The following is a 115,343-nucleotide window of genomic DNA, read 5'->3' as shown; positions in this document are numbered from 1 at the left end:
TTCGTCACGCCGGTCAAGGCAGTGACGGCGGTGCAGTGTCCATGGAGCCTGGAGCAATTCGGCGGCCACGAGACCTACAGCAAACTGCTCAGCCCTCGCCCGCCCACCAACAAACCCGGCCGCTGCTGGCCCGGGGGACACGCCGCGACCGGTTTCACCCTGTTCGCACTGTTTTTTGTGCTGCGTGATCGGCGGCCACGACTGGCGCGCGCCGCGTTTGTCTTTGCCTTCGCCCTGGGCACGGTGTTTTCCGTGGGACGGATGATGCAGGGGGCGCACTTTTTCTCGCACAACGTATGGACGGCCATTTTCTGCTGGCTGATTTGTTTGGGATCGTATTACTGGATCCTGTATCGGCCGGCCGGAAAAGATGAGCGCGTGAGCAAGGCACAACCGGCCAGCGCCTGACACTACCCCTGCCCCCTGTAGGAGCGAGCATGTCGAGGCGTCGAACCGTCGCGATGGAAGTCCGGACACCGCGGGCTGTCAGATTGCCCGCGTTATCGTTGACGTCCATCGCGAGCATGCTCGCTCCTACAGGGTTTGGTGTAGGTCGAAAATGACAGGCAATAAAAAACCCCGCCGGCTTTCGCCGGCGGGGTTTTTCGTTACAGGGGTAAGGCTGGCTTACATCATGCCGCCCATGCCGCCCATACCGCCCATGTCTGGCATGCCGCCGCCAGCTGGAGCGTCTTTCTTCGGTGCATCAGCGATCGCCACTTCGGTGGTCAGCAGCAGACCGGCAATGGAGCTGGCCGATTGCAGAGCCGAACGGGTCACCTTGGTTGGGTCCAGGATGCCCATTTCGATCATGTCGCCGTATTCGCCACTCGCAGCGTTGTAACCGTAGTTACCCTTGCCGTTCTTGACTTCGTTGACCACAACGCTTGGCTCGTCACCGCTGTTGGCGGCGATCTGACGCAGCGGAGCTTCGATGGCACGCTTGAGAACCGAGATACCCACGTCCTGATCAGCGTTGTCGCCTTTCAGTTCGGAAATGGCTTGCAGCGAACGGATCAGCGCTACACCACCGCCAGGTACCACGCCTTCTTCAACGGCTGCACGGGTAGCGTGCAGGGCGTCTTCAACGCGGGCTTTCTTCTCTTTCATTTCAACTTCGGAACCAGCGCCAACCTTGATCACTGCAACGCCGCCGGACAGCTTGGCCAGACGCTCTTGCAGTTTTTCACGGTCGTAGTCCGAGGAAGTTTCGGCAACCTGGGCACGGATCTGAGCGATACGGCCTTCGATGTCGCCCTGAACGCCAGCACCGTCAACGATGATGGTGTTTTCCTTGGACAGGGTTACGCGCTTGGCGTTGCCCAGATGCTCCAGGGTGGTGCTTTCCAGGCTCAGGCCGATCTCTTCGGAGATCACGGTGCCGCCGGTCAGGACGGCGATGTCCTGCAGCATGGCCTTGCGACGGTCGCCGAAGCCTGGTGCCTTGACGGCAGCAACTTTGACGATGCCACGCATGTTGTTCACAACCAGAGTCGCCAGGGCTTCGCCTTCAACGTCTTCGGCAATGATCAGCAGTGGACGACCGGCTTTGGCAACGGCTTCCAGCACTGGCAGCATTTCGCGGATGTTCGAGATCTTTTTGTCGACCAGCAGGATCAGCGGGCCGTCGAGCTCGGCAACCATGGTGTCCGGCTTGTTGACGAAGTACGGGGACAGGTAGCCACGGTCGAACTGCATGCCTTCTACAACCGACAGTTCGTTTTCCAGGCCCGAGCCTTCTTCAACGGTGATCACGCCTTCTTTACCGACTTTTTCCATGGCTTCGGCAATGATGTCGCCGATGGAGTTGTCGGAGTTGGCGGAGATGGTGCCCACCTGAGCGATAGCCTTGGTGTCAGCGCATGGCTTGGACAGAGCCTTGAGCTCTTTGACGACCGCGATGGCCGCTTTGTCGATACCGCGCTTGAGGTCCATCGGGTTCATGCCGGCAGCGACGGCTTTCAGGCCTTCGTTGACGATGGCTTGAGCCAGAACGGTAGCGGTGGTGGTGCCGTCGCCGGCGTCATCGTTGGCACGGGAGGCAACGTCTTTGACCAGCTGCGCGCCCATGTTTTCAAAACGGTCGTCCAGCTCGATTTCCTTGGCTACGGAAACGCCGTCCTTGGTGATGGTCGGAGCGCCGAAGCTCTTCTCGATGATCACGTTACGGCCTTTCGGGCCCAGGGTCGCTTTTACCGCGTCAGCCAGGACGTTGACACCGGTAAGCATTTTCTTGCGGGCGGAATCGCCGAATTTAACGTCTTTAGCAGCCATGATCGATATTCCTTAAATACTTTGTAGTAACGGGAAAATGAGCGGGGAATCAGCCTTCGATAACAGCGAGAATCTCGTTCTCAGCCATTACCAGCAGGTCTTCGCCGTCGACTTTCACAGTGTTGCTGCCGGAGTAAGGACCGAACACAACCTTGTCGCCCACTTTTACGGACAGTGCACGCACTTCACCGTTGTCCAGTACGCGGCCGGTGCCTACAGCGAGGATTTCGCCGTTGTTGGCTTTTTCGGAAGCCGAACCTGGCAGGACGATACCGCCAGCGGTGGTTTTCAGCTCTTCGCTGCGACGAATAACGACGCGGTCATGCAGAGGACGAAGCTTCATTGTCGATCTCTCCTAATTGTGGTTTTCATCGGCCGGTGTAATCCCGGCGGGTTTAACAAAGTCCGGCGGTGCCGGGTGCGGCTCGACAAGCGAACCGCTGAAGTCTGTCTGGCGTGATCGCCAGAAACCTTGCGGTGACCGTTACATAGGGGCGCATAAGCTTATTACAAGGGCGGAGCACGAAATTTTTTAATCGATCTGCCGAAAACGAACACGGCACCCGAGGGTGCCGTGCAGGTGAAACGACTTTACTTGTTGTCGCGGTGTTCGAACTCGCCTTCGATCACGTCGGGCTCACGGCCCAATGGTTCGCGCGGCGCGCGACCGCCACGTGGCTGAAGGTCGTCGGCGAAAGCTCGCTGACGCATCGCGGCCTCTTCGGCACGCTGGCGCATTTTATTGGCCAGCAGTCGACGGGAGAACGGCAGCAGCAGTATCAGGCCAAGCACATCCGTGACGAAGCCCGGCAGGATCAACAGACCACCCGCCAGAGCCAGCATCAGGCCTTCGAGCATGGTCTGCGCTGGCATTTCGCCACGGTTCAGGCTTTCACGCGCACGCAGCGCAGTGGCCAGCCCGGCGATGCGCAACACGAACACGCCGAACATCGAGCCGAGAATGACCAGCAACAGGGCGGGGAAGAAGCCTATCGCTCCGCTGACCTTGACGAATACGAACAGCTCCAACACCGGAAACAGTACAAAGAGCAGCAAAAAAGGGCGCATCAAATGGTTCCTCAACGCAAGAATGCCTTGCCAGTGTTCCTTAGATGACGTCGCGGGTTCGTGAATTCAAGCACTGGCCTCTGTATTTTTCGGCCATCGCTCGGCGTGAGCCAGGAAAACCAAGGCCTCGCGCACTTGTGTCGGCGTGTTACATGGCGATTGAAACGGCAACCAGAAGAGCCCCTGCCCGATGCGCAAGTGCATGCCTTCGGTGTCGATCCCGGCCAGTTGTGCCGGCTCGCTCTTCGGCAAGCCGGCGAGTTCGACGTAATGGGCGATGGCCTTGGCGTGATCGGCGTTCATGTGCTCGACCATGCTGATTTCCGCCTTGCCGGCGAAGGGGTTGGCCAGGGTCAACTGGTCGACCCAGTGAATCGCGCCGAAACCGCCGATGTAGCGATGGCGTACAGGCTTGAGCACCCAGAAATCGAAGTCATGGGCCTTGTGGTAGTTCTGTGAATCCGGGAAATAGCGGTAGTAACGCTCGGCAGCGGCGTCGATCTGCGCGACCTCGTGCAATTGCTGCGCCTCGGCGAGATAGGTCAGGCGCCCGACCGCCTGTACATCTTCGGCACCGCGCTCGCCGACGAATAGCGAGCATTTCGGGTCTTTCTGCAGGTTATGCGTGTGCTGGGCGATGCGGCTGATCAGAATCAGCGGGCGGCCCTGCTCGTCCAGGCAATAAGGCACCACGGAGCCGAACGGGAAACCGGGCATGGCCTTGGAGTGGGTGGAAAGCACCCCACGGTATTCCTTGAGAAGTAATTCTCGGGCATTCTTGGCCGCTTCAACGCTCAATTTATGACTCCTAACTAAGAATCCGTCGAAAAAACGGACAGGCGACTGAAGAAAGTTTCAGCCCGCCATCGGGGCAATTCTCATGTGCAGCCAGGCGACGTCGGGCGCAGAGAGAGGAGGCTCACGAACAGTAAGACCACTCCATCTGCTACCGGGGCATACTCATGCAACTTAAAGACAAAGTAATCATTATCACTGGCGGTTGCCAGGGTTTGGGCCGCTCCATGGCCGAGTATTTCGCCGACAAGGGCGCCCGGCTGGCGCTGGTCGACCTGAACCAGGAAAAGCTCGACGATGCGGTGGCTGTGTGCAAGGCCAAGGGCGTCGAGGCCCGCGCCTACCTGTGCAATGTCGCCAACGAAGAGCAGGTGACGCACATGGTCGCCCAGGTGGCCGAGGACTTCGGCGCGATCCACGGCCTGATCAACAACGCCGGGATCCTGCGCGACGGCCTCCTGCTCAAGGTCAAGGATGGCGAGATGACCAAAATGAGCCTCGCCCAATGGCAGGCTGTCATCGACGTCAACCTGACCGGCGTGTTCCTTTGCACCCGTGAAGTCGCGGCGAAAATGGTCGAGCTGAACAACAGCGGCGCGATCATCAACATTTCGTCGATTTCCCGCGCGGGCAACATCGGCCAGACCAACTACTCCGCCGCCAAGGCAGGTGTCGCCGCGGCGACCGTGACCTGGGCCAAGGAACTGGCGCGCTACAACATTCGTGTGGCCGGCATTGCACCGGGCTTCATCGAAACCGAGATGACCTTGGGCATGCGCCCCGAAGCGCTGGAGAAGATGACCGCCGGGATTCCCCTCAAGCGCATGGGCAAGCCGGAAGAAATCGCCCATTCGGCGGCGTACATCTTCGAGAACGACTACTACACCGGGCGGATTCTGGAGATGGATGGCGGGTTGCGTATTTAAGCCCACCACAAACAAGTGTGGGAGCGGGCTTGCTCGCGAAGGCGGTGTGTCAGTCAAAATTTCTGCTTATGACACACCGCTTTCGCGAGCAAGTCGAATCGTCGCACCGCCGCTCCCACTTTTGGACCGCGTTCGAATCAATCGTCGCTGATGCTGATGTTCGGCATCGCCGGCGTCGCCGCCTCCTGCAACACAATCCGCGCGCCAACGTGACGGGCCAGTTCCTGATAGACCATGGCAATCTGGCTGTCCGGCTCGGCGATCACGGTCGGCTTGCCGCCGTCGGCCTGCTCGCGGATGACCATCGACAGCGGCAACGACGCCAGCAGTTCGACCCCGTATTGTTCGGCCAGCTTCACCCCGCCGCCTTCACCGAACAGGTGCTCGGCATGCCCGCAGTTGGAGCAGATGTGCACGGCCATGTTTTCCACCACGCCCAGCACCGGAATGTTGACCTTGCGGAACATCTCCACGCCCTTGCGGGCGTCCAGCAACGCCAGGTCCTGCGGGGTGGTGACAATCACAGCACCAGCCACCGGGACTTTTTGCGCCAGGGTCAACTGAATGTCACCGGTGCCTGGCGGCATGTCGATGACCAGATAATCCAGATCGCCCCAGGCGGTCTGCGTCACCAATTGCAACAGCGCGCCGGAGACCATGGGGCCGCGCCAGACCATGGGCGTGTTGTCATCGGTCAGGAAGGCCATGGACATCACTTCAACGCCATGGGACTCGATAGGCACGAACCATTTCTGGTCCTTGACCTTGGGGCGCGTGCCTTCGGCAATACCGAACATGATGCCCTGGCTCGGACCGTAGATGTCCGCATCCAGAATCCCCACCTTGGCCCCTTCACGGGCCAAGGCCAGCGCGAGGTTGGCGGCCGTGGTGGACTTGCCGACGCCGCCCTTGCCGGACGCCACGGCGACCACATTCTTGACGTTAGCCAGGCCAGGAATCTGCGCCTGGGCCTTGTGCGCGGCGATCTGGCTGGTGATCTCTACACGGGCACTGGCCACGCCGTCCAGGCCTTCGATTGCCATTTGCAGCATCTGCGACCAGCCGCTCTTGAACAGGCCAGCGGCGTAGCCCAACACCAGTTGCACGCTGACGCGGTCGCCCTGAATGTCGATGTTTCGCACGCACCCGGCGCTGACCGGGTCCTGGTTCAGATAAGGGTCGGTGTATTGACGAAGGACGGCTTCCACCGCTGCGCGATTGACGGCGCTCATGGGCAACTCCAATAGCAAGACTGGAAAATCAGGCGGCTATTCTACCTGTTCTGACGGCCTGGCGGCACGCTTTCAGAATGTGACAACCACCGGCTACCGGTCCCCGGAGTCCGGCGCCGGGGGTGAAAAATATGCGCCGGCGCTTTATAGTGGCCGACCTCCGTTTCATCAAGTAGCCGAGCCCCATGTCAGAGCCACGCCAGATCCTCGTCACCAGCGCCCTGCCCTACGCCAATGGTTCGATCCATCTTGGCCATATGCTGGAATACATCCAGACAGATATGTGGGTGCGCTTCCAGAAGCACCGCGGCAATCAATGCATTTATGTCTGCGCCGACGACGCCCACGGTTCGGCGATCATGCTGCGCGCAGAGAAGGAAGGCATCACCCCCGAACAACTCATCGCCAACGTCCAGGCCGAACACAGCGCCGACTTTGCCGACTTCCTGGTGGACTTCGATAATTTCCACTCCACTCACGCCGAAGAAAACCGTGAGCTGTCGAGCCAGATCTACCTGAAACTGCGTGACGCTGGGCACATTGCCACGCGCTCGATCACGCAATACTTCGACCCGGAAAAGAAAATGTTCCTGGCCGACCGCTTCATCAAGGGCACCTGCCCGAAATGTGGCACCGAAGACCAGTACGGCGACAATTGTGAAAAATGCGGGGCGACCTATGCGCCGACCGACCTGAAGGATCCGAAGTCGGCCATCTCCGGTGCCACTCCGGTGCTCAAGGATTCCCAGCACTTCTTCTTCAAGTTGCCGGACTTCCAGGCCATGCTCCAAACCTGGACCCGCAGCGGCACCCTGCAAGACGCCGTGGCCAACAAGATCGCCGAGTGGCTGGATGCCGGCCTGCAACAGTGGGACATTTCCCGGGATGCGCCGTACTTCGGTTTCGAGATCCCGGACGAGCCAGGCAAGTACTTCTATGTCTGGCTGGACGCGCCGATCGGCTACATGGCCAGCTTCAAGAATCTGTGCAACCGTACACCGGAGCTGGACTTCGACGCGTTCTGGGGCAAGGACTCCACCGCCGAGCTTTACCACTTCATCGGCAAGGACATCGTCAACTTCCACGCCCTGTTCTGGCCGGCGATGCTCGAAGGCGCGGGCTACCGCAAGCCGACCGGCATCAACGTGCATGGCTACCTGACCGTCAACGGCCAGAAAATGTCCAAGTCCCGTGGCACCTTCATCAAGGCCCGGACCTATCTCGACCACCTGTCGCCTGAGTACCTGCGTTACTACTACGCCGCCAAGCTCAGCCGTGGCGTCGATGACCTGGACCTGAACCTCGAAGACTTCGTGCAGAAGGTCAACTCCGACCTGGTCGGCAAAGTCGTCAACATCGCCAGCCGTTGCGCCGGTTTCATCCACAAAGGCAATGCCGGCCTGATGGTCGACAACAACGCCGCACCGGAGCTGACCGAAGCGTTCCTGGCCGCCGCGCCGAGCATCGCCGACGCCTACGAGGCGCGTGACTTTGCCCGTGCCATGCGCGAAATCATGGCCCTGGCCGACCGCGCCAACGCCTGGATCGCCGACAAGGCTCCGTGGTCGTTGAACAAACAGGAAGGCAAGCAGGATGAAGTCCAGGCCATCTGCGCCACTGGCGTCAACCTGTTCCGCCAACTGGTGATCTTCCTCAAGCCGGTGCTGCCTTTGCTGGCCGCCGATGCCGAGGCATTCCTGAATGTCGCGCCGCTGACCTGGAACGACCACGCGACCCTGCTCGGCAACCATCAGTTGAACGAGTTCAAGCCGCTGATGACCCGAATCGATCCAGTGAAAGTGCAAGCCATGACCGACGCCTCGAAAGAAGACCTGACAGCCAGTCAGACCGACACGGGCGAAGCGGCACCGGCCGGCAATGGCGAACTGGCCAAGGACCCGCTGTCGCCGGAAATCGACTTCGACACCTTTGCCGCGGTTGACCTGCGCGTTGCCCTGATCGTCAAGGCCGAAGCCGTGGAAGGCGCCGACAAACTGTTGCGCCTGACCCTCGACATCGGCGATGAGCAGCGCAACGTATTCTCGGGCATCAAGAGCGCTTACCCGGACCCGTCCAAGCTCGATGGCCGCCTGACCATGATGATCGCCAACCTCAAGCCTCGTAAAATGAAGTTCGGCGTGTCTGAAGGCATGGTGATGGCGGCGGGCCCTGGCGGTGAAGAAATTTATCTGCTCAGCCCCGACAGCGGCGCCAAGCCTGGCCAGCGCATCAAGTAAATCATTGCGCTGGACCGATCCCACAGTCGTGCCGGGCGCGCCTGTGGGATTTTCATATCTGGTGTCCCTTGCCGGATAATGCCTAAGCTCAATAAGAGCCAGCGTTGAAAGCCCTCTTTTTCCGGCACGACCATGACCGAGCTTGTTCTTGTTCTCATCAGCACCGCCCTGATCAACAACTTCGTGTTGCATTGGCCGTTGGGCGTCGATCCGCTGTTGGCCACCGCGCGTCATCAGGTTCACGCGCTGGGTATCGCGACAACGTGCCTGATGCTGATCGTCGGCGTGCTCGGTCATGTGCTCTATTACTGGCTGCTGGTGCCACTGGGATTGAGTTCGCTGCGACTGTTCGTGTTTCTCCCTCTGAGCGTGTTGTTGATCGCCCCCCTGCTTAAGCGGCTGGCGAAAGTGTTTTCAACCTTGGCGTTCGAGGGTTTGTGGCCACTGTTGCTCGGCAATGCCGGCGTGTTGGGAATGCTCCTGGCCGATACCGCACACGACCACGGTTTTTTATACGCCACGGCATTGAGCATCGGCGCCGGGCTCGGTTTCTGGCTGGTACTGAGCCTTTTCTGCGACTTGCGCCAGCGCACCCTCGATAATGATGTTCCCCTGCCCTTTCGAGGCCTGCCGATCGACCTGATCGGCGCCGGATTGATCGCAGTGGCCTTTCTCGGATTCACCGGACTGATCAAAACATGAGTCTGATTCAACGCATCGACGCCCTGCTGCCGCAGACCCAGTGCGGCAAGTGTGGCCACGCAGGATGCAAACCCTACGCCGAGGGCATTGCCGCAGGCGAGCCGATCAACAAGTGCCCGCCCGGTGGCAACGAAACCATCTCGGCACTGGCACACCTGCTGAACGTCCCGGTGCTGGAACTGGATATGAGTCGCGGCGCCGCTCCGGCGCAGGTCGCCTATATCCGCGAAGCCGAATGCATCGGCTGCACCAAATGCATCCAGGCGTGCCCGGTCGACGCTATCGTCGGCGCGGCAAAATGGATGCACACGGTCATCGTCGACGAATGCACCGGTTGCGACCTGTGCGTGGCGCCCTGCCCGGTGGATTGCATTGAAATGCGCCCCCTGCCGGCGACCACGACACCGATCATCGGTGGTCTGGCTTCCAGCCTGCTGGCCCAACAGGCACGTGCCGTTAAACGCAATCACGCGCGCCAGCGCTTCGAACGGCGCAACGCCCGGTTGCACCGCGAGGAAGAGCAAAAGCTGGCCGAGCGTCAGGCCCGGGCCAATCGTGCTGCCCTGCAACAGAGCGACGCGCCGGCGCTCGATCCGATTCAGGCCGCGCTGGAAAGGGTTCGCGCGCAGAAAGCGGCGAGCGCCGATGCGGCGTTGAAGAAAGCCAAAGTCGACCTGGCCATGAGCCGTGCGCAGCTCAACAAATCGCTCAAGGCGTTCGGCCATCCACCGACATTCGAGCAGCAGTCGCAACTGATCATCCTGCAACAGCAATTCGAGGCGGCTGAGCACACCTTGCTGCAGTTGGAAAACACCCTGCCAACCGCGCCAGCATCCGTCTCCACACCCAAGGACGCCGATCTTAAACGGGCGAAAATCCAACTGGCCACTCGCCGCGCCGAACTGAAGAAAGCGCAAGCCAGTGAGGCACCGTCCGAACAGATCAAAGCCCTCGAGCGCGCGCTTGCCGATGCCGAAAAACACCTGCATGCGACGGAAGACGCCAGCGAGCAACCCTTGCCTGACCTGGTGCGCGTCGAAAAGCGCCCCATCGACAGCCAGCTTCGGCAACTGAAAACCGAATTGGCCTACGCCCGCGCGGACGTCAGCAAACTTGAGCGACGCAGCGACACTTCCACCGAGCAGCTGGACAAGGCACGAGCTCGCCTGCAGGAAGCCGAACGCCAGGTACAAGCCCATGCAGCCCCTTGAGCCGGTCGACGATCGCCTTCAGCAGGCAATGAAGCTGGTATTGGTGGCCACCGTGCCGGGAATACTGGCGTCGTTCTGGTGGTATGGCTGGGGTGTCTTGATCAATCTGGTACTGGCAGGCTCGACTGCACTGGCCGTTGAAGCGGCGATATTGAAACTGCGCGACTGGGAACTACGGCCTGTCTTGAGCGATGGCAGTGCCCTCGTCACCGCGACGCTGCTGGGCCTGGCCTTGCCGCCGTATTGTCCGTGGTGGCTGAACGTCTGCGCCGTTTCATTCGCGCTGCTCGGCAAGCATTTGTATGGCGGCGTCGGCAAAAACCCTTTCAATCCGGCCATGCTCGGTTTGGCTCTGGTGCTGGTGACATTTCCACTGCAAATGAGCCATTGGCCGACGTTCCATGGCATCAACCTGCTCGATGGCTTACAGCGAGTCTTTGGCGTCAGCCTTGGCCCCATGCCGGATGCCTGGGTTCAGGCCACGGCGCTGGACGCTCTGCGCATCAACAAAAGCCTGACCATCGACGAGCTTTACACCAGCAGCCCGGCATTCGGTCACTGGGGTGCACGCGGCGTGGGGTGGATCAACCTGGCGTTTCTGGCCGGTGGCCTGTTTCTTCTGCAACGACGGGTGTTCAGTTGGCAGGCACCGGTCGGCATGCTGGTCAGCCTGTTTGTGATCAGCCTGTTGTGCTGGAACGGCTCGGGCTCCGACTCCCATGGCTCGCCACTGTTTCACCTGCTCAGCGGTGCAAGCATGCTGGGCGCATTCTTTATCGTCACGGAGCCGGTGTCCGGCGCTAAAAGTCCGGGCGCCCGCCTGTTGTTCGGCGCCGGTGTGGGGTTACTGACGTATCTGATCAGAACCTGGGGTGGATACCCGGACGGCGTGGCATTCGCGGTGCTGTTGATGAACCTCTGCGTGCCCGCGCTGGAACGGTTTGCTGTGTCACGGCGGGTTGCGCCATGAATCGAGTGTCGAGCGTGGTGATTGTCGCACTGCTGGCAGGCCTGGGTGTTGGTGCGACCTACCTCGTCCATCAGGGCAGCGCATCACGCATTGCCGAGCAACAACGCGAGAACGACAGCCGCCACTTCCTGGACCTGCTGCCCGCCTACAGCTACGACAATCACCCGCTTGAACACACTCTGCCCCTGGCCGTTGCCACCCTTGGCGACAGCACATTGCAGGGTGGTTTCTTGGCGACAAGGAGTGGCCAACCCAGCGCAGTGTTGCTGCGCAGCCAGGCAGTCGGCTACGTGGGCAGTATCGATTTGTTGATCGCCATCGACGTAAACGGCAAGTTGCTCGGGGTCAAGACACTTAGGCAATCAGAGACCCCAGGACTGGGCGCCCGGATCGCCGATTGGCCCAATGCGTGGCTCACGATCTTTGTCGGCAAATCGATGAACGACCCCGACGATAAGGGTTGGGCGCTGAAAAAGGACCAAGGTCAGTTCGATCAGGTCGCAGGCGCGACCATCACTTCCAGAGCTGTGCTCAACGCCATCCACGATGCCTTGCGTTACTTCGACGAACACCGGCAACAGCTGCTCGGGGAGAACCTGCATGAGTAAATCGTCGGCACTCCAGAACTCGCTGGTGCTCGCGCCGTTGATCGGGGCGACCCAGTCATGGATGACCGCGCTGGGCGTATGGCTGATGGTTATCGTGGTGGCGAGTGCTTATGGTTTCGCCATGGCGCCCTTGCGCCCGCGGCTCATACCGAGGGCCCACTTGATCGCCAGCCTGGTGCTGGCCGTCACCCTGACCAGTTGTGCAGAAACGATGGCGCAGGCCTGGTCACTTCAGTGGCATCAACACGCCGGCATCTACGCCGGGTTGATCGCCCTGCAATGCGTCGTTCTGGACCATACAGGTTTCTTCCAACAAGCATGGCGTGATCGCCTGTTCCTGGGCGGCCTGTTCGGTGCGTTGATGCTGGGCCTGAGCGTGTTGCGCGAGATGCTCGACTACAGCGGCCTGCACCTGGCAGCGCTAGTGCCCGGTGGCTTCATTCTGCTGGGATTGCTGATCGCTGCCTGGCAGGCGTGGTCCCGTCCCGCCCCCAAACACTAAGCATTTTCGAGGAAACTCACTGCCCATGAATGCTGCAAAACGTCTGGAAATTTTCCGCAGGCTGCATGAAGACAACCCCGAACCCAAGACCGAACTGGCCTACTCCACGCCGTTCGAATTGCTGATCTCGGTCATTCTCTCGGCGCAATCGACGGATGTCGGTGTGAACAAGGCAACGGCCAAGCTGTATCCGGTGGCCAATACCCCGGCGGCCATTCATGCGCTGGGGGTGGAGGGACTGTCGGAATACATCAAGACTATCGGCCTGTTCAACAGCAAGGCAAAAAATGTCATCGAGACCTGCCGACTGCTGATGGAACGCCATGGCAGCGAAGTCCCGCAGACTCGCGAAGAACTGGAAGCACTGCCCGGCGTCGGCCGAAAGACCGCCAACGTTGTACTCAATACGGCGTTCCGCCAACTGACCATGGCCGTGGATACACACATTTTTCGCGTCAGCAACCGTACCGGCATTGCGCCCGGCAAGAATGTCGTCGAGGTGGAAAACAAGCTGATGAAGTTTGTGCCAAAAGAATATCTGCTCGATTCCCATCACTGGCTGATCCTTCACGGGCGTTACGTCTGCCTGGCCCGCAAACCCCGCTGTGGCAGCTGCCGCATCGAGGACCTGTGCGAATACAAGCACAAGACGTCGGACGATTGAGTTGCTATTAGGTTTGCTTATTGATCGATTGAAAAAATCTTTTTTACCCGGAATGAGTTTGTCGATATAAGGAGCGCCAAAGGCAGTCTTAGCCTGGAGCTAACCTAATGAGCACTGGTAAAGAGCAATTGGACGTAGAAGAGGACTTCACAGCCGTTGAAGCCGATGACGCAGAGCCGGTGGTGGAAGTGGCGAAGACCAACCTGAGCAAACGCCGCACGATCGACAACTTGCTGGAGGAGCGCCGACTGCAAAAGCAATTGGCCGATTATGATTTTGATCTATAACACCTGAAAGCCTCCCTGAACGGAGGCTTTTCTTTGTGTGTGACACAGTGGAGTCGCTCGCCCCGCCACGAGTGCAATCACACCAGCCCATTGCGTTGCGCCAGCTCAATCAAGTCCACCAGGGACCGCGCGTTGAGTTTCAATAACAGGCGAGTTTTATAAGTGCTGACGGTTTTATTGCTGAGAAACATTCCGTCAGCAATTTCCTTATTGGTCTTGCCGCGAGCCAATTGTTGCAACACCATCATTTCTCGACCAGACAAACGATCGACCATATCGGCTTCACTGGCGTTCCCCAGACTGGAGCGCACAGTGTGCAACGCCTGGTTGGGAAAATAACTGTAGCCCGACAGTACCGCTTTTATTGCACTGAGCAACTCAGTGAGGTCCTGTTGTTTGCAAACATATCCGGCTGCCCCTGACTGCATGCAACGCATCGAAAAATGCCCCGGGGCCTGGGAAGTCAATATCAACACTTTCATTGGCATGGCCGCCGAAACCAGGCGCGCGATGACTTCCAGTCCATCGAGTTTCGGTATTCCTATATCCAGAATAACAATGTCCGGCATATGTTCACGCGCCAGTTGCAATGCATCCACGCCATTGTCTGTTTCGGCAACGACTTCATAGCCATGACGCTCCATTAGCATACGTACCGCAAGCCGAATGACGGGGTGATCATCCACGATCAGCACTTTATTCATGGGCAGGTCCAATTTTCGCTGTTCGAATTTTTAGAGCCCGCACAATAGCCTAGTCGTTTCGCCCATGGCATGCCGCCCCCCCCAGCCACGGGCAGCGAGAGACATTCCCTACAAACAACACGGATTTTTCTTACAGGAAATCTGCAAAAACTGAGTGATGCAAACTTTACTTGCCTTACGCCGATCCACCTTAAGAAAAATATGTATCAATCTAATAAAAAACATAATTCCGTCACAATCCCCTTCGTGCTGCAACACCCGCTGACGGTGAGCTAAGCTGGATGATCACCGGGCGAGCGAAAATTGAAGTGAACCGCATCGCTTTTCATCCACACGAATGCTTACCAAATGATTTTCAATAACACGGACGAATTAAAATAGGGTTATAGGACAATCTAAACTTCACCGCTAATATGAAGACCGGCAAAACATAATTAACCAACCCAACGAGAAAAGATAAACTTCCATGAGTACAATACATGATGAATCTAAAACAAAAAATCACCAACCCCATGACAGTAATCGCCATATTCGCAACACTGTCTGAAACATCGGCAGCCCTCTCTCTCCCTTTCCTCGACCATAAGGAACGAGAAGTCTATATCTGGTTTCTGATCAGCTTTCCGTTTTACTTGTTAATGCTGTTTTTCGCCACCTTGAACTTCAACTATCGATCGTTATATGCGCCGTCCGATTACGAGAAGGGAGAACACTTCATCGATGCCCTGGACACGACCGAACGTCCGGATACAGCAAAGGGGCCGCCAGACCTTACGCTGACAAAATCTTCAACGTCGCATCACATCGAGTTGCCTGCCCGGGTGAAGGGTTTGCACCTCGTCGATGCTCGGTGCATAAACGGGAGGACACAGTGGCGCGAGCTCCTGGGCAGGACCGCCAAATCAGATTCGGCACACGTCGTCGTGTTCCTCATCACGGCCGAATCGCAGAGTCTGTTTAAAGAAAGCGCAGTCGATTTTTTCAGGCAGGTGAAGAAACGCAGCAGCTTGCCATTTTGCGTCGTTTACAACTTGAGTTCCCACACCGTAACGCTCATTGATCAAACTGGCACATCGGACGCACAACGGCCAGTCGCTTTCTAGCGACAGGGAGGAGGAAGAAGGAGGGAGTTGTTCTTAAAAACGCTACGTCGCAATGTCCGAAAGAAAAAATCCTATTCTCAAATTTGTGGCCTTGTCGAACACAAGGCCACAAATTCCAGGTCACGCGCCTCAGAACAACTTGCGACCCTTATTGGCTGCGATCCGCATGCGCAAGGCGTTGAGCTTGATGAAGCCCGCCGCGTCAGCCTGGTTGTAGGCGCCGCCATCTTCCTCGAAGGTCGCGATATTGGCGTCGAACAACGAATCGTCGGACTTGCGGCCAGTGACGATCACATTGCCCTTGTAGAGCTTCAGGCGCACGACGCCGTTCACGTTGACCTGGGACGCGTCGATCATCTGTTGCAGCATCAGACGCTCAGGGCTCCACCAGTAGCCGGTGTAGATCAGGCTGGCGTATTTAGGCATCAGCTCATCCTTGAGGTGAGCCACTTCGCGGTCCAGGGTGATCGATTCGATCGCACGGTGGGCGCGCAGCATGATGGTGCCGCCAGGGGTTTCGTAGCAGCCACGGGACTTCATGCCCACGTAACGGTTTTCGACGATGTCGAGACGACCGATGCCGTGTTCACCACCGATACGGTTCAGGGTCGCCAGCACGGTGGCCGGGGTCATTTCGACGCCGTCCAATGCCACGATGTCGCCATTGCGGTAGGTCAGTTCCAGGTATTGCGCCTTGTCGGGGGCCTTCTCTGGCGACACGGTCCAACGCCACATGTCTTCTTCGTGCTCGGTCCAGGTGTCTTCCAGCACGCCGCCTTCATAGGAGATGTGCAGCAGGTTGGCATCCATCGAGTACGGGGATTTTTTCTTGCCGTGGCGCTCGATCGGGATCGCGTGCTTTTCCGCGTAATCCATCAGCTTTTCACGGGACAGCAGGTCCCATTCACGCCAAGGTGCAATCACTTTCACACCGGGCTTCAGGGCGTAGGCGCCGAGCTCGAAACGAACCTGGTCGTTACCCTTGCCGGTGGCGCCGTGGGAAATGGCGTCAGCGCCGGTTTCGTTGGCGATTTCGATCAGGCGTTTGGCGATCAACGGACGAGCGATGGAAGTACCCAGCAGGTACTCGCCTTCGTAAACAGTGTTGGCGCGGAACATCGGGAACACGAAATCTCGCACGAACTCTTCGCGCAGATCGTCGATGTAGATTTCTTTTACGCCCATGGCCTGCGCCTTGGCGCGAGCAGGTTCGACCTCTTCACCCTGACCCAGGTCAGCGGTAAAGGTCACCACTTCACAGTTATAAGTATCCTGCAGCCACTTGAGGATCACCGAAGTGTCCAGGCCGCCGGAATACGCCAGAACGACCTTGTTTACGTCCGCCATGCCATCACTCCACGGGGTTTACGGAAAGCCGTCAAGTCTACCGGTCATGCAGAATAATTTACAGTGGCGCGACAGCTTATGACGACGAAGCGACAGATTATGTCGAGCGCGCGACGAACAGTCGCGGCTCAGGAAGTCTTCGCTGCGCTCGCCGATGCCGTGGTCTGGGGCGCCGGCGTCTCGACGGGGGCGACGCGAGCGAGGTGGACATTCACCCGGCGGTTCTTCGCCCGGTTGGCGGACGAGGTGTTGGGGACCAGCGGATAACGCTCGCCATGGAAACGCACGGTTATCTGCGATTCCTGCACCCCGTTGGCCTTGAAATACTCCATGACCGCCAGCGCCCGGCGACGCGACAGCTCACGATTGGCCAGGCGATTGCCGCTGTTGTCCGAGTGACCGTCGAGCTCGATGTGGTTAACCGTAGGATCGGCCTTCATGAAGTCCAGCATCACCTGCAACTGCGCCTTGGCCTGCGTATCGAGTTCCATACCCTCGCCCGGGAAGCCGATTTGCGATTGTTTGACCTGTTCGAAGTTTTTGGGCAGCAGCTTCGCCACGCAACCCTGATAATCGTTGAACGCCTTGCTGAACTTGACGGGCAGCAGGCGAACTTCCGAGACGCGGCCATCGCCGGAGAAATGCCGGACGACCGGGCTGCGTCCGTCCATCAAACCACTGATCAGACGGCCGGCCTGGACTTGGGAGCTGTTGAACAGAACGTTGCCACTGCCGATCCTGACCGAGCCGAGATTGATGTCGCCCCGCCCCGGCTGCCACGGTGCGGCCGCCGCCAACAAGGTCGCCGAACCGCCACCGACCATCGAGTTGTAGGCTTTCAGACGAAACGTCGCCTGCTCCCCAGCGCGGCGCACGAACTCACCCGAACCGAAATCGGTAATCGGTTGAGTCAGGCGACACTCGAATTTGTCCCCTTCGACCGTCCACTCGATGCTCTCCAGACGGGTCTGGAAAGTGAGCGCCATCGCGGGAAGGCTGGCAAACACACTGAGCAAGGCTAAATAACGCTGGCGCACGGGAGGCTCCATTGGCTTCTACAACAAAAGACCGATACATATTTACGGCATACCTGTTGGATATCGGTAGCTTGTCGCAAAACTTGATAGCGGGTGCCTGAGAGAGTCTTTTCCGGTAGCATTCCCCAGAGTTTGCCCCGCCTGGAATCCCCTCATGTCCGACCGCCTGACCCTGCTGCGTCCCGACGACTGGCATATACATCTTCGTGATGGTGCCGTGTTGACCAATACTGTTGCGGATGTCGCGCGCACCTTTGGTCGCGCCATCATCATGCCCAACCTGGTACCGCCGGTGCGCAACGCCGCTGAAGCCGACGGTTATCGCCAGCGCATTCTCGCTGCACGTCCGGCCGGTAGCCGTTTTGAACCGCTGATGGTGCTATACCTCACCGACCGCACCCAGCCCGAAGAAATTCGTCAGGCCAAGGCCAGCGGTTTCGTGCATGCCGCCAAATTGTACCCGGCCGGTGCGACCACCAACTCGGACTCTGGCGTCACCAGCATCGACAAAATCTTCCCTGCGCTCGAGGCCATGGCCGAAGTCGGTATGCCCTTGCTGATTCACGGTGAAGTCACCCGTGGCGATGTCGACGTGTTCGACCGCGAAAAAATCTTCATCGACGAGCACATGCGTCGTGTGGTGGAGCGTTTCCCGACACTCAAGGTGGTGTTCGAGCACATCACGACTGGCGATGCCGTGCAGTTCGTCAACGAGGCTTCGGCCAACGTCGGCGCGACCATTACCGCTCATCACTTGTTGTACAACCGCAACCACATGCTGGTTGGCGGGATTCGGCCGCACTTCTATTGCCTGCCGATCCTCAAGCGCAATACCCACCAGGAAGCCCTGCTCGACGCCGCCACCAGCGGCAGCGAAAAGTTCTTCCTCGGCACTGACTCGGCACCGCATGCCCAGCATGCCAAGGAAGCCGCCTGCGGTTGCGCCGGTTGCTACACCGCTTATGCCGCGATCGAGTTGTATGCCGAAGCCTTCGAACAGCGCAACGCGCTGGCCAGGCTCGAAGCTTTCGCCAGCCTCAATGGCCCGCGCTTCTATGGCCTGCCCGTGAATACTGATCGCATCACCCTGGTTCGCGACGAGTGGACCGCACCAACCAGCCTGCCATTTGGCGAGCTGACCGTTATCCCGCTGCGCGCCGGTGAAAAACTGCGCTGGCGCCTGCTGGAGGAACACGCGTGAGTGAAGACCATTTCGACGACGAACAGGACGGTTCGAGCGCAGGTGGTTCACGCCATCCGATGGCTGCCAGGTTCCGTGGTTACCTGCCCGTGGTCGTCGACGTAGAAACCGGTGGTTTCAACTCGGCCACCGACGCCCTGCTGGAAATCGCGGCGACCACCATCGCCATGGATGAAAAGGGCTTCGTTTACCCTGATCACACGTACTTCTTCCGCGTCGAGCCTTTCGAAGGCGCGAACATCGAAGCAGCGGCCCTGGAGTTCACCGGGATCAAGCTCGATCACCCGTTGCGCATGGCCGTGAGTGAAGAGACAGCCCTGAACGACATCTTCCGTGGGATACGCAAGGCGCTGAAGGCCAACGGCTGCAAGCGGGCGATTCTGGTCGGCCACAACAGCAGCTTCGACCTGGGCTTCCTGAATGCCGCCGTCGCACGCCTGGACATGAAGCGCAACCCGTTTCACCCCTTCTCCAGCTTCGACACTGCCACCCTGGCTGGCTTGGCCTACGGGCAAACGGTACTGGCGAAGGCTTGTCAGGCAGCCGATATCGACTTCGATGGTCGCGAGGCCCACTCGGCTCGCTACGACACCGAGAAGACGGCCGAACTGTTCTGCGGCATCGTCAATCGCTGGAAACAGATGGGCGGGTGGGAAGATTTCGACGACTGATGAGTCGCGACCCTGCCCATAAAAAAACCGGCCATGATGGCCGGTTTTTTTTGTGCCTCGAACGCGCCTTACAGGGCAGCTGCGTGCTCGGTCAGGTAAGCCGCAACGCCTTCTGGCGAAGCGTTCATGCCTTTGTCGCCTTTCTTCCAGTTCGCAGGGCAGACTTCACCGTGCTCTTCGTGGAATTGCAGAGCGTCGACCAGACGAATCAGCTCTTCCATGTTACGGCCCAGCGGCAGGTCGTTGATGATCTGCGAGCGAACGACACCCTTGTCGTCGATCAGGAACGCGCCACGGAAAGCCACGCCGCCTTCGGACTCAACGTCGTAGGCCTTGGCGATTTCGTGCTTCATGTCGGCAGCCATGGTGTAACGGACTTCGCCGATACCGCCGTTGTTGACCGGGGTGTTGCGCCAGGCGTTATGGGTGAAGTGCGAGTCGATCGAAACGGCGATCACTTCAACGTTGCGCGCCTTGAAATCAGCCATGCGATTGTCCAGAGCGATCAGCTCGGACGGGCATACGAAGGTGAAGTCCAGCGGATAGAAGAACACCAGGCCGTATTTGCCTTTGATGGCCGACGACAGGGTGAAGCTGTCGACGATTTCGCCATTGCCCAGAACGGCCGGTACGGTGAAGTCAGGGGCTTGCTTGCCTACGAGTACGCTCATTGAATATCTCCTGGTGTAAAAACGTGAAGTTCCCGGGTTTGCGCCAGCCTGTCACCCTCAGGCGACAGCCCTGTGACACCCACCCCTTCATAAGGACCGGTCATCATACACTGCGTTTTTATGCTGTCCTCAACGGATTTTCACCAGAGCGCCGAATGGCCGCCCAAAAGGGCTAATGGCAGATGGCTGCAAAAAACCGTTCGTCAGTCTTGTTGCTATATCGGGCAAAGCTGTCAGAAACCACTTTGACAATCATTCTCGTTAACATTAAGATCCATCGCAATTGAGTCACAACCAGCGACGGTTTTTACTTATGTATGTCTGCCTCTGCACTGGCGTTACCGACGGTCAAATCCGCGATGCAATCTATGAAGGATGCTGCAGCTATAAGGAAGTCCGTCAGGCTACCGGCGTAGCCAGCCAATGCGGCAAGTGCGCCTGCCTCGCCAAGGAAGTGGTGCGCGATACCCTGACCCAAGTACAAACTGCCCAGGCCGCGATTCCTTTCCCGGTAGAATTTAATGCTGCGTGAATACCCCCTTTTAAAGAACCGGACTTAATGTCCGGTTTTTTTATGCCTGAAAATCAACTGGTTACGCGCTAGACGCGGAACACAAACATTCTTATTCCGATTAATTTTCATTTATTATTCAATAACTTAGGTTTGACACCCCTAAGTATGCGGCTCAAACTCTGCCTCATAGACAGCTAACATAGGGCAGGACCCCATCATGAAAGGCGACATTACAGTCATCCAGCATCTCAACAAGATCCTTGCCAATGAGCTGGTCGCGATCAATCAATATTTCCTGCATGCCCGCATGTATGAAGATTGGGGCCTGAACAAGCTGGGCAAGCATGAATACCACGAGTCCATCGAAGAGATGAAACACGCGGACAAGCTGATCAAGCGCATCCTGTTTCTGGAAGGCCTGCCAAACGTGCAGGATCTGGGCAAGCTGCACATCGGCGAGCACACCAAGGAAATGCTTGAGTGCGACCTGCGCATCGAGAAGACCGGTCATGCGGACCTGAAAGTCGCGATCGCCCATTGCGAAACCGTTGGCGATTTCGGCAGCCGTGAACTGCTCGAGGACATTCTTGAGTCCGAAGAAGAACACATCGATTGGCTGGAAACCCAACTGGGCCTGATCGACAAGATCGGTCTTGAGAACTACCTGCAATCGCAGATGGGCGACGACGAGTAATATTCCCGACGCCAAAAAAAGCCCCGCGCTCTCTCAGACGCGGGGCATTTTTGTATGTGCGATACCCCACCCTGTAGGAGCGAGCTTGCTCGCGATGGTGGACCAGACAACGCGGATAGTCTGATGACCCGTGTTTTAGTTGATCTCCATCGCGAGCAAGCTCGCTCCTACAGGGGATCTGCGCATAAAAAAAGCCCCGCTCTCTCAAGAGGCGGGGCTTTTTGTGCCTGCGCTAGCAGCAATCACGCCTTCGCAGCAGCCGCTTCAACAGCCGACTTGATGGTGGTTTGCAGCGAACCGTCTGCAGCCATCTCGGTCATGATATCGCTACCGCCGACCAGCTCACCCGCCACCCACAGTTGCGGGAAAGTCGGCCAGTTGGCGTATTTTGGCAGGTTGGCACGGATCTCCGGGTTCTGCAGGATATCCACGTACGCAAACTTCTCACCACACGCCATTACGGCCTGCGCAGCTTTTGCGGAGAAGCCGCACTGCGGGGCATTCGGCGAGCCTTTCATGTAAAGCAGAACGGTGTTGTTCGCAATCTGCTCTTTAATCGTTTCGATGATATCCATGAAGCACCTCGACTGAACTTTCCGACTCAGGGGTCGGCACGGTGGCGCATTGTAACGGAAACCCCGTCGTGATGCTCGGACTCCCCGACAGACCCGCTCAAGCCGCTGCCACCGTGACCGGCACGCCATTCAACGCCGCGTTACCCGACAGTTCGTCGAGCTGACATTCATCCGTCAGGTCATTGGCACTGGAACCTGGCTGGCTGCTGGCAATGGTCATCTGCACGCCGGGCCGCGCATGCCCCCAACCGTGAGGCAGGCTGACCACGCCTTTCATCATTTCCAGGCTGCCCAGTACTTCCACTTCAATCACCCCCACACGGGAGCTGACTCGCACCCGCTGCCCATCACTGAGCCCGCGGCTGACCAGATCATCCGGATGCATGAGCAACTGATGACGGGGTTTGCCTTTCACCAGCCGGTGGTAATTGTGCATCCAGGAATTATTGCTGCGCACATGACGACGCCCGATCATCAACAACTGATCGACTGCCGGCGCCTGCAACGTGGCGAAGCGAGCCAGGTCGGCAAGCATCACCTCGGGAGCCGCCTGGATGCGTTGTCCGGCCGTTTTCAACCGCTTCGCCAGGTTGGACTTCAGGGCGCCCAGGTCGATGCCGTGCGGATGATCCAAAAGCGTAGCCAGTGACAACTTGTGCTCCGAGGCATCGCCGTAGGCGCCCATCCGCAACCCCATGTCGATCATTTTCGCCGGCGGCATTGTCGGTTTGAGTTCCTTGCCGGTCTTCTCGGCGAAGGCCTTGGCCAGCCCGACGAAAATCTCCCAGTCGTGCAACGCACCTTCCGGCTTGGCCAGGATGGCGCGGTTGAAGCGCGTAACGTTACGCACCGCAAACAGGTTGAACGTAGTGTCGTAGTGATCGTTTTCCAGGGCCGATGTCGACGGCAGGATCAGGTCGGCGTAACGCGTGGTTTCGTTAATGTACAAGTCAACACTGACCATGAACTCCAGCCCGTCCAGCGCCTGCTCCAGTTTCCGGCCATTGGGCGTCGACAATACCGGGTTGCCGGCCACGGTGATTAATGCCCGCACCTGCCCTTCCCCACCCGTGAGCATCTCTTCGGCCATGGCCGACACCGGCAACTCGCCCGCGTATTCCGGGCGCCCGGAAACGCGACTCTGCCACAGGTTGAAATGTCCGCCCGAGGTGGTGGCCACCAGATCCACAGCGGGCTCGGTGCACAACGCGCCGCCCACGCGATCGAGGTTGCCCGTCACCAGGTTGATCAGTTGGACCAGCCAATGGCAGAGGGTGCCGAACGCCTGGGTCGAAACGCCCATACGCCCATAACAGACCGCGGTCGGTGCCGCGGCGAAGTCTCGTGCCAGTTGCCGGATCTGATCGGCAGGGACCGCACACAGCGGGCTCATGGCCTCGGCATTGAAACCTGCGATGGCTTCACGCACTTGATCCAGGCCGTCCACCGGCAAATGGCTTTCACGGGTCAGACCTTCGGTAAAAAGGGTGTTGAGCAAGCCGAACAACAGTGCCGCATCGCCACCCGGACGTACGAACAAATGCTGGTCGGCAATCGCTGCCGTTTCACTGCGACGCGGATCGACAACCACCACTTTGCCACCCCGGGCCTGGATCGCCTTCAGACGCTTTTCCACATCCGGTACAGTCATGATGCTGCCGTTGGAGGCCAGCGGATTGCCGCCCAGGATCAACATGAAATCGGTGTGGTCGATGTCCGGGATCGGCAACAGCAAGCCATGGCCGTACATCAGGTGGCTGGTCAGGTGGTGTGGCAACTGGTCAACGGAGGTGGCGGAAAACCGGTTGCGGGTTTTCAGCAAGCCCAGGAAGTAATTACTGTGGGTCATCAGCCCGTAGTTGTGAACGCTCGGGTTGCCCTGATACACCGCCACCGCATTCTGCCCGTGGCGTGCCTGGATCCCGACCAGACGTTCGGCAACCAGCTTGAAGGCGTCCTCCCACTCGATGGGTTGCCAATCGTTGCCAACCCGCAGCATCGGCTGATGCAGGCGATCCGGATCGTTCTGGATGTCCTGGAGCGCCACAGCCTTGGGGCAAATGTGCCCACGACTGAAGGTATCCTGGGCATCGCCCTTGATCGAGGTGATTTGCACGTTGCCGTCGGCTTCGGTGGTCTCGATGGTCAGGCCGCAGATGGCTTCACACAGGTGGCAGGCACGGTGATGGAGAGTCTTGGTCATGGCCAGTCTCTTTTTTGTACGGGGGCCGGCACTTTCGGCCGCGGGATCAAAACTATGCCCCCCGCACAAGCGCGGCGCCAGCGACGTCTGTCTTGTGAATCGCCCCCCATCAGCCCAGCCGATTGCCACCAGCCATCAGTTGGAAGGCAACCTCGACGGCGCCTGCATCTGGATTTCCTGAATGGTTTCGATCTGCTCGTGGGCGAGGTGGACGCCGGTAAGCTCGCCAATGATGCGCCAGTGCTCATCGAGCCCTGTGCTGATGGTAGCCATGCGATCGATCATGCGTCGACCGGCAGCCTTGGTCACCTCGTCCTGGCTGCGCATCAGCTCGAAGGACATCGATGTCACCGAGGCTGTGAGGTGTGTCAATGCGCGGGCGGTCAAGCCAAGCAATTCCATGAGTTGCTGTTCTTTCGAATCCATTCAAGAAGCTTCCTGCATCAATTGTGACTTAGTTATAACCCAGCCCATTCCATTAGCAAGTGTTTCAGACGCAGCACATTGCCATTAACGACGACTGGCACCGGCTCGGAAACCGACCGCCATCGCTCCATCCCCGCCCCGCTTGATTGCCAAGCCCCGCGAGCCCGGTGTACAAATGACGGGCTGCTGTCAGGAATAAAACTTCAAACGCGCTATCGCGGTCTCCCCGTAGCCCCTCTGAAATCCGCCAACACCGTAGCCTATTGGAAAAACGCGACATTTAATGTCAAGATCGCGCCTTCCCTATTTCGTCGCCCCGTGCGGCTTACGCCGCAGGTCTCGCCCGTTGTTCCGAAAAACAAGGCTTTGAGTATCTGCGGTCTGTTGCAAAAAGGTAGTTAATGATGAGCGCTAGGCACTTTCTCTCCCTGATGGACTGCACGCCCGACGAACTGGTCAGCGTGATCCGTCGAGGCGTGGAGCTCAAAGACCTGCGTAACCGCGGCGTACTGTTCGAGCCACTGAAAAACCGCGTGCTCGGGATGATTTTCGAGAAGTCCTCGACCCGCACCCGTATTTCGTTCGAAGCCGGCATGATCCAGCTCGGCGGCCAGGCGATCTTCCTGTCGCCGCGCGATACCCAACTGGGTCGTGGCGAGCCGATCGGCGACGCCGCCATCGTCATGTCGAGCATGCTCGACGCGGTGATGATCCGTACTTTCGCTCACAGCACCCTGACCGAGTTTGCCGCCAACTCGCGCGTACCGGTCATCAACGGCCTGTCCGACGATCTGCACCCCTGCCAATTGCTGGCCGACATGCAAACCTTCCTGGAGCATCGCGGCCCGATCCAGGGCAAGACCGTCGCCTGGATCGGTGACGGCAACAATATGTGCAACAGCTATATAGAAGCGGCGATCCAGTTCGACTTCCAGTTGCGCGTTGCCTGCCCGGAAGGCTACGAACCCAACCCGGTATTCGTTGCCAAGGCCGGCAATCGCGTGACCATCGTCCGCGACCCGCAGGAGGCCGTGCGCGGTGCCCACCTGGTGAGCACCGACGTCTGGACCTCCATGGGTCAGGAAGAAGAAACCGCCAAACGCCTGAAGCTGTTCGCGCCATTCCAGGTCAATCGTGCGTTGCTGGACCTGGCCGCCGAGGACGTGCTGTTCATGCATTGCCTGCCCGCCCACCGTGGCGAGGAAATCAGCCTCGACCTGCTCGATGACCCGCGCTCCGTGGCCTGGGATCAGGCAGAAAACCGTCTCCACGCACAAAAGGCCCTGCTCGAGTTTCTCGTCGAGCCGGCGTACCACCACGCATGAGCCAGCCACTACTGCTAAACCTGCGCAACCTCGCCTGCGGCTATCAAGACCAGCGTGTGGTGCAGAACCTCAACCTGCATTTGAATGCCGGTGACATCGGTTGCCTGCTCGGCTCCTCGGGCTGCGGCAAAACCACGACGCTTCGGGCAATTGCCGGCTTCGAACCGGTTCACGAGGGTGAAATCAGCCTGGCCGGCGAGACGATCTCCAGCGCTGGGTTCACCCTGGCTCCGGAGAAACGCCGGATCGGCATGGTGTTCCAGGACTACGCCCTGTTTCCGCATTTGAGCGTGGCCGAGAACATCGCCTTCGGTATTCGCAAGCATCCGCATAAAGACCGGGTCACTGAAGAGCTGCTGGAACTGGTCAACCTGAAGAACCTCGGCAAACGCTTCCCCCACGAACTGTCCGGAGGCCAGCAACAACGTGTGGCCCTGGCCCGTGCCCTAGCGCCGGAACCGCAGTTGCTGTTGCTCGACGAGCCCTTTTCCAACCTCGACGGCGAATTGCGACGCAAGCTCAGTCACGAAGTGCGCGACATCCTGAAGGCCCGTGGCACCAGTGCAATCCTGGTGACCCACGACCAGGAGGAAGCCTTCGCGGTCAGCGATCACATCGGCGTGTTCAAGGAGGGCCGTCTGGAACAGTGGGATACGCCCTACAACCTCTATCACGAACCGCAGACGCCTTACGTCGCGAGCTTCATCGGCCAGGGTTATTTCATTCGTGGCCAGCTCAGCAGCCCGGACTCGGTGCAGACCGAGCTTGGAGAACTGCGCGGCAACCGCGCCTACACCTGGCCCACCGGTGGTGCCGTGGACGTGTTGCTGCGTCCGGACGACATCATTTATGCACCGGACAGCGCATTGAAGGGGCGGATTGTCGGCAAGTCGTTCCAGGGTGCCTCCACCCTGTACCGCCTGCAATTACCGACCGGCGCCCAGCTGGAATCGATTTTCCCGAGCCACGTCGATCATCAGGTCGGCGCGGATGTCGGGATCCAGGTCGCCGCTGATCATCTGGTGCTGTTCCAGGCGTCCGGCAGCACGGCCGCGCAGATTCCGATGGTTGAATCAGGTGTGCGGCGGTACAGCACTGCGGGCTGAAACACACCCCCGACTGTACAAAATCCATAGTGGGAGCGAGCCTTCTCGCGATAGCGGTGTGTCAGCCAAGAGGTAATGACTGACACACCGCTATCGCGAGCAAGCTCGCTCCCACAGGTTTTTTGAGGGGTTAACCCAACATCAGGGTGCCGCTGGCCACCAGCGTCGCATTCCCGCCGATCTTCACCCGGTCCCCTTCCAGCCGGCAGAACAATTCACCGCCGCGTTTCGAGCATTGATAGGCGCTCAGGCTCGATTTGCCCAGGCGCTTGGACCAGTAGGGGATCAGGCTGCAATGAGTCGAGCCGGTCACCGGGTCTTCATTGATGCCAATGGCCGGGGCAAAGTAGCGCGAGACGAAATCGTGCTTGCCACCCCTGGCAGTGACAATAGCGCCCAGCCAAGGCAACTTGGCCAATGCGACCATGTCAGGCTGGCAATCGAGCACGGCCTGTTCGGACTCCAGCACCACGAACAGCTCATTGGAACCTCGCACATCAACCGCCTCGACACCCAGTGCGCGCTCGACATCCACGGTCACGCCCACTTCCGACGTCTCGATGGCCGGGAAGTCCAGCCACAGGCGTTCACCTTCGCGACTCACGCTCAGCGGGCCGGACTTGCAGATGAAATCCAGGCGTTCTGCGGTTTCCTTGTAGATGTCAAACAAGACAAAGGCGCTGGCCAGCGTGGCATGTCCGCATAACGGCACCTCGGTGGTCGGGGTGAACCAGCGAATGCGCCAGCTTTGCCCTTCACGCACAACAAAAGCGGTTTCGGCGAGGTTGTGCTCGCCCGCGATCTTCTGCATCAGCTCGTCGGCGAGCCAGGCATCGAGCCGGTAGACCATCGCCGGGTTGCCACCGAAGGGACGGTCACTGAACGCATCGACCTGGTAAAACTCAAGCTGCATATATCTTCTCCCTGATTCAGGCGCGGCCGATATCGGCGAACGTGGCCTGAGTATGTTCGGCCAGCACCGTTGGTGCCAATTCAACTTCCAGACCACGCCGCCCCGCACTGACAAAAATGCTGGCGAAAGGCAGGGCCGAATTATCGATGAATGTGCGCAATCGTTTTTTCTGCCCCAGAGGGCTGATGCCACCCAGCAAATATCCGGTGGAGCGTTGCGCAGCCGCCGGGTCAGCCATTTCCACCTTCTTGACCTTGGCCGCGTGTGCCAGGCCCTTCAAGTCCAGACTGCCGGCCACCGGCACCACGGCCACCAGTAACTCCCCTTTCTCGCTCGCCGCCAGCAAGGTTTTGAACACCTGAGCCGGGGCCAGACCGAGCTTTTCCGCCGCCTCGAGTCCGTAGGACGCTGCCTTCGGATCATGTTCGTAACTGTGTATCTGATGTTCGGCACGAACCTTTTTCAACAAATCCAATGCGGGGGTCATGACAGCTCCAGACTGGGCAGCGGAGAAAAATAGTGCGTCCGATTCTAGGTCATTGTTTGGCAAAAGGCTCTATCACGGCAGCGCTTACAGGACCCAACACATAAACCCACCGTTCGTCAGTGCATATCAAGGATGACAAACAAAATGATCATTCACCTGACTAATAGTTCGGATGTGACCAATGGTTCACTTTCGATCTTTGACAGACATGATCCTTGTCTATATTTTTTCGTTTACGAATACCGTATAACGCGACAGCGCAAGACCCAGCAGTAAACCGGGGCTCAGGGTGGGGACCCTCCCGGTGAAAATCGCGCTTTGATCAAGATCAAAAAAGAGCGCCAGAGAAAAAAAACAAAGAGGTTTTCAATGACAACTGCTTTACGACAACCGTCACTCTACAGCCAATGCCTGGCGGAATTTCTGGGCACTGCACTGCTGATCTTTTTTGGTACCGGTTGCGTTGCCGCGCTCAAGGTCGCGGGTGCCAGCTTCGGCTTGTGGGAAATCAGCATCATCTGGGGCGTGGGCGTCAGCATGGCGATCTATTTGACGGCCGGTGTGTCAGGGGCTCACCTCAACCCCGCCGTCAGCATCGCGCTGTGTATTTTTACCGACTTCGAAAAGCGCAAACTGCCGCCCTATATTCTGGCCCAATTGGCCGGCGCCTTCTGCGGCGCCTTGTTGGTTTACACGCTGTACAGCAATCTATTCTTCGATTACGAACAAACCCACCATATGGTTCGCGGCACCCAGGCCAGCCTCGAACTGGCGTCGGTGTTCTCCACTTTCCCCAACCCGGCGCTCTCCACCGCACAGGCGTTCCTGGTCGAAGTGGTCATCACCGCGATCCTCATGGGTGTGATCATGTCCCTGACCGACGACAACAACGGTTTACCGAACGGCCCCATGGCACCGCTGCTGATCGGCCTGCTGATTGCGGTGATCGGCAGCTCGATGGGCCCGCTGACCGGCTTCGCGATGAACCCGGCGCGGGATTTCGGCCCCAAGCTGATGACTTTTTTCGCAGGCTGGGGTGAAATTTCCCTTACCGGCGCACGTGAGATCCCGTACTTCCTGATCCCGATTTTTGCACCGATTGTCGGTGCCTGCCTCGGTGCCGCGGCTTATCGCGGGCTGATCGCCCGCCATCTGCCAGCCACCGAACCTGCTCCTGCAACACCGGCCATTGACGGCAAACCAAGAACTTCCTGATACCGTTGGCGCGATGCGCCTGACCTCACCCCTTTATCTCGTCCAAGGCAATCGACATGACCGACATTCAGAATAAGAACTACATCATTGCCCTCGATCAGGGTACGACCAGTTCTCGCGCCATCATTTTCGACCGTGACGCGAACGTGGTCTGCACCGCCCAGCGTGAATTCGCCCAGCATTACCCGCAAGCGGGCTGGGTCGAGCACGACCCGATGGAAATCTTCGCCACCCAAAGCGCCGTGATGGTCGAAGCCCTGGCTCAAGCCGGCCTGCATCACGACCAGGTCGCCGCCATCGGCATCACCAATCAGCGTGAAACCACGGTGGTCTGGGACAAGACCACCGGCCGCCCGATCTACAACGCGATCGTCTGGCAATGCCGTCGCAGCACCGAGATCTGCCAGCAGCTCAAGCGTGACGGTCACGAGCAGTACATCAGCGAAACGACTGGCCTGGTGACCGACCCGTATTTCTCCGGCACCAAACTGAAGTGGATCCTCGACAACGTCGAAGGCAGCCGTGAACGCGCGCGCAACGGCGAGCTGCTGTTCGGCACCGTCGACAGCTGGCTGATCTGGAAATTTACTGGTGGCAAGGTGCACGTCACCGATTACACCAATGCCTCGCGCACCCTGCTGTTCAACATCCACACCCTGGAGTGGGATGCGAAGATGCTCGAGCTGCTGGACATCCCGCGTGAGATGCTGCCGCCGGTGAAGTCCTCCTCGGAAATCTACGGCCACACCAAAAGCGGTATCGCCATCGGCGGCATCGCCGGCGACCAGCAGGCCGCTCTGTTCGGCCAGATGTGCGTCGAGCCTGGCCAGGCGAAAAACACCTACGGCACCGGCTGTTTCCTGTTGATGAACACGGGTAATAAGGCCGTGAAATCCCAACACGGCATGCTGACGACCATCGCCTGCGGCCCGCGGGGCGAAGTCGCCTATGCACTGGAAGGTGCGGTGTTCAACGGCGGCTCGACCGTGCAGTGGCTGCGCGATGAGCTGAAGATCATCAACGATGCCCACGACACCGAATACTTCGCCAGCAAGGTCAAGGACAGCAACGGTGTGTACCTGGTCCCGGCCTTCACCGGACTTGGTGCCCCCTACTGGGACCCATACGCCCGTGGCGCTCTGTTCGGCCTGACACGCGGTGTACGCGTAGACCACATCATCCGTGCCGCCCTGGAGTCGATTGCCTACCAGACCCGCGACGTACTCGACGCCATGCAACAGGATTCCGGCGAGCGCCTCAAAGCGCTGCGCGTGGACGGCGGCGCGGTGGCGAACAATTTCCTCATGCAGTTCCAGGCCGACATCCTCGGCACTCAGGTTGAGCGTCCGAAAATGCGCGAGACCACAGCATTGGGCGCGGCTTACCTGGCCGGGTTGGCGTGCGGTTTCTGGGGCAGCCTTGAGGAATTGCGCGACAAGGCGGTGATCGAGCGCGAATTCGAACCGACGCTGGACGAAGTCGCCAAGGAAAAACTCTACGCCGGCTGGAAAAAAGCGGTCAGTCGCACGCGCGACTGGGAGCCACAGGAAGGCGCTGAATAAGCCAAGCTGTCTCCTGCTTCAGCATGTAACTGGCAGGGAGCAGATTCCTGCGGCATCATGGGCAAATTTTGCACGGCAGCCCAAAGGACGCCCCATGAATCTGCCTCCCCGCCAGCAGCAAATCCTCGAACTGGTTCGCGAACGCGGCTACGTCAGCATCGAGGAAATGGCCTCGCTGTTCGTCGTGACGCCCCAGACCATCCGCCGCGATATCAACCAGCTCGCGGAAGCCAATCTGCTGCGTCGCTACCACGGCGGCGCTGCCTATGACTCCAGCGTCGAAAACACCGCCTACGCCATGCGCGCCGATCAGATGCGCGATGAAAAGCAGCGCATCGGCGAAGCCGTTGCCGCGCAGATCCCCGACCACGCTTCGTTGTTCATCAATATTGGCACCACCACCGAATCGATTGCACGGGCGTTGCTCAACCACAACCACCTGAAGATCATCACCAACAATCTGCACGTAGCTTCCATGCTCAGCGCCAAGGACGATTTTGACGTTCTGCTGACCGGCGGCAATGTGCGGCGCGATGGTGGGGTGGTCGGTCAGGCCAGCGTCGATTTCATCAACCAGTTCAAGGTCGATTTCGCGCTGGTGGGCATCAGTGGTATCGATGAAGACGGCAGCCTGCTGGACTTCGACTACCAGGAAGTGCGCGTTTCACAGGCGATCATTGCCAATGCCCGTCAGGTGATCCTGGCCGCAGACTCCAGCAAATTCGGGCGCAACGCCATGATTCGCCTGGGGCCGATCAGTCTGGTCGATTGCCTGGTGACCGACCAGCAGCCGGTGCCAGCGCTGGCGCAGTTGCTGAGTCAGCACAAGGTTCGGTTGGAAGTGGTTTAGGTATTTTGTAGCCTGTTCCGGCCCCATCGCGAGCCAGCTCGCTCCTACAGGGGATTGGAGGTGTACACAAAATCTGTGTACGAATCGTTCCCTGTAGGAGCGAGCTTGCTCGCGATGATGCCGGCACCGGCAACACATCTTTCGCGCTAAAACGCGCGCCAACATGTTCGAAAATTTTCCTTTCCCCGCCTTTCGATCAGTTTTTTCAATCGAAGTTAACTGGCTGCGCGCTTCTTTATGGGCTACCATTTTCGCAAATGAACATTTATGTTCGAATATCGAAAATCAAAAAATGCCCGAGGCCATGCGATGCCCACTTCTACCTTGCCCACGCCCCCTATCGCTGAGGTCTACGACATTGCCGTCATCGGTGGCGGGATCAATGGCGTGGGGATCGCAGCAGATGCTGCCGGTCGCGGCCTTTCGGTGTTCCTTTGCGAAAAGGATGACCTGGCCAGCCACACCTCGTCGGCCAGCAGCAAGCTGATCCACGGCGGCCTGCGCTACCTCGAACATTATGAATTCCGCCTGGTGCGAGAAGCCCTCGCCGAACGCGAAGTGTTGCTGGCCAAGGCGCCGCACATCGTCAAACAGATGCGTTTCGTGCTGCCGCACCGTCCGCACCTGCGTCCGGCGTGGATGATCCGCGCCGGCCTTTTCCTTTATGACAACCTCGGCAAACGGGAAAAACTGCAAGGCTCGAACAGCCTCAAGTTTGGCCCCGACAGTCCGTTGAAAAGCGAAATCACAAAGGGTTTCGAGTACTCCGATTGCTGGGTGGACGACGCCCGCCTCGTGGTACTGAACGCCATGGCAGCTCGCGAAAAAGGCGCACACATTCACACGCAAACACGCTGCGTCAGCGCCCGTCGCACCAAGGGCCTGTGGCATCTGCATCTGGAGCGTGCCGACGGCAGCCTGTTCTCGATTCGTAGCAAGGCTTTGGTAAACGCTGCCGGCCCATGGGTCGCCAAATTCATTCGTGATGACCTGAAAATGGAATCGCCCTACGGCATCCGCCTGATTCAGGGCAGCCACCTGATCGTGCCAAAGCTGTACGAGGGCGATCATGCACACATTCTGCAGAACGAAGATCAGCGCATCGTCTTTACCATTCCCTACTTGAATGAGTTCACCCTGATCGGCACGACTGACCGCGAGTACACCGGTGACCCGGCCAGGGTGGCGATCACCGACGGTGAGACCGATTATCTGCTGCAAGTGGTCAACGCCCACTTCAAGAAGCAGATCAGCCGCGACGACATCCTGCACAGCTATTCCGGGGTGCGCCCGCTGTGCAACGACGAATCCGACAACCCGTCAGCCGTTACCCGCGACTACACCCTGGCGCTGTCGGGCTCGGGCGAAGAGGCACCGTTGCTGTCAGTGTTCGGCGGCAAGCTGACCACCTACCGCAAACTGGCCGAATCGGCCCTGGCCCAACTGGCGCCGTATTTCTCGCACATCAAGCCCAGCTGGACGGCCGCCGAAACCCTGCCGGGCGGCGAAGACATGACCACCCCGCAAGCCCTGGCCTCACGGATTCGCGACCAGTACGACTGGGTGCCGACCGAAATCGCCCGTCGCTGGTCCACTGCCTACGGCAGTCGTACCTGGCGCATGCTGGAAGGCGTGCAGGATCTCGCGGACCTCGGCGAGCACATCGGTGGCGGTCTTTACACACGCGAAGTCGATTACCTGTGCAGCGAAGAGTGGGTGACCACCGCGCAGGACATCCTGTGGCGGCGCAGCAAGCTGGGCTTGTTCACCACGGCGGCTGAACAGCAGACGCTGGTGGATTACCTGAGCAAGGTGGAGCAGAGCCGTCGCAAGATCGAAGCGGCCTGATTGGCGGCCGGCTGGCCCAGAAGCCTCTGGATCGATGATTCAGGGGCTTTTTGCATTTTGTCGCACAATTCATCCCCCGCTCCCACAGGGGCGCCCAAAGGCCTGAAATCGCAGTCGGTTTTCCGAACGCAACCCGCCCGCCTATTCGGATTCCCGGATATTCTGATATCAAAAAAACATCAGAAATATTTAATAATCCTTATAAATCAACAAACTACTACATGAGACCTGGCCTGGCACGACTCATGCTCTACACTTTTCGACGAATGCTTTGCTGCGCGCAACCGTGGAAGCCAGCAAACGCTCGAAGCTCAAAAGGGCCGACTGATCGGCTCCATAAAAAAAACAATGTCGAGGACAATTTGATGCGTATCGTTCCCCATATCCTGGGCGCAGCCATCGCTGCCGCTCTGATCAGCACTCCAGTTTTCGCCGCCGAGCTCACCGGCACCCTGAAGAAGATCAAAGAATCCGGCACGATTACCCTCGGCCACCGTGACGCTTCCATTCCTTTTTCCTACATCGTGGATGCTTCCGGCAAACCGGTCGGCTATTCCCACGACCTGCAGCTGAAAGTCGTTGATGCACTGAAAAAAGAGCTGGACCTGCCCAACCTGCAAGTCAAATACAACCTGGTGACCTCGCAAACCCGTATCCCGCTGGTGCAGAACGGCACCGTAGACCTGGAATGCGGCTCCACCACCAACAACGTCGAACGTCAGCAACAGGTTGATTTCTCCGTAGGCATCTTCGAAGTCGGCACCCGCCTGCTGTCCAAGAAAGATTCGGCCTACAAGGATTTCGACGACCTCAAAGGCAAGAACGTCGTCACCACCGCTGGCACCACGTCCGAGCGCATCCTCAAGGCCATGAACGCCGACAAGCAGATGGGTATGAACGTCATCTCCGCCAAAGACCACGGCGAGTCCTTCCAGATGCTGGAAAGTGGCCGCGCCGTCGCCTTCATGATGGACGACGTGCTGCTGGCAGGCGAAATGGCCAAGGCCAAGAAGCCTGCTGACTGGGCTGTAACCGGCACGCCGCAATCCTACGAAATCTACGGTTGCATGGTGCGCAAGGGCGACGAGCCATTCAAGAAGGTCGTGGATGACGCCATCAAGGCTACCTACGCATCGGGCGAGATCAACAAGATCTACGACAAGTGGTTCCTGCAGCCAGTCCCGCCAAAAGGCGTGAACCTGCAATTCCCGATGAGCAACGAGCTCAAGGCTTTGATCGCCACCCCAACCGATAAAGCGGCTGACGACAAGAAATCCTGATTTCTGTCTAACCTTAACTCCTGAGAGGGCCATTGCCCTTTCAGGAGCTACTCCCTGCTGGCGTCAATCTGGAAACACTCGAACCGGTGGTTTGTCGAGCCGCTCGTGTGTGCCCGACCTTCAAGGTCGGGGTGGGAACGGAGCGTCCCCAAGCGGGCATTAGTACATCGATAAAATCCGAGGGGAGACCCTGATGAATTACAACTGGGACTGGGGCGTGTTCTTCAAGTCCACCGGCGTGGGCAGCGAGACATATCTCGACTGGTTCATTTCCGGTCTGGGCTGGACCATCGCCATTGCCGTCGTGGCCTGGATCATCGCCCTGATACTGGGTTCGATCCTGGGCGTCATGCGCACCGTACCGAATCGCATCGTATCGGGCATCGCCACCTGCTACGTCGAAGTTTTCCGTAACGTGCCTCTGCTGGTACAGCTGTTCATCTGGTACTTCCTGGTGCCTGATTTGCTGCCGGCTGACCTGCAGGAATGGTACAAACAGGACCTGAACCCGACGACCTCGGCGTTCCTCAGCGTCATCGTGTGCCTGGGTCTGTTCACCGCCGCGCGGGTTTGCGAACAGGTGCGCACCGGTATCCAGGCGCTGCCCAAGGGCCAGGAAGCTGCCGCTCGCGCCATGGGTTTCAAGCTGCCGCAGATCTACTGGAACGTGCTGCTGCCCCAGGCCTACCGGATCATCATTCCGCCGCTCACGTCGGAATTTCTCAACGTCTTCAAGAACTCGTCCGTGGCATCCTTGATCGGCCTGATGGAGCTGCTCGCACAGACCAAGCAGACCGCCGAGTTCTCGGCCAACCTGTTCGAAGCGTTCACCCTGGCCACGCTGATCTACTTCACCCTGAACATGAGCCTGATGCTGCTGATGCGCATGGTCGAGAAGAAAGTCGCCGTACCAGGCCTGATTTCCGCAGGGGGTAAATGATGGAATTCGACTTCTCGGGCATCGTCCCGGCAATTCCAGGCCTGTGGAACGGCATGGTCATGACCCTCAAACTGATGATCATGGGTGTCATCGGCGGGCTCATCCTGGGCACCGTTCTCGCGCTGATGCGCCTGTCCCACAGCAAACTGCTGTCCAACCTGGCTGGCGCCTACGTTAACTACTTCCGTTCGATCCCGCTGCTGCTGGTCATCACCTGGTTCTACCTGGCGGTGCCATTCGTACTGCGCTGGATCACCGGCGAAGACACCCCGATCGGCGCATTCGCCTCGTGCATCGTGGCTTTCATGATGTTCGAAGCCGCCTACTTCTGTGAAATCGTGCGCGCCGGCGTGCAGTCGATTCCCAAGGGGCAGATGGGTGCCGCGCAGGCGCTGGGCATGACTTACGGCCAGATGATGCGGTTGATCATCCTGCCGCAGGCGTTCCGCAAGATGACCCCGCTGTTGCTGCAGCAAAGCATCATCCTGTTCCAGGACACCTCGTTGGTCTACGCCGTTGGCCTGGTGGATTTCCTCAATGCTTCGCGCGCCAGTGGCGACATCATCGGTCGCTCCAATGAGTTCCTGATCTTCGCAGGTCTCGTTTACTTCATCATCAGCTTTGCCGCCTCGCAGCTGGTCAAGCGTCTGCAAAAAAGGTTCGCCGTATGATCTCTATCAAGAACATCAACAAGTGGTATGGGGACTTCCAGGTGCTGACCGATTGCAGCACCGAGGTCAAGAAAGGCGAAGTGATCGTGGTGTGCGGGCCGTCAGGTTCCGGCAAGTCGACCCTGATCAAGTGCGTCAACGCCCTGGAGCCGTTCCAGAAAGGTGACATCGTGGTCGATGGGACCTCCATCGCCAACCCGAAAACCGACCTGCCAAAGTTGCGTTCGCGCGTCGGCATGGTGTTCCAGCATTTCGAGCTGTTCCCGCACCTGACCATCACCGAAAACCTGACCATCGCGCAGATCAAGGTGCTGGGCCGCAGCAAGGAAGAGGCCACCAAGAAAGGCCTGCAACTGCTGGAGCGCGTCGGTCTCTCGGCGCACGCCCACAAGCATCCTGGGCAACTGTCCGGTGGCCAGCAACAGCGTGTGGCGATTGCCCGTGCGCTGGCGATGGACCCTATCGTCATGCTCTTCGACGAACCGACCTCGGCACTCGACCCGGAGATGGTGAACGAAGTGCTCGACGTGATGGTGCAATTGGCCCACGAAGGCATGACCATGATGTGTGTGACCCACGAAATGGGCTTCGCCCGCAAAGTGGCCGACCGCGTGATCTTCATGGACGCCGGCAAGATCATCGAGGACTGCCCGAAAGAGGAGTTCTTCGGTGACATCAGCCACCGTGCCGAACGCACCCAGCACTTCCTCAACAAGATCTTGCAGCACTAAAAGCACGCTCCCTCCCCCTCTGTAGGAGCGAGCACGCTCGCGATGGTCGTCAACGATAACGTTGGCTGCCTGATACCCCGTGGTGTCTGGTCCACCATCGCGAGCATGCTCGCTCCTACAGAGAGGGAGGGCGTGCAAGCGCTGGTTGACCCAAGGCATCTGTGATGAAATGCGACCCCACTCTTTATCGCGCCGCGCCGCCATCACTCGCCGTGAAACCCCGTCAGATCCGCCATCTGCTCCTGCCGCCGCTGATCATCGCGCTGATGATCGGACTGGGCTACCTCGGCTTCTGGCTCAGCGAACATTACGGCATCCGCAGCCTCAGCGAGAACGGCCAGCGCCAGCTTGAACTGCACGCCCGCGCCGTCGAGAGCGAGATCAGCAAATACACCTACCTGCCCAGTCTGCTGGAGCTCGAATCGAGCGTTTCCCGGCTGCTGGCCGAGCCAACGCCGGAACACCGGCAAGTCGTCAACGATTACCTCGAAGGCCTGAACCGCCGCAGCCGCAGTCGGGCCATCTATGTGATGGACACCACCGGTCGCGTCATGGCCACCAGCAACTGGCGTGACGTCGACAGTTACCTGGGTGAAGACCTCTCCTTCCGCGCCTACTTCCAGAATGCCGTTCGTGGCCAGCCTGGCCGGTTCTATGGCATCGGCAGCACCAACGGCGAGCCGGGTTACTACCTGGCCCACGGCCTGGAAGAACACGGCAAGATCATCGGCGTAGCGGTGGTCAAGGTTCGTCTCGAAGCCATGGAAGAACGCTGGCAACGAGCGCGACTGGAAGCCTTTGTCAGCGACGAGAACGGCATCATCATTCTCTCGAGCGACCCCTCTCGGCGCCTGAAATCAGTGGTGCCACTGAGCGAAGACACCAAGGAAAAACTCGCCCGAAGCCTTCAGTACTACTGGTTCCCGCTGAACGAGCTGCAACCGCTGGCCCGGGAAAAACTGGCCGAGGGCGAGGAAAAGCTGACCTTCCCCGCCAACAGCGAAGTGGAGTCCGACGACGAGGACATCAGCTACCTTTCGCAAACCCGCCAATTGAGCGACACGCCGTGGAATTTCACCTTGCTCACGCCGTTGCAGGATCTGCGTCGCCAGGCCATTAACCAGGGTATTCTGGTGGCCGTGGCGTTTGCCCTCGTGGCGTTTCTGCTAATCGCCTGGAACGAGCGGCGCAAGGTCATTGCCACCCGTCTCGCCGCCCGCGAAGCCCTGCAGGAAGCCAACAATCAGCTCGAGCGTCGGATTACCGAACGCACCTCCGATCTACGCGCCAGCAACGAACGGCTCAAGGGCCAGATCCGCGAACGCCGCCATGCCGAAGAAACGCTGCGCCGCGCCCAGGATGAACTGGTGCAGGCCGGTAAACTCGCAGCCATCGGCCAGATGTCCACCAGCATCGCCCACGAACTGAACCAGCCACTGGCGGCGCTGCGGACCTTGTCCGGCAATACCGTGCGCTTCATGGAGCGTGGCCAACTGGACGTCGCGAGCACCAACCTCAAGACCATCAACGACCTGATCGACCGCATGGGGCGCATCACCGCCAGCCTGCGCTCGTTCGCCCGGCGCGGTGACGACCAAGGCCAGGCCTGCCTCGGCAAAGGCGTGGATGCGGCGTTGCAGTTGCTGGGTACCCGCGTCGAAAGCGCTCACCTGCAAGTGCATCGGCACTTTGAAGACGTACAGGTGCAGATCGACCAGACCCGCCTGGAGCAGATCCTGGTCAACCTGATCGGCAACGCCCTCGACGCCATGCTGGCCCAGCCGCTGCCGGAGCTGTGGCTGGAAGGTGAAGCGCTGGAAGGCAAATATCGCCTGCGTGTGCGCGACAACGGTCACGGCATCGACATCGATGCACGCAAGCACCTGTTCGAACCTTTTTTCACCACCAAACCCGGCGAACAGGGCCTCGGGCTTGGCCTGACCCTGTCCGCCAGCCTGGCAGCTGCCACCGGCGGGCACCTGGATGTCGAGCATCCGGCCAGTGGTGGCACCAGTTTCGTCCTCAGTTTACCGTTGGTAAGCCCTACTCCTGCCGAGCCAATATGAACAACGACCTTAGTGTGCTGATCGTCGAAGACGACCCCCATGTGCTGCTCGGCTGCCAGCAGGCGCTGAGCCTGGAGGACATTCCCTGCATCGGCGTGACCTGCGCCGAGGACGCCCTGGAGCGGGTCGGCGAAAACTTTGCCGGCATCGTCATCAGTGACATTCGCCTGCCGGGCATCGATGGCCTCGAACTGCTGACCCGCCTCAAGGCGCGTGACCGAAGCTTGCCCGTGGTACTGATTACCGGCCACGGCGACATCTCCATGGCCGTCGGCGCGATGCAAAAAGGCGCCTACGATTTCATGGAGAAGCCCTTTTCCCCGGAACGCCTGGTGGACGTGGCCCGCCGCGCCCTGGAGCAACGCAGCCTGGCACGGGAGGTGTCGTCACTGCGTCGGCAATTGGCGGAGCGCGACTCGCTCGAAGGTCGGATCATCGGCCGCTCGCCCGCCATGCAGAACCTGCGGGAGCTGATCGCCAACGTCGCCGACACCTCGGCCAACGTGCTCATCGAAGGCGAGACCGGCACCGGCAAGGAACTGGTCGCCCGTTGCCTGCATGACTTCAGTCGCCGACACACCCGGCAATTCGTCGCCTTGAACTGTGGCGGGCTGCCGGAGAACCTGTTCGAAAGCGAAATTTTCGGCCACGAAGCCAATGCCTTCACCGGTGCCGGCAAACGACGCATCGGCAAGATCGAACACGCCGATGGCGGCACGCTGTTCCTCGACGAAGTGGAAAGCATGCCGCTGCCCTTGCAGATCAAACTGCTGCGAGTATTGCAGGAGCGCACACTGGAACGCCTCGGCTCGAACCAGAGCGTAGCGGTGGATTGCCGGGTGATTGCGGCCACCAAGTGCGACCTCGACGACTTGAGCCGCGCTGGCGATTTTCGTAGCGACCTGTATTACCGCCTCAACGTGGTCACCCTGGAACTGCCACCGCTGCGCGAGCGCCGCGAAGACATCCTGCAACTGTTCGAGCATTTCCTGCAGCAGTCCTCCCTGCGCTTCGATCGCGCCGCACCGGAACTGGACAACCAGACCCTGTCGCACCTGATGAGCCACGACTGGCCAGGCAACGTGCGTGAGCTGCGCAACGTCGCCGAACGGTTCGCCCTCGGCCTGCCCGCCTTCAAGAAGGCCGGCCCCAGCGGCAGCACCCAGGGCCTGGCCTTCGCCGAGGCGGTGGAAGCCTTCGAGCGCAATCTGTTGGGCGAGGCCCTGCAACGCAGTGGCGGCAACCTGACCCAGGCCAGCCTGGAACTGGGCATGGCCAAGACCACTTTGTTCGACAAAGTGAAAAAGTACGGACTGAGCCACTGATGGACCTGATTCTCAAAGCGACCCTGGGCGCAGCGGTGGTGGTGATCCTCGCCACCCTGGCCAAGACCCGAAACTACTACATCGCGGGCCTGGTACCGCTGTTCCCGACCTTCGCGCTGATCGCCCACTACATCGTCGGCAAGGGCCGTTCGGTGGAAGACCTGAAGACCACCATCGTGTTTGGCATGTGGTCGATCATTCCGTACTTCATCTACCTGGCGACGTTGTACGTGATGGTCGACCGCATGCGCCTGGAAGCGTCGCTGGCGGTGGCAGCTGTGGCGTGGTTGATGGCGGCGACGGTGCTGGTCAGCATGTGGGTTCGGGTGCACGCCTGACACAAACGCTGGCCCGCCCCTTGCATTTACCCCGAAAAACCCGCCCGGCCGGCCTTCATGATGGATGAGGTCGGTGTCTGGATGGGTCTGCCAGGGTAATCACAACCTTGAACATTCTAGATCTCGACCATAGCCTGACCACCCAGGCGCCGATCGCGCGACTGCTCGAAAGCGGTCGCGCCAGGCGTCTGGACCTGCTCGACCTCGGCCCGAAACTGCGGCTCTGGTCCAGCGAACGCACTTGGCGCCGCTTCGCCGAACGCTTGCAACAACGGCCCCGGCACATCGGCCCGGCCCCGGAAATTTTCTTCATCGGCTCCGGTGACTATCACCACTTGACCCCGGCGTTCCTGAGCGACCTGCCCGAGCCAATCAGCCTTATTCATTTCGACAATCACCCCGACTGGGTGAGGTTTGCGCCGCGCCGCCATTGCGGCTCGTGGGTCAATCAGGCCCTCAAGCTGCCGAACGTCCGCCGGATCGTCACCCTGGGCCCATGCAGCGATGACCTGCAAAACCCGCAATGCAAGGGAGGCAACCTCGGCGCGCTCAAGCGCGGTACCCTGCAATTGTTCCCCTGGCAGCATCCGCCTTCGAAGGTCTGGGGACGGATCGGCGACGGTGCCGGGCACCGGCAGCAGGAAAACATGCTGCACTGGCGCAACCTGTCGACACTGGATTGGTCACGATTCCTCGACGCCCTGATCGCCGACCTGCCGACCGCAGCGGTGTGGATCACCATCGACAAGGACGTGCTCGCCAGCGAAGACGCCGCCACCAACTGGGATCAGGGCAGCATGCGCCTGTACCATATGCTGCAGGCCCTGCGCGCGCTGGCGGCGAGCAAACGCATCCTGGGCATCGACATCTGCGGGGAATATGCCCGCCCCGCTTTCAGCAACATGTTCAAACGCTGGGAAGCCAAGACCGATCAACCTCCGGCCGAGCGCTGGAGCGAGTCCGATATCCTGCGCAACTCGAGCACCAACCAGGCTTTGATCGAACTGTTCGAGGAGCTGTTTTCATGACCTTGACGGTGATTGCACTGGTGGCCCTGTCCATTGTTCTGGACGTCATTGGCCAGCTCTTTTTCAAACTCGGCCTGGACCGGATGCCGCAGCTGGAAGGCGGTTTTCGCCTGCGGCTGTTCTGGGGCCAGGTACTCAGCGCACCGATGCTATGGGGCGGGATCGGCGCCTACTTCATCGAATTTTTCGTCTGGCTGGCCGCCCTGTCGCGAGCGCCCCTGAGCCTGCTGTTCCCCGCTGCGGCATTGGCCTATTGCGGCGTGGTGCTGGCGGGCAAGCTGGTATTGGGCGAATCCGTCAGCCGCCGGCGTTGGCTGGGGACGCTGGTGATAACGGCGGGCGTCATGCTCGTGTGTGCCGGCCATGTCTGAGGCGCGCATGATGCAACAACCCTCCAATGCCCTGCACTGGCTGCATGGGCGCCTGGGCACCCTGGTGTTGTGGGCATTGCTGATCTTGCTCGAAAGCGGCGGGCAGATCGCCTCCAAGGTCGGCGGCGACCAACTGGGACAAATGGATTTCACCCTGCAATGGCTGCAGGACATCCTCCTGACCCCCGGCGTATGGGTCGCGGTCGGCTGCTACGTCGGCGCGTTTTTCGTCTGGATGCTGATATTGCGCCGAAGCAGCCTGTCGCTGGCCTTTCCCTTGAGTTCGCTGGTATTCATCGGCGTCTTGCTGGGGTCGTGGCTGGGATTGGGTGAACAGATCAGCGCGCTGCACTGGATGGGCGTGGCGGTGATCATGGGAGGCATCGCCCTGCTGGCCGAGGGGGAGGATAACTGAGACCTGACCGCCCCCCTGCGTAGGAGCGAGCTTACTCGCGATGCAGCCCCCGATACCGCGGGCGTCCATCGCGAGCAAGCTCGCTCGTACAATTGCAATCAGGCGTCGTGATGGTTGATGAGGAAACCCAGCCCATGGGCCAGCGGGATGTCTTTAACGCCCGCCTCGCGTTGTTCCCGGGCAATTTGCCGGTGGAAGGCCTTGACCTTCGTCCAGTGCATTTTCGGCCGGTAATGGTGTTCTGCGTGATAACCGTTGTTCATCCACAATAGGTTGTAGAGCGGACTATAGGCGCTGACACCCCAGGCGATGGGCAAATCGGGGTTGCCGCCAAAATGCTCGTAGTACCCATTGAGCGATGACAGCGCCTGCCCCAGATACCAGAACGGCAGCAACACCAGCACCGCCTGCCAGTCGTACGCCGCCAGCAGCAGGTAGAACAACACCGTCACGTAGATTTCCACCTTCACCCAACGGGCATTCTGCGGGTGCTTGCGGCGCATCTCGGCGAAAATGGGTTTGGGGTCGTCACGGAAAAAACTGAGGAAGGTGTACGCCCAGGGATTCTCGGGTTGCCCGTGCTTGCCGCGCTGGTAAATCGACAGCGGGTCCACGGTTTTACCCGAGGCATCAGGCCGGTCGGAGTTGCCTCGGTGATGCCGGTTGTGGATATCGCGATAAAGCGTCTGGGAAAAGCCGATGGTCACCGACAACAGCAGGTCAAAGGCACGGTTCATCCAGGCGCGAGTGAAGTAGGCATTGTGGATCTGGTTGTGCGAAATGCTGTTGATGCTCCACGACAGGCTGACGGCATAACCCAGTGCCAGCGGCACGAAGGCCCACCACGCCAGTGCAGGAAAGGCGGCAACCAGCCACAGGACGAAGGCGAAATGGGCAAGGCCCAAGGCTATGGGAATCAGATCCCACAGCGAATGGGCCAGCAGGCGATAAGCGGGACGAGCCATGAAGAACATCCTGGAGAAGTAAGGTCGACAGGGATGTTTGCAAACCCCAGACCAATTCACCGCCCCACACAATCAGTCGAATTTGTAGGCAATCGCAGCCTGTACCTGACCCTGGTTGGCATCGCCCACAGTCTTGACGATGGTGCTGTCTGCCGCCGAGCGGGTCAGGTGTATCCAGCTGGCACTGGTCAATAGCGACCAATGGGCGGCCAGCGGGAATTCGAAGCTCTGGGTCAGGGCCACATTCTGCAAGCCGCCCGAGGCGTTGTAAGCGCGAATGCCCGAGGCCTGTGCCTCGCCGCCACTGACTCCGAAGAACGTCTGGGTGCCCTGAGCGTCGGCAAAATGCGCAGTCAGGTTGGTGCTGCCAATCACGCCAGCGCCCAGCGGGTAACCGATCTCGCCGCCCACCCGGCCGAACACTCCGCCCTGGCCGCTGCCACCGCCGACGGCCTGGCCGAGCGATGCGAACACCCGCCAGAAGTCGGCCGGGGCGTATTGCACGAACCCGCCTGCCTCGGCCATGTCCGGCACATCGCGCAGACCGCGCAACTCATGGTTCGCGGTACGCCCCGGCAGGTAATTGAGGTATGGCCCGGCGCTGAGTCCGCTGCTGTTCACGGCGTTCCAGGTCAGGCCATCGTCGGTGCTCAGGCTGACATCGCCGAAGCCCAGATCGAGGTAAGGCACAGGCCGCGTTTCGTAGCGGCTACCGGTCGGGTCATGGGGCTGATACCCCAGGCCCAGGCCCGCCTCACCGGTGATGCCGCCTGCGCGGGCGCCCCCGGCCAGGCAACTGAGCGCGATCAACAATGCTCGCATTTTGTTCGACATCACGTCATTCCTCTTCCGAACCTGCGCGCATCAATCCCCCGACAGCCCCGTTCGCGCAAGCACTCATGTTGTTTGTAGCAAGCTACAAAATTTGTAGCTGCGCCTCACCCAAACACAGCTCAGCCTCCGCCATTACTGGGTCTGGTGCACTTGGCACAGTCCCTGCTCCCTCCCCTGCCAAGCGCAGACAGCGCATCCCACAACTGCCATGACCAACAGGTAAATGCAGATGATTGACTGGCATATCGTGTGTGACTTCGACGGCACCATCACCCCCACCGACGTGATCGACAGCATCCTGGGGCGCTTCGCCGACCCCAGCTGGGAAACGATCGAAAACGAATGGCTGCAAGGCACTATCGGTTCACGGGAATGCCTCAGCCGCCAGCTTGCGCTGATCAAGGCCACGCCGGCGCAATTGCTCGAGTTCTTTGACAGCGTCGAGATCGACCCGGATTTTCCCGACTTCGTCGACCACGTGATCGGCCTGGGCGCCACCGTGGAAGTGGTAAGCGACGGCATCGAGCAGGGCATCGCGCGGATCCTGTCGCGCAACTACGTCACGCTCCTGCCGATACTCGCCAACCGCCTGCGCCAGGTAGAGCACAACCAGTGGCGCATCGATTTCCCTTATGCCAGCGATGCCTGCCGCGCCGCCTCCGGCAACTGCAAATGCAAATCCACGCCCCGGAGCAAACGCGTGTTGGTGATCGGCGATGGCCAGTCCGACATGTGCGTAGCAGCCACCGCCGACTTCGTCTTCGCCAAGGGCCGCTTGGTCGAGTACTGCGAGCGCAACGGCATCGCCCACGCACGTTTCGACCGCTTTGCCGAGCTGCCGCAATTGCTTGCCCGGTTGCCAGTGGCGCGCTCGGCCAACGCCCTTTCGTTCAACACCGACACCCTTTCTGAAACACAGGAAACCCTACACCATGTCTGATACCCGCATCGCCACCGCCGAAGACCAGATCCTCCTGGAAAAGGAAGCCAGGTACTGCTCTTATGGCGACACCGTCCACTATATCGAGCCGCCGCGCATTTTCAGTCGCTGCGAAGGCTCCTATGTCTGGGACACCGAAGACCAGGCCTACCTGGACCTGCAAATGTGGTATTCGGCGGTCAACTTCGGTTACGCCAACCCACGCCTGAACAACGCGTTGAAACAGCAGATCGACACCCTTCCGCAAATCGCCAGCCAGTACCTGCACAAGGGCAAGATCGAGCTGTCGGAAATGATCGCGGTGGACGCCAAAAAGAAATTCGGCCTGGACGGTCGCGTGCACTTCAACGTCGGAGGTTCGCAGTCAATCGAGGATTCGCTCAAGGTGGTACGCAACGCCAGCAATGGCAAAAGCCTGATGTTCGCCTTCGAAGGCGGCTACCACGGGCGTACGCTCGGTGCCTCGTCGATCACCTCCAGCTACCGCTACCGTCGCCGCTACGGTCACTTTGGCGAGCGCGCACAATTCATCCCGTTCCCCTATCACTTCCGTGGACCCAAGGGCATGACCAAGGAAGAGTACGGCAGCCACTGCGTGCAGCAATTCGCTCGCCTGTTCGAGACCGAATACAACGGTGTCTGGGACCCGAAGGTCGGCGCCAGCGAATACGCGGCGTTCTATGTCGAACCGATCCAGGGCACCGGTGGCTACGTGATCCCGCCGATGAACTTCTACAGCGAACTCAAGCACGTGCTCGACCAGCACGGTATCCTGCTGGTGGTCGATGAAATCCAGATGGGCTTCTACCGCACCGGCAAGCTGTGGTCGATCGAGCACTTCGACGTCAAGCCCGACGTGATCGTCTTCGGCAAGGCGCTGACCAACGGCCTCAACCCCCTGGGCGGCATCTGGGCCAAGGAAGAGTTGATCAACCCGAAAGTCTTCCCGCCTGGCTCGACCCACTCGACCTTCGCTTCCAACCCCCTGGGCACCGCCGTGGGCCTGGAAATGTTCAAGATGACCAGCGAAGTGGACTACGGTGCGATGGTCATGAACAAGGGCCGGTATTTCCTCGAAGGCCTGCAGGACCTGAAGAAGCGCTACCCGATCATCGGTGATGTCGATGGCCTGGGCCTCGCGCTGCGTTGCGAGATCTGCGCGCCGGATGGCTTTACACCGGACAAGGCCACCCTGGACTTCATGGTCGAGGAAGGCATGAAGGGCGACATCGAGATCGACGGCCGGCGCCTGGGTCTGATTCTCGACGTGGGTGGCTACTACAAGAACGTCATCACCCTGGCCCCATCCCTGGAAATCAGCTACCCGGAAATCGACCTGGGCATCGCCCTGCTCGACCGCCTGCTGGCACGAGCGATGAAACGATGAACGAACACGGGATCGACATGGGCGAAGGCAACGCCGGTTTCGTTCTCGGCTCGGGTGAGGTCGCGGTGCTGTTGATCCACGGCCTCACCGGCAGCCCGACGGAGTTGCGTCGGGTGGCCGCGGGCCTGGCCAAGGCCGGGTGCACAGTCTACGTGCCGACCCTGGCCGGGCACTGTGGGAACAATGCCGATTTGCAGGCCACCGGCTGGCGCGACTGGTATGAGGGCGTGCGCCGCACCTTCGTCGGCATCCGCGCGCGTCACCGCAAAGTGTTCGTCGGCGGCCTGTCAATGGGGGCGGTGATGTCCATGTACGTGGCCGCCGAGCATCCCGGACAAGTCGCCGGGCTGCTGATGTATTCCACGACACTCAAGTACGACGGCTGGAGCATTCACAAGCTGGCGTTCCTGACGCCCCTGCTGATGAAAATTCCGTTCGGTGTGCACATCTGCCGCTTCGAGGAGAAACCGCCTTACGGCATCAAGAATGAACGCTTGCGCGCCATCGTCGAACGGCAGATGAAAGAGGGTGAAAGCAGCCAGGCCGGCCTGTTGACCATGGAGGGTGTGACCGTGCGCGAATTGCACCGCATGAACGCCGTAGTGAAAAAACGCATGCCGTCCATCAAGACCCCGGCGCTGGTCCTGCACTCAATCGAAGACGACATCACCAGCCGCTGGAATGCCGACTACGTGGAACGCAAGCTGGGTGGCGAAGTGGTAAAGATCCTCCTGGACGATTGCTACCACATGATCACCGTTGACCTGCAATACCGCCGCGTCGTAGAGCTGAGTGTCGACTTCATCGACCACCATCGCGCCCTTCAGCCCTCCCTACCCCAATGCATGCCAGCCCAGCCATTGCGGCAACTGGCGTGATCCAACGGCAAAACGGCAAGCCTGGCCTACTAAGGAAGCGACGTGACCACCGCGCAAATTCTGTCATCCATCGAGGCGATTGATCGCGCCGCCTGGAATGCCTGCTTTCCCGATGAGCTCGAAGACTGGGCTTATTATCGAGCCGTGGAGCAAGCCGGCATTGAAGGCTTTCAATGGCGTTACCTGGCACTGTTCGAAGAGGGTCGACTGATTGCGGCGACGGTGGCGTTCACGACGGCCTACTCCCTGGACACCACGGTGCAGGGCCCGGCCAAGCGTTTGACTGAACGGCTGCAGCGATGGTGGCCCGGATTGTTCGACGTGCATCTGTATGCGCTGGGCTCCCCGGTGGCCGAGCGATGCCATGTCGGTATCGCCCCAGACATTGTTGCGGGGCGATGGCCTTCCCTGTTCGCTCGCCTGCTGGACCTCGCTCGTGAAGATGCCAACCGCGCCGGGATCGGCCTGCTCGCGGTCAAGGATGCCTCCCAGCTCCACCCACAGTGGCTCGCGGCATGCCGTGCGGCCGGCCTGCAAGGCATGCCCGGTTTACCCGGTGCCGAGCTGCCGATCACATTTGGCTCGGTAGACGCGTACCTGGGCAGCCTTGGCAAATCCACCCGCAAGGATCTGCGCCGCATCTTGCGCAAACAGGGCCCGCGCATCGAATGGCGCCGCTCTGTACATGACCTGCTTCCGCGCATGATGCCGCTGTACGAAGCGACCCTGGCCCGCAGCGACCTGAGCTTCGAGCGCCTGCCCGACGGCTACTTCCAGCAGGTGCTGGAACACTTGGGTGAGCGGGCTGCGTGCGCGCTTTACTGGGTCGACGATGAGCTGGTGGCGTTCAACCTTGTCCTGCTGGATCAACAGCGCATGATCGACAAGTTCTTCGCCCATGACCTGGATCGCACCCGCGATCACCAGCTTTACATGCGTACCTGGTTGACCAATGTCAGCTACTGTATTGAGCACGGTATGACGCTCTACGCGTGCGGTCAGGCAGGCTATGCCAGTAAGCTGCGTCTGGGTTGTTCGTTCGTCGGCAACACCCTGTTCTTCCGTCATCGCAACCCGGTGCTCGATCACTTTCTGCGCCTGGTCAAACCCTTCATCCGCCCGGACCGTACCGACCCGGCCATGGCGGCTGCGATAAGTGAGCTGCAATAAGTCAACATGACCATTAAAGACCGCCGCGCCACCACCCGACCCTTCGCCCTTTCCGGTTGGAGCCTGCAACGCAAACTGGTGTTGGCATTCTGGCTGGTCAGCGTCATTCCGACCATGATCGCTGCCGAACTCGCGGCGACAACGCTGTCGCAAATATTCGAGAGCAACGTGCGCATATGGTTGCAGGAGTCGACCAAGATCGTCGAGGACGAGATCAGCGAAATCCTGCGGGACAACGCCAGGGTCGCGCAGTTGTTCCTGCGCTACACCCGCCCGTCCACGGATCGGGTGTCGGTGCGCCACGACAAGCTCAGTACCGACATTGCCGGGGCAATGGGCATCGACGTGGTGGCACTGATACGCAACAGCGATCGCAAAGTGATGTTCAGCAACGCCGCGGACGACATCGTGCGGCAGATCAGCACGGCACCCAAGGCCGTGCTGCAGACACTGCAAGTGGGGGGCGTGGCCACCGGCACCGTGATCTCGACCTTCGAAACGGAACAGGACAACGTCGACTACAAGCTGATCATCGGCACCTACCTGGACGACAGTTTCCTGACCAGCGTTGCCGATGTGCATTCCCTGGACCTGCGCCTGTACCTGGCCAGGGGTGATGAGCTGTCGGAAATTTTTTCCACCCAGCGCTTCGAGGATCACCCGGCCAGCGTGCCCAAGGGTATCGAACAATTGCTGCGTAGCAGCAAGCAACCCATTGAACAATCCACCAGCCGCTACAGCGGCATCTACCGGCCGATTCTCAATGAAAACGGTGAGCTGCAGGGCGTGGTCTTCAGCGGCCTGCTGCGCCACTCCACCCTGGTCGGGCTGGTGAACCAAAGCAACCTGTTCATCCTGATTTTCCTGCTCAGCACAGCGGCCTCGCTGGCGGTGGGCTGGCTGGTCTCGCAGCGCCTGACCAAGCCGTTGCGTGGGCTATCCAAGGGCGTACAGGCGGTCATTGCCGGGGACTATCGCCAGCGCCTGCCCGTCAGCGGTGGCGATGAACTGGCGGAATTGAGCAGTACCTTCAACCACATGAGCGAACGCCTCGGCGAGTTGCAACACCTGGAATCGCAGTTACGGCGACGCGACCGCCTGCACGCGCTGGGCGAAGTCGCGATGGGCCTGGCCCATGAAATCCGTAACCCGCTGGGCATCATCAAGACCGCGACGCAACTGCTGCACCGGCGGGCCGACCTGCCGCAGACCGACAAACGACACCTGGAATACGTGGTCAGCGAAGTCAGTCGTATCAACGACCTGATCACCGACTTTCTCGACTTCGCCAAACCCAGCGCACCCATGCGCTCCACGCAACTGGCACGGCCACTGATGGATGAGCTGGCCGGGTTCTGCGCCCCGGAACTGGCCAGCCACAACATCGCCGTGCAGATCGACGACAGGGCCCCTGGCGCGACCCTGTATGCCGACCTTCGGCAAATCAAGCAGGCCGGCCTGAACCTGATCGTCAACGCCATCGACGCCATGCCCGAGGGCGGCCGCCTGACCCTGGGTATCAGTAGCGACCAGCACTACACTGTCATCAGCATCAGCGACACCGGCCAGGGCATCGAGGCCGACATGCTCGAACGGATGTTCACCCCGTTCGTTACGACCAAGGCCTCCGGCACCGGACTCGGACTGGCCAAGGTGTATTCGATCATGGAAAACCATGACGGGCACATCGAATGCGTCAGCGAAAAAGATGCCGGCGCCACCTTCAGCCTGTACATTCCGGCCAATAGTGAAGCATTCGACGAGGGTCGTGATGACGCATAACGTACTGGTGGTCGACGACGAGCCCAAGCTGTGCGACCTGCTGGCCTCGGCCCTGGGCCAGGGTGAGATCACGGTATTCACCGCGGGCAACGGTCTGCACGCCCTCAAGGTACTGGAGAGCGAGGACATCGACCTCGTAATCAGCGACTGGCGCATGCCCGGCATGGATGGCCCGCAACTGCTGGCGGAAATCAAGACTCGCTACCCGCAGTTACCGGTGATCGTCATGACCGCCTACAGCACGGTGAAGAATGCTGTGCAGTCAATGCGCAACGGCGCCTTCGACTACATCGCCAAACCGTTCGACATCGATGAACTGGACATCACGGTCAGCAAGGCCCTGCAATTCCGAGACATACTCAAAGACAACCAGCGCATGCGCGCCGAACTCGACGAACATCAGCAGATCGACAGCCTGGTGGGCGACAGCCCGAGTTTTCGCCGGGTGCGCCAAGCGATCGACTCGGTGCGCGAAAGCAGCGCGACCATCCTGCTGACCGGCGAAAGCGGGACCGGCAAGGAAATGGTCGCCCGGGCCATCCACAAACACGGGAGTCGCGCCGACAAACCCTTCGTCGCAGTAAACTGTGCGGCAATCCCCGATGGGCTACTGGAAAGCGAAATGTTCGGCCACCGCAAAGGCGCCTTCACCGGCGCCGTGGCGGACCGCGTCGGGCGCTTCCAGCAAGCCGACAAGGGCACCCTGTTTCTCGATGAAATCGGCGAAATGCCACTAGCTCTGCAAGCGAAAATCCTGCGTGCCTTGCAAGAGCGGATCATCGAACCGGTGGGCGCCCCCCGCGAACGCAAGGTGGATGTGCGGGTTATTGCTGCCACCAATAAAAACCTGCTGGACGCCGTGGCCAACAAGGAGTTTCGCGAGGACCTGTATTACCGTCTCAACGTCTTCCCCATCCCGTTGCCAGCCCTGCGTGAAAGGGTCGAGGACATTGCCTCGCTGGCCCGGCACTTTGCCAATACCCTGGGCGCCGCCGCGGGCAAACGTTTCACTGGCTTCAGCGCAGAGGCGTTGCAGGCCATGGCCAATTATTCGTGGCCGGGCAATATCCGCGAGCTGCAAAACTGCGTGGAGCGCGCCACCATCGTTGCGTCCGGTGCGGTAATCGAAGAACACGACCTGCCGGCCTATCTGTTCGCCACACAAACGCTGGGCAACAGCGCGCCGCTTGCCGACGCCAACGGCGTGCCAGCCGACCTCGACACGGCCCTGGCGGAAGTGGAAAAGGCCTATATTCTCGCGGCGTTGCAACAGAGCAACGGCGTGCAGGCTGCCGCTGCGCAATTGATCGGGATCACCGAGCGCAGTTTCTGGTATCGCTTGAAAAAACTTGGCATTCATGTGGACAAGATCGTGCGCTGACAGCGAGGGCCGTTTCCAGGCTCGACCTGGAAACGGCCCGGATTACCGCCCGTACACCTTCTGCAACTGCGCCTGGGTCAGTGCATCTTCAAAGGGGACCGGCACCGACTTCACCGCGCCATACAGGTTGCGGTAGCGCCAATAACTGCCCTGGTTGGCCAATTGATAACCGCGCTCGACCACCCGCTGACCATCCAGCACATAGCGCAGGGTTTCCTGGGCGGCCTCCGGTGGCGCCGGCAGCATCAGATCGGCGGCCAGAACGCGCATGGACTCGTCGATGCACTCATCGAGCACCGCCGTGACCTTGGCCAGTTCCAGGCTGCCGTCGTCGATGCATTGCTTGCCGCAACGACGGATCGGCTGGCTGGCCACTTCGATGCGCATGCGGTACAGCGCGGAACCTGCGATGTCCTGGACCTGCACCTGATTGACCAATATGAAACTGCCACGGTCCGGGGTCAGCATCAGCTTGGGCTCAATCAGCAGCCGCGCGGTGACGGCGCCCTCGCCCTGCTTCAACCCGGCCACTTGCGATGCCTGTTGATAACGCTGTTGCAAGCGCTCCTGCAATGGCACGCCGGCCAGCAGATCGGCCATCGGCCGCGCTTCCTTCAACGCCACATTTTCTGCATCGCGCTGCAAGCTGCCGCTGCCCATCTGGGTGTTGATCAGGCTCGCCACAAGCAGCCCGGCCAACCCGGCAGTGTTGCCGGAGTTGGCGATCAGGTTGTGGCTCGAAGACGCGGCATCCTGTGCCACCTTGGCATCGATCACCGTGCTGGCCCCGACAAATGCCTGTGGCAGTTGCAGGTCCACTTTCAGCCCGTGGGCCTGGACATAGGGCGCTGCACCCTGGGAGCGGAAACCGGCTTCAGGGGCCGGTTTCTGCGCACACCCGGCCAGCATCAACAGCAGCGATGCCGCCACTACGCGCAACGACCCGTTCATTGTTCGAACGGCGTGATCATTTGCTGACGGCTGGTATCCATGGCCTGGTAGAAGGCGTTGGACAGGTTGGTATAGGTCGGCTCGTCCCACTCGCCCTGGGCGGCTTGCACCACGGCAAAAGGTTTGAACCACAGCAGCTTGTTGTCCGCCAGATCGACCACCATGCCCTGCCCGGTCACTTGGGCCATCGGTACGCTGGTCGGCACAAAGCCGTAGTAGCTGCGGGTGGCGCCAGTGGCAAAGACGTTTACCAGCAACAACCGATCAACGCCGTAGGTGGCCTTGAGCGGGGTCAGGTCGCGCACGGTATAACCTTCACGGAAACTGATTTTCTTGTAGGACTCCAGGTTGACTGGCTCGTTGATGCGTTTGACCTTGTAGCCCTTGGCCTCGAGCTTGGCGACGATGACATCGGGCAACGTGTTGAGGTCGCGCACCTGCCATTTTTCGACGTTGTCACTGAGCTTGCTGTTCACGCCCTTGTTGATGGCGTAATCGAGAATCCCCTGGTTGCCGGTCAGGGCCAGCACTGGCGGTGGCACTACCGTGATGGCCACACCGACGGTCGGCTCCTTGGCATCCCAGAATTGTTGATCCAGTGGCACTGGGGGTTGAATGTTGGCGCAACCGGTGAGGGTCAGGCAGGCGAGCAAAGTGAGCGCCGCCCACGTACGAAAAGCGTGAAAGGTCATGAATCAAATCCCTATGAATTGAAAACGTCGCTGTCTGTATCGGCAGCGACGGCATCCCTCAATAGTGGCACATTGACATATTTTCTTTCAACCTCTCGGGATCAGCGGTCGGCGTTCGTCTGCGCTTCACTGATGATCTGACGAATCGCCCCGACGAACGTCTCCACTGGCTGCCCACCCGTAACCGCGTATTGGCCGTTGAACACCACCGTCGGCACCGAACTCACCCCTCGGGACAACCACAGTTGTTCTTCTTCGCGGACCTCGCCCGCGTACTCATCCGAAGCCAGGATAGCTTCGGCCCGTTGCGCGTCGAGGCCGACACTTTGCGCGATCAGAGCCAACTGGCCGTGGTCGGACGGATTGCCGCCGTCGCTGAAATACGCCTTGAACAACGCTTCCTTCAAATTGAACTGCAACCCTTCCAGCCCGGCCCAGTAGAGCAAGCGGTGCGCGTCGAAGGTGTTGTAGATGCGGCTGTTGCCATCCGTGCGAAAGGCAAACCCGACCTCGGCGCCACGGGCACGGATCATTTCGCGATTCTTCTGCGATTGTTCGGGCGTGGAGCCATATTTTTCACTGATGTGTTCGGTAATGTTCTGCCCTTCGGCGCCCATCTTCGGATTGAGTTCGAACGGCTGGAAGCGGATCTCGGCCTGCACTTCATCGCCCAGCTCTTCCAGGGCCCGGGTCAGGCCGTACAGGCCGACGACGCACCAGGGGCAGGACACGTCGCTGACGAAATCGATTTTCAGGGGAGTGCTCATCACGGACCTCGCAGGGGGCAAAGTCCAAACATACACCCGGCTCCCCTGTAGGAGCGAGCTTGCTCGCGATGGCGGTGTGTCAGTGGGCATTAGTGTTTCTGACACACCGCATCGCGAGCAAGCTCGCTCCTACAGAGACAGTGGCTGCGTTGCGGTAATCTGCGCCCAATGCGAGGTGTCCTCGCGATGCGCCTGCAAGTACGGCAACACTGCCGCCAACAGCGGCGCCTTGAAGGCTTCCTGGAAGCGATGGGCCAGACCGGGGATCAGGCGCAACTGGCTGCCCTGGATATGCGCGGCCAGATGCACCCCGTGCATGACCGGCAGCAACGGATCGGCCGTGCCATGCACCACCAGCGTCGGCACGCGCAACTGATTGAGCAGCGCCACCCGACTCGGTTCGGCGAGAATCGCCATGATCTGGCGTTTCACGCCTTCGGGGTTGAAGGCACGGTCATAGGCCACGGCCGCCTGCTGCAACAAGGCCTGGCGATCATCGCTCACCGTCGGGCTGCCCAGTGCCGCAAGCAAATCGGCCTGTTGCTCCAGCGCGACCTGGCGATTCGGTGCGCCACGACGCGACAGCAATTGCACCAGCGCTGCACTCGGTGCCGGCAGGCCTTCGGCGCCGGAGGTGGTCATGATCAAGGTCAGGCTTTCCACCCGCTGCGGCGCCATGGCCGCCATGTGCTGGGCGATCATCCCACCCATGCTCGCACCCAACACGTGGAACTGTTCGATGTGCAGGGCATCCATAAGGCCCAGCGCATCGTCGGCCATGTCCGTCAGCGAATACGGTGCCGCCACCGGCAGGCCCAGTTTGTAGCGAAGCACTTCAAAGGTCAGGTTGGCGTCGATGGGCGCCTGACGCCAGGTCGAGAGCCCGACATCGCGATTGTCGTATCGAATCACCCGAAACCCCTGCTGGCACAGCGCAACCACCACCTCATCCGGCCAGTGAATCAACTGTCCACCCAGGCCCATCACCAGCAGCAACGCGGGGTCCGAGGCACGACCGATGCTCTGGTACGCCAGGCTCACCTGCGCCAGATCGACCCGTTCGGTCGCAACGTTGACATCGCATCGAGACGCCGCCAGAGATGGCAGGCCGAACAACAACGCGGCCACAAAAACCGCGGTGGAAAAAAAACGTGCACACATGAAAAAACACCGAAACGCAGAACCCCAGTAGAGCGCGAGTCTGATGAAGTTCGTTCAAGCGCGCTGCCACAGTTGCGTGACAGTTTGATGAAGATTGCCCAGCGGTCGTCTGCGCGTCTGCGCCTGCCGTCATAACTATGTAGTGCCAACGCCCGCCAGAGGTTTTCTTAAATGGCTCGCTCACGGCGGATATCCCGCCCCCACCGAGCCAAGCCCCATGATTGATAGACGCCTGCCCAATCTACCCACTCCCGAACTGCTCGCCCTCCCGACGCCCTCACCCCTGCCCCGGCATCATGACGAACGCTTGATGCTCAGCGCTCTAAGGCGCTGGCGTGACAGCGCCGAGGGCTTGGGAGAACTGGCCGCCAGCGTACCGACCAGCCACGACATAAACGCGCGCGTGCTCACACAACCAAAGACCGACCCACAGCAGGTCCTCAACGAATGCTGGCGCGACTTCTGGAGTGCTCGCGCTGCGGGCACAGCGGTCTCGCGGCAATCACGGGCGATCGAGCTCTACCGTCAGCATGTCGAGGCGGCTGCCGATTGGTCCTTCGCCCACAGAACCATCAGCGCGCAGCAGCACCAGACGCTGCTGTCGATCATCGATTCCGGCGAATCCACACCCAACCCCCAACCCATTCGGGCTGAACAACTGGCACTGGTGCTCAGCAATCAAAGCCGCATCAAACTCACCGGCGCCTGGGTCATCAGCCTCGAGCAATCGACGGATGGCGGCCTGTTGCTGTATCTGCCCAGCCGGCCCATTGCGATTGCGAGCTTCGAACAGCGCAGCGCCCTGGAGCAATGGCTGGCTCGCCAGGCACTGGTGCCGCAGGGCCTGCCCAGCGGTAACCTGCGCATCGAATACACCGCACACCTCGACCCGATGAGCGTTGGCGCCAGCGACCTGTTCGCCCACTATCAACAGGCGCAGGTCAACGCATTGCGCAACGGCACCCTGGCCCTGTCTGACGAGGCATACCCCAAGCGCCGCAACAGCCCCGTCATCGCCTCACCGCCCCGGCTCGAAACCTCGCAATCGCAGGGCGACGAACAGCCGCTATTCGGCAGCCTGTACGCCGACATCCCGTGGTCCGTGCGCGAGACCGCATTAAACCGGCAACGCAATGCGCTCGACGCCTTGATCCAGGCGATGGGCGATGGTGCGGACCTGCAACCGTTGCACGATGCGCAGCAAACCCTGGAGAAGGCCGAGCTGGATGCGGACGCGGCTGCGGCAGCCTTGCTTCAGCATCCGCGCCCCGCCAACTTCGACCGCACGTTCACGGCGCTGCTCGATGCGCACAGGGCCGGGCTGAAGGCCGAAGCCTCCCTGCAACGGGCGCTCAAACAACTCGATGAAGATGAATACAGGCAACTGCTGGCCGTGCTCGACGCTGCCGACACCGGTTGGGTATCCGCCAGCCTGAGCGTGGCAAAAGTGACGGACGAGCAAACGACTCATGCCCTGCACGGTGCATTCATCGTCACCGTGGCTGCCGCGCTCGCCGATGCCGATTCGCCCCACAGCGTGTTGCTTTACTGGCCCGGAGCCGGCGGCGGTCTGCAACGTTTCGCCAATCGTCGCGAGCTGGAGCGCGTGATGTTCAAGATCGCGCCACAGGACAAGGTTGCCGCCTTGCACGTACACCCCCTCAGCGGCGACGCGCTGGAACACGGCCTGAAACAACTGACCAGCGACTTCGAAACAGGGGCCAGGGCCATCGCCGACGATGCACCGCAGCGTGCCGAACAACTGCAATCACTGCGCGCCAACGCCCTGGCAGCCTTGCAGGTGCCCGTGGACGCGGCCCGAAACCTGGTGTGGGCGCATCGGCTTGAACAGGATCGCAGCGTCGCGCTCGCCGCCCATTTGCCCGACTGGCTCGACAAGCTGTCGATGGCTGATCGCGGTGAACTCAAAGCCCTGATCGAGGCCTACCTGCCGGCGATGGCCCACAGCCACGAGCTGCTGACGATCGCTCTGGAACCGCGCAACCAGTTCACCCGTAAACACCTGCAAGCCCGTTTGCGCAAAGACTTCTCGCTCAAGGGCGCTTTTGATGTGCAACTGGATATCCCCGATGCCGTCACCTGGGAGACACGCTACAGCGCAGGCCCCACCGGACCGGTGCCGACCTCCGTCATGGTCGCCAGCCCCCAGCGCAGCAGGATGTCGCTCGAAGCGTTGGCGCAACTCAATATCGACAGCAAGCAGTCGGTGCAACAGGATCCCTTGTCACAGCGCATGGTGCTGATGCACCGGCAAATCACCGCCGACGATGACAAGGAACGCGTGCGCCTGCTCAACGGTTTAACGCCCACTTACCTGCGCAAAGTCATCCCCGAGCTGGACCTGCCCAACGCCTACGAACGACGGATCATCGAAGCTTTCAGGGGCTCGGCCAGTGAAACATCGTTCGTACGCGAGCACCGCCGCGAATGCCTGATCGAACCCTGGCGATTGATGCTCAAGTTGCAGGGCGAATGCGCGCGGCTGCAGAAACAGATCAATCGTGACGATCTCACCATTCTGGGCATTGCCATCGACGCCAGCACCCCGGCGGACTGGCGCGTCGATGACCGACGTATTGTCCTGCTGCCAGCGCGCCTGACGGTGGGCGGCAAGGACACACCCGATGAAGGTCCGGTGACCTTGTCTGGCGTAACGTTTATTCAGGAACAGGTCAGCGGCACGACGTTACTGTACTTGCCTGACAGTCCCGATGGTCAATTCCTGCGCCGCTATGACAACCTGGAAATTGCGCGCAAGGCTTTGTTCAACCTGTGCCTGCAAGACAGGATGCTTGAGTACCTCGCCGGCCGCGCATTGCAGGGCGATGTCCGGGCGCATGAAAGCCGCATCAATGAAGCGTCGCTCAGGCACTTCGATGCAATGATCGGCATCGGAACGCCCTGGCCGGCATCCACCTCGTTAGCTGCACATTTGCTCGATGCCCATATGGGACGGCTGATCATCGCCCATCGCGACACGTCTCGCTCCAACGCCACCCTGCAACTGGAGCGTTATGCGCTGGAAGGCCCGCGCGCCTTCAACTACATAAAAATGGCCTTGGGCATGTTGCCTTTCGTCGGCACCGCCATTGCCCTCTACGACGCCTGGACGGCGGCAAACCAGGCAACAGTCGCGTTTCTGCGCGGTGAGGTCGGTGACGGTGTCGCGCAGTTGCGCACGGTGCTGCTTTGCCTGATCGACGCCGCCATGGACCTGCTTCCGGGCGAGGCAGCCGTGTCTTCGCTCGCGCCGGCGGCCCGGCAACTGACCCGTGCTCGCCAGTTGCGGGCACTGACTGCTGGAAAAGCCGCATGGTCCGCACCATCAACGCGCCACGAGCGCCATCTGGCGGCCCGCTTCGCCGGCTACGAATACGAACGCCCGATCTCGTTGTGGCCAGTGCAACCGGCTACCCACGGCCTCTACCGCCATGTCTATCGGCACGCCGACGGCGATTTCATCGTGCGTCAGGGCCGCATTTTCCAGGTGCAACTGAGCAACCACTCGCGTCAGTGGCGTCTGCTCGGCAACAGTCGAAAAACCTACCAACAGCCGATTGCCCTGGATGAATCGGGGCGCTGGGACACCTGGTTCGGGGTCTACGGCACGACCTTCGAGGGTGGCGGCCGGGGCGGCGGAAACCTGCCCGGGCACCTGGCCAGCGCGCTGGACCCGTTATGGCCTGAAGCGATTCGCCAACGGCTGCCGCGCTGGTGGGTCGACCGGACGTTCCGTCGCCACCATGAGTTGACCGAGACCGCCGACTCCATCGCCCTGAAAATCGATGCCCAGGTCAAACACACGGATGCCAGGCTGGCGGCATACGACGCCAGCCCGGAGCGTGTTCCGGCCTTGATGGACGCTGCCGAAGCGGCCTGCATCGCCGATATTGAACTGGGCAACAGGTACTATCAGACACTCGCCGAACTGCTGCCTCTCACTCACGGCAACAAGCGCCGGGTGCTGGTGGAGTTTCAGAGCAACGGCGCACTGCTGCTGACCGACCGCTACAGGCGCCGTCTGATTTTCGACAATCATCGGGTGCAACCGCTGCTGGACCGCGCCGACGACCTGACGGAAACGCTGGATGCGACACCGGTGGAAGCGCTCACGAAGCGGCTGGTGCTGCTGGAGGACATCAGGAAACTGCGCCTGGATATCCTCAAGTCGTTCGATACGATCGAGGCCCGCCGGGGCGATCTTAATCATTGGTATCAACGCATCACCCTGGGCAGCGACAGGGCGCAGATGACCGCGCAAGTCAACGAACTGAACACGCGTTTGAGCGAGTCGAACATTTTGTACCTGCGAACCGGACATCTGCTGGAAAGCGTGACCCGTTACGACAGCACCAGCGATCTGTCGTGGTTCCTCCTGCAAAACCAGACCCAACTCAAACGCGCCCGGGTCGACCGGGCCTTGTTCACGCAGTTCAGCCTGCCGGAGGTGACCGCCACTCGGGCGCAGCGCAACCAAATCCTGCTGGACTGCATCGAACAGTACCGTCAGTTCCGCCGCGACATGAAAGCATGGACTGCCAGTTATCCGCAGCACTTCCATCTGGAAGCCGTCTCCCCCCTGCTGGATGCTCTGGAAAAAATGACCGAGCGCGCACGAAAGGGCCTCGACCTATCACCGCCCGCCGCGCCATCCGGCCAGCGCACGAAAAAGGTGTTTTTGACCGAAAACGATCAATGGTTGATCGGTACCGAGCGCACGGAACCGGCAACGGGTCAGCGCCAGTACACCCTCAACGGGCAGGACGGCCGCGTGGAAATCTGGGAGCCGGCCTCCGACGGTAAATCCCGCCTTTTGAACCCGCAACCACAACTGGCTTCACCCGCACCCAGGAGCCTGGAATCGCTAGTGACCGAGGCGCGCAAACGCCTCAACGCACAACCCGCCTACGAAACACGTGTGCAGTCCTACGCGTCCCAGGACATGCTGCCGGTCGACCTGGAACACATGATGCTCAGCGAAGCCAACGAACTGACCCTGCGCGCCCGCAGCATCGAAGAGCTGGCGCCGCAAAACGCTCTCATCGCCCAGCTCAGGGATAAGGCCGCTGAATTGACCGCCACCGGGCGCGCACTGCGAACCCGCCAGTCGTTGAAGACCCGAGCCCCTACTGACGGCATGCTTGAAGACCTGATCGGCCAGGGCGTGGTCGAAGTGCGCAAGGTGAGCCCAATGAAAAACCTCGGCAAACGTCGCGATGGTCGCACCGATCATATGCAGGAGTACGAAATCTGGGACCTGTCGCAAACGCCTGAAAAAGTGGTGTGGTATGCACATTTTCACTACGCCAAGGCTTCGGCGGCGTTCAGTGCCTTCGAGAAAGCTCATTTGAAACTGCCGGAACACCGCTTCCTGACCCACGCCCACAATGCCGACTTGCCATACGCCGACATCGGTAAGAAGTCGGCGGTGTTGCCGTATTTTGAAACGCTGTGACCCTGCCCTTGTAGGAGCGACGTCGCTCCTACAAGGTGAAGTGCATCGTCGGAGAAATTCGACAGACCCACCCAACATGAGACAAACTCAACATGTCCGCACTGACATCAAGTTTTGTTCATGGAGCCCCCGGTGCTTGAAATCCGTCACCTGAAAACCTTGCACGCCCTACGCGAAGCCGACAGCCTGGTCGATGCGGCTGACCGCCTGCACCTGACGCAATCGGCGCTGTCCCATCAGTTCAAGGAACTGGAAGAACGCCTGGGCATGCCCCTGTTCGTGCGCAAGACCAAACCCGTGCGGTTCACCAGCGCCGGGTTGCGCCTGCTGCAACTGGCTGACGCGACCCTGCCGTTGCTGCGCGGCGCCGAGCGCGACATCGCGCGGCTGGCCGGTGGCACCGCAGGACGTCTGCACATGGCGATCGAATGCCACAGCTGCTTTCAGTGGCTGATGCCAACCATCGACCAGTTCCGCGACGCCTGGCCAGAAGTCGAACTGGACCTGGCATCGGGCTTCTCTTTTGCCCCCCTGCCCGCCCTCGCCCGTGGCGACCTGGACCTGGTGGTCACGTCCGATCCGCTGGAGATCGCCGGCATTACCTATGTGCCGCTGTTCACTTATGAAGCCATGCTGGCGGTCGCCAACCAGCATCGCCTGGCGAGCAAGGGGTACATCGTCCCTGAAGACCTGCTCACGGAAACCCTGATCACCTACCCGGTGGAGCGTGATCGGCTGGACATCTTCACCCGCTTCCTGGAACCGGCCGACATCGAGCCGGCGCAGGTGCGCACCTCGGAACTGACGGTGATGATGATGCAATTGGTCGCCAGCGGCCGTGGCGTGTGCGGCATGCCGCACTGGGCGCTGCATGAATACAGTGCGCGAGGCTACGTCAAGGCCAAGCGCCTGGGCGAGAAGGGATTGTTTGCCACGTTGTACGCGGCGGTGCGCACTGACATGCTGGATGCGCCGTACATGCGCGATTTCCTGCTGACAGCCAAGGACACTTCGTTCTCGACCCTGGACGGTGTCAGTGCCGTCAAATGACCGCGTGAACGCTGTTGATCACGCGGCCTTGCGCTGCTCCAGCATCAACCGCACCGCCAGCCCGGACAGCACGAACCCCATGAAGTAACGCTGCACCGATAGCCAGGTCGGGTTATTGACGAACCAGGACGCGATGCCCGCGGCGAACAACGCGATCAACAGGTTGACGCTGAAACTGACGCCGATCTGGGTCAGGCCCAGCAGGATGCTCTGGGTGAACACCGAGCCATGCTCTGGCGAGATGAACTGCGGGAACACCGACAGGTAGAACACCGCGATCTTCGGGTTCAGCGCACTGGTCAGAAACCCCATGCTGATCAGCTTGCGCGCAGAGTCGGGCGGCAACTGCTGCGCCTCGAACGGCGAGCGCGCGCCCGGCTTGACGGCCTGCCATGCCAGCCACAACAGGTAGAGCGCACCGGCCCACTTCAACACTTCATAGGCCATCGGCACGGCGAGAAAGACCGCCGTCAAACCCGCTGCGGCAGCGAACAGGTGCACGAAAAACCCGGCCACCACACCGAGCAGGGACGTGACCCCAGCCTTGCGACCCTGGCAGATCGACCGTGAGATCAGGTAGATCATGTTCGGCCCCGGCGTCAGCACCATCAGCAGCGCGGCAGCGGCGAAGATCAGCAAATCGTGAAGCGGGATCATGGGAACGGTCCTTGGTCCGTGAGTGATCAGGCGATCAGTGAGGCTCGATAAAACGGCAGGATCCAGTCGCGTGTCAATGGCGCCAATGTCAGGCCACTCTCGGTGGCCGGGTCGATCCAGCACACCTCTTCGATTTCCGCTGCGGGTGTCACGTCGGCGTCAATCGACAGTTGAAAGAGCTCAGCCTGCACGACAAATCCCGGCTCGTTGGCCGCAGGCGCCGAGAACTGTCCCAGGAAAGCGGCCTGCGCCGGATCGACGATCAAGCCCAGTTCTTCTTCCAGCTCACGGGCCAGGGCCTGTACCGGTTGTTCATGGGCCTCGATCTTGCCGCCCGGTTGCATGAACGCCAGAGTACCGCGCTTGCGCACAAGGAGGGTGCGACCGTCGGGACCGATCAACAGGGCGGCGGCAATGCGGATAGTGCGCGCGGAGAGAGTCATGGGGAGTGCGACCTTGGAAAAGCCGCAAGCATCGCATGAGTCCACCGCATCGTCATCCTGCCCACGCCCCTGTAGGAGCGAGCATGTCGAGGCGTCGAACCGTCGCGATGGACTCAGGGACGCCGCGGGCACTCAGACAGCCAGCGTGATCGTTGACGACCATCGCGACGGTTCGACGCCTCGACATGCTCGCTCCTACAGGGAACAGGGTTGAATCGGGGGAGCGGTTACGCAGCTTCCTGAAAATCCATCTCCGGTGGCTGGCGACGGAAACCGCCGGTCAACACGGCCAGGTAGACCACGCCAACCGCCAGCCAGCTCAACCCCAGGTAGATCGCCAAGTGATCGAGACTGACCATCAGCCACAGGTCCGCCGCCAGGCCGATGAAGGGGAAGAGCACAAACAGGACGAACTCGCGCAGGCCTTTTGTCTCGCCGCCGATCCAGTAATGAAAGATCACCGACAAGTTGACCAGGCTGAAGGCCAGGAACGCGCCGAAGTTGATGAACGAGGTCGAGGTGGTGACGTCAAGCTTCAGCGCCAGCAACGCGACCACGGCGCACAGCAGGATGCTGTTGATCGGCGTGCCGAAGCGTTCGTGCAGGGTGCCGAAGAAGGATTTGGGGAGCACGCCGTCGCGGCCCATGGCGAACAACAGGCGCGAGCCGCTGGCCTGGGCCGACAGCCCCGAGGCGAACTGGCCGACGATCAGGCCGATCAGGAAGATCGAGACGAACAGGTCGCCGCCGATGTTGCGGGCAATTTCATAGGCCGCCGAGTCGACGCTGTCGAACTGGAACGAAGGGTGCGCGATCTGCACGAAGTAGGACACGCCGACGAAGATCAGGCCGCCGATCAGGGTGATCAACATGATCGCCCTTGGGATGGTGCGGCGCGGGTCGCGGGTTTCTTCCGTCAGGGTGCTGACCGCGTCGAACCCCAGGAACGAGTAACAGGCGATCGCCGCACCGCTCATGATCAGCGGCATCTGCATGTCGCCATTGAAGAACGGTTTCACCGACCACAGCGGCGTGCTTGCATCGCCCGCCACGTAATGCACGCACAGCGCGACGAAGGCAATCAGCACCAGGAACTGCACCAGCATCAGCAGGGCGTTGACGCCGTTGGCCAGTTTCAGGCCGACGATGTTGATCGCACTGGTGATGCCGATGAATGCCAGCACCCAGATCCATTGCGGCACCGCCGGGAACGCGGAGTACAGGTACGCCGCACCGATCAGCCAGATGGCCATTGGCAAAAACAGGTAATCGAGCAACACCGCCCAACCGGCAATGAAGCCGAGCTTGGGGCTGATGGCCTTGCGCACGTAGCTGTAGGCCGAGCCGGCCACGGGAAATGCCGAGGCCATGCGCCCATAACTCATGGCGGTGAAGAACATCGCCACCAGTGCCGCCAGGTACGCCGCCGGCACCATGCCTTGGGTGGATTGAGCGAGGATGCCGAACGTGCCGAGCACGATGATCGGCGTCATGTAGGCGATGCCAAACAGCACCACCGACCCCAGAGAAAGGGTGCGTTGCAAACGAGCCATGAGCGACTACTCCGCGATTATTAGATTTATGGCAGAACCGAGTTCGGCGTAGGTATTTTTGGTGTTGCGTTGTTGTTATTGGATGAAGGGTCAAACAGTTGTGTTGGCTGTACGGGCCTCATCGCGGGCAAGCCCGCTCCCACAGGGATCTTTGGCGTTCACAGAGTCTGTGGGAGCGGGCTTGCCCGCGATAGGGCCGACCCGAACGCCCCAAAATCCGGATCAGCCCTTGGGAATCATCAACTCCCGCAATCCATCAGCATGTTCTACCAACTCCCCCGGCAACTTCAGCCGCTGGTCATCGAGGTAGCGATAGTCCTGGCGCGCCGTCGTCAGCTGATTCAGGTCCAGTTCCACCGCGAACTGCCCCTCATCCCGACCGGCCTCGAACAACAGCGTGCCCAGTGGATCGACCAGTGCACTGCCGCCGGCAAACAGCAAGCCGCCATCGCCCTCTTCCACCCGGTTGACCATGACGGCGAACGCCTGGTTTTCCTGAGCTCGGGCCATGATCGCGGTGCGATGCGTCGGGCCGTAAGGGTCCATGTTGCCGTTGGTGACGATCAGCAGTTCGGCGCCCAGTTGCGCCAGGGCGCGGGCGCTTTCCGGGAACTCGATGTCGTAGCAGATCAGCAGCCCGACTCGCACGCCGTTCCACAGGCAGGTGGCGTAGCGGTCGCCCGCCTCGTACACACCACGATCCGAGGCCCACAGGTGGGTCTTGCGGTATTTGAGCGCGATGCCTTCAGGCGTGATCAGCAAGGTGGTGTTGAAGAAACGACCGTTGTCGTGCTCGGCCGTACCGATCACCACGGCGATGTGGCGCTCACGGGCGGCGGCGACAATGGCGCTGACGGTCGGGCCGTCCAGCGGCTCGGCGACGCTGGCCACGGTGTCGGCCGACGGGAAGCCCATCAGGTGGCTTTCCGGGAACATGATCAATTGCGTATCGGCGGCGCAGGCGGCAATCGCGGCCAATGCACGTTCGAGGTTGTAAGCCGTGTCGTTGTCACGGCCAGCCAATTGGGCGAGTTCGACCTTCATCGGTATTCCTTGTTCTGGTGGCCGGGCAGCAGAAAGATTGCCCGGCCTGTGTCTGTGCGCCAGTATGCGCAGCAAGTAATCGGTCAGGGAATCACGCGGCCGGGGTAACACCATAGGGGTACAGCCATGACACTCTCGCTGGACGACATCGCCTGGCACCGCTCGGTGGGACAACTGATCGACGCCCTGGACAAGCCCAACTTCTGGACGCAACTGGTGCGCCTGCTCGATCAGTACGTGCCTTGCGACAGCTGGGTGGCGCTGCTGTTCAGCGCCGACCAGCACCCGCAGGTGTTTGCCGAATGCCCGGGCGTTGATGGTGGCCCGGATCAATTGTTCCAGGACTACTTGCGCGGGCTGTACCTGCTGGACCCGTTCTACATCGCCTGTCGCGAGCAATCCCGTACCGGTCTTTACCGTCTGTCGGAGGTGGCGCCGGAGCACTTCGAACTCACCGAGTACTACCAACGATACTTTCGCGTGAATGTCGTGGCCGACGAAATCCAGTTTAATTGCCAGCTCGAAGGCGAGCGCACGCTGTGCCTTTCACTGGGCAGCAAACAGCCCTTCAACGCCCAACAGATCGCCCTGCTATCGTTGATCCAGCCGTGGGTGCTCGGCCTGTTGCGCCAGCGACTGCCCTATGAAATCAACGAGGTGGTGGCCCTTGCACCCGCGCCGATGCGAGGTGACTGGCGCGTGCAGCTCGAAGCCTCCGTGCAGCAAATCAAGGGCGCGCAACTGACCGCCAGGGAGCTCGACGTCGGGCGCCTGATGCTCAGCGGCTGCTCCAGCAAAGAGATTGCCCGCAAGCTGGAAATCTCCATCGAAACTGTAAAGGTCCACAAGAAACACATGTACAGCAAACTGGGGATCAAATCGCAGTCCGAGCTGTTCTCGATTTTCCTGCAGGCCCAAAGCGCCTGACGCTCCCGGTGCCCGGCGACCGTTGATCGAAAACCACAAAAACCTGTTATTTATGACAGTAGCAACCGCCCGCCCACTCATGAACACTCACCTCAAGTGATTGAATCGGCTCATGGGCCGAGGGCGCAGCAGCAATGCCGACTGTCAATCCAGCGCGGTTAAATCCATGGCCAATCAAGGCTCGCCGACTCATGGTTGGCACCGCAGTGGCGACGGTCTTCGGGCTGGCGGCAGAGGCCCTTCCAGCCGCCAGTGAAACTGTCAGCAATGATCGGGTCGACAACCTGCTCATGCGCATGACCCTTGAAGAGAAACTGGGCCAACTCTCCCAACTCGTCCGCTACAACCGGGCCGACTCCCGGGAGAACATAGAGGGTGAAGAAGGCTATGTGCCCCCGGAAACGGGCTCGGTCATCGGGTTCTACGGCGCTGATGCCACGCGACGACTGCAAGAAAAGGTCATGAAGGAATCGCGCCTGCATATTCCGCTGCTGTTTTCCTACGATGTAATGCATGGCTTTCGCACTGTTTTCCCCACGCCACTCGCCGAAGCCGCGAGCTGGGACGTCCAACTGGCGCAACGCACAACCCGAGCCACCGCCGTGGAAGCCACCGCCAGTGGCGTACGCTGGACCCTGGCCCCCATGGTCGATATTGCGCGGGACCCACGCTGGGGACGGGTCACCGAAGGTGCGGGCGAAGACCCCTTTCTCGCTTCGGCGCTGGCAGCGGCCCGCATCCGTGGCTTGCACGGAGCCGTTGGCAATGGCCCCGTTCCAACACACCCCCATGAACAGCGTTCGCAGATGATGCTCGCCACGGCCAAGCATTTTGTCGCCTATGGCGCTGCCGAGGGAGGGCGCGATTACAACACCGCCGATCTCTCGCAACGCACTCTGCACGAAACCTACCTGCCGCCCTTTCGGGCCGCCGTGGCATCCGGCGTCGATGCGATCATGCCGGGGCTCAACGAGATTGCCGGTACACCGATGCACGCCAGTCAATCGCTGCTCAAGGAGACGCTTCGGTGCCAATGGGGTTTCACCGGAATAGTCATCAGCGACTACGACGGCGTGGAGGAACTGATGGACCATGGCACTGCGGATCTGCCCGCGACGGCGGTCCAACAGGCCATGAACGCGACGGTGGACGTGGACCTGGCCAGTGGCATCTACTCCAGGAGCCTGCCGACGCTGGTCAAGAGCGGCCAGGTGTCCCAGCGCGCGTTGGACGATGCAGTGCGCCGGGTGCTTCTGGCCAAAGACAAACTGGGACTGTTCGATGACCCTTATCGCTACATCGACCCAGCCCGCGAACGAGCGCCTGCCAGCGTTGAGCATCGCGCACTGGCGCGCGAAGCCGCGCAGAAATCCATTGTGTTGCTGAAAAACGAAAATCAGCTATTACCCCTGAACAAAAATATTCGCCGGCTGGTGGTCGTGGGGGCGCTGGCTGATGATTCGACTGGCGCGTTGGGCCCCTACCCAGGTATTGCCCGCCTCGATGAGACGGTCAGCGTGCTTGAAGGAATCAAACGCGCAATTTCCCCCGCCAGCCAGCTGGTTTACGTCGCCGGGGCCTCCCCTCACAGCGATGAACGTTCGGGCATCGACAAGGCGATGATCGCCGCCCTGGGTGCGGACGTCGTGATCGCCGTGCTTGGCGAAAGTTCGTCCATGAGCGGCGAAGCGAACAGTCGCGCATTCCTTGGGCTGAACGCCGCTCAAGAAGCCCTCCTGGAACGTCTGGTTGAAACGCGCAAACCCCTGGTCGTCATTCTCATGAATGGCCGTCCTCTGACAGTCTCCCGCCTGGACGCGCAAGTCCCGGCCATCCTCGAGGCCTGGTTCCTGGGCTCGGAAATGGGCAACGGCGTGGCCGACATCCTGTTTGGCGACGTCAATCCAAGCGGCAAGCTGCCTATCACGTTTCCCCGGTCGGTGGGTCAGGTGCCCATTTACTACGGGCACAAAAGTACCGGGCGAGCCCCTCGGCAGCATTTGATTTATACCTCCAAGTACATCGATCATCCCTGGACGCCGCTTTATCCATTCGGCCATGGTTTGAGCTACACAACCTTCGCCTACGATCCACCGCAGCTCGATAAAACCGTGCTCTCGCCCGATGAGGCCCTGACGGTGGAAGTCACAATGCATAACACCGGCGAACGTGAGGGTGAGGAAGTTGTGCAGTTGTACTTGCGCGACGACGTGGCCAGCGTGACTCGCCCCGTGCGCAGCCTGCGCGGTTTCACGCGGGTCAGGCTCCTGCCTGGCGAAGCGGGCAAGGTTCGGTTCAGGTTGGATCAGGACGACTTTGCCCTGCTCAATCAGGACTTTGTACGAGTCGTGGAGCCCGGAACGTTCACGGTTTTTGTCGGAGGCAGTTCCACCACCCTTAACCAGGCAAGCTTCCAGGTCATCAGGGGCTCGCAGTTGCAGGGTCTGGGTTCAGCGATACCGCGCCTGCCCCTGCCGTTTCTGCCGATGAACAAAAGGCTCGCGTCTGGCGAGAACTGAGATCTTGCCTTGTTCACGGTTTACCGACGGGCGCAAAATGCAGGCTGCCCGTCCGAACCCAGGGAAACCGTATGAGCCTGTCACTCCTGAGCCGTTATGCCTTCTTCGCCGCGTGCGTGATCTTCACCCTCGCCAGCCTGCCCTTCCTCGAGCATGACTGGCTCTGGCCGTTCACCGCCGTGACGTTGGTGCTGAGCTTGATCGGCCTGTTCGACCTGCTGCAAAGCCCGCACGCGGTGCGGCGCAATTACCCGGTCCTGGGTAACATCCGTTATCTGGTAGAGGGCATTCGCCCGGAAATCCGCCAGTACCTGCTGGAGTCCGATAGCGATGCCCTGCCCTTCTCCCGAGCGCAACGCTCACTGGTGTACTCGCGCGCGAAAAATGAAACCGCCGACAAACCCTTCGGCACCCTGATCGATGTGTATCAATCCGGCTTCGAATTCATCGGCCACTCGATGCGCCCGGCGCCATTGAGCGACCCGAGCAGTTTTCGCGTTACGGTCGGTGGCCCGCAATGCACGCAGCCGTATTCCGCGTCGGTGTTCAACATCTCGGCCATGAGCTTCGGCTCGCTCAGCGCCAACGCCATTCGTGCGCTGAACCAGGGCGCCAAGCTGGGTAACTTCGCCCACGATACTGGCGAAGGCAGCATCAGCGCCTATCACCGGGAAAACGGCGGCGACCTGACCTGGGAGCTGGGCAGTGGTTATTTTGGTTGCCGAACGCCTGAGGGGCGCTTCGATCCGGAACGCTTCGCCGCCCAGGCGCAAACACCGCAAGTGCGGATGATCGAAATCAAGATGTCTCAAGGCGCCAAACCCGGCCACGGCGGGATTCTGCCCAAACACAAGGTCACCCGGGAAATCGCCGAGACCCGCGGCATCCTGATGGGCGAGGATTGCATCTCGCCCTCACGGCACAGCGCGTTTTCCACACCGATCGAACTGATGCAGTTCATCCAGCAACTGCGTGAACTGTCGGGCGGCAAACCGGTGGGCTTCAAGCTTTGCCTGGGCCACCCCTGGGAATTCATGGGCATCGCCAAGGCGATGCTGGAAACCGGCATCCTGCCGGACTTCATTGTCATTGACGGCAAGGAAGGCGGCACCGGCGCCGCGCCGGTGGAGTTCACCGATCACATCGGCGTGCCGATGCGCGAGGGCCTGCTGTTCGTGCACAACACCCTGGTGGGCCTGAACCTGCGGGACAAGATCAAGCTGGGCGCCAGCGGCAAGATCGTCAGCGCGTTCGACATCGCCAGCGTCCTGGCCATCGGTGCCGACTGGGCCAACTCGGCGCGTGGCTTCATGTTTGCCATCGGTTGCATCCAGTCGCAAAGCTGCCACACCAACAAATGCCCGACCGGTGTCGCCACCCAGGACACCCTGCGCCAGCGCGCCCTGGTCGTGCCGGACAAGGCTCAGCGCGTCTACAACTTCCACCGCAACACCCTCAAGGGTCTGGCGGAAATGCTCGCCGCCGCCGGCCTCGAACATCCATCGCAGTTGTCAGCCAAACACCTGGTGCGTCGCATGTCGGCCACCGAAATCAAGCTGTTCTCTCAGTTGCATGTGTTTTTGAAGCCGGGTGAATTGCTCACCGGGGAAGTCAACGGCGAGTTCTATTCGCGCATGTGGCAGATGGCACGCGCAGACAGTTTTGAGCCCAATGATGTCGTCGCGGCGTAAACATCGGAGAACAGCTTGGCCGGTCAAACACACGGGGAGGTTTGAGACATCCAGTAATACCGGGGATTTTGCAATTGTCAGCAAATAAGTCCACCCTGCGCGCCGCCGATGTGCGGCGCGCAACCTTTGATGCCGCCGGCCACTCCTTATCTCAATACCCGTTCCCGAGACCGCTGTCATGACGTCCGAACGCGATCACCGAATCGACTTTTTCCGAGGCCTGGCCCTGATCTTCATCTTCTGGGATCACGTGCCGCATAACCCGCTCGGTCAAATTACCCCACGCAACTTCGGTTTCAGCGATGCCGCCGAGATATTCGTGTTTCTCGCCGGTTATGCCGCCGTCCTGGCCTACGGGAAAATCCTCAAGCGCGATGGCTACCTGTTCGCCTGCCTGAAGATCCTGCGCCGCGCCTGGGTGCTCTATGTGGTGCATATTTTCTTGCTGGCGATGCTGATGGGCATCGTGTTTTTCGCCAACAGCCATGTGGAAACCCGCGACCTGGTGGAAGAAATGGGCATGCACCATTTCATCACCGACCCGCAACAGGCACTGACGGACGAACTGCTGCTGCGTTTCAAACCCAACCTGATGGACCCATTGCCGCTGTACATCGTGCTGCTGGCCGGTTTGCCGCTGGCGCTGCCACTGCTGGTACACAGGGCGTGGATGGCGGTGGCGATTTCGCTGACGGTGTATCTGCTGGCGCCGTGGTTCGGCTGGAATCTGGCGGCCATCAAGGACGGTGTCTGGTACTTCAACCCGGTGGTCTGGCAACTGCTGTTTGTCCTGGGCGGCGCCGCCGCGAGCCTTGGCCAGCGAGCACGCGTAGCCGATCACCGACCCTTGGTTCACCAGCCTTTGTTTGTCAGTGCCGCGTTGTATGTGGTCATCACCGGCGTGATCACCCTCTCCTGGCGCTGGCCGGACATTCACGACGCCGTGATGCCCGCGTGGTTGAGTGATGTGCTCTACCCGATCAGCAAGACCGACCTGTCGCCCGTGCGCCTGCTGCATTTCCTGGCGATGGCGTATGTCACGGCGAAGCTGCTGCCGGACACCGGCTGGACACAAAACTGGTGGGCGCAACAGTCCTGTCGCATGGGGCGTTACTCCCTGGAAATTTTCTGCCTCGGCGTACTGCTGGCACCACTGGCCGACATGATCAACGCCATGACCAACGATGCCTTCGCCATGCAGATCTTCACCGCACTGGTGGGCGCCGGGTTGATGGCGCTGCTGGCAGCGTGGCTGGAGTTCAACAAACAACTGAATCGAGCTCACGCCGTACCTGCCTGAACATCCCCCTGTAGGAGCGAGCATGCTCGCGATAGCGCAGTGTCAGTCGACATCAATGGCGCTTGATTCACCGCTATCGCGAGCAAGCCCGCTCCCACATGGGTAACCGCATACCTATTGAATCAATCGCGCAAATCCGACTCATGAATCGGCTGATCACGGTGGGTCGCGCGCTGGTACTGCGCTGGCCAAGTGGCCTTGCGCCCACCCAGATCGTCATCGGCGTGCAACGGCCAGTACGGATCACGCAGCAGCTCCCGGGCGAGGAAGATGATGTCGGCCTGGCAGGTACGCAGGATGTGCTCGGCCTGCGCCGGTTCAGTGATCATGCCCACTGTGCCGGTGGCCATGCCGGACTCCTTGCGCACGCGCTCGGCAAAACGGGTCTGGTAACCGGGGCCGGTGGGAATCTCGGCGTTGGCCGCCGTCCCCCCGGAGGACACGTCGATCAGGTCCACACCCAGGTCCTTCAGGCGTCGCGCCAACTCGACAGTTTCATCCGGGTTCCAACCGTCCTCCACCCAATCGGTGGCCGATACCCGTACAAACACCGGCAACTCTTCAGGCCACACCGCGCGCACCGCTTCGGTGACCTGCAATACCAGGCGGATGCGATTTTCGAACGAACCGCCATATTGGTCGCGCCGCTGATTGCTCAGCGGTGACAGAAACTGATGCAGCAGATAGCCGTGGGCGGCGTGAACTTCCACCACTTTGAATCCGGCGGTCAGCGCGCGCTTGGCCGAAGCCACGAATGCCTGGATCACCTCGGCGATCTCGCCTTCATCCAGCTGCTTGGGTTGGGTGTGTTGCGGGTCGAAGGCGATCGGCGAAGGGCCGACAGGTGTCCAGCCACCGTCTTCGGGTTTGACGCTTCCGTGTTTACCAATCCACGGCCGGTGGGTGCTGGCCTTGCGCCCGGCGTGGGCCAGTTGAATGCCCGCCACAGCCCCCTGGGCGGCGATGAAACGCGTGATGCGTTGCAAGGGTTCGATCTGTTGGTCATCCCACAAACCGAGGTCCTGCGCGGTGATACGTCCATCGGCCGTGATGGCCGTGGCTTCGGTAAAAATCAGCCCGGCGCCTCCGATGGCGCGGCTGCCAAGGTGCACCAGGTGCCAGTCATTGGCCAGGCCATCGACGCTGGAATACTGGCACATGGGCGACACCGCAATGCGGTTGGGCAGGGTCAGTTGGCGAAGGGTATAGGGTTCAAGCAGCAGACTCATGGGGCACCTCTCAATCAGTGGTCAGGCTCCAGGGTTCTGTTTGACAAGTCGACGAGTGACATGAACAAGGTGCAACACCCGCCCCCGCGGGCAAAAGATTCGACAAGACGTCACAAGGCCAATCAAGCAGTGCTTAGAGCCTAGTCGACATCAGAGAGGATTGCGGGGTTCCTGCCGGTTTGGCCTCTCCCTTTCCCTGTAGGAGCGAGCATGCTCGCGATGGTAGTCCAGACACTGCGGGCTGTCTGGATGCCAGCGGTGTCTGGGCTAACATCGCGAGCGTGCTCGCTCCTACAGAAGAAAGGCTGTGGGCTAACGTGGTTCGATGTGCGCAATCATCAACTGCACGGTTTCCACGCCACGAAACTCGTTGAGGTCCAGCTTGTAGGCCAGTTCAACCCATTTGATCGTCGGGTTCGGCCAGATGTCGCGGTCGATGCCGAAGGCGATGCCGTCCAGTTTCACCGAACCGCATTCGCTTTTCAGCACCACCTTGAGGTGCCGCTCGCCGACGACGCGCTGCTCCACCAACTGAAACACCCCGTGAAACACCGGCTCCGGGAAGTGCTGGCCCCATGGGCCGGCGTGGCGAAGGGCCCGGGCCAATTCGAGGTGAAACTCCTCGACCGCGAGGGTGCCGTCTGACAACAGGCGCCCGGTCAGGTCTTCTTCACGCAGTTGCCGACGCACTTCGGCATCGAAGGCCTGTGCGAACAAGGGGTAATTCGCTTCCGGCAGCGTCAGGCCCGCCGCCATGGCGTGACCGCCGTACTTGCTGATCAGGTTGGGATGCTGCGCCGCGACCACACTCAAGGCGTCACGGATGTGAAAGCCCTGGACCGAACGCCCCGAGCCCTTGAGCAGGCCATCGCCGGCATCGGCAAAGGCGATGGTCGGGCGGAAATAACGCTCTTTCATCCGCGATGCCAGAATGCCGATAACTCCCTGGTGCCACTCGGGGTCGAACAGGCAGAGGCCGAAGGGCATCGATTCCATCGGCAGGTCCTTGAGCTGGGCCATCGCCTCGCGCTGCATGCCCTGTTCGATGGATTTGCGGTCCTGGTTCATGCCGTCGAGCTGGAGGGCCATTTCCCGGGCCAGGTCGGTGCTGTCGGTGAGCAGGCACTCGATGCCCAGGCTCATGTCGTCCAGGCGCCCCGCCGCATTCAGACGCGGGCCCACGATAAAGCCCAGGTCCGTGGACGTGATGCGTGTGTGATCACGCTTGGCCACCTCAAGGATCGCCTTGATGCCTGGCCGCGCACGCCCGGCGCGAATCCGCTCGAGGCCCTGGTGCACCAGAATCCGGTTGTTGGCGTCCAGCGGAACCACGTCGGCAACGCTGCCCAGCGCCACAAGATCAAGCAACTCACCGATGTTCGGCTGTGGTTTGTTGTCGTACCAACCGAGGCTGCGCAAGCGCGCACGCAGGGCCATCAGCACATAGAAAATCACCCCGACGCCGGCCAGTGCCTTGCTCGCAAAGCTGCACCCTGGCTGGTTCGGGTTGACGATCGCATCGGCGAGCGGCAGCTCATCGCCCGGCAAGTGGTGATCGGTGACCAGTACCTTGAGACCCGCCTTCTTCGCCGCCGCCACGCCTTCGACGCTGGAGATGCCGTTGTCCACCGTGATCAGCAGCTGTGGCGAGCGGGTCAGTGCCACGTCGACGATTTCCGGGGTCAGGCCGTAGCCGTACTCGAAGCGATTCGGCACCAAGTAGTCGACATGTGCCGCACCCAGCAGGCGCAAGCCCAGCGTGCCCACGGTGCTGGCGGTGGCGCCGTCCGCGTCGAAGTCACCGACGATCAGAATCCGCTGGCGCTGCTCAAGCGCCGTCACCAACAAATCCACGGCCGCGTCGATCCCCTTGAGCTGCGCAAACGGAATCAACCGCGCCAGGCTCTTGTCCAGTTCAGCCTCGCTCTGCACGCCCCTCGCCGCGTACAGGCGCGTCAGCAATGGCGGCAGATCGCCGAGGAATGGCAGGGTTTCAGGCAACAGGCGAGGTTCGATGCGCATGGGGTAACGGGTGCTTCTCTTGAATACGGAGGATAAAACCGGTCGATACGCTGAAAAATCAGCCGCGTTCGCCACTCAGCCACTGCAATTGGACTTCGTGCTGGCCGCGGTCGTCGGTCACGAAAACCGTGCCGTCACTGATCATCACGTCCCACTTGATGACGCGCGGCATGTCCTGGGCCAGGGTTTCCAGCACGTCCTGGGGTACCGCAGCGATGTGCACGTTTTTCAGGTTCTTGATCGCCGGAATCACCTTGCCCTCCCAGACCCGCAGGCTACCGTAGGCCAGCAGGCTGGTACGTTCGGTACGGCGCGAGCACCAGGTCAGGCGATCGACGTCCGGCTGGCCGACTTCGATCCAGTGCAGGACGCGGTCGTCCAGGCTCTTTTCCCACAGGGCGGGCTCATCAACGTCAGACAGACCACGGCCAAACGACAGTTGCTCGTTGTACCAAAGGGCGTAGGCCAGCAGGCGAACAGCCATGCGCTCTTCGGTTTCCGACGGGTGACGGGCGATGGTCTGCTTTACCGACTCGTAGATGTTGCGGTCGAGGTCGGTAAGGTTCAGTTCAAACTTGTAGGTCGTGGACGGCTGGGCCATGAACGGGCTTCTTGATACGTGGAAAGGCGGCAAGTTTAACCGATGCGACGAGCAATCAACCAATTGCTGATCATCAACCTTGCGCGCCGGACGGCTGGCTGTGCTAAAACGCTCTTTCAGCCAGCCTAGCCCTACAGGATCTTGCATGTCGTTCTCTACCCAACCGCTCTCCGGCTTGAAAGTCATCGAACTGGGGACATTGATCGCCGGGCCGTTTGCCTCGCGCATCTGCGGCGAGTTTGGTGCTGAAGTGATCAAGATCGAATCCCCCGATGGCGGCGATCCGTTGCGCAAATGGCGCAAACTGTATGAAGGCACTTCGCTCTGGTGGTTCGTCCAGGCGCGTAACAAGAAGTCCGTGACCCTGAACCTCAAACACCCGGACGGCCTGGCGATCCTGAAAAAACTGCTGGGTGAAGCGGACATCCTGATCGAAAACTTTCGGCCCGGGGTCCTGGAAAAACTCGGCCTGGGTTGGGAGGTTTTGCACGCGCTGAACCCGAAACTGGTCATGGTGCGCCTGTCGGGTTTCGGCCAGACCGGCCCGATGAAGGATCAACCGGGTTTCGGCGCCGTCGGTGAATCCATGGGTGGACTGCGCTACATCACCGGTTTCGACGACCGACCACCGGTGCGCACCGGGATCTCCATCGGCGACTCGATTGCCGCGCTGTGGGGCGTGATCGGCGCGTTGATGGCCCTGCGTCATCGCGAGGTCAACGGCGGCCAGGGCCAGGTCGTGGACGTGGCCCTGTACGAAGCCATCTTTGCCATGATGGAAAGCATGGTCCCGGAATTCGACGTGTTTGGCTTTATCCGCGAGCGTACCGGCAACATCATGCCCGGCATCACGCCTTCGTCGATCCACACGAGCGCCGACGGCAAACACGTGCAGATCGGTGCCAACGGCGATGCGATCTTCAAGCGTTTCATGCTGATCATCGGCCGCGAGGATCTGGCCAATGATCCGACACTGGCCAGCAACGACGGACGCGACAGCCGCCGGGACGAGCTGTACGGGGTGATCGATCGCTGGGTCAACTCGCTGCCGCTCCAGACGGTCATGGAGCGGTTGAATCAGGCCGAAGTTCCTGCCAGCCGGATCTTCAGCGCCGAGGACATGTTCAAGGATCCGCAGTACCTGGCGCGGGAGATGTTCCTCCAGGCGAAACTGCCTGATGGCAAAGATTTCAAGATGCCGGGAATCGTGCCGAAACTCTCTGATACACCTGGCACTTCGCAATGGGTCGGGCCGCAGTTGGGCGAACACAACGTGCAGGTACTCAACGATCTTGGCTACGACAAGGAACAGATCGAACAACTGCGTAAAGACGGGGCTATCTAGGCTGAGGCGTCCGCTTGCCCTTTTCACCCCGCACGCCGTTACGCGCGGGGTAAAAGTCGTATGCGCCTGGACAGTGGTGTTCCTGCTCGCGAGCCCGGTTGCGTCGACCATGGCCCAACCCAGGGAAACCATGATCTGGCTGTTGCGCGACCTGCCGCCGCTGATGATTTTCGAAGGCCCCAAAAAGGGCCAGGGCGTCATCGATCAACTGTTGCCCCTTTTGACCACTGACATGCCGCAGTACCGGCATGTATTGATGCGGGTCAATCGCGCCCGTGCCTTGCAAATGCTCCACGAACCGTCCCTGACGTGCGATGCGGCCCTTAACTGGAGCAAGGAGCGCGAGCGCTGGATTGCGTTTTCCCTCCCGGTGTTTCGCGCCATGAGCAACGGCCTGGCGGTACGCCGGGTTGACCATGAAATCATTGCGCCGTACATCCAGAACGGCGAGGTCGATCTGGCGGCGTTGTTGAGCAGTAGCGGCGAACAACTGGGCGTCATTGGCGAACGTAACTACGGCGTGTTTCTCGATGCCCTGCTCAAACAGGCACCCGCCCGATCACTCACCGCACACTACGGCAACGATGCCTTGGGCAGCCTTCTGCAAATGCAGCGCCTGGGCCGCTTGCGCTTCCTGTTGGGCTACCGCCCGGAAATCCGCTATCAGGCCGAGCAACAGGGAATCAGCGAGGACGAATTGCAGTTCTACCCGATTCTCGGCGCCGAGAAGTACCTGTCGGGCTACATTGGCTGCACCGACACGCCGAAAGGTCGGCAGGCCATCGTCGAGATCAACCAGTTATTGCGCAAACTGCCTCACAAGACGGTCACCGACGCCTACGCTGCCTGGCTGGACCCGGAAAGTCGCGGCACTTACCTGGAGGAGTCCAGGCGATACTTCGAAGAACAAGGCCGGCCGTGACAAATCGCAGGCAAAAGAAACCCCGAGAAGTGGGGAGACGACTCGGGGTTAAACGTGGTCTGTATCAAGACCAGTAGCAGCAAGCGCCAAGCACCGGAGCACAATGCTTGATCCTGCTGCTACATGCTCTGACTGACCCTGGGCCGGGAAGGTTCCCGTGAAATAAAATTCACTTACAGGTGGGCCGCCAGCTTGCCCTGCGCGGCATTGCGCAAGGCCGCAATCACGCAGGGTTCCAGGCGCCCTTCGGCAATCATCAGGTCACGGTGCAAGCCGTCGACCACATCGGTGAGAAGACGCTTGTCGGTCAATTGGGCCTGATTGAATTCCCGTTCAACCACGATGGCGCCGCTCGTGCCCTTCAATGTCACCAGGCATTCGCCATGGGCACCGGACGGGGTCAACGTCACTTGATACGGGCTCAGCGCCTCACCGAGCAATAGGCAGATACTTTCCATCTCGATCACCACTCAATAGTCCGAAAACGAAGTGCCAGGGGCGTGTCTAAAGTTAATGACCGCCGGCACGAGAAGAAAGTTCGGGATGCAGAGCGCGGGGGCGTCTCTGGTCTATGGAGGATGCATGGCGAAGATGACAGGGAAAAAACAGCGGGGGGGCGTTGGTCGGGAGAATCGCGGCGCTGCACCCTCCCTGTAGGAGCGAGCATGCTCGCGATGAACGTCAACGATAACGCGGGGCGTCAGGGTCCCCGCGTCGTCCTTGCCTTCATCGCGAGCGTGCTCGCTCCTACAGGGACGGGGTTGTGTTACAGAGGCTTGCCGCGATTACCGTGTTGGCTGACGAAGTTCTGTACAGCCTTCAGGTCGTTCGGCAGCACCGTGCAACGCTCATCGCGCTCGAACAGGTCGGTCAGGTGCGCCGGCAGTGCCAAAGCCTTGCCAACGCCGGCCTTCTCCACTGCATCGGGGAATTTGACCGGGTGGGCGGTGCCCAGGATCACCATCGGGATGTCCAGGCTGCGGCGGCATTCGCGGGCTGCCCTGACACCGATGGCGGTGTGCGGGTCCAGCACTTCGCCGGTCTGCTCGAACACCTGCGCAATGGTTTCGCAGGTTTGTGCGTCATCCACGGCCAGCGAGTCGAACAGCTTGCGGGCTTCGGTCCAGCGCTCTTGCTCGACGGAGAAACCACCGCCCTGCTTGAAACTGTCCATCAAACCGGCAATGGCCGCGCCATTGCGACCGTGCAGGTCGAACAGCAGGCGTTCGAAGTTCGACGACACCATGATGTCCATCGACGGCGACAGCGTGGCGTGCAGGGTTTCCTTGACGTACTGGTTGCCGCTCATGAAGCGGTGCAGGATGTCGTTGCGGTTGGTGGCGACGATCAACTGGTTGATCGGCAGGCCCATGTTGCGGGCCAGGTAACCGGCGAAGATGTCACCGAAGTTGCCGGTCGGCACCGAGAACGACACTGAACGCGCCGGGCCACCCAACTGCAGGGAGGCGTGGAAGTAGTAGACGATCTGGGCCATGATCCGCGCCCAGTTGATCGAGTTTACAGCCACCAGGCGAGTGCCCTTGAGGAAACTCTGGTCTGCGAAGCTGGCCTTGACCATTTCCTGGCAGTCGTCGAAGTTGCCTTCGATGGCGATGTTGTGGATGTTCTCGCCGAAAATCGTGGTCATCTGCCGACGTTGCACTTCCGATACGCGGTTGTGCGGATGCAGGATGAAGATGTCCACGTTTTCGCAGTGCTTGCAGCCTTCGATGGCGGCCGAACCGGTGTCGCCGGATGTCGCACCCACGATTACCACGCGCTCACCGCGCTTTTCCAGCACGTAGTCAAGCAGGCGGCCAAGCAGTTGCAGGGCGAAGTCCTTGAACGCCAGGGTCGGGCCGTGGAACAGCTCAAGCACCCACTCGTTGCCGTTCAACTGACGAAGCGGCGCAACGGCGTTGTGGGCGAAGACGCCGTAGGTTTCTTCGAGGATTTTCTTGAAATCGGCGTCCGGGATGCTGCCGGTGACAAACGGGCGCATGATCCGGAAGGCCAGCTCGTGATAAGGCAGGCCGGCCCAGGAAGCGATTTCCTCCTGGGTGAAACGTGGCAGGTTTTCCGGGACGTACAGACCGCCGTCGGTGGCCAGGCCAGCCAGCAGGACGTCTTCGAAATTCAGGGCCGGTGCCTGGCCGCGGGTACTGATGTAGCGCATGGGGGCAAACCTTTGGTTTGAGCTGTGAGCTGAAAGTTACAAGCTGCAAGTAAAAAGCGATCCTGCTCTTACTTGTAGCTTGCCGCTTGCAGCTCGCCGCTGCTGTATTAATTCAAATGTTCGACACGAATCCGGACCACCGGCCCAACCACGCCCTGAAGCGCTTCCAGTGCCTGGATGGCATCGTTGATGTGCTGCTCCAACACGCGGTGGGTCAGCAGGATCATCGGCACCAGGCCGTCATGCTCTTCGACTTCCTTCTGCATGATCGATTCGATGTTGATACCACGCTCCGACAGGATGCTCGCCACCTGGGCCAATACGCCCGGGTGATCCTTGGCCTGAATGCGCAGGTAGTAGGCGCTTTCGCAGGCTTCGATCGGCAGGATCGGGTGGGCCGACAGCGAATCCGGCTGGAAAGCCAGGTGCGGCACACGGTTTTCCGGATCGGAGGTCATGGCGCGAACCACGTCCACCAGGTCCGCAATCACCGACGAAGCGGTCGGCTCCATACCGGCGCCAGCGCCGTAGAACAGGGTCGACCCGGCAGCGTCACCGTTGACCATCACCGCGTTCATCACGCCGTTGACGTTGGCGATCAAACGATCAGCCGGGATCAACGTCGGGTGCACACGCAGCTCGATACCGGCCGCGGTGCTGCGCGCCACACCCAGGTGCTTGATGCGATAGCCCAGCGCTTCGGCGTAGTTCACGTCGGCGGTGGTCAGCTTGGTGATGCCTTCGGTGTAGGCCTTGTCGAATTGCAGCGGGATACCGAACGCGATGGATGCCAGGATCGTCAGTTTGTGCGCCGCATCGATACCTTCCACGTCGAAGGTCGGATCCGCTTCGGCGTAACCCAATGCCTGGGCCTCGACCAGCACGTCTTCGAAGGTACGACCCTTCTCGCGCATTTCCGTCAGGATGAAGTTACCGGTGCCGTTGATGATGCCCGCCACCCAGTTGATGCGGTTGGCGGACAGGCCCTCACGGATCGCCTTGATCACCGGAATACCACCGGCCACGGCGGCTTCGAACGCAACGATCACGCCCTTTTCACGCGCCTTGGCAAAAATCTCATTACCGTGAACAGCGATAAGCGCCTTGTTCGCGGTGACCACATGCTTGCCATTCTCGATGGCCTTGAGTACCAGCTCGCGGGCAACGGTATAGCCGCCCATCAGCTCTATGACGATGTCGATCTCTGGGTTCGTGGCCACATCGAAGACATCGGTGGTAATCGCAATACCGGTCGTTTGGAACTGAGGCTTTGGCGTGCGAATGGCAATTTGTGCCACTTCGATCCCACGCCCGGCACGGCGAGCAATTTCCTCGGCGTTGCGCTGAAGTACGTTGAAGGTTCCGCCACCGACGGTCCCTAACCCACAGATGCCTACTTTGACCGGTTTCACTGTGAACTCCCCATAAAACGGCCGACACGAGGCCGGCCGTGAAAACAGCCGCAGGTTCGCGGCTCTCTATTGATGGCCCGGCAATGCTGCCGCCGGGCCATGATCGCCAGGGCTTGCCCTGACGATGCGAAATTACTTCGCGCCCAGCGCCAGTTTGGCAACTTGGGGCGCAGGCTGGTAGCCCGGAATGACCTGACCGTCGGCCAAAACGATGGCCGGCGTGCCGTTCACACCAATCGACTGGCCGAGGGCGAACTGCTTGGAAACCGGGTTATCGCACTTGGCGGCCTTGATTTCCTTGCCATCGACCATTTTGTCCATGGCCGCTTTTTTGTCTTTCGAACACCAGACCGCTTGCAACTGCTCGTCACCTGGCGAACCCAGGCCCTGGCGCGGGAACGCGACGTAGCGCACTTCGATGCCGCGCTTGTTCAGCTCAGGCACTTCGGCATGCAGTTTATGGCAGTACGGACAGGTGGTGTCGGTGAACACGGTGATGTGCGATTTGGTTTCGCCAATGGCCGGGTAGACCACGGTTTCAGCCACCGGAATGTCGTTGATCAGCTTGGAGATGCCCACGCGCTCGGCCTTCTCGGTCAGGTTGACCGGCTTGCCGCCCTTGAGATCGAACATGTAGCCCTGCACCACGTATTGGCCGTCGGCGCTGGCGTAGAGCACGCGACTGCCCTTGAGCTTGACTTCGTACAGGCCGGGCAACGGGCTGGCGGAGATGCTTTCTACCGGCACCTCAAGTTGAAGATTTTCGAGACTTTTACGGATGGCTTTGTCAGCCGCGTCATCGGCGACGGCAAAGGTGCTGACCAACGCAATGGCTGCGGCGGCGATAATCTGGGTCAGACGCATGAGAACTCCTGAGGGCGGACAAATGGGACGATCAGAACGCCCGTGCCGAAACACCGGGTCATAATCGCCCATCGTGCAAACCGGCAAAGCCTACCACAGTAAGGCTCGTGGGGCCGAATGCCGGTGATGCAAGGTGTTGGTGCGCGAGGGTACGGGTGGGACTGCCGACTGTGGGAGCAAGCCCGCTCCCACAGGGGATCAGCGCTCACCCGCGCGGATGGTGCTTGGCATGCAAATCCTGCAACCGCGCCCGGGCGACGTGGGTGTAGATCTGCGTGGTCGACAGGTCGCTGTGACCCAATAGCATCTGCACCACCCGCAGGTCCGCGCCGTGGTTGAGCAAATGCGTGGCGAAGGCATGACGCAAGGTGTGCGGTGACAGCGATTTGCCGATCCCGGCGACCTTGGCCTGATGCTTGATGCGGTGCCAGAACGTCTGCCGGGTCATCTGCTCGCCGCGCTGGCTGGGAAACAGCACGTCGCTGGGACGCCCGCCGAGCAACTCGCCACGGCCATCGCGCATGTAACGCTCGACCCAGACAATCGCTTCCTCGCCCATGGGCACCAGTCGTTCCTTGCTACCTTTGCCCATGACTCGCAGCACGCCCTGGCGCAGGTTGACCTGCTCCAGCGTCAGGCTGATCAGCTCTGTCACCCGCAAACCACAGGCGTAAAGCACTTCGAGCATGGCGCGATCACGCTGGCCGATGGCTTCGCTCAGGTCCGGCGCCTTTAATAGCGCTTCAACGTCCGCTTCCGAGAGGGACTTGGGCAACGGTCTGCCCAACTGTGGCATATCCACGCGCAGGGTTGGATCGACGGCGATCAACTTTTCCCGCAGCAAATAGCGATAGAAACCCCGCAAACCGGAGAGAAAGCGGGCGGTAGAGCGCGGCTTATAGTTTTGTTCAAGGCGCCAGGCCAGGTGATCGAGGATCAACTCACGACCGGCATTGATCAACTCAAGGTCCCTGTCCTGCAACCAGCCATTGAACAGCGCCAGATCGCTGCGATAGGCGTCACGGGTGTTGTCGGAAAGACCTTTCTCCAGCCACAACGCATCGAGAAACTGGTCTATCAGTGGATGATCGATGGCTGGCATAAAAACTCGGCGGCAGGTCGGCCTGAAAAGATAAATCGCGGGCAACAAAAAAGCAGCCCGTAGGCTGCTTTTTTCTGCATCGGAAGCTGGACTTAAGCCAGTTTTTCCTTGATGCGAGCTGCTTTACCCGACAGGTCGCGCAGGTAGTACAGCTTGGCTTTACGTACGTCACCGCGACGCTTGACAGCCATGCTGTCGATCTGCGGGCTGTAGGTCTGGAAAGTACGCTCTACGCCAACACCGTTGGAGATTTTACGAACGGTGAATGCACTGTTGACGCCGCGGTTACGCTTGGCGATAACAACACCTTCGAACGCTTGCAGACGCGAACGGTCGCCTTCCTTTACTTTTACCTGAACGACAATGGTGTCGCCCGGGGCAAAGGTAGGGATCTCTTTGGTCATCTGCTCTGCTTCGAGTGCAAGGATGATTTTGTTAGTCATGCTGTGCTCCTAAGGTAAATCGTCGGATTTACCATCGATACGTTGTTAACTATCGTCCCGCTCGCGGAGATATTCCTCGAGCAGCTTCTTCTCTTCTCCAGAAAGCGAGCGGCTTTCCAGAAGATCGGCGCGTCGTTCATAGGTCCGACCAAGGGACTGCTGTAAACGCCAACGCCGGATGTGCGCGTGATTGCCACTTAGCAACACGTCGGGAACACGCTGATCCGCATACACCTCAGGTCGGGTGTAGTGCGGGCAATCCAGCAAACCATCCGTAAAGGAATCTTCCTCGGCGGAGTCCGCATGCCCTAAAGCTCCAGGCAGCAGTCGTGTAACCGCATCGATCAGGACCATCGCCGGCAGCTCGCCGCCAGACAGTACATAGTCGCCAATCGACCACTCTTCATCGACATGAGCCTCAATAAAACGCTCGTCGATGCCTTCATAGCGACCGGCAATCAGGATCAATCCATCCAGATTCGCCAACTCGCGGACCGCCGACTGAGTCAGTTGACGGCCTTGGGGGGACAGGTAAATCACCTTCGCCGCCTCCCCGGCCGCTGCCTTGGCCTGAACCAGAGCATCTTCCAGGGGCTTGATCTTCATCACCATGCCCGGACCACCGCCAAATGGGCGATCATCCACAGTGTGATGTCGATCCGTCGTGTAGTCCCGCGGATTCCAACAGGTGAGCTGCAAGAGCCCCTGTTTCACCGCCCGACTGGTGATGCCGTACTCGCTGATGGCGGAAAACATCTCGGGAAACAAACTGATCACTTCTACGCGCAAGTTAGCCACGCTTAGAAATCCGCATCCCATTCCACCTTCATCTCGCCTGCACCCAGGTCGATGGCCAACACGCATTGCTCGGTATACGGCAACAGGCGTTCGCGATCATCCAGGCTGCCAGCGCAAGGCTTGACCACCATTACATCATTGGCGCCGGTTTCCAGAAGATGATCGACCTTACCGAGCAATTGCCCCAGTTGATCGATGACCTTCAGACCTTCCAGCTGGTACCAGTAGTACTCGCCGTCGGTCAATTCAGGGAACAGGTTACGCGGCACGCAGATCTCATAACCGGCCAGAAGACGTGCTTCTTCTCGATCATCAAGGCCCTTGAGCTTCGCGACCAGGAACTTGTCGTTCCCGCGTCCACTGACCAGCTCTACCTGTTTCACACTGCCTTCGCGCTTGAGCGTCCAGGTTTTGTACTGCAACAGGTTTTCTGTTGGATCAGTAAAGGAATACACCTTCACTTCGCCGCGAACGCCGTGAACAGAATAAATCTTGCCGATAACGATCAAATCATCAGCAATGGCTGGCGTCGCGTTCATATTGCTCAGGCCGCAGCCTTAGCAGCGTCCTTCAGCAACTGAGCAACACGCTCAGAAGGTTGTGCACCAACGCTCAGCCAGTAGGCAACGCGCTCTTGGTTCACGGACAGACGGACTTCCTGACCACGAGCAACAGGGTTGAAGAAACCAACCTGTTCCTTGTGCGAACCGTCGCGCGGGTTGCGGCTGTCGGTTACGGTCAGGTGGTAAAACGGGCGCTTTTTGGAGCCGCCAAGGGCAAGACGGATTGTTAGCATGTGAACATCGTTCCTGTAGTCGGTGCTGCAAATCTAAAGGCACAGCGGGCATGGGTGCCCGAAAGGCCGCATATTCTAAGGAATATCCGGACTTTTGCAAATGACTTTTTCCGGCGGCCTATCGGACGCCATGCAGATTTGCTATAGAGCCGTCGTTGAAAACGGCCTGTCGGCTCCCGCCAAGTGCGGGTTTACCGTTTGTCCCACATTTCTGTGGATCAGCGCCGACATGACTGCCGGCGCGAATTCTTTACATTTTTGGCATGCCGCCGCCGGGCAACATGCCGCCCATGCCGCGCATCATCTTGGCCATCCCACCTTTTGCAGAAAACTTCTTCATCATCTTCTGCATCTGCTTGTGCTGCTTGATCAAGCGACCGATGTCCTGCACCTGAGTGCCGGAACCCATGGCGATGCGGCGCTTGCGCGAACCGCTGATCAGCTCGGGGTCGCGGCGCTCGGCCGGGGTCATGGAGTTGATGATGGCTTCCATCTGCTTGAATTGCTTCTCGGCCGCCGTCTGGGCGTTGCCCATCTGCGCCAGGTTGACGCCACCGATGCTGGGCAGTTTGTCCATGAGGCCGCCGAGGCCGCCCATGTTCTTCATCTGTTGCAGCTGATCGCGGAAGTCTTCGAGGTCGAAGCCCTTGCCCTTCTTCAGTTTCTTGGCCAGTTTGTCGGCCTTGTCCTTGTCGAGAGTGGCTTCCGCCTGCTCGATCAGACTGAGCACGTCCCCCATGCCGAGGATGCGCGACGCGATACGCTCAGGGTGGAACGGCTCGAGCGCTTCGCTCTTCTCGCCCATACCGATGAACTTGATCGGCTTGCCGGTGATGGAGCGCACCGACAGCGCCGCACCGCCACGGGCATCGCCGTCGACCTTGGTCAGGATCACACCGGTCAGCGGCAATGCATCGCCGAAGGCCTTGGCCGTGTTGGCGGCATCCTGGCCAGTCATCGCGTCGACCACGAACAGGGTCTCGACCGGATTGACCGCCGCATGCAGGGCCTTGATCTCGCCCATCATCTCTTCGTCGATGTGCAGGCGACCGGCGGTATCGACGATGACCACGTCGATGAATTTCAGCTTGGCTTCTTTAATAGCAGCCTGGGCGATTTCGACTGGCTTCTGGCTCAGGTCTGACGGGAAGAACGTCACGCCGATGTCGTTGGCCAGGGTTTCCAGTTGCTTGATTGCCGCCGGACGGTAAACGTCCGCGGATACCACCATCACCGACTTTTTCTTGCGCTCTTTGAGGAAGCGCGCGAGTTTGCCGGCCGTTGTGGTTTTACCGGCACCCTGCAAACCAGCCATTAATACGATGGCAGGCGGGACGGCACTCAGGTTGAGGTCTTCGTTGGCCGCGCCCATCAGGCTTTCGAGTTCGGCCTGGACGATCTTCACGAAGGCCTGGCCCGGCGTCAGGCTGCGCGACACCTCGGTGCCGACAGCACGCTCCTTGACCGAATTGACGAAGTCCTTCACCACCGGCAAGGCAACGTCGGCTTCGAGCAACGCCATGCGCACTTCGCGCAGGGTGTCTTTAATGTTGTCCTCGGTCAGCTTGGCCTTGCCGGTGACATGGCGCAGCGTCTGCGAGAGACGGTCAGTTAGGTTTTCAAACATTGCGCGATCCTTTCAGGCCCTGTACAGACCGGGATAATGGCGGCCCAGAGCGGGAAAAACAGGTGCTCGATGAGCCTGCGGCGTGGGCAGGTCGCGGATTATAGCGAAGACTGCGTCTGGCGCACACCTCGCACTTTCGTGCCGTAGGGGTTCTATGCCAAACTCAGCGCCTTTCGGGCTTGCCTAACAGGACTTATGCTCCCCTTGTCACCCAGTTTGCTCACTACACTCGCCGCCGCCTGCTTGTATGCCGCTGCGACTATCTATCAGGGCACTCGCCTGGCCTCCGGCGCCAAGGCGAACAAGCGGCTGCTGGTCACGCTCGGCGTGCTGGCGGTCCTGGCTCACAGCGCCAGCCTGTTCACTCACCTGTTGACGCCAATCGGCCTGGGCCTGGACTTTTTCAGCGCCGCGAGCCTGATCGCAGCCGCCGTCATTGCCTTGACCCTGCTGGCATGCTCACGCATTCCGGTGGAAAACCTGCTGATATTGCTGTTCCCCCTGGGCGCAGCGACGGTGCTGCTCGCGCAGTTCGCTCCCGCCGGCACGGTACAAATCATCGACGAAGAGCCAGGCATTCTCGCGCACATCCTGTTGTCGATCCTGGCCTACGGCATGTTCACCATCGCGGTGTTCCAAGCCTTGCTGCTGCTGGTTCAGGACCATCAGCTCAAGCACAAGCATCCGTCCGGGTTGATCAAGAATTTCCCACCGCTGCAAACCATGGAAAGCCTGCTGTTCGGCTTCCTGTGGGCCGGCTGGACCTTGTTATCGCTGTCGCTGATTTCGGGGTGGCTGTTCGTCGAGAACCTGTTCGCCCAACACCTGGTGCACAAAACCCTGCTGGCGTGCCTGGCCTGGGTCGTGTTCAGCGTGCTGCTCTGGGGTCGCAATCGCCTCGGCTGGCGCGGGCACAAGGCGATTCGCTGGACCCTGGCCGGCTTCTGCCTGCTGATGCTGGCGTATTTCGGCAGCAAGCTGGTCCGTGAATACATCCTGCACATCTGACAGGCGGCATTAATGGACGACTTGCCCATAGGACCGATGCTCGCCGTAGTGGCCCTGCTGATTTTATGGTCGGGCCTCTTTACCGCCATCGAAGCCGCGCAACAGCATCTGCTGGCCCAGCGAACCGCATCGCGCTCCAGCGACAAGCCGGTGGCGAAACTGAGTTTCCCGCTGCCCAGCCTGATCCTCTGCAACACCCTGTGCCGGGCGCTGGTGGTGGTCATCAGCACCCTGCTGGCGATTTTCACCTGGGCCGAAAACGGCCCATGGGCCGCCTGCCTCGCCGCGACCGCGGTCCTGCTGGTATTCGCCGACTACCTGCCTCGCACCCTTGCGGCGCGCTATCCGGACGCGATCCTTTCCGTGGGCAATACCCTGCTGGGTGTACCTCTGAAAATCATCTACCCTTCTGCCTGGCTGCTCAATGGCCTCAGTCAGTTGCTGACGCGACCGTTCGCGCGCAAAGCCAAGGTGGTGCAGCAGAGCGACGACGAAACACCGCAAGATCGCCACGATGACCAGGAAAGCCCGGTATGTCGCCCGCACCCGCTGCCGGGTATCCATGCACTGGACAATATTACGGTCAACGACATTCTGGTGCCACGCAGTGATGTCGACGGCATCAACCTGGACGACTCCATCGAAGAAATCATCGAGCAGCTGCGCGCCAACCGGCGCACGCGCCTGCCTGTGTTCCACAGTGACATCAATCAGGTCGAGGCAGTCCTTAACACCCGGCAGATCCGCCACCTGCTGCCCGAAGGCAATCTGACCCGCGAAGCACTGCTGGCGGCCTGTCACGAGCCCTACTTCGTCCCCGAGAGCACGCCACTGCAGCTGCAATTGCTGAATTTCCACAAGCAGCAACGGCGCCTGGGCATGGTGGTGGACGAGTACGGCGAAGTGCTCGGCATCGTCACCCTGGAAGACATTCTCGAAGAAATCGTCGGCGAGTTCGAAAGCCAGCACAGCCTGGATAACCCGCACATCCACCCCCAAGCCGACGGGCGCCTGGTGGTTGATGGCGCCGCGTCGATCCGTGAGCTGAACAAAAGCCTCGGCTGGCACCTGCCCAGCGACGGCCCAAAGACACTCAACGGTCTGGTCACCGAAGCGCTGGAGACCATCCCGGACAGCCCAGTGTGTCTGAAAATCGGGCGTTATCGCCTGGAGATCCTTGAAACAGAAGACAACCGCGTGACCCGCGTCCTGATCTGGCACACCAGCGCCGCTCCCGTCACTCTGTAACCCTCGCAGAATCCGACCTTTCCCACGCCGGTTTGTCCTTGTTCAATCGTTAGCCGACTTCCTATAATCGAGCCACGCTTACCCAAGCCCCGCCTTACCCGTGCTACCCGCACCCTGTTGCAAACCCACATCCCTGGGTGTTCGAACATAATAATTCGCTCCACTGGAGCACATGACTGTCAGGGACTTCTGCATGACGACCAGCACGACTTTTAGCGAAACCACGCCTGAACAATCGGCAAACTCCGCCACCCGCGTGGCCACTGCCAGCTTCATTGGCACCGCCATCGAGTTCTATGATTTCTATGTGTATGCCACGGCCGCCGCGCTTGTGATCGGTCCGGTATTCTTCCCGCAGACCTCCGGCACCGCACAGATGCTCTCGGCGTTCCTGACCTTTGGCATCGCGTTCCTGGCGCGTCCGTTGGGTTCGGCGCTGTTTGGGCACTTTGGTGACCGCATCGGGCGCAAGTCGACGCTCGTCGCCTCGCTGCTGCTGATGGGCGTCTGTACCACGCTGATCGGCGTGCTGCCCGGTTACGACAGCATTGGTGCGTGGGCGCCGATCCTGCTGTGTGTGCTGCGTTTTGGCCAAGGGCTGGGACTGGGCGGCGAATGGGGCGGTGCCGCGCTGCTGGCGACAGAAAATGCTCCCAAGGGCAAACGCGCCTGGTTCGGCATGTTTCCGCAACTGGGGCCTTCGATTGGCTTCCTGGCTGCCAACGGCCTGTTCCTGACGTTGGCGATGGTTCTGAATGACGAGCAATTCCGTTCGTGGGGCTGGCGCATTCCATTCCTCCTCAGCGCCGCGCTGGTGATGGTCGGCCTGTACGTACGCCTGAAACTGCACGAAACCCCGGTGTTCGCCAATGCCATGGCGCGCCAGGAGCGAGTGAAGATGCCAGTGATCGAGCTGTTCAGCCAGTACTGGGTGCCCGTATTGCTCGGGGCCGGTGCGATGGTGGTGTGCTACGCGCTGTTCTACATCTCAACCGTGTTTTCCCTGAGTTACGGCGTATCGACGCTGGGCTACACCCGCGAAACCTTCCTCGGCCTGCTGTGCTTTGCCGTACTGTTCATGGCCGCCGCCACCCCGCTGTCGGCCTGGGCCAGCGACCGTTATGGGCGCAAGCCGATCCTGATCCTCGGCGGTGTGCTGGCGATCCTCTCGGGCTTTTTGATGGAGCCGCTGCTGACCCAGGGCTCGACCTGGGGCGTGGCACTGTTCCTTTGCATTGAGCTGTTTCTGATGGGCGTCACGTTCGCCCCAATGGGCGCGCTGCTGCCGGAACTGTTTCCAACCCACGTGCGCTACACCGGCGCATCAGCGGCCTACAACCTGGGCGGCATCGTCGGCGCCTCGGCGGCACCGTTCTTCGCACAGAAGCTGGTGGCGATGGGCGGTCTGAGTTATGTCGGCGGATACGTGTCAGGTGCAGCGGTGCTAAGCCTGCTGGCGGTGCTGTGCCTTAAGGAGACACGGCATAACGATTTGAATCGGGTGGACTGAAGTACCCGCCATCGCGGTGTACACAAAACCTCTGTAGGAGCGAGCTTGCTCGCTCCTACAGGTTTAGCGGTTAGAGCTCTACTTTGACGGCCTGGGACGCACGGGTCGCCTTGGCGCGTGCCGCTTCGATCGACTCATCCCGCGCCAGGGTCACGCCCATGCGGCGCTGGCCATTCACTTCAGGCTTGCCGAACAGACGCAGCGCCGTGTCCGGTTCGCTCAAGGCCGCGCCGAGGTTGGCGAAAGCGGTCTGGGTCGACTGGCCTTCCACCAGGATCACCGCCGAAGCCGACGAGCCGAACTGACGGATCAACGGAATCGGCAGGCCCAGAATGGCGCGCGCGTGCAGGGCAAACTGCGACAGGTCCTGGGAAATCAGGGTCACCAGACCGGTGTCGTGTGGACGCGGCGACACTTCGCTGAACCACACCTGATCGCCTTTGATGAACAGCTCGACGCCAAACATGCCGCGACCGCCCAGGGCTTCGGTGACAGCTTTGGCAACGCGTTCGGATTCGGCCAGGGCCACCGGGCTCATGGCCTGTGGCTGCCAGGATTCCTGATAATCGCCCTTCTCCTGACGGTGACCGACTGGCGCGCAGAACGTGGTGCCACCGACGTGACGCACGGTCAGCAACGTAATTTCGTAGTCGAAATCGATGAAGCCTTCGATGATTACCCGGCCTTTACCGGCGCGACCGCCTTCCTGCGCATAATCCCAGGCAGCCTTGACGTCAGCGGTGCTGCGCAACAGGCTCTGGCCCTTGCCCGAGGAGCTCATGACCGGCTTGACCACGCAGGGGAAACCCAGGTCTTCGACGGCCTTGCTGTAGTCCTCGAAGGTGTCGGCAAAGTGATACGGCGAGGTCGGCAGGTCCAGTTCCTCGGCGGCCAGGCGACGGATACCTTCGCGGTTCATGGTCAGTTGCGCCGCGCGTGCGGTCGGGACCACGGTGAAACCTTCGGCCTCCAGTTCGACCAGGGTCGCAGTGGCAATGGCTTCGATTTCCGGCACGATGAAGTGCGGTTTCTCGGCTTCGATCACTGCACGCAGGGCCGCACCGTCGAGCATGTTGATCACGTGGCTGCGATGGGCAACCTGCATGGCCGGGGCGTCGGCATAGCGATCCACGGCAATCACTTCAACGCCCAGGCGTTGCAGCTCGATCACCACTTCCTTGCCCAACTCACCACAGCCACACATCAATACGCGGGTCGCGGTTGGCGACAATGGAGTTCCGATACGGGTCATCTCAGGTCCTCAAAGAAGCGGATCATCGAAGAAGGCGCCAGTTGCGCTTTCCAAGGGAAGAAAGCGCGGCATTTTACATGAACCGCAGGGTTTGGCTTCAGCCGGCGACAGCCTGTTTGCGCATGCGCCAGGCCATGATCAGCCAGACCACCGTCACACCGGCGAACTTCGAACCCATGGCAGTCAGGATCACGGGGGCGGTGAAGGCGTCGATCATGCCGAAGAAGATGAACGTATCGAGGGGAATGCTCAGCGCCGAACTTATCCACAGGCGGTCGTGCAGCGGGCGTTTGGTGATGGTGAACACCAGCCAGTCGATGCACTCCGAGACGGCGAACGCCGTGGCGCTGGCCAGGGCAATGGCGGGGTCGGAGGTGACATAGGACAGCACCAGCGCCACCAGCATGGCCAGGATCGCGCCATGACCAAAGCGGATCTGCACCATGTCACGCAGCACGAACACCAGCCCGCCCCAGGCAGACCAGATGATGTCCAGGTGCGGCGCCGACGAGAAGGCGCAGTTGATCAGCACGACGCTGCTGATGTAGGCGATCAGGAAGAGCATTTGAGGTTGGGGTATCGGGAACGGGTTGTGCAGGTTACTTGAGAGCGGGGGTTGGGGCCAAGTGATGGAGTGGCAGTGAGGGCCTCATCGTCGGAACGCCGCCCGGAGCCAGCCCGCTCCCACAGTGGATCGGGTTGAAACAGATTTTGTGTGCAGCCAAAGACCTTGTGGGAGCGGGCTTGCCCGCGATAGGGCCGCATATCCACCATTGAAGTCGACTGGCATACCACTCAAGCAGCAGCTACTTGGCCTTGTTGCCCACCATCCACAGCACCCCGCTCGCCTTCGCTCGCTCATGACACAACCCCAATACTCGGCGCCGCTCGTCGTTTTCCATGCGGCTCCAGCCGGTAATTTCCTGCACCGTGCGCTGGCAGCCGATGCAGATGTCATCGTCGTCCAGCGCACAGATGCTCACGCAGGGCGACAGCACCGGGCGTTCAGGGGTGGTCATTGTTCCTGCTCGACCAGGTCACGGGCATAGCGCTGGGCGTTATGCACGTAGTGGGCAGCGCTGGCTTCGAGCATTTTTTTCTGCGCTTCTGTCAGTTCGCGCACGACCTTGCCCGGCGACCCCATGACCAGCGAGCCATCGGGGATTTCCTTGCCTTCGCCAATCAGCGAGTTGGCGCCGATGATGCAGTTCTTGCCGATCTTCGCGCCGTTGAGAATCACCGCGTTGATGCCGATCAGGCTGTAATCGCCGACCGTGCAACCGTGCAGCATGGCGTTATGGCCGACGGTGACCCCCGTGCCCAAGGTCAGCGGGTAGCCCATGTCGGTGTGCATCACCGTGCCGTCCTGGACGTTGCTGTTTTTGCCGATCAGGATCAATTCGTTGTCGCCACGCAGCACCGCGTTGAACCAGACGTTGGCCCCCTCTTCCAGCTTGACCTTGCCCACCAGCACGGCATTGGGGGCAACCCAGCTCTGTGGATGGGTTTCGACGCGGGCGTCGCCCAGGCGGTATTTCATGGTGATGTCCTCAGGGCGCTGACTGGCCATACGAGCGTGGCTTCAGGTATTGATGAAACTCTTGGGCGGACGATGCAGGCTGATACGGGCGTCGTAGAGCAGGTTGATCAATTCGACGATCATGATCGCCGTCAAACCCCAGATCTTGTATTCGCCGTAGCGATAGCTCGGCACATACCAACTGCGCCCCTGGTAATCGATGCGATGGGTATGTTCACGGGGGTCCGCGCGAAAAAACTCCAGGGGCACGCTGAACACGGCAGCAATCTCGGCATCGTTGGCCTGGTACTCGACGAAATCCGGGATCACGCCCACATAAGGCGTGACCTTGATGCCGTGCAACGAGATCAATGGGCTCAACGGGCCGATCACCTCAACCAGCCCCGGTGGCAAGCCGATCTCTTCTTCAGCCTCGCGCAGGGCGGTGAAAACCAGGTCCGGGTCTTCGGGGTCGCGTCTTCCGCCGGGAAAGGCCACTTCGCCACCATGGGTCGAGAGCCCGCTGGCACGCAGGGTCAACACCAGTTCCGGCTCATCGCTGCGAGTGATGGGCACCAGGACTGCAGCCTCGGGGAAACGCTTGTCGGTTTCCAGTGTTCGGGGCGTGTGATTGCTTACTCGATGCAGTAGCTCGTCCAGCATGAGTCTTCTCGATTCGTTCTCTGCCTTGCATGATGCACCAATCGCATCGACCGCCCAACCCCCGGACGGTCGCGTGTCGCTAAACGACAACTTGCCGACAGCCACCGACGCACGCCAAGATGCACGGCACGATGCCCACCCCAATAGCCGCGGCCCCAGGAACCCCAGCATGAAATTTTGCAGTCAGTGCGGCAACCCGGTCACCCAGCGCATTCCCGAAGGCGACTCACGCCTGCGGTATGTCTGCGACAGCTGCCAGACCATCCACTACCAGAACCCCAATATCGTTGCCGGCTGCGTGCCGACCTGGGGTTCCAAAGTGTTGTTGTGCCGGCGTGCGATCGAGCCACGCCTGGGCTACTGGACCCTGCCCGCCGGTTTCATGGAGAACGGGGAGACCATCGAGCAGGCGGCCATTCGCGAAACCGCCGAAGAAGCCTGCGCGCGCGTGCGCAACCTGAGCATCTATACCTTGATCGATGTGCCGCACATCAGCCAGGTGCACGTATTCTTCCGCGCAGAGCTCGTCGACCTGGATTTTGCCGCCGGCCCCGAAAGCCTGGAAGTGGCACTTTTCGACGAAGCCGAGATTCCGTGGTCGGAGCTGGCTTTCCGCACGGTGGGCCGTACCTTAGAATGCTTCTTCGCTGACCGGCGGACCGAGGTGTACCCCGTACGGTCGGAATCGATCCCGCCGCTGGCCCAGCCTGCGATTACCTGAAAACAGTCATCACTAAAATATCTGCGTCACTTCTGGGGAATTGTTTCAATGCGTTGGTTGCTTGCTGTGTTCTGTCTGTCGCTCGCTGCGGTGACCCAGGCTTCCGCCGTGGGCACCTACAACGGCAAAGTCATCGAGAAAGTTCTGGTTCTCAAATCCGCCCACCAGTTGCAATTGATCAACGACGGCAAGCCGCTCAAGACCTATCGCATTTCCCTGGGCAAGGGGGCAAAAAAAGGCCCCAAATTGATCGAAGGCGACAAACGCACGCCAGAAGGTTTCTATTGGCTGGACTGGCGCAAGACCAGCGACAAGTTTTACCTGTCGATGCACATTTCCTACCCCAACATCACCGACTCGGCCCGCGCCCGGCGTGAAGGCGTAGAACCCGGCGGGATGATCATGATCCACGGCACGCCGGATTCGGAAGATAACCCGGAACAGCTGTTCCACACCCTGGACTGGACCGACGGCTGTATCGCCTTGCGCAACGTCGACATGCGCGAAGTGTGGAGCCTGGTGCCGGACGGCACGATGATCGAGATCCGCCCGTAAATTTCCAGTTTTATGGGGGGAATGTTCTGACGCCATCGCGGGCAAGCCCGCGATGGCGGCGCAACAGACAACAAAACAACAACTATCTACCACCAACCCCCTCCCCCACCCCCGTCACACTCATTCGATAACTATCCCAATTTTTTAAAAAGGATTTTGATCATGAATGACGTGACTGGTCGCGACGGCCCCGCCGCCTCGTCGCTGCGCAAAACCAGATTGCCGGCACTGAGCCCGGGGTTTGTCACCGAAGAAGATGCCGCACGCTGGGTTCAACAACGGATCCCGGCCGACTCGGACCGCGAGCACGGCAGTGTGATCCTGCGCCAGCCGGATGGCAGTTTTGTGGCCACCGAACCTGTACCCGGTGAAGCGAACCGCTTTGACCTGCGAACCCTCATCGACGTCGACTCCCAGGGCAGTTACGTCCACCCACCGGGTTACACCTGTGTGGCAAACGTCCACTCCCACCCGCCAGCCCACGACAAAGTTCGCGAGGCCAACCCGGGGCAGGATGAACTGACCCTCCGGTTGTTTCTCGGTTTTTTCTCCGAGATTGATTTCGTTGCCGACGTCTCGGAACGTACCTTTTTTGGCAGCGCGTATCTCTGCGGGCCCGACGGGTCGCTGTTGAAATATTCGCCCAGCGGTTCGAAGGAAGAGTTCAGCTACTACCTGTGGCTCAAGGCCGGCGCGCCCCGCAATAACCCGGTGGGCGTCTACGGGGTAGCGAATGTCATCCGCAAAATCGCCTCGCTGGGTGAGCTGTCGGTCATTGTGTCAAACAAGGACTGGGGCGATTCGGTCGGCAAGGTCCCCACGGACTGGAAGCCCGCCAGAGCCTTCTCCAAGGGCGTGATTACTCAAATGCCAGCCATGAGGCGCCTGTGCATCAGCGCCGAACATGCCGTCCTGGCGGCATTGAAGTTCAAAAGTGCGCAGTCCTGGGGCCTGGTGCTTAAAGACGCTTCACGCCAAGCGTACGTCGCCACACAGGCGCGCCCCGCCGGTCGTGCAGCCTGGACCCCCGCCGCCTTTTTCCCCGCAGGCGAGGACGCAAGCTTGCAACTGCCCGCCGGTTACCTGCTGGAAGGCTTCTACTATGCATCCAGGCCCGATCCCGCCGAGGCCCCGCATCACGAGCCGTGGCTGTACGAGAATTTTTTCACGCCAGCGGATCTGGCCCTCGCCATCGCTTGCTACCGGAACAACCGAGTGGATCGGGGCAATGCCCTGTCGCTCTATATGCAAGCCGGCGATATGTCCCTGTTGAAATACAGCTTCAGTGGCTCGGCGCTGGAGGCGGCACTGAGCACGGACAATCCCGATGGCTCCGTGGGCGATGGGGGCCGGCAAGCCGGCCTGCGCGCCGGGACGCTCAAGCCCAGCGAGTTCGTCACCGCCGTGGCACAGGCCGGGCAGCTTGAAGTCGTGCGCGCCAGCGCCTTATGGGCCAGGCCCGGTATCGTGGGCCCTGAGTGGACAGCCTTTGCCGGGTTCTCATGGCCGATTCTCAGTCCACTGTTTCTATCAGCCGATGACGCGGCCCGTTACCTGCATCGCCAGATCGGCCATCGCAGGGATCGTCAGTTTGCGGGCTACATCTTTGAACGCAGCGACCACCGGTTCGTCGCCACGTTGGCACTCGAGGGCGGGATCGAGTCCCTTCGCGACGGCCAGTTCTACCCTCGCGACAATGCAGCCCGGTCGATTTTTCCTCAAGGCTTGGCCCTGCACAGTCGTTATGTGTCCCATAAGGCCCTGTCACAGCTCGACCCTGACAAGGTGCAAAGGCTCAAATGGTCCCGGCAAGAGGCCGCCCTGAGCCTGCAAATGTTCAGCGTCGAGGAAATGCGACAGGTCTTGCTCGATCAACTGCCGCTGTATCTCTCCGGCTCCGCCAAAAGTCTGTTGCGCTTCGACCCTGTCGAGACCGGCACCACCCGGGCATTCGAAAAGCGCCTGGGCACGCCCAAATACCCGGGCCCCGTCGTTGCGGAACTGGAAACCGGCGTGACCCTGCCCAATGCATTCATCAAGGAGCAGGCCGCAGCCGGTCGCCTGACCGTGGTGGTGAACAGCGAGATGTGGGGCCCCCGAGGCCCCGTCACGCCCGCCTGGTCGGCGGCCTACGCGCCATGGAAATGGAAACGCCCCGAGCAGGTCGCGTTTGGCGCGGTGTTCTATTCCGCGGATGCTGCCGCTGAAGACCAATATGCCCGCGACGTGCGCCTGCATGATCAGGAAAAAGCCTGGTTTGGTTTCATCCTCAAGCACACCGAGCGCGATGAGTACGTCGCCAGCGAGTTGATCCCGGTCAGCGATGCCAGAAATGATGTATTCCAGCCGCAAAGCCTGTTCGGTGTCACCAAAACTCCACCCTGGTACACCTATCCGCAAGGTTTCCAGCGCCATGCGTTCTTTTACTCGCGCCAGCGCTTGAAACATTCGCAGGAACAGCCTTCCGCCTGGCTCTCACAGTACTTCATTGCGCCCAACGATCTTTATTCTGCCGTCTATTACTCACGACGCCGGCCGGTTACGGAGTCAGCCGACGCCATCGCCCTGTACATTTCCACACAGGATGGCGCCCTGCTCAAATTCGACAATCGAAAGGGCAACCGACTCTTCGACAATGACGTGCCGGGCCTGGGCCTCGACGACTTCAATAGCCTGCTGAGCAGTGGGAAAATGCAGCCTGAAGATTATGTGCGCGCGACCATCAAACACGGTGGGCTGCACGTTATGCGCACCAGCCCGTGCTGGGACCAACCTGGGCCGCTGGATTCGGATTGGCGCCCATTCATGAATCTGCAAAGGCGCTGGTTGAGTCCCGCGTTCAAGAACATCGATGACGCCGCACTTTACGCCCGCGCCCTGTTGCCCGATGAACCGCGACTCTTTGGCGGTCTGCTGCTGATCCGCGCGGATGGGTTGTACCTTTGCACGCAACCTGTGGAAGTGGCCAATGATGACTTCGATATCAACGCGATCTACCCCGCGCAAAGCGTTCTGAGCGGATTGTTTCCCGGACACTGCAAAGTCGCCGGTCGCTACCGCTCCCGAGTGGCGCGCGAGCCGTCGATCGTGCTGTCGCACCTGCAAAAGCAGACTTACTTGAATATGCTGTCGGTCGACACCCTGTTCACAGCCTTTGACCGCAGGACAATCCCGCCCCCCCAGGCAACCCCGGGGCGCGACGAGTACCTGTTTGGCCCGCAGGGCGCAATCATTCGCTATCGCAGCGGTTTGTTGGCCGATCTGCAGGCGCAGTTGAAGCAGGCTGTACAAGGCGTCACGGTCGATGATTCGAACCTGAACCGCGACGGCGTCAAGCAACTGCTCTACAGCGGCGCTCTCACGCCCGGCAACTGGGTCAACTGCCTGGCCAGCGCCGGCGAGTTACAGGTCGTGACCGGCAGCCGCTTCTGGGGAACACGCCGCAAGGTGAGCCAATGGCAACCCTACCCCGTCGCCGCAACGATCGAAACCAGGGCCGTGGCCGCCCCCCTGTGCGGTCCGGTGTTCGTCCAGGACAACGCGGCAGCGCGCCATGTTCATGAAACCGCCGGCGAGCGAAGCAATGCAACATTCGGCCTGATTTTATCGAGCGCTCGAGACGGTTTGTTCCACGCCAGCCTCCCGCTGGAAATCCAGCCTTCAGCGATCACGACTGACCGTATCCTGCCACGGGGCGTGCCGCCCGCTCACCACGTCGTGCACGCGCTTTACTTATGCGCCCGACGCCCGCTGGCGAGCGAGAAGGAGCAGGATTGCCGACGCTTCCTGTTCTCGCCACTCGACGTGCATCAAATTTGTTCAGCGGCGTACACCCCGCAAGGGTACAGGTCGATCTACTTCTCCTGCGCCGACGGTGCGCTGTTGCGTTTCGCGATGAGCGATTTCGAGCCAGGCAATTTCCTTGATGCCTTTGGCCAGATCGAGCTGCGCAAAAACCAGTTCGCGACCTGGGAACAAGCCACGCAGGATGAAGATGACCTTGCGCGAGACCGATTTAATCTGCCCGACTACATAGGTCGCATGGCCCGGGCCGGCCATCTCGACGTCATCGTCACCAGCGATTACTGGTCACGTCATGGCCGGGTGGACGGAACCTGGCAACCGCGCATGGCGGATGTGTCGACTCAGCAACGCTGGCAGGACAACCCGGAGCCTGCGCTGGGCCCCGTCTTCGATCATTGCGACGATGCCGCCCGCTACATCCAGCAGCGGGCCGGCAACGCCCACAACGTCGACTCGACTGTCGATAGCGCCATTCTTGCCCGCATGGCATCGCAGCCCGACACCGCTGAGCGTTTCGTCCCGATGGAACCGCAGGTCAACAACGCCAGCGGGGAGAACTCGGTCAATCGTATTTTCCGCCCGCGGCATGATCCTTCCAGGTCTGTGGTTGACCACTACCCGACCTATCCCCTGGGGTACGAACCCGTGGCATCGCATCAGTTGCATTTTTCCGGTGACACCCATCACCCCGCCAAAACTGATCAGGTGTACGCCAACTTCGCTTCACCGGCCATGGTTCGTGAACGTACCCATGACCTGAAAAACAAGGGTTTCGACCTCCGCTACTATTACTGCTCCACCCCCCACGGGGTGCTGCTCAGGTACACCCCCGAGTACACCAGCGCCGAGAAAACACTGCTATCGACGATGCCAGTGGTGTTCGAAGGCGGCAGGTGGGTCACGAAGCTCACGCCGGAAGATTTCATTAGCCGCCTGATCGAGCTCGGGGATTTTCGAGTACTGATCGCTGGGCACTACTGGCGACAGTCCGGGCGAATGGGCAAGCAGTGGCGGGAGCAGCGCCAGCAGTCGCCGAATGTGGGTGTCGTTCACCCCCGTGACGAATTGTAGAGTGGTTGAGGCATTAAAAAACCCGCTGGCCATACAGGCCCAGCGGGTTTTTATCGCCAGCACAAAAGATCAGAAATCTTCCAGCTGCCAGACTTCATAAGCCGGTGTCTCGTAGGGGTGACTGAGTTTCAACGCCGCCACGGCCGCCTTGATCAACTCATCCGCCACCACCAGCTCAACCTTCCACTCTTGCACCACTTCGACCTGGCCGATCTGCCCAATGGACGGCTGACTGCCATCCAACGCGCGAAACTGGCCCTGGCCCAGCACTTGCCAGGCACAGTGGTCATAGTCGCCGATGCGCCCGCCGCCCGCTTCGAAGACAGCGGTTTTAACCGTCTCGACGTGACTGTCGGGCACAAAGAAGGCGAGCTTGTACACCGTCTCAGTTCACCCAGACGCGGGCGTTGCGGAACATGCGCATCCACGGCGCGTCTTCGTTCCAGTCATCGGAACGCCACGAGTTCTGCACGGCGCGGAACACGCGCTCCGGGTGCGGCATCATGATGGTGACGCGACCGTCGCGGCTGGTCAGACCGGTGATCCCCCGCGGCGAACCGTTCGGGTTGGCCGGGTAGGTCTCGGTGACCTTGCCGTGGTTGTCGACGAAACGCAGGGCCACACACCCGGACAGATCGGCTTCCAGCAGCGCCTCTTCGCTCTCGAACTCGGCATGGCCTTCGCCGTGGGCAATGGCGATCGGCATGCGCGAACCGGCCATGCCCTGCAGGAAGATCGAGTTCGACTCCTGGACCTGAACCATCGCCACGCGCGCTTCGAACTGCTCGGAACGGTTGCGGACGAAGTGCGGCCAGAACTCGCTGCCTGGAATCAGCTCGTGCAGGTTGGACATCATCTGGCAACCGTTGCACACGCCGAGGGTGAAGCTGTCGTTACGTTCGAAGAAGCCCTGGAAGGCATCGCGGGCGCGGCTGTTGAACAGGGCCGATTTGGCCCAGCCTTCACCGGCACCCAGTACGTCACCGTAGGAGAAGCCACCGCAAGCGACCAGACCCTTGAACTCGTTCAGGTCAACACGGCCTGCGAGGATGTCGCTCATGTGCACGTCGATCGCGTTGAAACCGGCGCGGTCAAATGCGGCGGCCATTTCCACCTGGCCATTGACGCCCTGCTCACGCAGTACGGCGACCTGTGGGCGGATGCCTTTTTTGATGTAGGGCGCGGCAACGTTTTCGTTGACGTCGTAGCTGAGCTTGAAGTTCAGACCCGGATTGTCTTCTTCCAGCAGCACGTCGAATTCCTGCTCGGCGCAGTCGGCGTTGTCGCGCAGGCGCTGGATCTGGTAGCTGGTCTCGGCCCACTGACGTTGCAGCAGACGACGCTGGCCTTCGAAAACGGTATCGCCGTTGAAAGTAATGTTGATCTGGCCGTTGTTGATCGGCTGGCCAACTACCGATACACAGTCGCCCAGGCCCGCCGCGCTGAATTGCGCAAGGATGTCCGGGGTCGCGTCCTGGCGAACCTGGATCACCGCGCCCAGTTCTTCGTTGAACAGGATGGCGGCGATATCCGCAGCGCCGTCCGCCAGGCTGTCGAGATTCAGGCTCAGACCGCAGTGACCGGCAAAGGCCATTTCCACGACGCTGGTCAGCAAACCACCATCGGAACGGTCGTGATACGCCAGCAGGTGACCATCGGCGTTCAAGCCCTGGATCACCGCGAAGAAAGCTTTCAGGTCTTCGGCGTCGTCAACGTCCGGTGCCTGTTTACCAAGCTTGCCGTGAACCTGGGCAAGGATCGAGGCGCCCATGCGGTTCTGGCCACGTCCCAGGTCGATCAGGATCAGGTCGGTGGTGCCCTTGTCCATGCGCAGTTGCGGCGTCAGGGTTTGACGGATGTCAGCCACAGGCGCGAAACCGGTCACGATCAGCGACATGGGCGAAGTGACGGTCTTGTCTTCGCCGTTGTCATTCCAGCGCGTGGCCATGGACATGGAGTCCTTGCCCACCGGAATGGTGATACCCAGCTCAGGGCACAGCTCCATGCCGACGGCCTTAACGGTGTCGTACAGACGTGCATCTTCACCCGGGTGGCCGGCAGCGGACATCCAGTTCGCCGACAGTTTGATGTCGGAGAGCTTGTTGATGCGCGAGGCGGCGATGTTGGTCAGGGTTTCGCCAATCGCCATGCGACCCGAGGCCGGAGCATCCAGCAGCGCCAGCGGAGTACGCTCGCCCATGGCCATGGCTTCACCGGTGTAGACGTCGAAGCTGGTGGCGGTGACGGCAACGTCGGCCACCGGCACCTGCCATGGACCAACCATCTGGTCACGTGCCACAAGGCCGGTGATGGTGCGGTCGCCAATGGTGATCAGGAAGCTCTTGCTGGCGACGGCCGGGTGATGCAGGACGCGCTCGACACTGTCGGCGATGTCCAGGGTCGACGGATCGAAATCGTCACCCAGTTCATTTTCACGGACCACCGAACGGTGCATGCGCGGGGCCTTGCCCAGCAGCACTTCCAGGGGCATGTCCACCGGGCTGTTGCCGAAGTGGCTGTCAGTGACGGTCAGTTGGGGCTCGGCAGTGGCTTCACCGACCACCGCGAACGGGCAACGCTCGCGTTCGCAGATCGCCTGGAAGCGCTCGAAGTCGGCCGGACCGACCGCCAGGACGTAACGCTCCTGGGATTCGTTGCTCCAGATTTCGTGCGGGGCCATGCCCGGCTCGTCGTTTGGAATGTTGCGCAGTTCGAAACGGCCACCACGGTCGCCATCGTTGACCAGTTCCGGGAAGGCGTTGGACAGGCCGCCTGCACCCACGTCGTGGATGAAGCTGATCGGGTTCTTGTCACCCAACTGCCAGCAACGGTCGATGACTTCCTGGCAGCGACGTTCCATTTCCGGGTTTTCGCGCTGTACCGAAGCGAAGTCCAGGTCCGCCGAGCTGGTGCCGGTGGCCATGGAGGAAGCAGCGCCGCCGCCCAGACCGATCAGCATGGCCGGGCCGCCCAGCACGATCAGCTTGGAGCCAACGACGATCTCGCCTTTCTTGACGTGTTCTTCACGAATGTTGCCCATGCCGCCGGCCAGCATGATCGGCTTGTGGTAACCGCGAACTTCGTCGCCATGGGGCGTGGAGATCGACTGCTCGAAGGTGCGGAAGTAGCCGGTCAATGCCGGACGACCGAATTCGTTGTTGAATGCAGCGCCGCCCAGTGGGCCTTCGATCATGATGTCCAGCGCGGTGACGATGCGCTCCGGCTTGCCGTATGGCACTTCCCACGGCTGTTCGAAGCCCGGGATCTGCAGGTTGGACACGGTGAAGCCGGTCAGTCCGGCCTTTGGCTTGGCGCCACGGCCGGTTGCGCCTTCGTCGCGGATCTCGCCACCGGAACCGGTGGACGCGCCCGGGAATGGGGCAATCGCGGTCGGGTGGTTGTGGGTCTCGACTTTCATCAGGATGTGCACCGGTTCCTGCACCGCGCCGTACTGGCGGGTTTCAGGGTCCGGGAAGAACCGGCCAGCGACGTTACCGACGATCACCGAAGCGTTGTCCTTGTAAGCGGACAGGACGCCTTCGCTGTGCATCTGGTAAGTGTTCTTGATCATGCCGAACAGGCTTTTTTCCTGGCTCTGGCCGTCGATGTCCCAACTGGCGTTGAAGATCTTGTGACGGCAGTGCTCGGAGTTCGCCTGGGCGAACATCATCAGTTCGATGTCATGCGGGTTGCGCTTCAAGCCGACGAAAGCATTGACCAGGTAGTCAATTTCGTCTTCCGCCAGGGCCAGGCCCAGCTCGGTGTTGGCTTTTTCCAGCGCGGCGCGACCGCCGCCCAGCACGTCGATGGCCGTCAGCGGCTTGGGTTCGGCGTGGCTGAACAGACCGGCAGCCTGCTCCAGGTTACCGAGGACAATCTGGGTCATGCGGTCGTGCAGCGCATCCGAGATCGACTGGGCGTCGGCGTCGCTGAACTGGCCGGCAACATAGAACGCGATACCGCGCTCCAGGCGCTGGATCTTGCTCAGGCCACAGTTGCGGGCGATATCGCTGGCCTTGCTGGACCACGGCGAGATGGTGCCGAAACGCGGCAACACCAGGAACAGACGGCCGGTGGGCTCTTGTACCGGAACGCTGGGGCCGTACTTCAGAAGGCGCGCGAGCACCTGCTGTTCGTCGCCGGTCAGGACGCCGGTAACTTCGGCGAAGTGAGCGAATTCAGCATACAGGCCACTGACAGCCGGAACCTTCTGGCTCAGTTGCTCAAGAAGTTTGCTGTGGCGAAAGGCAGAAAGGGCAGGAGCGCCGCGCAGGATCAACATCTTCGGGACAGCCTCGGGAAGGGGTGTGCTTTGAGGCCGTGCATTCTAGCCTAAACCGCCCGCGACATCACCCGAAACGGTACACACGGTCGTCCCCGGCCGCCAAGCCGTTTTTTTGCACGTGAAACAACGGCTCGCCAAGGGATATTTTTACTGTCACAAATTGTCATCAGAGCCCATTCCTGCGGGCTCCAGAGGGGTTTGCCAGGTTCTAGCAGACAAGGCCCTCGCTGTCGATATATGGCGCTCGTGGTCCTTTGCGTATACTGCGCAGATGTTTTCCCCAACGGCTTTGCGTCCGCGATTCGGCAAATGGCTGATCGCAACCGGACTCTTCCTGATGCTCAGTGGCTGTGTTGATAAACCCAACACCCTCGAGCGCGTAAAGGAGGATGGTGTGCTGCGGGTGGTTACCCGAAACAGCCCCGCTACCTACTTTCAGGATCGCAACGGTGAAACCGGCTTCGAATACGAGCTGGTGAAGCGCTTCGCCGACGATCTGGGGGTCGAACTCAAGATCGAGACCGCCGACAACCTCGACGACCTGTTCAGCCAGGTGGGCAAGCCCAATGGTCCGGTGATCGCGGCGGCCGGCCTGGTCAGCAGCGAGCAGCGCAAGAAGCAAGTGCGCTTTTCCCACTCCTACCTCGAAGTCACCCCGCAGGTCATCTATCGCAACGGTCAGTCGCGACCGACCGAGGCCAAGGATCTGATCGGCAAGAAGATCATGGTGCTCAAGGGCAGCACCCACGCCGGACAACTGGCCGAGTTGAAACAGCAGTTTCCCGGTATCGAATACGAAGAGTCCGACGCGGTTGAAGTGGTCGACCTGCTGCGCATGGTGGATGAAGGCCAGATCGACCTGACACTGGTCGATTCCAACGAAGTGGCGATGAACCAGGTCTACTTCACCAATATCCGCGTTGCGTTCGACCTGGGCGATGCCAGCGAACAGAGTTGGGCAGTGGCAGCCGGCGAGGACAACAGCCTGCTCAACGAGATTAACGCCTACCTCGACAAAGTGAAGAAGAACGGCACCCTGCAACGCCTCAAGGACCGTTACTACGGGCATGTCGATGTACTCGGCTACATGGGCGCCACCACCTTTGCCCAACACTTGCAGCAGCGCCTGCCCAAGTATGAGCAGCACTTCAAGAACTTCGCAAAAAAGGAAAAGGTCGACTGGCGCCTGCTGGCGGCCATTGGCTACCAGGAATCGCTATGGCAGCCGACCGTCACCTCGAAGACCGGCGTGCGCGGCCTGATGATGCTGACCCAGAACACCGCGCAGGCCATGGGCGTGTCCAATCGCCTGGACCCCAAGCAAAGCATCATGGGTGGCGCCAAGTACCTGGCCTACATGAAGGATCAACTGGACGAATCGATCCAGGAGCCGGATCGTACCTGGTTTGCCCTGGCGGCCTACAACGTCGGCAGCGGCCACCTGGATGACGCACGCAAGCTGGCGGCCAAGGAAGGGCTGAACCCCGACAAGTGGCTGGACGTGAAAAAGATACTGCCACGCCTGTCGCAGAAGCAGTGGTACAGCAAGACCCGCTACGGCTACGCCCGCGGCGGCGAGCCTGTGCATTTCGTGGCGAACATCCGCCGCTACTACGACATCCTTACCTGGGTGACCCAACCGCAGCTTGAAGGCAACCAGGTCGCCGAAGGCAACCTGCATGTGCCAGCGATCGACAAGAGCAAGCCGGCCCAGGAAACGCCGCCGCTCTGATCCACGATACCCACTTTACTGTAGGAGCGAGCACGCTCGCGATGGTCGTCAACGATCATGTTGGCGACCTGACACCCCGCGGTGACAGTACGACCATCGCGAGCATGCTCGCTCCTACAGGATGGGGTTCGTTTTGATCGTTCCCACGATCATGCCGCTGGTCAGGCCTTGGCCGCCGCCAGGATCAGCGCTTTCATCTCGGCGACGGCGGACTTGAAGCCGACGAACAACGCATGCGCCACCAGCGCATGGCCGATGTTCAATTCGTTGATGCCCTTGATCGCCGCGACGGCTTCGACGTTGTGGTAGTGCAAACCGTGACCCGCGTTGACGATCAGCCCCTGGGCCAGGCCAAACGCCACGCCGTCGGCGACGCGCTTGAGCTCTTCAGCCACTTCGGCCGGCGTCTGGGCATCGGCGTAACGGCCGGTGTGCAACTCGATGGCCGGCGCACCGACGCGGCGCGAGGCTTCGATCTGCCGCTCGTCGGCATCGATGAACAGAGATACTTCAGAACCGAGCTTCGACAGGCGCTCCACGGCCGCCTTGATCCGCGCCTCTTGACCCGCTACGTCGAGGCCGCCTTCGGTGGTCAGTTCCTGGCGGGTTTCCGGGACCAGGCAAATGTGCGCCGGACGGATGCGCTCGGCGAACGCCATCATTTCTTCGGTGACGCCCATTTCGAAGTTCATACGGGTTTGCAGCACATCCTTGAGTAGCAACACGTCGCGCTCCTGAATGTGCCGACGGTCTTCACGAAGGTGTACGGTAATGCCGTCAGCGCCCGCCTCTTCCGCGTCCAGTGCCGCCTTGACCGGGTCCGGGTAGCGAGTGCCCCGGGCCTGACGCAGGGTGGCAACGTGGTCGATGTTCACGCCAAGAAGAATGCGGGTGCTGGTGGTCACGGAAATGCTCCAGTAGAAGAGAAAGTTCGGTGCACAGCATACACGCTGAATTTATGGCTTTCGAAACAACTCTCGAGATACGAGCGGCCGACCGCCCAAATGCACAGCCAGGGCCTGACGCATCAAGCGCTTGGCCGCCGATAACGCACCGGGGGCCGACCAGTCGGCTTCGGCCATGGCCAGAAGCTCGGTGCCGTTGAAGAGGCCGGGTTGCAACAGATAGACCTGCTCCAGACCGGCGTCGACTTGCAGGCGGTAGAGCCCCGACGGGTCGATGGGCGCGCCATGGATGTCCGCAGACAGTGCAAAACCGTATCCGAGATCGTCGAGCAGGCGCCATTCGAAGGAGCGCAGCAACGGCTCCAGCGGCCGCCCTTCGGCCAAGGCCAGCAGCGTTGCGGCGTAGTGATCGAACACAGCGGGATGAGGGTCTTCAGCGGGCAGCAGACGAATCAACAGCTCGTTGAGATAGAGGCCACTGAACAGCGCTTCGCCATGCAGCCAGGTGGAGACCCCGGCACTTTCCATGCGCCCGACGTTTTTCAACTCGCCCCGCCCGCGAAACTCCACTTCCAACGGCACGAACGGCCGCGCCAGGGTCCCCGCCTTGCCCCGCGCACTGCGCAACACCGCCCGCAACCGCCCTTGCGGCGTGATGAAATCCACCAACGCACTGTTTTCCCGGTAGGCGCGGGAGTGGAGGACGTAGGCGGGTTGGCCTGAAGCTGGGGGTTGCGACATGGAAGCCTGGGTTCTGGCGATAGGAATGCAATCTTACAAACAACAGAAAGCAATGTGGGAGCGAGCAAGCCCGCTCCCACAGAGGTATCGGCGTTCAGGAGCCGGCTTACAGGTCGCCGTAACCCAGTGAACGCAATGCGCGCTCATCGTCGGACCAGCCGCCTTTGACCTTCACCCAGAGGTTGAGCATTATCTTGGAGTCGAACAGCAGCTCCATATCCTTGCGCGCCTCGGTGCCAATGCGTTTGATACGCTCACCCTTGTCGCCAATGATGATCTTCTTCTGGCCATCACGCTCGACGAGGATCAAGGCATGAATGTGCAGGGTCTTGCCCTGCTGCTTGAACTCTTCGATTTCCACGGTGATCTGGTACGGCAGCTCGGCACCCATCTGGCGCATGATCTTCTCGCGCACCAGTTCGGCGGCAAGGAAGCGGCTGCTGCGGTCGGTAATCTGGTCTTCGGGGAAGAAGTGATCGTTCTCCGGCAAGTGCTCGGCAATCACGCGCTCCAGCGCATCGAGGTTGTGCCCGTGCTGCGCCGAAATCGGGATGATCTGCGCGTTGGGCAGTTGTTCCTGCAGCCAGGACAGGTGCGGCATCAGCTCGGTCTTGTCCTCGATGCGGTCAGTCTTGTTCAGCGCCACGATCAGCGGACCGGTCACGTACTGGACGCGCTCGAGCACCATCTGGTCCTCTTCGGTCCATTTGGTGCGATCCACCACGAAGATCACCACGTCGACGTCTTTCAACGCCGCCGAAGCAGTCTTGTTCATATAGCGGTTCAACGCCTTTTCGCCACCCTTGTGCATGCCTGGGGTGTCGACGTAGATCGCCTGCACGTTGCCTTCGGTCTTGATGCCCAGCATGTTGTGGCGAGTGGTCTGGGGCTTGCGCGAAGTGATGGCGAGTTTCTGGCCGAGGATGTGATTGAGCAGCGTGGACTTGCCCACGTTGGGACGGCCGACGATGGCAACATAGCCACAGCGAGTTGCGTTTGAATCAGTCATTGCCATTCTCCACACCCAGGGCAATCAGTGCTGCGGCGGCCGCTACCTGTTCGGCAATACGACGGCTCACACCTTGACCCCGGCTTTTTTCATTCAGTAAGACAACTTCGCATTCGACGAAAAACGTTCGGCAATGCGGTTCACCCTGGATATCCACCACTTCGTAACGCGGCAGCTCACAACCACGCGACTGCAGGAATTCCTGCAGGCGGGTTTTCGGGTCCTTGTTGGTGTCGACCAGCGTCAGCCCCTCGAACTCGCCAGCCAACCAGGCCAGCACGCGTTCACGTGCCACTTCGATGCCAGCGTCCAGGTAGATCGCGCCGATCAATGCTTCCAGGGCATCGGCAAGAATCGACTCGCGACGGAAACCGCCGCTTTTCAACTCGCCGGAGCCCAGGCGCAGGTAGTCACCCAGATCAAAACCACGGGCCAGTACCGCCAGGGTCTCACCTTTGACCAAACGTGCGCGCAATCGCGACAACTGGCCTTCGCGGGCAAGCGGGAAGCGATCGAACAGCGCCTCGCCAGCAACGAAGTTGAGGATGGCATCACCGAGGAATTCCAGGCGCTCATTGTTGCGCCCGGCGAAACTGCGGTGAGTCAGGGCAAGGACCATCAATTCCTGGTCCTTGAAGGTGTAACCGAGCTGACGCTCTAGACGGCTTAAGGAGACGCTCACGGTTTACCCACGCTGAGTTCGTGGCTGGATGCCAGCGCGAGGGTGCGGCGCAGGCTTGGGACAATTAACGCTGTGTTCAAAAATTACGTCCTGAATATCATGGTCTGCATGCACCTGGCGCCGCTTGTGGCTACTCCAGAAATGCATTCGGCGCTGTGTTCAACAGCGCCGTGTGTGATTACTTGATCAAGCCAACCCGCGAAAAGTTCGGCAGATGACTGAGTTTGGGTTCCGGCCAGCTCATCCAGACGGCGAAGGCCTTGCCGACGATATTCTTGTCGGGAACCATGCCCAGCAGATCCTTGGGAATGGTTGGATCATCCCAGTAACGACTGTCGTTGGAGTTGTCGCGGTTGTCGCCCATCATGAAGTAGTGCCCGGCAGGCACGGTCCAGGTATGGTCGGGAGCGGCGCGATAACGGCTCATCTCCTTTCGGATCAGGTGCTCGGCGGCTCCGAGTTTTTCCTTGTACAGCTCGGCGCTGCCCAGGGTACCCGGCTCGGCACCGACCAGTTGCTCGGCAATCGACTCACCATTGACGAACAGGCGCTTGTCAGCGGTGTAGCGCACCTGATCGCCCGGCAGGCCAACCACACGCTTGATGTAGTTGACGTTCGGGTCGCTCGGGTAGCGGAACACCATCACATCACCGCGCTGCGGATCACCTACTTCGATGACCTTCTTGTCGATCACCGGCAAGCGAATCCCGTAGGAAAACTTGTTCACCAGGATGAAGTCACCCACGTCCAGGGTCGGTTTCATCGACCCGGAAGGAATCTGGAACGGTTCCACCAGGAACGAGCGCAGCACCAGCACGATGAACAGCACCGGAAAGAACGACTTGCCGTACTCGACCAGCAGCGGCTCCTTGTTCAGTTTCTCGACCACCATCCCGTCAGGCTGGCTGACGCTGCCCTGATAGGAAGCAATGGCGGCACGCCGGCGCGGCGCCAGGAATACCAGATCGAGCAACGCCAGGAGGCCGCAGACGAAAACAGCGATGACCAGCAACAGCGGGAAATTTAGCGACATAGGACCTAACTATCCAACCTGAGCACGGCGAGGAAGGCTTCTTGTGGAATTTCCACGTTGCCGACCTGTTTCATGCGTTTCTTACCGGCCTTTTGCTTCTCAAGCAGTTTTTTCTTACGGCTGACGTCACCGCCGTAGCATTTGGCCAATACGTTCTTTCTGAGTGCCTTGACGGTTGTACGCGCCACGATCTGACCGCCAATGGCCGCCTGGATCGCCACGTCGAACATCTGCCGCGGAATCAGTTCTTTCATCTTCTCGGTCAACTGGCGCCCTTTGTAGTGCGCGTTGTCCTTGTGCACGATCAGCGCCAGGGCATCGACCTTGTCGCCGTTGATCAACACATCCAGTTTCACCAAATTAGCCGATTGATAACGATCGAAATGGTAATCCAGCGAAGCATAGCCGCGACTGGTGGATTTCAGACGATCGAAGAAGTCCAGCACCACTTCGTTCATCGGCAGATCGTAGGTCACCTGCACCTGATTGCCGAGGAACAGCATGTCGTGCTGCACGCCACGCTTCTCGATGCACAGGGTGATGACGTTGCCCAGGTGTTCCTGTGGCACAAGAATATTGGCCCGAACGATCGGTTCGCGCATGTCTTCGAGGGAAGACACGTCCGGCAATTTCGACGGGTTATCGACGTAGATCGTCTCGCCGGTCTTGAGCACCAGTTCGAAGATTACCGTCGGTGCAGTGGTGATCAGGTCCAGGTCGTATTCGCGCTCCAGGCGTTCCTGGATAATCTCCATGTGCAGCATGCCGAGGAAGCCGCAACGGAAGCCGAAGCCCAGGGCGTCGGAGCTTTCCGGGGTGTATTGCAGGGACGAATCGTTCAGGGTGAGCTTTTGCAGGGCGTCACGGAAGTCTTCGAAATCGTCGGAGCTGACCGGGAACAGGCCGGCGTAGACCTGCGGCTGAATGCGCTTGAAGCCGGGCAGCACGTCGACATCAGGCGTGCTGCTCAGGGTCAGGGTATCGCCCACTGGCGCACCGTGAATGTCCTTGATACCGGCGATGATGAAGCCCACTTCACCGGCCTTCAGGTCAGTTGTGGCGGTATGTTTGGGGTTGAACACGCCGACGCTGTCCACCAGGTGGACCTTGCCGGTGGACTTGACCAGGATCTTGTCGCCCTTCTTCACCCGGCCATGGCGTACACGCACCAGGGACACAACCCCCAGGTAGTTGTCAAACCAGGAGTCGATGATCAACGCTTGCAGCGGATCTTCGATGTTACCGGTGGGCGCCGGAATGGTTGCAACCAGGCGTTCAAGCACTTCATCGACACCCAGGCCGGTCTTGGCACTGCAAGTGACCGCGTCGGTGGCATCGATGCCAATGATTTTCTCGATTTCGTCCTTCACGCGATCAGGATCGGCCTGTGGCAAGTCGATCTTGTTCAGCACAGGCATCACTTCCAGGCCCTGCTCGATCGCCGTGTAGCAGTTGGCTACGGACTGCGCTTCCACGCCCTGACCGGCATCCACCACCAGCAGTGCGCCTTCACAGGCCGCCAGGGATCGGCTGACTTCGTAGGTGAAGTCAACGTGGCCGGGGGTATCAATGAAGTTCAGCTGGTAGTTGATACCATCTTTGGCTTTGTAATAAAGGGTAACGCTGTGCGCCTTGATGGTGATCCCGCGCTCGCGTTCAAGGTCCATGGAGTCCAGCACCTGGGCTTCCATTTCACGCTCGGCCAGGCCGCCACACATCTGGATGAAGCGATCGGCCAGCGTCGACTTGCCATGGTCAATGTGGGCGATGATGGAGAAATTGCGGATATGACTCAAATCACTCACGGATCAACACTCAAAAAGGCTGCAGGCATGGCCCGCCGAAAAATAGCCGGGAATTGTACCTGATCCACGGTGCTAGCGTCACGTTCGCAGGTCAGACGGCGCCTACAAAAACGCCCCGGTCTTGCGACAGGGGCGTTTTTGTAGGCGGTGAAGGCAGCAAATCGCCGGGATCAACCCGCGCGGCGTAGCAGCCAGACACCAGCCAGAGCACAGATTCCCGCCGGCACCAGCACCGCAAACAGCGGGGAGAAGCCAAACACCAGGCTTGAAGGACCGAGCAGATCCTGAACAATACGGAAGGTGAACCCCACCAGCACGCCGGTAAACACCCGCTGACCGAGTGTCACCGAACGCAGCGGGCCGAAAATGAAGGAGATCGCCATCAACACCAGCGCGGCGGTGACCAGCGGCTGCAACACCTTGACCCAAAATGCCAGCCAATAACGGCCATTGCTAAGGCCCTGATCGGCCAGGTAGTGGATGTAGCCCCACAGACCCGTGATCGACAGCGACTCTGGCGCCATGACCACGGTACTCAGCAATTGCGGGCTCAGGGCCACGTTCCAACGCTCGACCGGGGTGTTCACCACTTCCGTGCTGCGCTCATGGAACAGCGTGGTGGTCACGTCACTGAGCTGCCAGTGATCCTGGTCGAACTCGGCACGTTTGGCGAAGCTTGCCGACAGCATGTGCCGCTCTTTATCGAAGTGATAACGGGTCACGCCGTAGAGAATGCCGTTGGGTTGGACCGAGTTGACATGGATGAACTCGTCGCCCTGGCGGTGCCACATGCCGTGCTTGGCGCTTTGCGCATCGCCGCTGCCCTGGGCCAACGAACGATTGGCCTGGGCGGTGCTTTCGGTTGCCGGTGCGATGTATTCGCCAATCAGCACACCGACCAGCATCAGGACAAGCATCGGTTTCATGACCGCCCAGACGATTCGACCGATCGACACGCCGGCGGCGCGCATGATGGTCAGTTCGCTGTTGCTGGCCAGGCTGCCGAGACCGATCAGGCAACCGATCAGTGCCGCCATTGGCAGCATGTCGTACAAACGACGCGGTGCGGTCAACAGGACGTAGCTCAGGACATCCAGCAACGTATAGGTATCGCTGACATCGCTCATTTCGTCGATGAAGGCGAAGAGCGTGGCCAGGCCGAGAATAATGCCCAGTACCGCCAGGATCGCCATGAACACGCTGCTACCGATGTAGCGGTCGAGCTTAACCACGGGCCACCTCCAACGCGCTGCGACGGCTGGCCATCTTCAAGCGCAGGGGCTCCCAGTAGAGCAGGCCCAGACCAATGATCAGGAATACACCGTGGACCCACCACAACCCCAGTGCAGGCGGGATTTTGCCCTTTTCGAGGGCACCGCGAGCGGCAATCAGGATGGTGAGGTAAGCCATATAAAGAAGAATCGCCGGCAGCAGCTTGAGGAAGCGGCCCTGACGCGGATTCACCCGCGACAGCGGCACCGCCATCAGGGTCACGATGAACACGAGCAATGGCAGGGATAGACGCCATTGCAGCTCGGTGCGCGAACGGATGTCGTCGCTACCGAACAGGGACGCGGTGGTCATGGCATCGCGGTCGGTCACTTCATCGCTGACATCCGGCTTGGGCAGCAATACACCATATTCGTCGTACTTGATCGCCCGATAATCGGCCTGCCCCGGGCTGCCGTCGTAACGGTAGCCATTGTCGAGGATCAGGTAGCGATTGCCGTCAGGACGGATTTCCTGGCGACCTTTCTCGGCCACCAGCACGGAAATCCCACGATCCTTGTTATCGGAACCCA

At 60.3% G+C, this 115,343-nt stretch carries 104 protein-coding genes (2 of these 104 only partly in view); 52 read left to right on the top strand and 52 right to left on the bottom strand.

The features are described 5' to 3' along the window. Positions 1-408, top strand: the 3' portion of a protein-coding gene (locus tag AB4O36_RS02455) for a phosphatase PAP2 family protein (protein ID WP_460140984.1). Its footprint begins 336 nt before the window's first position; only the last 408 of its 744 coding nucleotides appear in the window; its start codon lies beyond the left edge, outside the window; it ends in the stop codon at positions 406-408. Between the two features lie 219 nt (positions 409-627). Here the strand turns inward: AB4O36_RS02455 and groL are convergent, their stop codons facing one another. The 4 genes from groL to AB4O36_RS02435 form a co-directional block, all read right to left on the bottom strand. Next, positions 628-2,274 (bottom strand): chaperonin GroEL, encoded by a 1,647-nt coding sequence (gene groL, locus AB4O36_RS02450; protein WP_460140983.1) that lies wholly within the window; start codon positions 2,272-2,274, stop codon positions 628-630. A gap of 49 nt (positions 2,275-2,323) precedes the next feature. Continuing rightward, a complete protein-coding gene (locus tag AB4O36_RS02445) occupies positions 2,324-2,617 on the bottom strand; it encodes a co-chaperone GroES (protein WP_460121372.1) in 294 nt (97 codons plus the stop codon). A gap of 248 nt (positions 2,618-2,865) precedes the next feature. Further along, positions 2,866-3,342 carry an FxsA family protein gene (locus tag AB4O36_RS02440; protein ID WP_460140982.1) on the bottom strand — a complete coding sequence of 159 codons (477 nt, stop codon included), beginning with the start codon at positions 3,340-3,342 and terminating at the stop codon, positions 2,866-2,868. 66 nt (positions 3,343-3,408) lie between these two features. Next, complete coding sequence (locus AB4O36_RS02435; RefSeq protein ID WP_460121367.1) at positions 3,409-4,140, bottom strand: HugZ family pyridoxamine 5'-phosphate oxidase; 732 nt, start codon at positions 4,138-4,140, stop codon at positions 3,409-3,411. 164 nt (positions 4,141-4,304) lie between these two features. Between AB4O36_RS02435 and AB4O36_RS02430 the strand changes: the two genes are divergently transcribed. Beyond that, a complete protein-coding gene (locus AB4O36_RS02430; protein ID WP_460140981.1) occupies positions 4,305-5,063 on the top strand; it encodes an SDR family oxidoreductase in 759 nt (252 codons plus the stop codon). A 137-nt stretch (positions 5,064-5,200) separates the two neighbouring features. Here the strand turns inward: AB4O36_RS02430 and apbC are convergent, their stop codons facing one another. Beyond that, complete coding sequence (apbC, locus tag AB4O36_RS02425; protein ID WP_460121363.1) at positions 5,201-6,295, bottom strand: iron-sulfur cluster carrier protein ApbC; 1,095 nt, start codon at positions 6,293-6,295, stop codon at positions 5,201-5,203. A 185-nt stretch (positions 6,296-6,480) separates the two neighbouring features. Here apbC and metG point away from each other — a divergent pair, with 185 nt between their 5' ends. The 8 genes from metG (at position 6,481) to AB4O36_RS02385 (ending at position 13,476) form a co-directional block, all read left to right on the top strand. Then, entirely contained in the window at positions 6,481-8,532 is a 2,052-nt protein-coding gene (gene metG / locus AB4O36_RS02420; protein WP_460121361.1) for a methionine--tRNA ligase, read from the top strand. A 132-nt stretch (positions 8,533-8,664) separates the two neighbouring features. Then, positions 8,665-9,234 (top strand): Rnf-Nqr domain containing protein, encoded by a 570-nt coding sequence (locus AB4O36_RS02415; protein ID WP_460140980.1) that lies wholly within the window; start codon positions 8,665-8,667, stop codon positions 9,232-9,234. Then, positions 9,231-10,445 carry an electron transport complex subunit RsxB gene (gene rsxB / locus AB4O36_RS02410; protein WP_460140979.1) on the top strand — a complete coding sequence of 405 codons (1,215 nt, stop codon included), beginning with the start codon at positions 9,231-9,233 and terminating at the stop codon, positions 10,443-10,445. The genes AB4O36_RS02415 and rsxB overlap by 4 nt, the downstream gene beginning before the upstream one ends. Then, entirely contained in the window at positions 10,432-11,415 is a 984-nt protein-coding gene (locus AB4O36_RS02405; RefSeq protein WP_460140978.1) for an RnfABCDGE type electron transport complex subunit D, read from the top strand. The genes rsxB and AB4O36_RS02405 overlap by 14 nt, the downstream gene beginning before the upstream one ends. Next, positions 11,412-12,023 (top strand): RnfABCDGE type electron transport complex subunit G, encoded by a 612-nt coding sequence (locus tag AB4O36_RS02400; protein WP_460140977.1) that lies wholly within the window; start codon positions 11,412-11,414, stop codon positions 12,021-12,023. Before AB4O36_RS02405 ends, AB4O36_RS02400 begins: the two co-directional genes overlap by 4 nt. Continuing rightward, the gene (locus AB4O36_RS02395; RefSeq protein ID WP_460121351.1) at positions 12,016-12,525 is read left to right on the top strand and encodes an Rnf-Nqr domain containing protein; all 510 of its coding nucleotides are present in this window, start codon (positions 12,016-12,018) and stop codon (positions 12,523-12,525) included. Before AB4O36_RS02400 ends, AB4O36_RS02395 begins: the two co-directional genes overlap by 8 nt. Before the next feature lie 25 nt (positions 12,526-12,550). Further along, positions 12,551-13,189, top strand: coding sequence for an endonuclease III (nth, locus tag AB4O36_RS02390; protein WP_460121349.1), 639 nt, complete (start codon positions 12,551-12,553; stop codon positions 13,187-13,189). A gap of 107 nt (positions 13,190-13,296) precedes the next feature. Beyond that, on the top strand, positions 13,297-13,476 hold the full coding sequence (locus tag AB4O36_RS02385; protein WP_460121347.1) for a PA3496 family putative envelope integrity protein: 180 nt from the start codon (positions 13,297-13,299) through the stop codon (positions 13,474-13,476). Positions 13,477-13,553: 77 nt separating this feature from the next. Here AB4O36_RS02385 and AB4O36_RS02380 read toward each other — a convergent pair whose 3' ends face one another. Beyond that, positions 13,554-14,180 (bottom strand): response regulator transcription factor, encoded by a 627-nt coding sequence (locus tag AB4O36_RS02380; protein ID WP_150709826.1) that lies wholly within the window; start codon positions 14,178-14,180, stop codon positions 13,554-13,556. Between the two features lie 479 nt (positions 14,181-14,659). Here AB4O36_RS02380 and AB4O36_RS02375 point away from each other — a divergent pair, with 479 nt between their 5' ends. Next, positions 14,660-15,283 carry a hypothetical protein gene (locus tag AB4O36_RS02375; RefSeq protein WP_460140976.1) on the top strand — a complete coding sequence of 208 codons (624 nt, stop codon included), beginning with the start codon at positions 14,660-14,662 and terminating at the stop codon, positions 15,281-15,283. Positions 15,284-15,412: 129 nt separating this feature from the next. Here AB4O36_RS02375 and AB4O36_RS02370 read toward each other — a convergent pair whose 3' ends face one another. Both AB4O36_RS02370 and AB4O36_RS02365 read right to left on the bottom strand, forming a co-directional pair. Continuing rightward, positions 15,413-16,630, bottom strand: a complete 1,218-nt coding sequence (locus AB4O36_RS02370; protein WP_460121342.1) for an argininosuccinate synthase — start codon at positions 16,628-16,630, stop codon at positions 15,413-15,415. 128 nt (positions 16,631-16,758) lie between these two features. Beyond that, complete coding sequence (locus AB4O36_RS02365; RefSeq protein WP_460140975.1) at positions 16,759-17,667, bottom strand: flagellar protein MotY; 909 nt, start codon at positions 17,665-17,667, stop codon at positions 16,759-16,761. Between the two features lie 154 nt (positions 17,668-17,821). Between AB4O36_RS02365 and pyrC the strand changes: the two genes are divergently transcribed. Both pyrC and rnt read left to right on the top strand, forming a co-directional pair. Then, positions 17,822-18,868, top strand: coding sequence for a dihydroorotase (gene pyrC, locus AB4O36_RS02360; protein WP_460121338.1), 1,047 nt, complete (start codon positions 17,822-17,824; stop codon positions 18,866-18,868). Next, entirely contained in the window at positions 18,865-19,539 is a 675-nt protein-coding gene (rnt, locus tag AB4O36_RS02355; protein WP_460121336.1) for a ribonuclease T, read from the top strand. The genes pyrC and rnt overlap by 4 nt, the downstream gene beginning before the upstream one ends. A 68-nt stretch (positions 19,540-19,607) precedes the next feature. Here rnt and AB4O36_RS02350 read toward each other — a convergent pair whose 3' ends face one another. Beyond that, positions 19,608-20,210, bottom strand: a complete 603-nt coding sequence (locus AB4O36_RS02350; protein ID WP_460121334.1) for a peroxiredoxin C — start codon at positions 20,208-20,210, stop codon at positions 19,608-19,610. Between the two features lie 313 nt (positions 20,211-20,523). Here AB4O36_RS02350 and AB4O36_RS02345 point away from each other — a divergent pair, with 313 nt between their 5' ends. Together AB4O36_RS02345 and bfr are read left to right on the top strand one after the other, a co-directional pair. Then, positions 20,524-20,742, top strand: coding sequence for a bacterioferritin-associated ferredoxin (locus AB4O36_RS02345; protein WP_460121333.1), 219 nt, complete (start codon positions 20,524-20,526; stop codon positions 20,740-20,742). A gap of 199 nt (positions 20,743-20,941) precedes the next feature. Then, a complete protein-coding gene (bfr, locus tag AB4O36_RS02340; protein ID WP_460140974.1) occupies positions 20,942-21,418 on the top strand; it encodes a bacterioferritin in 477 nt (158 codons plus the stop codon). Positions 21,419-21,660: 242 nt separating this feature from the next. On the opposite strand, the gene grxD is transcribed toward bfr, so the two are convergent. The 3 genes from grxD to AB4O36_RS02325 all read right to left on the bottom strand — a co-directional run bounded on the left by grxD (position 21,661) and on the right by AB4O36_RS02325 (position 24,622). Next, complete coding sequence (gene grxD / locus AB4O36_RS02335; protein WP_192305341.1) at positions 21,661-21,993, bottom strand: Grx4 family monothiol glutaredoxin; 333 nt, start codon at positions 21,991-21,993, stop codon at positions 21,661-21,663. Positions 21,994-22,090: 97 nt separating this feature from the next. Beyond that, a complete protein-coding gene (locus tag AB4O36_RS02330; RefSeq protein ID WP_460140973.1) occupies positions 22,091-24,196 on the bottom strand; it encodes a molybdopterin oxidoreductase family protein in 2,106 nt (701 codons plus the stop codon). 135 nt (positions 24,197-24,331) lie between these two features. Continuing rightward, positions 24,332-24,622, bottom strand: coding sequence for a hypothetical protein (locus AB4O36_RS02325; protein WP_460121327.1), 291 nt, complete (start codon positions 24,620-24,622; stop codon positions 24,332-24,334). A gap of 404 nt (positions 24,623-25,026) precedes the next feature. Here AB4O36_RS02325 and argF point away from each other — a divergent pair, with 404 nt between their 5' ends. Beyond that, positions 25,027-25,947: an ornithine carbamoyltransferase gene (argF, locus tag AB4O36_RS02320; RefSeq protein WP_460121325.1), complete on the top strand. Its 921-nt coding sequence runs from the start codon at positions 25,027-25,029 to the stop codon at positions 25,945-25,947. Further along, the gene (locus AB4O36_RS02315; RefSeq protein WP_460140972.1) at positions 25,944-27,053 is read left to right on the top strand and encodes an ABC transporter ATP-binding protein; all 1,110 of its coding nucleotides are present in this window, start codon (positions 25,944-25,946) and stop codon (positions 27,051-27,053) included. Before argF ends, AB4O36_RS02315 begins: the two co-directional genes overlap by 4 nt. 130 nt (positions 27,054-27,183) lie before the next feature. Here the strand turns inward: AB4O36_RS02315 and AB4O36_RS02310 are convergent, their stop codons facing one another. Together AB4O36_RS02310 and ybaK are read right to left on the bottom strand one after the other, a co-directional pair. Continuing rightward, entirely contained in the window at positions 27,184-27,966 is a 783-nt protein-coding gene (locus AB4O36_RS02310) for a PhzF family phenazine biosynthesis protein (RefSeq protein ID WP_460140971.1), read from the bottom strand. Between the two features lie 16 nt (positions 27,967-27,982). After that, a complete protein-coding gene (ybaK, locus tag AB4O36_RS02305; RefSeq protein ID WP_460121319.1) occupies positions 27,983-28,453 on the bottom strand; it encodes a Cys-tRNA(Pro) deacylase in 471 nt (156 codons plus the stop codon). Between the two features lie 369 nt (positions 28,454-28,822). On the opposite strand from ybaK, the gene AB4O36_RS02300 reads away from it, so the two are divergent. The 14 genes from AB4O36_RS02300 (at position 28,823) to AB4O36_RS02235 (ending at position 43,093) form a co-directional block, all read left to right on the top strand. Further along, the gene (locus AB4O36_RS02300) at positions 28,823-29,668 is read left to right on the top strand and encodes an MIP/aquaporin family protein (protein WP_460140970.1); all 846 of its coding nucleotides are present in this window, start codon (positions 28,823-28,825) and stop codon (positions 29,666-29,668) included. Positions 29,669-29,724: 56 nt separating this feature from the next. Next, positions 29,725-31,230: a glycerol kinase GlpK gene (glpK, locus tag AB4O36_RS02295; RefSeq protein ID WP_460140969.1), complete on the top strand. Its 1,506-nt coding sequence runs from the start codon at positions 29,725-29,727 to the stop codon at positions 31,228-31,230. A 94-nt stretch (positions 31,231-31,324) separates the two neighbouring features. Next, a complete protein-coding gene (locus AB4O36_RS02290) occupies positions 31,325-32,080 on the top strand; it encodes a DeoR/GlpR family transcriptional regulator (RefSeq protein ID WP_460121313.1) in 756 nt (251 codons plus the stop codon). A 309-nt stretch (positions 32,081-32,389) separates the two neighbouring features. Then, positions 32,390-33,928: a glycerol-3-phosphate dehydrogenase gene (gene glpD, locus AB4O36_RS02285; protein WP_460140968.1), complete on the top strand. Its 1,539-nt coding sequence runs from the start codon at positions 32,390-32,392 to the stop codon at positions 33,926-33,928. 365 nt (positions 33,929-34,293) lie between these two features. After that, positions 34,294-35,208, top strand: a complete 915-nt coding sequence (locus AB4O36_RS02280; RefSeq protein WP_460121309.1) for a glutamate/aspartate ABC transporter substrate-binding protein — start codon at positions 34,294-34,296, stop codon at positions 35,206-35,208. 193 nt (positions 35,209-35,401) lie between these two features. Further along, on the top strand, positions 35,402-36,148 hold the full coding sequence (locus AB4O36_RS02275; RefSeq protein WP_460121307.1) for an amino acid ABC transporter permease: 747 nt from the start codon (positions 35,402-35,404) through the stop codon (positions 36,146-36,148). Next, on the top strand, positions 36,148-36,819 hold the full coding sequence (locus AB4O36_RS02270; RefSeq protein ID WP_460121305.1) for an amino acid ABC transporter permease: 672 nt from the start codon (positions 36,148-36,150) through the stop codon (positions 36,817-36,819). Before AB4O36_RS02275 ends, AB4O36_RS02270 begins: the two co-directional genes overlap by 1 nt. Next, complete coding sequence (locus tag AB4O36_RS02265) at positions 36,816-37,550, top strand: amino acid ABC transporter ATP-binding protein (protein ID WP_460121303.1); 735 nt, start codon at positions 36,816-36,818, stop codon at positions 37,548-37,550. Before AB4O36_RS02270 ends, AB4O36_RS02265 begins: the two co-directional genes overlap by 4 nt. A 164-nt stretch (positions 37,551-37,714) precedes the next feature. Continuing rightward, positions 37,715-39,616 carry a two-component sensor histidine kinase AauS gene (gene aauS, locus AB4O36_RS02260; protein WP_460121302.1) on the top strand — a complete coding sequence of 634 codons (1,902 nt, stop codon included), beginning with the start codon at positions 37,715-37,717 and terminating at the stop codon, positions 39,614-39,616. Continuing rightward, complete coding sequence (aauR, locus tag AB4O36_RS02255; RefSeq protein WP_460121300.1) at positions 39,613-40,941, top strand: two-component response regulator AauR; 1,329 nt, start codon at positions 39,613-39,615, stop codon at positions 40,939-40,941. The genes aauS and aauR overlap by 4 nt, the downstream gene beginning before the upstream one ends. A gap of 8 nt (positions 40,942-40,949) precedes the next feature. Beyond that, entirely contained in the window at positions 40,950-41,279 is a 330-nt protein-coding gene (locus AB4O36_RS02250; RefSeq protein WP_460142102.1) for a GlpM family protein, read from the top strand. A gap of 107 nt (positions 41,280-41,386) precedes the next feature. Continuing rightward, positions 41,387-42,307, top strand: a complete 921-nt coding sequence (locus AB4O36_RS02245) for an arginase family protein (protein WP_460121298.1) — start codon at positions 41,387-41,389, stop codon at positions 42,305-42,307. After that, positions 42,304-42,678 (top strand): DMT family transporter, encoded by a 375-nt coding sequence (locus AB4O36_RS02240; protein WP_460140967.1) that lies wholly within the window; start codon positions 42,304-42,306, stop codon positions 42,676-42,678. Before AB4O36_RS02245 ends, AB4O36_RS02240 begins: the two co-directional genes overlap by 4 nt. Before the next feature lie 10 nt (positions 42,679-42,688). Further along, complete coding sequence (locus tag AB4O36_RS02235; RefSeq protein WP_460126562.1) at positions 42,689-43,093, top strand: DMT family transporter; 405 nt, start codon at positions 42,689-42,691, stop codon at positions 43,091-43,093. A 98-nt stretch (positions 43,094-43,191) separates the two neighbouring features. On the opposite strand, the gene AB4O36_RS02230 is transcribed toward AB4O36_RS02235, so the two are convergent. Together AB4O36_RS02230 and AB4O36_RS02225 are read right to left on the bottom strand one after the other, a co-directional pair. Next, a complete protein-coding gene (locus AB4O36_RS02230; protein WP_460140966.1) occupies positions 43,192-44,058 on the bottom strand; it encodes a fatty acid desaturase family protein in 867 nt (288 codons plus the stop codon). A gap of 72 nt (positions 44,059-44,130) precedes the next feature. Then, positions 44,131-44,892, bottom strand: a complete 762-nt coding sequence (locus tag AB4O36_RS02225) for a MipA/OmpV family protein (protein WP_460140965.1) — start codon at positions 44,890-44,892, stop codon at positions 44,131-44,133. A gap of 229 nt (positions 44,893-45,121) precedes the next feature. On the opposite strand from AB4O36_RS02225, the gene AB4O36_RS02220 reads away from it, so the two are divergent. The 6 genes from AB4O36_RS02220 to AB4O36_RS02195 are packed head-to-tail and all read left to right on the top strand — an operon-like array spanning position 45,122 to position 52,430. After that, a complete protein-coding gene (locus AB4O36_RS02220; protein ID WP_460121291.1) occupies positions 45,122-45,832 on the top strand; it encodes an HAD-IB family phosphatase in 711 nt (236 codons plus the stop codon). Beyond that, positions 45,825-47,219, top strand: coding sequence for an aspartate aminotransferase family protein (locus tag AB4O36_RS02215; protein WP_460121290.1), 1,395 nt, complete (start codon positions 45,825-45,827; stop codon positions 47,217-47,219). Before AB4O36_RS02220 ends, AB4O36_RS02215 begins: the two co-directional genes overlap by 8 nt. Beyond that, positions 47,216-48,097, top strand: coding sequence for an alpha/beta hydrolase (locus tag AB4O36_RS02210; protein ID WP_460140964.1), 882 nt, complete (start codon positions 47,216-47,218; stop codon positions 48,095-48,097). The genes AB4O36_RS02215 and AB4O36_RS02210 overlap by 4 nt, the downstream gene beginning before the upstream one ends. 42 nt (positions 48,098-48,139) lie before the next feature. Next, positions 48,140-49,267: a GNAT family N-acetyltransferase gene (locus tag AB4O36_RS02205; protein ID WP_460121286.1), complete on the top strand. Its 1,128-nt coding sequence runs from the start codon at positions 48,140-48,142 to the stop codon at positions 49,265-49,267. Between the two features lie 6 nt (positions 49,268-49,273). Next, the gene (locus tag AB4O36_RS02200; RefSeq protein ID WP_460121284.1) at positions 49,274-51,049 is read left to right on the top strand and encodes a sensor histidine kinase; all 1,776 of its coding nucleotides are present in this window, start codon (positions 49,274-49,276) and stop codon (positions 51,047-51,049) included. Next, positions 51,039-52,430, top strand: a complete 1,392-nt coding sequence (locus AB4O36_RS02195) for a sigma-54-dependent transcriptional regulator (protein WP_460140963.1) — start codon at positions 51,039-51,041, stop codon at positions 52,428-52,430. The genes AB4O36_RS02200 and AB4O36_RS02195 overlap by 11 nt, the downstream gene beginning before the upstream one ends. Positions 52,431-52,472: 42 nt before the next feature. On the opposite strand, the gene AB4O36_RS02190 is transcribed toward AB4O36_RS02195, so the two are convergent. The 4 genes from AB4O36_RS02190 to AB4O36_RS02175 all read right to left on the bottom strand — a co-directional run bounded on the left by AB4O36_RS02190 (position 52,473) and on the right by AB4O36_RS02175 (position 56,001). Beyond that, complete coding sequence (locus AB4O36_RS02190) at positions 52,473-53,381, bottom strand: hypothetical protein (RefSeq protein WP_460121281.1); 909 nt, start codon at positions 53,379-53,381, stop codon at positions 52,473-52,475. After that, the gene (locus tag AB4O36_RS02185; RefSeq protein ID WP_460121279.1) at positions 53,378-54,073 is read right to left on the bottom strand and encodes a hypothetical protein; all 696 of its coding nucleotides are present in this window, start codon (positions 54,071-54,073) and stop codon (positions 53,378-53,380) included. Before AB4O36_RS02185 ends, AB4O36_RS02190 begins: the two co-directional genes overlap by 4 nt. Positions 54,074-54,174: 101 nt before the next feature. After that, positions 54,175-54,840, bottom strand: a complete 666-nt coding sequence (locus tag AB4O36_RS02180) for a DsbA family oxidoreductase (RefSeq protein ID WP_460121277.1) — start codon at positions 54,838-54,840, stop codon at positions 54,175-54,177. Positions 54,841-54,969: 129 nt separating this feature from the next. Beyond that, positions 54,970-56,001, bottom strand: coding sequence for an alpha/beta fold hydrolase (locus tag AB4O36_RS02175; protein ID WP_460121275.1), 1,032 nt, complete (start codon positions 55,999-56,001; stop codon positions 54,970-54,972). 217 nt (positions 56,002-56,218) lie between these two features. Between AB4O36_RS02175 and AB4O36_RS02170 the strand changes: the two genes are divergently transcribed. Further along, positions 56,219-61,477, top strand: coding sequence for a dermonecrotic toxin domain-containing protein (locus AB4O36_RS02170; protein WP_460140962.1), 5,259 nt, complete (start codon positions 56,219-56,221; stop codon positions 61,475-61,477). A gap of 132 nt (positions 61,478-61,609) precedes the next feature. Further along, positions 61,610-62,527, top strand: coding sequence for a transcriptional regulator MetR (gene metR / locus AB4O36_RS02165; RefSeq protein ID WP_460121272.1), 918 nt, complete (start codon positions 61,610-61,612; stop codon positions 62,525-62,527). Positions 62,528-62,545: 18 nt separating this feature from the next. Here metR and AB4O36_RS02160 read toward each other — a convergent pair whose 3' ends face one another. The 4 genes from AB4O36_RS02160 to AB4O36_RS02145 all read right to left on the bottom strand — a co-directional run bounded on the left by AB4O36_RS02160 (position 62,546) and on the right by AB4O36_RS02145 (position 66,224). Next, a complete protein-coding gene (locus AB4O36_RS02160) occupies positions 62,546-63,184 on the bottom strand; it encodes a LysE family translocator (protein ID WP_460121270.1) in 639 nt (212 codons plus the stop codon). Positions 63,185-63,210: 26 nt separating this feature from the next. Continuing rightward, positions 63,211-63,627: an NUDIX hydrolase gene (locus AB4O36_RS02155; RefSeq protein ID WP_460121268.1), complete on the bottom strand. Its 417-nt coding sequence runs from the start codon at positions 63,625-63,627 to the stop codon at positions 63,211-63,213. A 227-nt stretch (positions 63,628-63,854) separates the two neighbouring features. Next, the gene (locus AB4O36_RS02150) at positions 63,855-65,180 is read right to left on the bottom strand and encodes an APC family permease (protein WP_460140961.1); all 1,326 of its coding nucleotides are present in this window, start codon (positions 65,178-65,180) and stop codon (positions 63,855-63,857) included. Between the two features lie 222 nt (positions 65,181-65,402). After that, positions 65,403-66,224 (bottom strand): carbon-nitrogen hydrolase family protein, encoded by an 822-nt coding sequence (locus AB4O36_RS02145; protein ID WP_460140960.1) that lies wholly within the window; start codon positions 66,222-66,224, stop codon positions 65,403-65,405. Between the two features lie 126 nt (positions 66,225-66,350). Here AB4O36_RS02145 and AB4O36_RS02140 point away from each other — a divergent pair, with 126 nt between their 5' ends. The 4 genes from AB4O36_RS02140 to AB4O36_RS02125 all read left to right on the top strand — a co-directional run bounded on the left by AB4O36_RS02140 (position 66,351) and on the right by AB4O36_RS02125 (position 72,661). Then, positions 66,351-67,151 (top strand): helix-turn-helix transcriptional regulator, encoded by an 801-nt coding sequence (locus tag AB4O36_RS02140; protein WP_460121264.1) that lies wholly within the window; start codon positions 66,351-66,353, stop codon positions 67,149-67,151. A gap of 191 nt (positions 67,152-67,342) precedes the next feature. Beyond that, positions 67,343-69,670: a beta-glucosidase BglX gene (bglX, locus tag AB4O36_RS02135; protein WP_460121261.1), complete on the top strand. Its 2,328-nt coding sequence runs from the start codon at positions 67,343-67,345 to the stop codon at positions 69,668-69,670. Between the two features lie 71 nt (positions 69,671-69,741). Then, positions 69,742-71,361, top strand: a complete 1,620-nt coding sequence (locus tag AB4O36_RS02130; RefSeq protein ID WP_460121259.1) for an FMN-binding glutamate synthase family protein — start codon at positions 69,742-69,744, stop codon at positions 71,359-71,361. Between the two features lie 178 nt (positions 71,362-71,539). Continuing rightward, complete coding sequence (locus AB4O36_RS02125) at positions 71,540-72,661, top strand: OpgC family protein (protein ID WP_460121257.1); 1,122 nt, start codon at positions 71,540-71,542, stop codon at positions 72,659-72,661. Positions 72,662-72,783: 122 nt separating this feature from the next. On the opposite strand, the gene AB4O36_RS02120 is transcribed toward AB4O36_RS02125, so the two are convergent. From AB4O36_RS02120 to AB4O36_RS02110, 3 genes are all read right to left on the bottom strand, one after another. After that, positions 72,784-73,890: an NADH:flavin oxidoreductase/NADH oxidase gene (locus AB4O36_RS02120; protein ID WP_460121255.1), complete on the bottom strand. Its 1,107-nt coding sequence runs from the start codon at positions 73,888-73,890 to the stop codon at positions 72,784-72,786. A 312-nt stretch (positions 73,891-74,202) separates the two neighbouring features. Continuing rightward, positions 74,203-75,912 carry a single-stranded-DNA-specific exonuclease RecJ gene (recJ, locus tag AB4O36_RS02115; protein ID WP_460121253.1) on the bottom strand — a complete coding sequence of 570 codons (1,710 nt, stop codon included), beginning with the start codon at positions 75,910-75,912 and terminating at the stop codon, positions 74,203-74,205. Between the two features lie 58 nt (positions 75,913-75,970). After that, the gene (locus AB4O36_RS02110) at positions 75,971-76,513 is read right to left on the bottom strand and encodes a YaeQ family protein (RefSeq protein ID WP_460121251.1); all 543 of its coding nucleotides are present in this window, start codon (positions 76,511-76,513) and stop codon (positions 75,971-75,973) included. Between the two features lie 145 nt (positions 76,514-76,658). Here AB4O36_RS02110 and AB4O36_RS02105 point away from each other — a divergent pair, with 145 nt between their 5' ends. Both AB4O36_RS02105 and AB4O36_RS02100 read left to right on the top strand, forming a co-directional pair. After that, positions 76,659-77,858, top strand: coding sequence for a CaiB/BaiF CoA transferase family protein (locus AB4O36_RS02105; RefSeq protein WP_460121249.1), 1,200 nt, complete (start codon positions 76,659-76,661; stop codon positions 77,856-77,858). A 73-nt stretch (positions 77,859-77,931) separates the two neighbouring features. Then, on the top strand, positions 77,932-78,780 hold the full coding sequence (locus AB4O36_RS02100) for a TIGR02285 family protein (RefSeq protein ID WP_460121247.1): 849 nt from the start codon (positions 77,932-77,934) through the stop codon (positions 78,778-78,780). A 173-nt stretch (positions 78,781-78,953) separates the two neighbouring features. Here the strand turns inward: AB4O36_RS02100 and AB4O36_RS02095 are convergent, their stop codons facing one another. From AB4O36_RS02095 to ffh, 10 genes are all read right to left on the bottom strand, one after another. Then, on the bottom strand, positions 78,954-79,238 hold the full coding sequence (locus AB4O36_RS02095) for a DUF3509 domain-containing protein (RefSeq protein WP_460121246.1): 285 nt from the start codon (positions 79,236-79,238) through the stop codon (positions 78,954-78,956). Positions 79,239-79,546: 308 nt separating this feature from the next. After that, complete coding sequence (gene thrC / locus AB4O36_RS02090) at positions 79,547-80,956, bottom strand: threonine synthase (protein ID WP_460121244.1); 1,410 nt, start codon at positions 80,954-80,956, stop codon at positions 79,547-79,549. 107 nt (positions 80,957-81,063) lie between these two features. Continuing rightward, the gene (locus tag AB4O36_RS02085) at positions 81,064-82,368 is read right to left on the bottom strand and encodes a homoserine dehydrogenase (protein ID WP_460121242.1); all 1,305 of its coding nucleotides are present in this window, start codon (positions 82,366-82,368) and stop codon (positions 81,064-81,066) included. 132 nt (positions 82,369-82,500) lie between these two features. After that, positions 82,501-83,232 (bottom strand): bifunctional protein-disulfide isomerase/oxidoreductase DsbC, encoded by a 732-nt coding sequence (dsbC, locus tag AB4O36_RS02080; RefSeq protein ID WP_460121240.1) that lies wholly within the window; start codon positions 83,230-83,232, stop codon positions 82,501-82,503. Between the two features lie 205 nt (positions 83,233-83,437). Then, positions 83,438-84,334: a site-specific tyrosine recombinase XerD gene (gene xerD, locus AB4O36_RS02075; RefSeq protein WP_460121238.1), complete on the bottom strand. Its 897-nt coding sequence runs from the start codon at positions 84,332-84,334 to the stop codon at positions 83,438-83,440. A 92-nt stretch (positions 84,335-84,426) separates the two neighbouring features. Continuing rightward, complete coding sequence (rplS, locus tag AB4O36_RS02070) at positions 84,427-84,777, bottom strand: 50S ribosomal protein L19 (RefSeq protein WP_003175895.1); 351 nt, start codon at positions 84,775-84,777, stop codon at positions 84,427-84,429. Between the two features lie 45 nt (positions 84,778-84,822). Next, positions 84,823-85,596, bottom strand: a complete 774-nt coding sequence (trmD, locus tag AB4O36_RS02065; RefSeq protein WP_460121236.1) for a tRNA (guanosine(37)-N1)-methyltransferase TrmD — start codon at positions 85,594-85,596, stop codon at positions 84,823-84,825. After that, complete coding sequence (gene rimM, locus AB4O36_RS02060; protein WP_460121234.1) at positions 85,578-86,114, bottom strand: ribosome maturation factor RimM; 537 nt, start codon at positions 86,112-86,114, stop codon at positions 85,578-85,580. The genes trmD and rimM overlap by 19 nt, the downstream gene beginning before the upstream one ends. Before the next feature lie 5 nt (positions 86,115-86,119). Continuing rightward, positions 86,120-86,371, bottom strand: coding sequence for a 30S ribosomal protein S16 (rpsP, locus tag AB4O36_RS02055; RefSeq protein WP_007944872.1), 252 nt, complete (start codon positions 86,369-86,371; stop codon positions 86,120-86,122). A gap of 250 nt (positions 86,372-86,621) precedes the next feature. Further along, the gene (ffh, locus tag AB4O36_RS02050) at positions 86,622-87,998 is read right to left on the bottom strand and encodes a signal recognition particle protein (RefSeq protein ID WP_460121232.1); all 1,377 of its coding nucleotides are present in this window, start codon (positions 87,996-87,998) and stop codon (positions 86,622-86,624) included. A gap of 195 nt (positions 87,999-88,193) precedes the next feature. Between ffh and AB4O36_RS02045 the strand changes: the two genes are divergently transcribed. The 3 genes from AB4O36_RS02045 (at position 88,194) to AB4O36_RS02035 (ending at position 91,764) form a co-directional block, all read left to right on the top strand. After that, entirely contained in the window at positions 88,194-89,006 is an 813-nt protein-coding gene (locus AB4O36_RS02045; RefSeq protein ID WP_460121230.1) for a cytochrome C assembly family protein, read from the top strand. Positions 89,007-89,018: 12 nt separating this feature from the next. After that, a complete protein-coding gene (locus AB4O36_RS02040; RefSeq protein WP_460121228.1) occupies positions 89,019-90,254 on the top strand; it encodes an HlyC/CorC family transporter in 1,236 nt (411 codons plus the stop codon). Between the two features lie 193 nt (positions 90,255-90,447). After that, positions 90,448-91,764: an MFS transporter gene (locus AB4O36_RS02035; RefSeq protein ID WP_460140959.1), complete on the top strand. Its 1,317-nt coding sequence runs from the start codon at positions 90,448-90,450 to the stop codon at positions 91,762-91,764. A 70-nt stretch (positions 91,765-91,834) separates the two neighbouring features. On the opposite strand, the gene purT is transcribed toward AB4O36_RS02035, so the two are convergent. The 5 genes from purT to AB4O36_RS02010 all read right to left on the bottom strand — a co-directional run bounded on the left by purT (position 91,835) and on the right by AB4O36_RS02010 (position 95,198). Continuing rightward, complete coding sequence (purT, locus tag AB4O36_RS02030) at positions 91,835-93,016, bottom strand: formate-dependent phosphoribosylglycinamide formyltransferase (protein ID WP_460121224.1); 1,182 nt, start codon at positions 93,014-93,016, stop codon at positions 91,835-91,837. Positions 93,017-93,113: 97 nt separating this feature from the next. After that, a complete protein-coding gene (locus AB4O36_RS02025; RefSeq protein WP_460121223.1) occupies positions 93,114-93,581 on the bottom strand; it encodes a preQ0 transporter in 468 nt (155 codons plus the stop codon). Positions 93,582-93,822: 241 nt separating this feature from the next. After that, on the bottom strand, positions 93,823-94,035 hold the full coding sequence (locus AB4O36_RS02020; RefSeq protein WP_460121221.1) for a DUF1289 domain-containing protein: 213 nt from the start codon (positions 94,033-94,035) through the stop codon (positions 93,823-93,825). Further along, the gene (locus tag AB4O36_RS02015; protein WP_460121219.1) at positions 94,032-94,556 is read right to left on the bottom strand and encodes a gamma carbonic anhydrase family protein; all 525 of its coding nucleotides are present in this window, start codon (positions 94,554-94,556) and stop codon (positions 94,032-94,034) included. Before AB4O36_RS02015 ends, AB4O36_RS02020 begins: the two co-directional genes overlap by 4 nt. A 42-nt stretch (positions 94,557-94,598) precedes the next feature. Then, positions 94,599-95,198 (bottom strand): CoA pyrophosphatase, encoded by a 600-nt coding sequence (locus AB4O36_RS02010; RefSeq protein WP_460121217.1) that lies wholly within the window; start codon positions 95,196-95,198, stop codon positions 94,599-94,601. A 169-nt stretch (positions 95,199-95,367) separates the two neighbouring features. On the opposite strand from AB4O36_RS02010, the gene AB4O36_RS02005 reads away from it, so the two are divergent. From AB4O36_RS02005 to AB4O36_RS01995, 3 genes are all read left to right on the top strand, one after another. Beyond that, positions 95,368-95,919 (top strand): NUDIX hydrolase, encoded by a 552-nt coding sequence (locus AB4O36_RS02005; RefSeq protein ID WP_460121215.1) that lies wholly within the window; start codon positions 95,368-95,370, stop codon positions 95,917-95,919. Between the two features lie 48 nt (positions 95,920-95,967). Beyond that, complete coding sequence (locus AB4O36_RS02000) at positions 95,968-96,474, top strand: L,D-transpeptidase family protein (protein WP_460140958.1); 507 nt, start codon at positions 95,968-95,970, stop codon at positions 96,472-96,474. Positions 96,475-96,636: 162 nt separating this feature from the next. Then, a complete protein-coding gene (locus AB4O36_RS01995; RefSeq protein WP_460140957.1) occupies positions 96,637-101,349 on the top strand; it encodes a DUF4329 domain-containing protein in 4,713 nt (1,570 codons plus the stop codon). Positions 101,350-101,418: 69 nt separating this feature from the next. Here AB4O36_RS01995 and AB4O36_RS01990 read toward each other — a convergent pair whose 3' ends face one another. After that, positions 101,419-101,730: an NGG1p interacting factor NIF3 gene (locus AB4O36_RS01990; protein ID WP_460121209.1), complete on the bottom strand. Its 312-nt coding sequence runs from the start codon at positions 101,728-101,730 to the stop codon at positions 101,419-101,421. A gap of 4 nt (positions 101,731-101,734) precedes the next feature. Next, a complete protein-coding gene (purL, locus tag AB4O36_RS01985) occupies positions 101,735-105,631 on the bottom strand; it encodes a phosphoribosylformylglycinamidine synthase (RefSeq protein ID WP_460140956.1) in 3,897 nt (1,298 codons plus the stop codon). A gap of 274 nt (positions 105,632-105,905) precedes the next feature. Here purL and mltF point away from each other — a divergent pair, with 274 nt between their 5' ends. Next, on the top strand, positions 105,906-107,366 hold the full coding sequence (gene mltF, locus AB4O36_RS01980; protein ID WP_460121205.1) for a membrane-bound lytic murein transglycosylase MltF: 1,461 nt from the start codon (positions 105,906-105,908) through the stop codon (positions 107,364-107,366). Between the two features lie 161 nt (positions 107,367-107,527). Here mltF and pdxJ read toward each other — a convergent pair whose 3' ends face one another. From pdxJ to lptF, 8 genes are all read right to left on the bottom strand, one after another. Beyond that, positions 107,528-108,271, bottom strand: coding sequence for a pyridoxine 5'-phosphate synthase (pdxJ, locus tag AB4O36_RS01975; protein WP_460121203.1), 744 nt, complete (start codon positions 108,269-108,271; stop codon positions 107,528-107,530). A gap of 51 nt (positions 108,272-108,322) precedes the next feature. Further along, entirely contained in the window at positions 108,323-109,012 is a 690-nt protein-coding gene (recO, locus tag AB4O36_RS01970; RefSeq protein WP_460140955.1) for a DNA repair protein RecO, read from the bottom strand. Between the two features lie 106 nt (positions 109,013-109,118). Next, on the bottom strand, positions 109,119-110,021 hold the full coding sequence (gene era / locus AB4O36_RS01965) for a GTPase Era (protein WP_460140954.1): 903 nt from the start codon (positions 110,019-110,021) through the stop codon (positions 109,119-109,121). Next, on the bottom strand, positions 110,014-110,703 hold the full coding sequence (rnc, locus tag AB4O36_RS01960) for a ribonuclease III (protein ID WP_460121197.1): 690 nt from the start codon (positions 110,701-110,703) through the stop codon (positions 110,014-110,016). The genes era and rnc overlap by 8 nt, the downstream gene beginning before the upstream one ends. 178 nt (positions 110,704-110,881) lie before the next feature. Then, positions 110,882-111,736, bottom strand: a complete 855-nt coding sequence (lepB, locus tag AB4O36_RS01955) for a signal peptidase I (RefSeq protein WP_460121195.1) — start codon at positions 111,734-111,736, stop codon at positions 110,882-110,884. 5 nt (positions 111,737-111,741) lie between these two features. Further along, positions 111,742-113,541: a translation elongation factor 4 gene (gene lepA, locus AB4O36_RS01950; protein WP_460121193.1), complete on the bottom strand. Its 1,800-nt coding sequence runs from the start codon at positions 113,539-113,541 to the stop codon at positions 111,742-111,744. 170 nt (positions 113,542-113,711) lie between these two features. Continuing rightward, positions 113,712-114,773, bottom strand: a complete 1,062-nt coding sequence (gene lptG, locus AB4O36_RS01945; protein ID WP_460121191.1) for an LPS export ABC transporter permease LptG — start codon at positions 114,771-114,773, stop codon at positions 113,712-113,714. Beyond that, positions 114,766-115,343 carry the 3' portion of an LPS export ABC transporter permease LptF gene (gene lptF / locus AB4O36_RS01940; RefSeq protein WP_460121189.1) on the bottom strand. Its footprint extends 541 nt past the window's final position, so 578 of the gene's 1,119 nt are visible here — the last part of the coding sequence; its start codon lies beyond the right edge, outside the window; its stop codon occupies positions 114,766-114,768. Before lptF ends, lptG begins: the two co-directional genes overlap by 8 nt.

This window comes from Pseudomonas sp. S2_E01 (genome assembly GCF_054668365.1).
The sequence above is the reverse complement of the archived record's forward strand: the minus strand, read 5'-3'. Positions and strand labels throughout refer to the sequence as shown.

Excerpts from the sequence above, each read along its gene's own strand:
- nth (WP_460121349.1), top strand. The coding sequence starts at position 12,551 with ATGAATGCTGCAAAACGTCTGGAAATTTTCCGCAGGCTGCATGAAGAC.
- AB4O36_RS02275 (WP_460121307.1), top strand. The coding sequence starts at position 35,402 with ATGAATTACAACTGGGACTGGGGCGTGTTCTTCAAGTCCACCGGCGTG.
- AB4O36_RS02315 (WP_460140972.1), top strand. The coding sequence starts at position 25,944 with ATGAGCCAGCCACTACTGCTAAACCTGCGCAACCTCGCCTGCGGCTAT.
- AB4O36_RS02445 (WP_460121372.1), bottom strand. The coding sequence starts at position 2,617 with ATGAAGCTTCGTCCTCTGCATGACCGCGTCGTTATTCGTCGCAGCGAA.
- AB4O36_RS02325 (WP_460121327.1), bottom strand. The coding sequence starts at position 24,622 with ATGGATTCGAAAGAACAGCAACTCATGGAATTGCTTGGCTTGACCGCC.
- groL (WP_460140983.1), bottom strand. The coding sequence starts at position 2,274 with ATGGCTGCTAAAGACGTTAAATTCGGCGATTCCGCCCGCAAGAAAATG.
- rimM (WP_460121234.1), bottom strand. The coding sequence starts at position 86,114 with ATGAACGCGACGCCAGCCATTGCTGATGATTTGATCGTTATCGGCAAG.
- AB4O36_RS02415 (WP_460140980.1), top strand. The coding sequence starts at position 8,665 with ATGACCGAGCTTGTTCTTGTTCTCATCAGCACCGCCCTGATCAACAAC.
- AB4O36_RS02040 (WP_460121228.1), top strand. The coding sequence starts at position 89,019 with ATGGACGACTTGCCCATAGGACCGATGCTCGCCGTAGTGGCCCTGCTG.
- AB4O36_RS02300 (WP_460140970.1), top strand. The coding sequence starts at position 28,823 with ATGACAACTGCTTTACGACAACCGTCACTCTACAGCCAATGCCTGGCG.
- AB4O36_RS02345 (WP_460121333.1), top strand. The coding sequence starts at position 20,524 with ATGTATGTCTGCCTCTGCACTGGCGTTACCGACGGTCAAATCCGCGAT.
- AB4O36_RS02220 (WP_460121291.1), top strand. The coding sequence starts at position 45,122 with ATGATTGACTGGCATATCGTGTGTGACTTCGACGGCACCATCACCCCC.
- AB4O36_RS02120 (WP_460121255.1), bottom strand. The coding sequence starts at position 73,890 with ATGAGTCTGCTGCTTGAACCCTATACCCTTCGCCAACTGACCCTGCCC.
- AB4O36_RS02430 (WP_460140981.1), top strand. The coding sequence starts at position 4,305 with ATGCAACTTAAAGACAAAGTAATCATTATCACTGGCGGTTGCCAGGGT.
- AB4O36_RS02035 (WP_460140959.1), top strand. The coding sequence starts at position 90,448 with ATGACGACCAGCACGACTTTTAGCGAAACCACGCCTGAACAATCGGCA.
- argF (WP_460121325.1), top strand. The coding sequence starts at position 25,027 with ATGAGCGCTAGGCACTTTCTCTCCCTGATGGACTGCACGCCCGACGAA.
- AB4O36_RS02235 (WP_460126562.1), top strand. The coding sequence starts at position 42,689 with ATGCAACAACCCTCCAATGCCCTGCACTGGCTGCATGGGCGCCTGGGC.
- xerD (WP_460121238.1), bottom strand. The coding sequence starts at position 84,334 with ATGCCAGCCATCGATCATCCACTGATAGACCAGTTTCTCGATGCGTTG.
- AB4O36_RS02155 (WP_460121268.1), bottom strand. The coding sequence starts at position 63,627 with ATGACTCTCTCCGCGCGCACTATCCGCATTGCCGCCGCCCTGTTGATC.
- AB4O36_RS02440 (WP_460140982.1), bottom strand. The coding sequence starts at position 3,342 with ATGCGCCCTTTTTTGCTGCTCTTTGTACTGTTTCCGGTGTTGGAGCTG.
- AB4O36_RS02015 (WP_460121219.1), bottom strand. The coding sequence starts at position 94,556 with ATGAAATACCGCCTGGGCGACGCCCGCGTCGAAACCCATCCACAGAGC.
- dsbC (WP_460121240.1), bottom strand. The coding sequence starts at position 83,232 with ATGCGTCTGACCCAGATTATCGCCGCCGCAGCCATTGCGTTGGTCAGC.
- AB4O36_RS02280 (WP_460121309.1), top strand. The coding sequence starts at position 34,294 with ATGCGTATCGTTCCCCATATCCTGGGCGCAGCCATCGCTGCCGCTCTG.
- metG (WP_460121361.1), top strand. The coding sequence starts at position 6,481 with ATGTCAGAGCCACGCCAGATCCTCGTCACCAGCGCCCTGCCCTACGCC.
- AB4O36_RS02380 (WP_150709826.1), bottom strand. The coding sequence starts at position 14,180 with ATGAATAAAGTGCTGATCGTGGATGATCACCCCGTCATTCGGCTTGCG.
- AB4O36_RS02350 (WP_460121334.1), bottom strand. The coding sequence starts at position 20,210 with ATGAGCGTACTCGTAGGCAAGCAAGCCCCTGACTTCACCGTACCGGCC.
- AB4O36_RS02290 (WP_460121313.1), top strand. The coding sequence starts at position 31,325 with ATGAATCTGCCTCCCCGCCAGCAGCAAATCCTCGAACTGGTTCGCGAA.
- AB4O36_RS02000 (WP_460140958.1), top strand. The coding sequence starts at position 95,968 with ATGCGTTGGTTGCTTGCTGTGTTCTGTCTGTCGCTCGCTGCGGTGACC.
- aauS (WP_460121302.1), top strand. The coding sequence starts at position 37,715 with ATGAAATGCGACCCCACTCTTTATCGCGCCGCGCCGCCATCACTCGCC.
- AB4O36_RS02265 (WP_460121303.1), top strand. The coding sequence starts at position 36,816 with ATGATCTCTATCAAGAACATCAACAAGTGGTATGGGGACTTCCAGGTG.
- rpsP (WP_007944872.1), bottom strand. The coding sequence starts at position 86,371 with ATGCTAACAATCCGTCTTGCCCTTGGCGGCTCCAAAAAGCGCCCGTTT.
- ybaK (WP_460121319.1), bottom strand. The coding sequence starts at position 28,453 with ATGACCCCCGCATTGGATTTGTTGAAAAAGGTTCGTGCCGAACATCAG.
- AB4O36_RS02180 (WP_460121277.1), bottom strand. The coding sequence starts at position 54,840 with ATGAGCACTCCCCTGAAAATCGATTTCGTCAGCGACGTGTCCTGCCCC.
- AB4O36_RS02095 (WP_460121246.1), bottom strand. The coding sequence starts at position 79,238 with ATGGAAAGTATCTGCCTATTGCTCGGTGAGGCGCTGAGCCCGTATCAA.
- apbC (WP_460121363.1), bottom strand. The coding sequence starts at position 6,295 with ATGAGCGCCGTCAATCGCGCAGCGGTGGAAGCCGTCCTTCGTCAATAC.
- AB4O36_RS02230 (WP_460140966.1), bottom strand. The coding sequence starts at position 44,058 with ATGGCTCGTCCCGCTTATCGCCTGCTGGCCCATTCGCTGTGGGATCTG.
- AB4O36_RS02225 (WP_460140965.1), bottom strand. The coding sequence starts at position 44,892 with ATGTCGAACAAAATGCGAGCATTGTTGATCGCGCTCAGTTGCCTGGCC.
- AB4O36_RS02110 (WP_460121251.1), bottom strand. The coding sequence starts at position 76,513 with ATGGCCCAGCCGTCCACGACCTACAAGTTTGAACTGAACCTTACCGAC.
- recO (WP_460140955.1), bottom strand. The coding sequence starts at position 109,012 with ATGTCGCAACCCCCAGCTTCAGGCCAACCCGCCTACGTCCTCCACTCC.
- AB4O36_RS02025 (WP_460121223.1), bottom strand. The coding sequence starts at position 93,581 with ATGCTCTTCCTGATCGCCTACATCAGCAGCGTCGTGCTGATCAACTGC.
- aauR (WP_460121300.1), top strand. The coding sequence starts at position 39,613 with ATGAACAACGACCTTAGTGTGCTGATCGTCGAAGACGACCCCCATGTG.
- thrC (WP_460121244.1), bottom strand. The coding sequence starts at position 80,956 with ATGCGCTACATCAGTACCCGCGGCCAGGCACCGGCCCTGAATTTCGAA.
- bglX (WP_460121261.1), top strand. The coding sequence starts at position 67,343 with ATGGTTGGCACCGCAGTGGCGACGGTCTTCGGGCTGGCGGCAGAGGCC.
- AB4O36_RS02240 (WP_460140967.1), top strand. The coding sequence starts at position 42,304 with ATGACCTTGACGGTGATTGCACTGGTGGCCCTGTCCATTGTTCTGGAC.
- AB4O36_RS02150 (WP_460140961.1), bottom strand. The coding sequence starts at position 65,180 with ATGGCTCGTTTGCAACGCACCCTTTCTCTGGGGTCGGTGGTGCTGTTT.
- AB4O36_RS01995 (WP_460140957.1), top strand. The coding sequence starts at position 96,637 with ATGAATGACGTGACTGGTCGCGACGGCCCCGCCGCCTCGTCGCTGCGC.
- AB4O36_RS02005 (WP_460121215.1), top strand. The coding sequence starts at position 95,368 with ATGAAATTTTGCAGTCAGTGCGGCAACCCGGTCACCCAGCGCATTCCC.
- glpD (WP_460140968.1), top strand. The coding sequence starts at position 32,390 with ATGCCCACTTCTACCTTGCCCACGCCCCCTATCGCTGAGGTCTACGAC.
- AB4O36_RS02190 (WP_460121281.1), bottom strand. The coding sequence starts at position 53,381 with ATGAACGGGTCGTTGCGCGTAGTGGCGGCATCGCTGCTGTTGATGCTG.
- AB4O36_RS02185 (WP_460121279.1), bottom strand. The coding sequence starts at position 54,073 with ATGACCTTTCACGCTTTTCGTACGTGGGCGGCGCTCACTTTGCTCGCC.
- rsxB (WP_460140979.1), top strand. The coding sequence starts at position 9,231 with ATGAGTCTGATTCAACGCATCGACGCCCTGCTGCCGCAGACCCAGTGC.
- ffh (WP_460121232.1), bottom strand. The coding sequence starts at position 87,998 with ATGTTTGAAAACCTAACTGACCGTCTCTCGCAGACGCTGCGCCATGTC.
- grxD (WP_192305341.1), bottom strand. The coding sequence starts at position 21,993 with ATGGATATCATCGAAACGATTAAAGAGCAGATTGCGAACAACACCGTT.
- AB4O36_RS02160 (WP_460121270.1), bottom strand. The coding sequence starts at position 63,184 with ATGATCCCGCTTCACGATTTGCTGATCTTCGCCGCTGCCGCGCTGCTG.
- AB4O36_RS02270 (WP_460121305.1), top strand. The coding sequence starts at position 36,148 with ATGGAATTCGACTTCTCGGGCATCGTCCCGGCAATTCCAGGCCTGTGG.
- AB4O36_RS02375 (WP_460140976.1), top strand. The coding sequence starts at position 14,660 with ATGATGAATCTAAAACAAAAAATCACCAACCCCATGACAGTAATCGCC.
- AB4O36_RS02140 (WP_460121264.1), top strand. The coding sequence starts at position 66,351 with ATGACACTCTCGCTGGACGACATCGCCTGGCACCGCTCGGTGGGACAA.
- lepB (WP_460121195.1), bottom strand. The coding sequence starts at position 111,736 with ATGTCGCTAAATTTCCCGCTGTTGCTGGTCATCGCTGTTTTCGTCTGC.
- AB4O36_RS02145 (WP_460140960.1), bottom strand. The coding sequence starts at position 66,224 with ATGAAGGTCGAACTCGCCCAATTGGCTGGCCGTGACAACGACACGGCT.
- purL (WP_460140956.1), bottom strand. The coding sequence starts at position 105,631 with ATGTTGATCCTGCGCGGCGCTCCTGCCCTTTCTGCCTTTCGCCACAGC.
- AB4O36_RS02395 (WP_460121351.1), top strand. The coding sequence starts at position 12,016 with ATGAGTAAATCGTCGGCACTCCAGAACTCGCTGGTGCTCGCGCCGTTG.
- glpK (WP_460140969.1), top strand. The coding sequence starts at position 29,725 with ATGACCGACATTCAGAATAAGAACTACATCATTGCCCTCGATCAGGGT.
- recJ (WP_460121253.1), bottom strand. The coding sequence starts at position 75,912 with ATGCGCATCGAACCTCGCCTGTTGCCTGAAACCCTGCCATTCCTCGGC.
- era (WP_460140954.1), bottom strand. The coding sequence starts at position 110,021 with ATGACTGATTCAAACGCAACTCGCTGTGGCTATGTTGCCATCGTCGGC.
- AB4O36_RS02210 (WP_460140964.1), top strand. The coding sequence starts at position 47,216 with ATGAACGAACACGGGATCGACATGGGCGAAGGCAACGCCGGTTTCGTT.
- AB4O36_RS02010 (WP_460121217.1), bottom strand. The coding sequence starts at position 95,198 with ATGCTGGACGAGCTACTGCATCGAGTAAGCAATCACACGCCCCGAACA.
- AB4O36_RS02105 (WP_460121249.1), top strand. The coding sequence starts at position 76,659 with ATGTCGTTCTCTACCCAACCGCTCTCCGGCTTGAAAGTCATCGAACTG.
- AB4O36_RS02400 (WP_460140977.1), top strand. The coding sequence starts at position 11,412 with ATGAATCGAGTGTCGAGCGTGGTGATTGTCGCACTGCTGGCAGGCCTG.
- AB4O36_RS02370 (WP_460121342.1), bottom strand. The coding sequence starts at position 16,630 with ATGGCGGACGTAAACAAGGTCGTTCTGGCGTATTCCGGCGGCCTGGAC.
- AB4O36_RS02045 (WP_460121230.1), top strand. The coding sequence starts at position 88,194 with ATGCTCCCCTTGTCACCCAGTTTGCTCACTACACTCGCCGCCGCCTGC.
- AB4O36_RS02170 (WP_460140962.1), top strand. The coding sequence starts at position 56,219 with ATGATTGATAGACGCCTGCCCAATCTACCCACTCCCGAACTGCTCGCC.
- AB4O36_RS02310 (WP_460140971.1), bottom strand. The coding sequence starts at position 27,966 with ATGCAGCTTGAGTTTTACCAGGTCGATGCGTTCAGTGACCGTCCCTTC.
- AB4O36_RS02125 (WP_460121257.1), top strand. The coding sequence starts at position 71,540 with ATGACGTCCGAACGCGATCACCGAATCGACTTTTTCCGAGGCCTGGCC.
- AB4O36_RS02195 (WP_460140963.1), top strand. The coding sequence starts at position 51,039 with ATGACGCATAACGTACTGGTGGTCGACGACGAGCCCAAGCTGTGCGAC.
- pyrC (WP_460121338.1), top strand. The coding sequence starts at position 17,822 with ATGTCCGACCGCCTGACCCTGCTGCGTCCCGACGACTGGCATATACAT.
- rplS (WP_003175895.1), bottom strand. The coding sequence starts at position 84,777 with ATGACTAACAAAATCATCCTTGCACTCGAAGCAGAGCAGATGACCAAA.
- AB4O36_RS02020 (WP_460121221.1), bottom strand. The coding sequence starts at position 94,035 with ATGACCACCCCTGAACGCCCGGTGCTGTCGCCCTGCGTGAGCATCTGT.
- trmD (WP_460121236.1), bottom strand. The coding sequence starts at position 85,596 with ATGGGATGCGGATTTCTAAGCGTGGCTAACTTGCGCGTAGAAGTGATC.
- mltF (WP_460121205.1), top strand. The coding sequence starts at position 105,906 with ATGTTTTCCCCAACGGCTTTGCGTCCGCGATTCGGCAAATGGCTGATC.
- AB4O36_RS02385 (WP_460121347.1), top strand. The coding sequence starts at position 13,297 with ATGAGCACTGGTAAAGAGCAATTGGACGTAGAAGAGGACTTCACAGCC.
- AB4O36_RS02175 (WP_460121275.1), bottom strand. The coding sequence starts at position 56,001 with ATGTGTGCACGTTTTTTTTCCACCGCGGTTTTTGTGGCCGCGTTGTTG.
- bfr (WP_460140974.1), top strand. The coding sequence starts at position 20,942 with ATGAAAGGCGACATTACAGTCATCCAGCATCTCAACAAGATCCTTGCC.
- AB4O36_RS02330 (WP_460140973.1), bottom strand. The coding sequence starts at position 24,196 with ATGACCAAGACTCTCCATCACCGTGCCTGCCACCTGTGTGAAGCCATC.
- AB4O36_RS02215 (WP_460121290.1), top strand. The coding sequence starts at position 45,825 with ATGTCTGATACCCGCATCGCCACCGCCGAAGACCAGATCCTCCTGGAA.
- AB4O36_RS02405 (WP_460140978.1), top strand. The coding sequence starts at position 10,432 with ATGCAGCCCCTTGAGCCGGTCGACGATCGCCTTCAGCAGGCAATGAAG.
- purT (WP_460121224.1), bottom strand. The coding sequence starts at position 93,016 with ATGACCCGTATCGGAACTCCATTGTCGCCAACCGCGACCCGCGTATTG.
- AB4O36_RS02200 (WP_460121284.1), top strand. The coding sequence starts at position 49,274 with ATGACCATTAAAGACCGCCGCGCCACCACCCGACCCTTCGCCCTTTCC.
- AB4O36_RS02130 (WP_460121259.1), top strand. The coding sequence starts at position 69,742 with ATGAGCCTGTCACTCCTGAGCCGTTATGCCTTCTTCGCCGCGTGCGTG.